Annotated in this window: 106 protein-coding genes, 5 pseudogenes and 1 other annotated feature (1 of these 112 only partly in view); of the genes and pseudogenes, 51 read left to right on the forward strand and 60 right to left on the reverse strand. The window is 62.2% G+C overall.

What is annotated here, in order from left to right; translation table 11 throughout:
* The 4 genes from N5A92_RS23265 to N5A92_RS23280 all read right to left on the reverse strand — a co-directional run.
* A protein-coding gene (locus tag N5A92_RS23265) for an ABC transporter permease (protein WP_260906686.1) crosses the window boundary here: on the reverse strand, window positions 1–903 show its 5' portion. Its footprint begins 111 nt before the window's first position; 903 of the gene's 1014 nt are visible here — the first part of the coding sequence; the start codon lies at window positions 901–903; its stop codon lies beyond the left edge, outside the window.
* Window positions 904–913: 10 nt separating this feature from the next.
* Window positions 914–1654, reverse strand: a complete 741-nt coding sequence (locus N5A92_RS23270; RefSeq protein WP_260906687.1) for an ATP-binding cassette domain-containing protein — start codon at window positions 1652–1654, stop codon at window positions 914–916.
* Between the two features lie 433 nt (window positions 1655–2087).
* Complete coding sequence (locus N5A92_RS23275; protein ID WP_260906830.1) at window positions 2088–3179, reverse strand: alcohol dehydrogenase family protein; 1092 nt, start codon at window positions 3177–3179, stop codon at window positions 2088–2090.
* 360 nt (window positions 3180–3539) lie between these two features.
* A complete protein-coding gene (locus N5A92_RS23280) occupies window positions 3540–5873 on the reverse strand; it encodes a mechanosensitive ion channel domain-containing protein (protein WP_260906688.1) in 2334 nt (777 codons plus the stop codon).
* A gap of 411 nt (window positions 5874–6284) precedes the next feature.
* On the opposite strand from N5A92_RS23280, the gene N5A92_RS23285 reads away from it, so the two are divergent.
* Window positions 6285–6527 carry a hypothetical protein gene (locus N5A92_RS23285; RefSeq protein WP_260906689.1) on the forward strand — a complete coding sequence of 81 codons (243 nt, stop codon included), beginning with the start codon at window positions 6285–6287 and terminating at the stop codon, window positions 6525–6527.
* A 212-nt stretch (window positions 6528–6739) separates the two neighbouring features.
* Entirely contained in the window at window positions 6740–6895 is a 156-nt protein-coding gene (locus N5A92_RS23290; RefSeq protein WP_260906690.1) for a hypothetical protein, read from the forward strand.
* Window positions 6896–7194: 299 nt separating this feature from the next.
* On the opposite strand, the gene N5A92_RS23295 is transcribed toward N5A92_RS23290, so the two are convergent.
* Window positions 7195–7719 carry a nuclear transport factor 2 family protein gene (locus tag N5A92_RS23295; protein WP_260906691.1) on the reverse strand — a complete coding sequence of 175 codons (525 nt, stop codon included), beginning with the start codon at window positions 7717–7719 and terminating at the stop codon, window positions 7195–7197.
* Window positions 7720–8035: 316 nt separating this feature from the next.
* Here N5A92_RS23295 and N5A92_RS23300 point away from each other — a divergent pair, with 316 nt between their 5' ends.
* A complete protein-coding gene (locus N5A92_RS23300; RefSeq protein WP_260906692.1) occupies window positions 8036–9637 on the forward strand; it encodes a serine hydrolase domain-containing protein in 1602 nt (533 codons plus the stop codon).
* Window positions 9638–9969: 332 nt separating this feature from the next.
* Here the strand turns inward: N5A92_RS23300 and N5A92_RS23305 are convergent, their stop codons facing one another.
* The 14 genes and pseudogenes from N5A92_RS23305 to N5A92_RS23370 form a co-directional block, all read right to left on the reverse strand.
* Window positions 9970–10827 (reverse strand): lytic transglycosylase domain-containing protein, encoded by an 858-nt coding sequence (locus tag N5A92_RS23305; RefSeq protein ID WP_260906693.1) that lies wholly within the window; start codon window positions 10825–10827, stop codon window positions 9970–9972.
* Between the two features lie 598 nt (window positions 10828–11425).
* Window positions 11426–12006 (reverse strand): annotated as a pseudogene (locus N5A92_RS27545) (GSU2403 family nucleotidyltransferase fold protein).
* 163 nt (window positions 12007–12169) lie between these two features.
* Window positions 12170–12379 (reverse strand): hypothetical protein, encoded by a 210-nt coding sequence (locus N5A92_RS23320; RefSeq protein WP_260906696.1) that lies wholly within the window; start codon window positions 12377–12379, stop codon window positions 12170–12172.
* A gap of 490 nt (window positions 12380–12869) precedes the next feature.
* Window positions 12870–14357 (reverse strand): tripartite tricarboxylate transporter permease, encoded by a 1488-nt coding sequence (locus N5A92_RS23325; protein WP_260906698.1) that lies wholly within the window; start codon window positions 14355–14357, stop codon window positions 12870–12872.
* Between the two features lie 16 nt (window positions 14358–14373).
* Window positions 14374–14844, reverse strand: a complete 471-nt coding sequence (locus N5A92_RS23330) for a tripartite tricarboxylate transporter TctB family protein (protein ID WP_260906699.1) — start codon at window positions 14842–14844, stop codon at window positions 14374–14376.
* A gap of 145 nt (window positions 14845–14989) precedes the next feature.
* Window positions 14990–15970 (reverse strand): tripartite tricarboxylate transporter substrate binding protein, encoded by a 981-nt coding sequence (locus tag N5A92_RS23335; RefSeq protein WP_260906700.1) that lies wholly within the window; start codon window positions 15968–15970, stop codon window positions 14990–14992.
* Between the two features lie 33 nt (window positions 15971–16003).
* Window positions 16004–16219, reverse strand: a pseudogene (locus N5A92_RS27550) (sigma factor); the annotation flags it as partial.
* Window positions 16220–16848: 629 nt separating this feature from the next.
* A complete protein-coding gene (locus N5A92_RS23340; RefSeq protein WP_260906701.1) occupies window positions 16849–17577 on the reverse strand; it encodes a LecA/PA-IL family lectin in 729 nt (242 codons plus the stop codon).
* Between the two features lie 204 nt (window positions 17578–17781).
* Entirely contained in the window at window positions 17782–18069 is a 288-nt protein-coding gene (locus tag N5A92_RS23345; protein WP_260906702.1) for a hypothetical protein, read from the reverse strand.
* 40 nt (window positions 18070–18109) lie between these two features.
* Window positions 18110–18850, reverse strand: coding sequence for an ATP-binding cassette domain-containing protein (locus N5A92_RS23350; RefSeq protein WP_260906703.1), 741 nt, complete (start codon window positions 18848–18850; stop codon window positions 18110–18112).
* Window positions 18851–18861: 11 nt separating this feature from the next.
* The gene (locus N5A92_RS23355; RefSeq protein WP_425248631.1) at window positions 18862–19881 is read right to left on the reverse strand and encodes an ABC transporter permease; all 1020 of its coding nucleotides are present in this window, start codon (window positions 19879–19881) and stop codon (window positions 18862–18864) included.
* An 80-nt stretch (window positions 19882–19961) separates the two neighbouring features.
* A complete protein-coding gene (locus tag N5A92_RS23360) occupies window positions 19962–20900 on the reverse strand; it encodes a substrate-binding domain-containing protein (RefSeq protein WP_260906704.1) in 939 nt (312 codons plus the stop codon).
* A 248-nt stretch (window positions 20901–21148) separates the two neighbouring features.
* Window positions 21149–21625, reverse strand: a complete 477-nt coding sequence (locus tag N5A92_RS23365) for a ProQ/FinO family protein (protein ID WP_260906705.1) — start codon at window positions 21623–21625, stop codon at window positions 21149–21151.
* 270 nt (window positions 21626–21895) lie between these two features.
* Window positions 21896–22213 (reverse strand): hypothetical protein, encoded by a 318-nt coding sequence (locus tag N5A92_RS23370; protein WP_260906707.1) that lies wholly within the window; start codon window positions 22211–22213, stop codon window positions 21896–21898.
* Here N5A92_RS23370 and N5A92_RS23375 point away from each other — a divergent pair.
* Window positions 22205–22405 carry a hypothetical protein gene (locus N5A92_RS23375; RefSeq protein ID WP_260906709.1) on the forward strand — a complete coding sequence of 67 codons (201 nt, stop codon included), beginning with the start codon at window positions 22205–22207 and terminating at the stop codon, window positions 22403–22405. The genes N5A92_RS23370 and N5A92_RS23375 overlap by 9 nt on opposite strands.
* Before the next feature lie 75 nt (window positions 22406–22480).
* Here the strand turns inward: N5A92_RS23375 and N5A92_RS23380 are convergent, their stop codons facing one another.
* The 3 genes from N5A92_RS23380 to N5A92_RS23390 form a co-directional block, all read right to left on the reverse strand.
* Window positions 22481–22936 carry a protein psiB gene (locus tag N5A92_RS23380; RefSeq protein ID WP_260906710.1) on the reverse strand — a complete coding sequence of 152 codons (456 nt, stop codon included), beginning with the start codon at window positions 22934–22936 and terminating at the stop codon, window positions 22481–22483.
* 566 nt (window positions 22937–23502) lie between these two features.
* The gene (locus tag N5A92_RS23385) at window positions 23503–24204 is read right to left on the reverse strand and encodes a LecA/PA-IL family lectin (RefSeq protein ID WP_260906711.1); all 702 of its coding nucleotides are present in this window, start codon (window positions 24202–24204) and stop codon (window positions 23503–23505) included.
* Window positions 24205–24318: 114 nt separating this feature from the next.
* The gene (locus N5A92_RS23390; protein WP_260906712.1) at window positions 24319–25062 is read right to left on the reverse strand and encodes a helix-turn-helix transcriptional regulator; all 744 of its coding nucleotides are present in this window, start codon (window positions 25060–25062) and stop codon (window positions 24319–24321) included.
* 987 nt (window positions 25063–26049) lie between these two features.
* Here N5A92_RS23390 and N5A92_RS23395 point away from each other — a divergent pair.
* A complete protein-coding gene (locus N5A92_RS23395) occupies window positions 26050–26718 on the forward strand; it encodes an acyl-homoserine-lactone synthase (RefSeq protein ID WP_260906713.1) in 669 nt (222 codons plus the stop codon).
* Window positions 26719–26903: 185 nt separating this feature from the next.
* Here N5A92_RS23395 and N5A92_RS23400 read toward each other — a convergent pair whose 3' ends face one another.
* The 3 genes from N5A92_RS23400 to N5A92_RS23410 form a co-directional block, all read right to left on the reverse strand.
* Window positions 26904–27044, reverse strand: coding sequence for a hypothetical protein (locus N5A92_RS23400; protein WP_260906714.1), 141 nt, complete (start codon window positions 27042–27044; stop codon window positions 26904–26906).
* A 265-nt stretch (window positions 27045–27309) separates the two neighbouring features.
* Window positions 27310–27765, reverse strand: coding sequence for a hypothetical protein (locus N5A92_RS23405; protein WP_260906715.1), 456 nt, complete (start codon window positions 27763–27765; stop codon window positions 27310–27312).
* 643 nt (window positions 27766–28408) lie between these two features.
* Window positions 28409–28948: an alpha/beta fold hydrolase gene (locus tag N5A92_RS23410; RefSeq protein WP_260906716.1), complete on the reverse strand. Its 540-nt coding sequence runs from the start codon at window positions 28946–28948 to the stop codon at window positions 28409–28411.
* 116 nt (window positions 28949–29064) lie between these two features.
* On the opposite strand from N5A92_RS23410, the gene N5A92_RS23415 reads away from it, so the two are divergent.
* Complete coding sequence (locus N5A92_RS23415; protein WP_260906717.1) at window positions 29065–29442, forward strand: hypothetical protein; 378 nt, start codon at window positions 29065–29067, stop codon at window positions 29440–29442.
* A gap of 445 nt (window positions 29443–29887) precedes the next feature.
* Window positions 29888–30691, forward strand: coding sequence for a potassium channel family protein (locus N5A92_RS23420; protein WP_260906718.1), 804 nt, complete (start codon window positions 29888–29890; stop codon window positions 30689–30691).
* Between the two features lie 305 nt (window positions 30692–30996).
* Here the strand turns inward: N5A92_RS23420 and N5A92_RS23425 are convergent, their stop codons facing one another.
* Window positions 30997–31182, reverse strand: coding sequence for a tyrosine-type recombinase/integrase (locus N5A92_RS23425; RefSeq protein WP_260906719.1), 186 nt, complete (start codon window positions 31180–31182; stop codon window positions 30997–30999).
* A gap of 389 nt (window positions 31183–31571) precedes the next feature.
* On the opposite strand from N5A92_RS23425, the gene N5A92_RS23430 reads away from it, so the two are divergent.
* Together N5A92_RS23430 and N5A92_RS23435 are read left to right on the forward strand one after the other, a co-directional pair.
* Window positions 31572–31919 carry a hypothetical protein gene (locus N5A92_RS23430; RefSeq protein WP_260906721.1) on the forward strand — a complete coding sequence of 116 codons (348 nt, stop codon included), beginning with the start codon at window positions 31572–31574 and terminating at the stop codon, window positions 31917–31919.
* Between the two features lie 103 nt (window positions 31920–32022).
* Window positions 32023–32184: pseudogene (locus N5A92_RS23435) on the forward strand (IS66 family transposase zinc-finger binding domain-containing protein); the annotation flags it as partial.
* Window positions 32185–32234: 50 nt separating this feature from the next.
* Here N5A92_RS23435 and N5A92_RS27315 read toward each other — a convergent pair.
* Window positions 32235–32987: pseudogene (locus tag N5A92_RS27315) on the reverse strand (IS110 family transposase).
* A 159-nt stretch (window positions 32988–33146) separates the two neighbouring features.
* On the opposite strand from N5A92_RS27315, the gene ligD reads away from it, so the two are divergent.
* From ligD to N5A92_RS23470, 5 genes are read left to right on the forward strand one after another with little or no spacing between them, the layout of a single operon-like run.
* Window positions 33147–35582, forward strand: coding sequence for a DNA ligase D (gene ligD / locus N5A92_RS23450; protein ID WP_260906726.1), 2436 nt, complete (start codon window positions 33147–33149; stop codon window positions 35580–35582).
* A gap of 18 nt (window positions 35583–35600) precedes the next feature.
* Window positions 35601–36485, forward strand: coding sequence for a non-homologous end joining protein Ku (gene ku / locus N5A92_RS23455; protein ID WP_260906728.1), 885 nt, complete (start codon window positions 35601–35603; stop codon window positions 36483–36485).
* Window positions 36482–37573 (forward strand): tetratricopeptide repeat protein, encoded by a 1092-nt coding sequence (locus N5A92_RS23460; RefSeq protein WP_260906730.1) that lies wholly within the window; start codon window positions 36482–36484, stop codon window positions 37571–37573. Before ku ends, N5A92_RS23460 begins: the two co-directional genes overlap by 4 nt.
* Entirely contained in the window at window positions 37574–38215 is a 642-nt protein-coding gene (locus tag N5A92_RS23465; RefSeq protein ID WP_260906731.1) for an alpha/beta hydrolase family protein, read from the forward strand.
* 9 nt (window positions 38216–38224) lie between these two features.
* On the forward strand, window positions 38225–39007 hold the full coding sequence (locus N5A92_RS23470) for an exodeoxyribonuclease III (RefSeq protein ID WP_260906732.1): 783 nt from the start codon (window positions 38225–38227) through the stop codon (window positions 39005–39007).
* Window positions 39008–39379: 372 nt separating this feature from the next.
* Here N5A92_RS23470 and N5A92_RS23475 read toward each other — a convergent pair whose 3' ends face one another.
* The 3 genes from N5A92_RS23475 to N5A92_RS23485 form a co-directional block, all read right to left on the reverse strand.
* Window positions 39380–41581: a xanthine dehydrogenase family protein molybdopterin-binding subunit gene (locus tag N5A92_RS23475; RefSeq protein ID WP_260906733.1), complete on the reverse strand. Its 2202-nt coding sequence runs from the start codon at window positions 41579–41581 to the stop codon at window positions 39380–39382.
* Between the two features lie 2 nt (window positions 41582–41583).
* Window positions 41584–42042 (reverse strand): (2Fe-2S)-binding protein, encoded by a 459-nt coding sequence (locus N5A92_RS23480; RefSeq protein ID WP_260906734.1) that lies wholly within the window; start codon window positions 42040–42042, stop codon window positions 41584–41586.
* 310 nt (window positions 42043–42352) lie between these two features.
* Window positions 42353–44293: an alpha/beta hydrolase domain-containing protein gene (locus tag N5A92_RS23485; RefSeq protein WP_260906735.1), complete on the reverse strand. Its 1941-nt coding sequence runs from the start codon at window positions 44291–44293 to the stop codon at window positions 42353–42355.
* A gap of 262 nt (window positions 44294–44555) precedes the next feature.
* Between N5A92_RS23485 and N5A92_RS23490 the strand changes: the two genes are divergently transcribed.
* Window positions 44556–44864, forward strand: coding sequence for a proton-conducting transporter transmembrane domain-containing protein (locus tag N5A92_RS23490; RefSeq protein ID WP_425248633.1), 309 nt, complete (start codon window positions 44556–44558; stop codon window positions 44862–44864).
* 40 nt (window positions 44865–44904) lie between these two features.
* Here the strand turns inward: N5A92_RS23490 and N5A92_RS23495 are convergent, their stop codons facing one another.
* A complete protein-coding gene (locus tag N5A92_RS23495) occupies window positions 44905–46119 on the reverse strand; it encodes a cation:proton antiporter (protein ID WP_260906738.1) in 1215 nt (404 codons plus the stop codon).
* Between the two features lie 288 nt (window positions 46120–46407).
* Between N5A92_RS23495 and N5A92_RS23500 the strand changes: the two genes are divergently transcribed.
* Window positions 46408–47421: an SDR family oxidoreductase gene (locus N5A92_RS23500; RefSeq protein WP_260906740.1), complete on the forward strand. Its 1014-nt coding sequence runs from the start codon at window positions 46408–46410 to the stop codon at window positions 47419–47421.
* A 215-nt stretch (window positions 47422–47636) separates the two neighbouring features.
* Here the strand turns inward: N5A92_RS23500 and N5A92_RS23505 are convergent, their stop codons facing one another.
* The 5 genes from N5A92_RS23505 to repA form a co-directional block, all read right to left on the reverse strand.
* Window positions 47637–47864 carry an invasion associated locus B family protein gene (locus tag N5A92_RS23505; RefSeq protein ID WP_260906742.1) on the reverse strand — a complete coding sequence of 76 codons (228 nt, stop codon included), beginning with the start codon at window positions 47862–47864 and terminating at the stop codon, window positions 47637–47639.
* Between the two features lie 92 nt (window positions 47865–47956).
* A complete protein-coding gene (locus N5A92_RS23510) occupies window positions 47957–49129 on the reverse strand; it encodes an RHE_PE00001 family protein (protein WP_260906745.1) in 1173 nt (390 codons plus the stop codon).
* Between the two features lie 185 nt (window positions 49130–49314).
* Complete coding sequence (gene repC, locus N5A92_RS23515) at window positions 49315–50679, reverse strand: plasmid replication protein RepC (RefSeq protein ID WP_260906746.1); 1365 nt, start codon at window positions 50677–50679, stop codon at window positions 49315–49317.
* A gap of 211 nt (window positions 50680–50890) precedes the next feature.
* The gene (repB, locus tag N5A92_RS23520; protein ID WP_260906748.1) at window positions 50891–51964 is read right to left on the reverse strand and encodes a plasmid partitioning protein RepB; all 1074 of its coding nucleotides are present in this window, start codon (window positions 51962–51964) and stop codon (window positions 50891–50893) included.
* Window positions 51961–53220, reverse strand: coding sequence for a plasmid partitioning protein RepA (gene repA / locus N5A92_RS23525; protein ID WP_260906749.1), 1260 nt, complete (start codon window positions 53218–53220; stop codon window positions 51961–51963). Before repA ends, repB begins: the two co-directional genes overlap by 4 nt.
* A gap of 743 nt (window positions 53221–53963) precedes the next feature.
* On the opposite strand from repA, the gene N5A92_RS23530 reads away from it, so the two are divergent.
* Complete coding sequence (locus tag N5A92_RS23530) at window positions 53964–55211, forward strand: bifunctional alpha/beta hydrolase/OsmC family protein (RefSeq protein WP_260906750.1); 1248 nt, start codon at window positions 53964–53966, stop codon at window positions 55209–55211.
* 26 nt (window positions 55212–55237) lie between these two features.
* On the opposite strand, the gene N5A92_RS23535 is transcribed toward N5A92_RS23530, so the two are convergent.
* On the reverse strand, window positions 55238–56131 hold the full coding sequence (locus N5A92_RS23535; protein ID WP_260906751.1) for a LysR family transcriptional regulator: 894 nt from the start codon (window positions 56129–56131) through the stop codon (window positions 55238–55240).
* 175 nt (window positions 56132–56306) lie between these two features.
* Here N5A92_RS23535 and N5A92_RS23540 point away from each other — a divergent pair, with 175 nt between their 5' ends.
* The 14 genes from N5A92_RS23540 (at window position 56307) to N5A92_RS23605 (ending at window position 71960) form a co-directional block, all read left to right on the forward strand.
* On the forward strand, window positions 56307–57611 hold the full coding sequence (locus tag N5A92_RS23540; RefSeq protein WP_260906752.1) for an NAD(P)/FAD-dependent oxidoreductase: 1305 nt from the start codon (window positions 56307–56309) through the stop codon (window positions 57609–57611).
* Window positions 57608–58771 (forward strand): NAD(P)/FAD-dependent oxidoreductase, encoded by a 1164-nt coding sequence (locus N5A92_RS23545; RefSeq protein ID WP_260906753.1) that lies wholly within the window; start codon window positions 57608–57610, stop codon window positions 58769–58771. The genes N5A92_RS23540 and N5A92_RS23545 overlap by 4 nt, the downstream gene beginning before the upstream one ends.
* Window positions 58772–58800: 29 nt before the next feature.
* A complete protein-coding gene (locus tag N5A92_RS23550) occupies window positions 58801–59514 on the forward strand; it encodes an SDR family NAD(P)-dependent oxidoreductase (RefSeq protein WP_260906754.1) in 714 nt (237 codons plus the stop codon).
* Window positions 59515–59561: 47 nt separating this feature from the next.
* A complete protein-coding gene (locus tag N5A92_RS23555; protein WP_260906756.1) occupies window positions 59562–61103 on the forward strand; it encodes an ABC transporter substrate-binding protein in 1542 nt (513 codons plus the stop codon).
* Window positions 61104–61407: 304 nt separating this feature from the next.
* Complete coding sequence (locus N5A92_RS23560; RefSeq protein WP_260906757.1) at window positions 61408–62349, forward strand: ABC transporter permease; 942 nt, start codon at window positions 61408–61410, stop codon at window positions 62347–62349.
* Window positions 62346–63248: an ABC transporter permease gene (locus N5A92_RS23565; protein ID WP_260906758.1), complete on the forward strand. Its 903-nt coding sequence runs from the start codon at window positions 62346–62348 to the stop codon at window positions 63246–63248. Before N5A92_RS23560 ends, N5A92_RS23565 begins: the two co-directional genes overlap by 4 nt.
* A complete protein-coding gene (locus N5A92_RS23570; protein WP_260906759.1) occupies window positions 63245–65041 on the forward strand; it encodes an ABC transporter ATP-binding protein in 1797 nt (598 codons plus the stop codon). The genes N5A92_RS23565 and N5A92_RS23570 overlap by 4 nt, the downstream gene beginning before the upstream one ends.
* A 138-nt stretch (window positions 65042–65179) precedes the next feature.
* Window positions 65180–66082 carry a LysR family transcriptional regulator gene (locus N5A92_RS23575; protein ID WP_260906760.1) on the forward strand — a complete coding sequence of 301 codons (903 nt, stop codon included), beginning with the start codon at window positions 65180–65182 and terminating at the stop codon, window positions 66080–66082.
* Between the two features lie 111 nt (window positions 66083–66193).
* Window positions 66194–67033, forward strand: a complete 840-nt coding sequence (locus N5A92_RS23580; protein WP_260906832.1) for a putative hydro-lyase — start codon at window positions 66194–66196, stop codon at window positions 67031–67033.
* Between the two features lie 23 nt (window positions 67034–67056).
* Window positions 67057–68100 carry a TRAP transporter substrate-binding protein gene (locus N5A92_RS23585; RefSeq protein WP_260906761.1) on the forward strand — a complete coding sequence of 348 codons (1044 nt, stop codon included), beginning with the start codon at window positions 67057–67059 and terminating at the stop codon, window positions 68098–68100.
* A gap of 30 nt (window positions 68101–68130) precedes the next feature.
* Window positions 68131–68673, forward strand: coding sequence for a TRAP transporter small permease subunit (locus N5A92_RS23590; RefSeq protein ID WP_260906762.1), 543 nt, complete (start codon window positions 68131–68133; stop codon window positions 68671–68673).
* Window positions 68674–68676: 3 nt separating this feature from the next.
* The gene (locus N5A92_RS23595) at window positions 68677–69957 is read left to right on the forward strand and encodes a TRAP transporter large permease (RefSeq protein WP_260906763.1); all 1281 of its coding nucleotides are present in this window, start codon (window positions 68677–68679) and stop codon (window positions 69955–69957) included.
* A gap of 24 nt (window positions 69958–69981) precedes the next feature.
* Entirely contained in the window at window positions 69982–70653 is a 672-nt protein-coding gene (locus N5A92_RS23600; RefSeq protein WP_260906765.1) for a DUF2848 domain-containing protein, read from the forward strand.
* Between the two features lie 20 nt (window positions 70654–70673).
* Window positions 70674–71960 (forward strand): amidase family protein, encoded by a 1287-nt coding sequence (locus N5A92_RS23605; protein WP_260906767.1) that lies wholly within the window; start codon window positions 70674–70676, stop codon window positions 71958–71960.
* A gap of 88 nt (window positions 71961–72048) precedes the next feature.
* Here the strand turns inward: N5A92_RS23605 and N5A92_RS23610 are convergent, their stop codons facing one another.
* From N5A92_RS23610 to N5A92_RS23635, 6 genes are all read right to left on the reverse strand, one after another.
* Window positions 72049–72330: a hypothetical protein gene (locus tag N5A92_RS23610; protein WP_260906769.1), complete on the reverse strand. Its 282-nt coding sequence runs from the start codon at window positions 72328–72330 to the stop codon at window positions 72049–72051.
* A gap of 242 nt (window positions 72331–72572) precedes the next feature.
* On the reverse strand, window positions 72573–72758 hold the full coding sequence (locus tag N5A92_RS23615; protein WP_260906771.1) for a hypothetical protein: 186 nt from the start codon (window positions 72756–72758) through the stop codon (window positions 72573–72575).
* A gap of 222 nt (window positions 72759–72980) precedes the next feature.
* Complete coding sequence (locus N5A92_RS23620; protein ID WP_260906774.1) at window positions 72981–73313, reverse strand: hypothetical protein; 333 nt, start codon at window positions 73311–73313, stop codon at window positions 72981–72983.
* A 274-nt stretch (window positions 73314–73587) separates the two neighbouring features.
* Window positions 73588–74115 (reverse strand): gluconokinase, encoded by a 528-nt coding sequence (locus N5A92_RS23625; RefSeq protein ID WP_260906775.1) that lies wholly within the window; start codon window positions 74113–74115, stop codon window positions 73588–73590.
* A 9-nt stretch (window positions 74116–74124) separates the two neighbouring features.
* Window positions 74125–74889, reverse strand: a complete 765-nt coding sequence (locus tag N5A92_RS23630) for an SDR family oxidoreductase (RefSeq protein ID WP_260906777.1) — start codon at window positions 74887–74889, stop codon at window positions 74125–74127.
* Window positions 74890–74927: 38 nt separating this feature from the next.
* The gene (locus tag N5A92_RS23635; protein WP_313958452.1) at window positions 74928–75602 is read right to left on the reverse strand and encodes a GntR family transcriptional regulator; all 675 of its coding nucleotides are present in this window, start codon (window positions 75600–75602) and stop codon (window positions 74928–74930) included.
* A gap of 221 nt (window positions 75603–75823) precedes the next feature.
* Between N5A92_RS23635 and N5A92_RS23640 the strand changes: the two genes are divergently transcribed.
* The 5 genes from N5A92_RS23640 to N5A92_RS23660 all read left to right on the forward strand — a co-directional run bounded on the left by N5A92_RS23640 (window position 75824) and on the right by N5A92_RS23660 (window position 81170).
* Window positions 75824–76843, forward strand: coding sequence for a TRAP transporter substrate-binding protein (locus tag N5A92_RS23640; protein ID WP_260906779.1), 1020 nt, complete (start codon window positions 75824–75826; stop codon window positions 76841–76843).
* Between the two features lie 113 nt (window positions 76844–76956).
* Entirely contained in the window at window positions 76957–77526 is a 570-nt protein-coding gene (locus N5A92_RS23645; protein ID WP_260906781.1) for a TRAP transporter small permease subunit, read from the forward strand.
* Window positions 77527–77580: 54 nt separating this feature from the next.
* Window positions 77581–79179, forward strand: coding sequence for a TRAP transporter large permease (locus tag N5A92_RS23650; RefSeq protein ID WP_260906783.1), 1599 nt, complete (start codon window positions 77581–77583; stop codon window positions 79177–79179).
* Between the two features lie 116 nt (window positions 79180–79295).
* Window positions 79296–80189, forward strand: a complete 894-nt coding sequence (locus N5A92_RS23655) for an NAD(P)-dependent oxidoreductase (RefSeq protein ID WP_260906784.1) — start codon at window positions 79296–79298, stop codon at window positions 80187–80189.
* 33 nt (window positions 80190–80222) lie between these two features.
* Window positions 80223–81170 (forward strand): DMT family transporter, encoded by a 948-nt coding sequence (locus tag N5A92_RS23660; protein WP_260906785.1) that lies wholly within the window; start codon window positions 80223–80225, stop codon window positions 81168–81170.
* Window positions 81171–81248: 78 nt separating this feature from the next.
* On the opposite strand, the gene N5A92_RS23665 is transcribed toward N5A92_RS23660, so the two are convergent.
* Complete coding sequence (locus tag N5A92_RS23665) at window positions 81249–82286, reverse strand: class I SAM-dependent methyltransferase (RefSeq protein WP_260906786.1); 1038 nt, start codon at window positions 82284–82286, stop codon at window positions 81249–81251.
* A gap of 258 nt (window positions 82287–82544) precedes the next feature.
* Between N5A92_RS23665 and N5A92_RS23670 the strand changes: the two genes are divergently transcribed.
* A complete protein-coding gene (locus N5A92_RS23670; RefSeq protein ID WP_260906834.1) occupies window positions 82545–84539 on the forward strand; it encodes a putative bifunctional diguanylate cyclase/phosphodiesterase in 1995 nt (664 codons plus the stop codon).
* A gap of 40 nt (window positions 84540–84579) precedes the next feature.
* Here N5A92_RS23670 and N5A92_RS23675 read toward each other — a convergent pair whose 3' ends face one another.
* The 5 genes from N5A92_RS23675 to N5A92_RS23695 all read right to left on the reverse strand — a co-directional run bounded on the left by N5A92_RS23675 (window position 84580) and on the right by N5A92_RS23695 (window position 89228).
* Window positions 84580–85083 carry a cell wall hydrolase gene (locus tag N5A92_RS23675; RefSeq protein ID WP_425248632.1) on the reverse strand — a complete coding sequence of 168 codons (504 nt, stop codon included), beginning with the start codon at window positions 85081–85083 and terminating at the stop codon, window positions 84580–84582.
* 274 nt (window positions 85084–85357) lie between these two features.
* A complete protein-coding gene (locus N5A92_RS23680; RefSeq protein WP_260906787.1) occupies window positions 85358–85690 on the reverse strand; it encodes a hypothetical protein in 333 nt (110 codons plus the stop codon).
* A 102-nt stretch (window positions 85691–85792) separates the two neighbouring features.
* Entirely contained in the window at window positions 85793–86647 is an 855-nt protein-coding gene (locus tag N5A92_RS23685) for a universal stress protein (protein ID WP_260906788.1), read from the reverse strand.
* Between the two features lie 17 nt (window positions 86648–86664).
* The gene (locus N5A92_RS23690; RefSeq protein WP_260906789.1) at window positions 86665–88149 is read right to left on the reverse strand and encodes a SulP family inorganic anion transporter; all 1485 of its coding nucleotides are present in this window, start codon (window positions 88147–88149) and stop codon (window positions 86665–86667) included.
* Window positions 88150–88222: 73 nt separating this feature from the next.
* Window positions 88223–88278 (reverse strand) — a sequence feature (sul1 is cis-regulatory element that is thought to sense ions involved in sulfur or methionine metabolism; They are found in Alphaproteobacteria).
* Between the two features lie 104 nt (window positions 88279–88382).
* The gene (locus N5A92_RS23695; protein WP_425248634.1) at window positions 88383–89228 is read right to left on the reverse strand and encodes an AraC family transcriptional regulator; all 846 of its coding nucleotides are present in this window, start codon (window positions 89226–89228) and stop codon (window positions 88383–88385) included.
* 98 nt (window positions 89229–89326) lie between these two features.
* On the opposite strand from N5A92_RS23695, the gene N5A92_RS23700 reads away from it, so the two are divergent.
* The 10 genes from N5A92_RS23700 (at window position 89327) to N5A92_RS23745 (ending at window position 97433) form a co-directional block, all read left to right on the forward strand.
* On the forward strand, window positions 89327–90535 hold the full coding sequence (locus N5A92_RS23700; protein ID WP_260906792.1) for an MFS transporter: 1209 nt from the start codon (window positions 89327–89329) through the stop codon (window positions 90533–90535).
* 509 nt (window positions 90536–91044) lie between these two features.
* Complete coding sequence (gene dctP / locus N5A92_RS23705; protein WP_260906793.1) at window positions 91045–92025, forward strand: TRAP transporter substrate-binding protein DctP; 981 nt, start codon at window positions 91045–91047, stop codon at window positions 92023–92025.
* A gap of 7 nt (window positions 92026–92032) precedes the next feature.
* Window positions 92033–92545: a TRAP transporter small permease gene (locus N5A92_RS23710; protein WP_260906794.1), complete on the forward strand. Its 513-nt coding sequence runs from the start codon at window positions 92033–92035 to the stop codon at window positions 92543–92545.
* 6 nt (window positions 92546–92551) lie between these two features.
* Window positions 92552–93826: a TRAP transporter large permease gene (locus N5A92_RS23715; protein WP_260906795.1), complete on the forward strand. Its 1275-nt coding sequence runs from the start codon at window positions 92552–92554 to the stop codon at window positions 93824–93826.
* Window positions 93823–94692, forward strand: a complete 870-nt coding sequence (locus N5A92_RS23720; RefSeq protein ID WP_260906796.1) for an isocitrate lyase/PEP mutase family protein — start codon at window positions 93823–93825, stop codon at window positions 94690–94692. Before N5A92_RS23715 ends, N5A92_RS23720 begins: the two co-directional genes overlap by 4 nt.
* 35 nt (window positions 94693–94727) lie before the next feature.
* On the forward strand, window positions 94728–94853 hold the full coding sequence (locus tag N5A92_RS23725; RefSeq protein ID WP_260906797.1) for a hypothetical protein: 126 nt from the start codon (window positions 94728–94730) through the stop codon (window positions 94851–94853).
* Window positions 94854–95044: 191 nt separating this feature from the next.
* The gene (locus N5A92_RS23730) at window positions 95045–95191 is read left to right on the forward strand and encodes a hypothetical protein (RefSeq protein ID WP_260906798.1); all 147 of its coding nucleotides are present in this window, start codon (window positions 95045–95047) and stop codon (window positions 95189–95191) included.
* The gene (locus tag N5A92_RS23735; protein ID WP_260906799.1) at window positions 95188–96039 is read left to right on the forward strand and encodes an NAD(P)-dependent oxidoreductase; all 852 of its coding nucleotides are present in this window, start codon (window positions 95188–95190) and stop codon (window positions 96037–96039) included. The genes N5A92_RS23730 and N5A92_RS23735 overlap by 4 nt, the downstream gene beginning before the upstream one ends.
* Window positions 96040–96082: 43 nt before the next feature.
* Window positions 96083–96757, forward strand: coding sequence for a transporter substrate-binding domain-containing protein (locus tag N5A92_RS23740; RefSeq protein ID WP_260906800.1), 675 nt, complete (start codon window positions 96083–96085; stop codon window positions 96755–96757).
* A gap of 46 nt (window positions 96758–96803) precedes the next feature.
* On the forward strand, window positions 96804–97433 hold the full coding sequence (locus N5A92_RS23745) for a glutathione S-transferase family protein (protein WP_260906802.1): 630 nt from the start codon (window positions 96804–96806) through the stop codon (window positions 97431–97433).
* On the opposite strand, the gene N5A92_RS23750 is transcribed toward N5A92_RS23745, so the two are convergent.
* Both N5A92_RS23750 and N5A92_RS23755 read right to left on the reverse strand, forming a co-directional pair.
* Window positions 97411–98181 (reverse strand): ABC transporter permease, encoded by a 771-nt coding sequence (locus N5A92_RS23750; RefSeq protein WP_260906836.1) that lies wholly within the window; start codon window positions 98179–98181, stop codon window positions 97411–97413. The two genes, N5A92_RS23745 and N5A92_RS23750, sit on opposite strands and share 23 nt — an antisense overlap.
* 99 nt (window positions 98182–98280) lie before the next feature.
* Window positions 98281–99045: a sulfite exporter TauE/SafE family protein gene (locus N5A92_RS23755; RefSeq protein WP_260906804.1), complete on the reverse strand. Its 765-nt coding sequence runs from the start codon at window positions 99043–99045 to the stop codon at window positions 98281–98283.
* An 86-nt stretch (window positions 99046–99131) separates the two neighbouring features.
* Here N5A92_RS23755 and N5A92_RS23760 point away from each other — a divergent pair, with 86 nt between their 5' ends.
* Window positions 99132–100073, forward strand: coding sequence for a LysR family transcriptional regulator (locus tag N5A92_RS23760; protein ID WP_260906805.1), 942 nt, complete (start codon window positions 99132–99134; stop codon window positions 100071–100073).
* Here N5A92_RS23760 and N5A92_RS23765 read toward each other — a convergent pair.
* The 6 genes from N5A92_RS23765 to N5A92_RS23790 all read right to left on the reverse strand — a co-directional run bounded on the left by N5A92_RS23765 (window position 100012) and on the right by N5A92_RS23790 (window position 107877).
* The gene (locus N5A92_RS23765) at window positions 100012–101022 is read right to left on the reverse strand and encodes a D-2-hydroxyacid dehydrogenase family protein (RefSeq protein ID WP_260906807.1); all 1011 of its coding nucleotides are present in this window, start codon (window positions 101020–101022) and stop codon (window positions 100012–100014) included. The genes N5A92_RS23760 and N5A92_RS23765 overlap by 62 nt on opposite strands.
* Window positions 101019–102707 (reverse strand): thiamine pyrophosphate-binding protein, encoded by a 1689-nt coding sequence (locus tag N5A92_RS23770; RefSeq protein ID WP_260906809.1) that lies wholly within the window; start codon window positions 102705–102707, stop codon window positions 101019–101021. The genes N5A92_RS23765 and N5A92_RS23770 overlap by 4 nt, the downstream gene beginning before the upstream one ends.
* A complete protein-coding gene (locus tag N5A92_RS23775; RefSeq protein ID WP_260906812.1) occupies window positions 102704–103801 on the reverse strand; it encodes a 4-oxalomesaconate tautomerase in 1098 nt (365 codons plus the stop codon). The genes N5A92_RS23770 and N5A92_RS23775 overlap by 4 nt, the downstream gene beginning before the upstream one ends.
* Before the next feature lie 7 nt (window positions 103802–103808).
* Window positions 103809–105821, reverse strand: coding sequence for a tripartite tricarboxylate transporter permease (locus tag N5A92_RS23780; protein ID WP_260906814.1), 2013 nt, complete (start codon window positions 105819–105821; stop codon window positions 103809–103811).
* A gap of 86 nt (window positions 105822–105907) precedes the next feature.
* Window positions 105908–107011, reverse strand: a complete 1104-nt coding sequence (locus tag N5A92_RS23785; RefSeq protein ID WP_260906815.1) for a type 2 periplasmic-binding domain-containing protein — start codon at window positions 107009–107011, stop codon at window positions 105908–105910.
* A 482-nt stretch (window positions 107012–107493) separates the two neighbouring features.
* Complete coding sequence (locus N5A92_RS23790) at window positions 107494–107877, reverse strand: hypothetical protein (protein WP_260906817.1); 384 nt, start codon at window positions 107875–107877, stop codon at window positions 107494–107496.
* A gap of 65 nt (window positions 107878–107942) precedes the next feature.
* On the opposite strand from N5A92_RS23790, the gene N5A92_RS23795 reads away from it, so the two are divergent.
* The 3 genes from N5A92_RS23795 (at window position 107943) to N5A92_RS23805 (ending at window position 110928) form a co-directional block, all read left to right on the forward strand.
* On the forward strand, window positions 107943–109028 hold the full coding sequence (locus tag N5A92_RS23795) for a helix-turn-helix transcriptional regulator (protein WP_260906819.1): 1086 nt from the start codon (window positions 107943–107945) through the stop codon (window positions 109026–109028).
* A gap of 135 nt (window positions 109029–109163) precedes the next feature.
* Window positions 109164–110072: an alpha/beta fold hydrolase gene (locus N5A92_RS23800; RefSeq protein ID WP_260906821.1), complete on the forward strand. Its 909-nt coding sequence runs from the start codon at window positions 109164–109166 to the stop codon at window positions 110070–110072.
* Between the two features lie 22 nt (window positions 110073–110094).
* Complete coding sequence (locus N5A92_RS23805) at window positions 110095–110928, forward strand: class I SAM-dependent methyltransferase (protein WP_260906822.1); 834 nt, start codon at window positions 110095–110097, stop codon at window positions 110926–110928.
* A gap of 444 nt (window positions 110929–111372) precedes the next feature.
* On the opposite strand, the gene N5A92_RS23810 is transcribed toward N5A92_RS23805, so the two are convergent.
* The 3 genes and pseudogenes from N5A92_RS23810 to N5A92_RS23820 all read right to left on the reverse strand — a co-directional run.
* Window positions 111373–111774, reverse strand: coding sequence for a cupredoxin domain-containing protein (locus tag N5A92_RS23810; RefSeq protein WP_260906824.1), 402 nt, complete (start codon window positions 111772–111774; stop codon window positions 111373–111375).
* A 363-nt stretch (window positions 111775–112137) separates the two neighbouring features.
* Window positions 112138–112497, reverse strand: a complete 360-nt coding sequence (locus tag N5A92_RS23815) for a hypothetical protein (protein ID WP_260906826.1) — start codon at window positions 112495–112497, stop codon at window positions 112138–112140.
* Window positions 112498–112953: 456 nt separating this feature from the next.
* A pseudogene (locus N5A92_RS23820) lies at window positions 112954–113070 on the reverse strand (IS630 family transposase); the annotation flags it as partial.

Below are 113070 nucleotides of genomic sequence, written 5' to 3' on the forward strand. Positions count from 1 at the left end.
GCGGATCACCTCCACGAGCGCGGCACCGATCGGCGCGCCGATCGCATAGCCCGAGCCGCCCATCAGATTGGCGCCGCCGATCACCGTCGCGGCGATCACCTGCAGTTCGTAGGTCTGGCCGAGCGCGTTGGTGACCGAGCCGAGCCAGCCAACCATCAGGAAGGAGGCAATGCCGGCCATCAGACTGGAGACCACGTAGACGGACACGATCACGCGTTCCACCGGCACACCGCTGAGTTTTGCCGCCTCGTAATTGCCGCCGATGGCGAACACGTAGCGCCCCCAGGTGGAGTAGCGGTAGAGCCACATGAAGATGAGCGTGAGCACGATCAGCGCCCAGACCGGATTGGCAAGGCCGAATGTCCGCCCACCGCCTATGGCGAGGAAGAGGGGCTGGTCCGGTCCGAACTCATAGAACATGCGGTTGTTGGAGACGACGAGTGCAAGCGATCGTGCGATCGCCAGCATCCCCAGCGTGACCACGAAGGGCGACATGCGGAAATAGGCGATGATGAAGCCGTTCACGGCACCCGCGGCCATCGCCGAAAGAAGGCATGCCCCAAGGCCGAACCAAAGCGGATAGCCAGCCGCCAGCGTGATGCCGGCCATGATGCCGGAAAGGCCCATCACTGACCCCACCGAAAGGTCGATGCCGCCCGTGACGATCACGGTCGTCATGCCGAGTGCCACGATCGCCATGAACGCGAAGTTGCGCGTGGTCGTGAAGAGGTTGCGCTCGCTCAGGAACGTATCGCTGATCGTGCCCATGAAGATGCAGATGATGATCAGCGCCACCAGCACCCAGAAAGGCTGCGTATTGACGATGCGCTGAAGGCCACCTTCGGACTGCTGGCCCGTCACATCTGAGACGTCGGCAGTCCGGCGCTCTGCGCTTTCGGTCATTCCTGTCCCCCTAGGCCTCGTGGAGCGCGCCGGTGATCAGCGCCGTCACCTCTTCCGGCGAGGAATCGGTGATCGGCTTGTCGGCGACTTTCCTGCCGCGTCTCAAGACCGCCACCCTTTCGCACACTGCGAAGACGTCGGGCATGCGGTGCGAGATGAGGACAACGGCGTGTCCCGTCTCCTTGAGCCGCCTGATCAGATCGAGCACCTCGGCCACCTGGCGCACGCTGATCGCCGCCGTGGGCTCGTCCATGAGCACCAGCTTGGGGTCGCTCAGCCTGGTGCGGGCGATGGCGACCGCCTGGCGCTGCCCGCCCGACATGCGCCTGACCACGTCGCGCGGGCGCGTCTCCGACTTCAGCTCGGAAAATATCTCGGCGGTGCGGTCGTACATCGACTTGTGGTCGAGATAGCGGATCGGCCCGAACCAGCGCTTTACCTCGCGGCCGAGAAACACGTTCGCCGCCGCAGTGAGGTTATCGCAGAGCGCAAGGTCCTGGTAGACGATCTCGATGCCCCGGCGCCGCGCCTCGATGGGCTTGGAGAAATGCACCTCGGCGCCGTCGATCAGCATGGCTCCGCTGGTGGGCGGAAAGTTGCCGGCAATGATCTTGACGAGCGTCGACTTGCCGGCGCCATTATCGCCCATGAGGCCGATGACCTCGCCGCCACCGATCGTCAGATCGACCGCCTCCAGCGCCCGGATAGCGCCGAAGCTCTTGGAAATCCGTCGCAGTTCGAGAACCGCCATGCGACACGTCCTCCCGTTTGCGGCTTATGCTGCCGCTTAAGGCAATTGTAGCCCAGGAGGGGAAGGGAAGCTAGCATACCGCGGCTACGTCAAAAGCGGATCAATCCATGTCGTCTGCGTCCGGCATTCCGGCATGGTCGCGGCTGCCGACGGGAATCTCCCGCTTGCCGACGTAGTTGAGGAGCCGACCAGCCCCTCCTTCTCGATGCGCTCGACCAGCAATGCGGCGCGGTTGCAGACGGCGTTAGGTCCGTAAACAATTTCGGCCTGTTGAACGCTATCTCTCTACCCGCTTCCGGCGCAAGACTCGGAGACTTTGAAAGGTCCTGATCGAGGTCAATTTGCGACACACCATCAGCCAATTTGGCACCCCGGTGCCAGAGTGCGACAAGCCAGCAACCACTGGAGCAGGTTTGGCTGGAAACGTTTGATACTACACGCCGCCTGCTTCCTCCCATTTGGCGTCAGGTATCATAACGAGCTTGCCGACGAACTGCTTCTCCATGAACATTTTTTGCGCGTGGTGAAAATCCGAAAGCTTGTAAATCTCCGCAAGGAGCGGCTTGATCTTGCCGGTTTCGATATATCCGATCAGACGCCGAAAATCTTTCCGCGTGCCCTGCGAGCATCCATGCAGCTGCAGGTGCTTCAGATACATGGTCCGGAGATCGAGCTGAACCACCGGACCAGCGATGGCGCCTGCTGTGGTATAGCGGCCCTCGGGGCGCAGAATCCGCAGTAGCGTGTTGAACAGCGGACCTGCAACGAGATCGGCGACAACATCGATGGGGTCTCCGCCGGTGGCTCTGGTAACCGCTTCCACGAGATCATCTTCATCTCGCGTTATCACGGCTTCCGCACCGATCTCGCCCAGCGCAGCCTCCTTGCCCTTCCCAGTAATGGCATAGGGGATCGCGCCTCGCGCACGGCAAAGCTGCACGATTGCCGAACCGACCCCGCCTGAGGCGCCCGTTACCAGGACGCGTTCGCCAGCCCGGACACTTGCTCTTTCCAGCATGTGCTCGCCCGTCAGATAGGCGCAGCAAAAGGTTGCCAGTTCCGCATCGCTCATGCGGGTCTCGACAACATGAGCGTTCTCTGCAGGTATCGCGGCATACTCCGCGTAACCGCCGTCACGGCCGTGCCCAATATAGTCAATATCGGCGAGGCTGTCGTCGTCGCGATTATAGAGGCTGAAGTCGACCATCACCCGCTCGCCGATGCGCTCTTGCGGAACACCTTCGCCCACGGCAACAATGTGCCCGACCGTATCGGCCCCTTGGATGCGGGGAAACGTCAATGTTGGCCGCCCCCGTCGCCAGGAGGAAACCGCTTCAGGGTCCGTCTCGCTGCCATAAGCGCCCTGGCGCACCCAGACATCGGTATTGTTCATGCCGCAAGCCGTTACCTCGACCAGGACTTCATCGGCGGCGGGCCTGGGTATGGGAACGTTTTCGCGGTAGACGAGAGCATCAAGATCGCCGTGCCGGGTGAGCAGGACGGCTTTCATAGTGTCAGGGATCATGAGGTCTCCAATGAAAGAACTCAGGACAGGAACGCTTGCTTTGCGTGACTTTTCCCTGGGTTCGGTTGCGTTTGACCGGCGGATGCACCGATCGGGTAAATCTTTTCCGTTCGCAGGACAGGCTGTTGCTGTTCTGCGGCTCTGAACCATTCTCCAATCCGTGACCCTGATGCCGTTTTGCTATCCGGCTTCGGTCACATAGTGGCGTTCGGCTCCCGGCTTCCCCCGCTTTGGGGCCGTTCTTGCGTCTGCTGAGCGCCTAACTCATGGCTACCTGGCCCAATGCCTTGCTGTTGCGCGATGGGCGCAAGACCCCAAGATTCAAAAAAACTCCTCCACTTAAGGGGATGTAGCGCGGCGCTAAAGCTCGTCCTCGGAAGGAATGTCCGGCTGTCCGTCCTGCGCAGATTGTGAAGGCTTCCGCTTCGATGGCTTTGCTCGCCGTGGCCGTTTCGGCCCTGCGTCATTGGTGCTCCCGTCCACATCCGTGGACAAGGGCTGAATGATTTTGATCGGTGCGGCAGGTGCGGAGCCCTTCTTGTCCTCACCGAAATAGAGCGTGACATGCGGGAAGGGTATCTCGATTCCGGCTGCATCGAAATGCTTCTTGATGATGGCGTTGTAGGCGCGCCCGACTGCCCACTGCTGGCCGGGTAACGTCTTGATGCGTATACGGAGGTTCACGCTGGAATCGGCAAATTCGGTAACGCCGTGCACTTCCAGATCGTCGATAATGCTGTTGGCGTATTCCGGGTTGGCACGAAGTTCCTCAAAGGCCTGCTGCATCACCTCGATCACTTCGTCGATGTTCTCCCTGTAGGCGACGCCGTATTCCCCCACGTGGTATGAGAAGCCGCGCATGAAATTCGAGACCGTATCGACGGACGAGAACGGTATCAGGTGATAGGTCCCTGAAAGATCACGGATGCCGACAGAGCGCACCGTAAGCTTTTCGACCACCCCCGTGATGTCGCCGGCGGTAACGACATCGCCAGTGTACATGGCATTTTCGAGCTGGATGAAGACACCCGTGATGACATCCTGAACAAGCTTTTGCGCTCCGAAACCGATTGCGAGACCAAGTACGCCCGCCCCCGCCAGCAGAGGGCCGATATCAAGGCCAAGTTCAGACAGCGTGATCATCAGGGCCATAACGACGAGCGCGATCGTGAAGGCGTTGCGGAAGATCGCCAGCAGCGTGTGCTGGCGCGCCCGGGAGGCTGCCACCATGCAGTCAGTGTCCCTGTTCAGACGGTACTCGATCCAAGACGAGACGATCAGCCAGATGGCAAAAGCCGCAGCCAAGACGAATGCGATTGTTACCATTGTGCCGATGACTTGGAGGCCGCGATCCGAGCTTAACCAGGCAAAGAAGTCGAAGACCTGCCAAGCATCCAGCACAATGGCTGCCACAACGAGTGCGATGGCGATACGCACGACCTTCAGTGTCGTGGGCACAAACGCATTCAGGCGCTCTTCCAGCATCGGGAACCGTGCGCGCATCTCCGGCTTCAGCCGGATGCCGTAGGCGATCGCCTTGTCGATCAGGGTTGACAGAAGAATACCTGCCGTGATCGCCACAACAGTCTGTACGGTGGCAGCGACCATGAAGGAGAGCGCCGTGTCCGGTTCTATGAGCAACAGCAGCGCCAGCAACGAAACATAGGCAATCATGATGATATGCCAGATACGGGCCAACGTGCCCAAAAGTATGCCTGCAAAACCAACCCAGCTTCTCCCGGCCATTGTCTCAAGGCGAGCCCTTACTGGCTCGCGATTCTGACGGATCAAGACAATCGCGAGTATGAGCGCCACACCATAGACGAATGCTGCGACAGCGGATCCAAGCGCCGTACCGAGATTGATGTTGACGATCTGCACGACAACGAGAATCCCATATCCCACGAAGGTTGTCAGGCGCGTGAGCCAGGTGTTCCAGTAAGCCGCGTCCTCACCCTTGACCGGGAGCAGGCGCAATCCCTCATAACGCGTTGCGAAAAAGAGCCGGACAACCACCTTTGCAGTTTCGATCACAAGGAAGGCATTGATGAAGAGTGACTGACTGGCGTCCATACGCCCCGTCTCGTTTCCGAGGACGAACAGGGCAACAGCGTAACCAACAACCCATCCGATGGCGACGGTAACAAGATCGAGCAGACTGCAGCCAAAGGCTGCCAGGCTACGCTTCAGCCAAGGATTTGGTCCGCCCGGTGCCAGCACCCAATTGGAAACCCGCTGGTAGACGGAACTCGCCAGCATTCGCGCCAGCCACAGGATTCCGATGACGACGACGATGACAATGCCAAGATCGAATGCGGCCCTTGCGAGATTCGCCATCCTTTGGGACGAGATCGAGTTCAAGTCGCGGATGCGGTCATAGGCAGCACTGATCTGAGTTACGACACCCTCGGCAGCATTGCTTGTGACATCCGCGATCTGGCGAGCTAGGGAGACATCCTGTGCTTCCGGTGCCGCCGACGATGCTTCTCCGGCCGCAAGCCGTCGCAGTTCCGCAATCAATGCGTTCCGGGCAGCTTCATCCTCCAGGATATCCGCGATGGCTTCATAGCCCGGCTGCGGATCGCTCCCGGTCGGCTCCTGCCCTGTCGGAGCTTCTGTCTGCGAGACAGCAGACGCCGTGAACAGAAGAAATCCGAGGAATGGAAGAAGAACGTGTCGAAGAAACGTCGGCAAGTGACAGCTCGAATCCAGAAATTGCGACTTGATGGTGTATGGTCGAGAATAGACAGACGGCCTGTTATTTCAACATTCGGCCTTCGAGAACGCTCTGGACCGCCTTAATCGAGCAGAAAACCGCAATGCTGCAGCTGGGAATGCCGAACAACGCAATCGCGCTGAATACGACGCCGAAATGGAACGCGCCTTCGAAAGAAAGCGGCAGCAAGACGACAAGCCGCAGCGATGGCACGGGCGGTCGGTGCGCTTTGCTGGCCCGGGGGTAGGTCACTCGCGATCTTGATCTCTCCCAAGCCCTCACGCGGGTAGCATAGAGCCGGCGGGCTGCGATGACACGACGGGCTGGGATTCAATTCTAGCGATCATCTCCCCCCTTTGTGATAATATCGTGGTGACGGGGAGGAGAACATGATCGTCGAGCGGGCATTTGAGCCACATGCAGGCGTCTACACCCCTGAAGAGCTGGGCCTTTTGAGAGGGGTTGTCAGAGAAGCGTTGCGCAGATGCGGGCACGAACTGGATCAAGATCAGGTCGAAGCCGTCGCACGCATCGTGGTCGATGCCTATAGCGACGGCGTGTCGGACAGCGACCAATTGCTTGACATTGCAACCGCAGCCGCCATCGCCTGCCTCACCAATCCCGCGGCGTAGCTTGCAGGTCGCGCCAACCATCGACTGCGATTTGATCCAATTGGCAGCGCCTGCGGCGCGCGATGAAATTCAGCAGATAGCAATGAAACCGATTGCCGTCTTTCTCTTATTCTTCGTCTTGAACATCGGCGGTGCTGGGGAGGCAACTCTGCCGCCTTTGCCGAAAATTCGCGCTGTGCTATGATTAACCTGCGATAGACAGGGAGAGGCAGATGACGATTAAGATTGTTCTGGCCGCCGCCGTACTGGTCCTCAGCCCGACCATTGCAATGGCCGCCTGCGCTAGTCATTCGCAAAGCGCCAGCCAGTGCACACAAGGGCAGGTCTGGAATGCTGAGATGCAAAAGTGCGTTGCGACTTCAAGCTGACGCACGTGAGCTGCTGCGACACGAATAGGCCCAGCAGGCGGAGAAACTCGCTATCCTCCGGCGCGAAATCAGCATAGGGGTGGAAGCCGCCAACGCAGGACGCGTCTCGAAGAAGAGTGTCAGTGACATTCTGATGAGGTGATGCTCGAATCGTCCAAGAGATGAGACACGAGCTTGCCGAACCCGTAGAACGCGATATCAGGGACATCTTGCGAAATGTGATGCAGATGCCTCCCACGAGTGTGGGAAATCCGCTTCAGCCAAAAGGCAGCCGCACAGCTTTGACGTGATTGGGTCCACTACGTCCGCTCTGCGGTCATATGATACATGCATTCCTGCGCGACAGCCCTTCGGGCCCTCGCTGCGCCCTCACGGGTGCAGGCTTCGGCGATCGACAGGCTGTTCTCGTAAAGGTGGTGCCGGGTGATCCGGCCGTCCTCGACGGTCAGGCGCAGCGCGAACGGACCCGCGAAGGACTTTCCCGTCGCACGTACGGTCCCCAACACGTGCCCCATCAGGACGGCGTCGGTGCCGTCGACGAGGAAGGTGTCGACGGAGGCGCGCGCATCTTCGGGCACGGTGTGCTCCATCAACTCCATGAACTGGGCAGCGCACTCGGCGGCGGTAGACCGCGGGCGGATCCACGGGACGGTGGGGTTCTCGGCGAGCAGCCAGTCGACCTCGTCGGCGAAGAGCGCGACGGGCCGTCCGGTGTCTCCGGCCAGCCGGGCGGCGAGGAACTCCTGCACGACGGGCCGCGTGGCCTCGGCGACGGAATTCGCGGTGGCGGCTGAAATCGCCGTAGTGGTGGATTTGTCGGGCATGGCACTTTCCTCGCTGCTACGACCGGTTCCCCGCGTCTGGCGATCGAACGTGGGCAGCCTGAACTTGCGAACGACGACATGATGAACTGGGCGAAGAGAGGCCAGGGATAAGGGTTGCGAGCTTCTGGACACTTCTTCGATCTCGCTTGATGAGAGCGTTTCATACATCATCGAGCGCCTGAGCAGCTAGGACAGGAAACCACCCGACTGCAACCCACGAGAGCTGCGAACACGCGGCCTCCTTGCCGCGCTCAGGGTTTGATCGTCGCCATTGCATGCTGCAGGTTTCCAGTGGTTAATCGGGATGCCGATCACAATGACCGATATGACCGATCAAATCGATCACCTCTTTGCAGCCTGGGCAAAGCTCGATTCACCGGGCGCAGCTGTTGCCGTCATGCAGGACGGTGAGATCGTGCTCAAGCGTGGATACGGAATGGCTAATCTGGATCATGATGTTCCGATCGAACCGTCATCGATCTTTCACGCTGCATCCGTTTCGAAGCAGTTCACAGCCATGGCCGTCTACATGCTGGCCGGAGAAGGCAAACTGACTCTGGAGGATGACGCCCGGAGTTACATTCCCCAACTGCCGGATTTGGGCTTTCCCATCACACTGCGGCATCTCCTCCACCATACCAGTGGCCTGCGCGATCAATGGGATCTTCTGACGTTGGCCGGATGGCGATACTCAAAGGATTTGATAACGGACGATGACGTGCTCCGGCTCGTTTCCCGGCAGCGGACGCTCAACTTTCCGCCGGGAGCCCGTTTTCTCTACTGCAATACGGGCTACACCCTCTTGGCACAGGTGGTCCAGAACGTCACCGGTCAGTCCTTCCGGCAGTTCACCACGTCCCGCCTTTTCAAGGCACTGGGTATGGCTCGAACTTTCTTTCGCGACCGGCATGGCGAGGTCATAAAGGGCGTTGCCTATGGGTACCATCCGTGCGGCGAGGGTTTTGAAGCCGCGCCGACGAATTTCGAAACGGTCGGTGCCACAAGCCTCCTGACAACCGTCGAAGACCTGGCTCTTTGGGATGCCAACTTCTACTCCGGTCTGGTTGGCGGGAAGTCAGTCTTCGACCAGATGCACCAGCGAGGCGTGCTCAACGACGGTTCGCTGACCGGCTATGGCGGCGGGGTCGGGCTGGGCACCTACCGCGGGTTCAATATCGTTGAGCACACGGGAGGGGATGCCGGATATCGCTCGGACCTGATGCGCTTTCCCGAGCAAGGGCTTTCTATCGCGATCCTCAGCAATCTCTCTTCGATCGATCCGCCGGCTTTGGCCCGGCGCATCGCGGACATCGTTCTCAAGCCCATCCTCCCCGGCCAGCGAGAGAACCCACGCCGCGTGCCGACGATCGATTCAATGCCGCAACTTGAGCTCGAAAGGCTGGCAGGCGTATACATCGATCCAGAGGATGGTGACCAAATTCTCCATCTCCACTACGGCAACGGAAAGCTGCTCGGCGGTGCGGCGGCGGCCAAAGAGCAAGCGTTCGAGCTAGAGCCGATGGGATCAGGCCACTTCCGCTACATTCTGTTTCCCCGGACCCAAATACTGGTGGAAGGCGACGGTGCATTGTCGCTTCTCGTCGATGACCGCCCGATTAACCGCTTCGTTCGGCTCGCCTCCTATTCATGCTCACCAGCAGAGTTAGAGGAATTTGTCGGAACCTATCGCAGTCCGGAAACGGGCTACGAGTATGACGTAGTGCTGTACGACGGCGGCCTTGCATCGCGCGCACTCAAGCAATTACCCCAGCCGATGACTGTAATGGCAAAAGACCTGTTCGTTGAGGGACGTTCACGTCTCCGCTTTCGGCGAGACGATAAAGGAGTGGTTGCCGGGCTGGAGCTGAACAGTGAGCGAACGCGGAACTTCAATCTCGACCGCCTACCAAGTGAATAATCGCTCTTGGACACTCGTTGCTCGTTCCAATGACGGAATGACCTGTAGCTCTCTACCCTGCGCAGTCGTTGACTATGACACTTCACGTCCATGATAGATGCGGCGCAAAAGACATTTGTCTCCGAGGAGAACGAGCATGCCCTACGAATTGCAACCTGTCCGTTCGCCGGAAGACTGGCGTCATTTGCACCATATCAGACGCACTGTTCTCTTCACGCCCGAACGGCATTCCGTTGGCTATAACGAGAACCACCCGGACGATCGCGCTGAAGGGAACATACGCCGAAGGCGTACTCTTCAGATCAAAGCATGCGAGGTAATTTTGCCCTATTTTAGCGATTGCGCAGCACGACGCACGATGCATGCGCCGAGCGAAGCTTCGCACAAATGCCGTCGGCCTCCGCGCGCGTTTCGGCACCGAGCCGCACCGCATATATTCCCCTTGGCGCGTGCGCCGCGCGGATGCGGCTGACCACGGGTTCATATGCCGCCAGGAGAGTTTGGTGAGCGCTTCGGAGGCGCTCCCAGCTCCTTATGGCAACATCTCGCCGGACATTGCCTGCCACATGGACGCCCCACGGCTTCGTGAGAACGCTCGTCATCGCAGTAACGGAAGCAGCCGAGACTGGAAGCCGCATACAAGCTTCCTTGAAAGGAAGTTGCGGATCGAGCGGTTGGACTGGTGCCTCGGACGTTGCGTCGATGAATCTGTCAACCGGCTGTCCGAAAATCCCGAGCACGTACGCTTCTGTCTCCAGAGGGAGGAAGCCCCCACGTGATAGCCAACGCGAAACTCGCGCCTCGCCGGCGTTGTATGCAGCCGCTGCCAGACCGAGATTGCCGAATCTCTTTTGGAGGTCGGAAAGGTAGCTGACCGAAGCATGAATCGCCTGATCTACGTCAAAAGGATCTGCCAGCCCTCGCCGGGAAGCTGTTGCGGGCATGAACTGGGCAATGCCTTCCGCACCCCTGGGGCTGACCGCGTTTGGGTTGAACCGGCTCTCCTTCCAAAGCAGCCTGGCAATGAAATGCGGCGACAGGCGGTTGCGCGCACTTTGGTTCTCGATGAGGTGGCATACGCGACCAATCAGCTCCTCGCCTTTCATTTGCGCGCTTGAGGGAGTCGGCACACCGAACGCAACTGCAAGAACAAGCGCAATCAAGTATGCGAACCGGCGCCGCCCTGCCATGTATATGCGCTCCTGCATCATCGGTTCCGCCCATCAAGCGTCAGGTGCCAACCCAGTTCTCAAAGTGAGCCCCGGATTGTTCGGACTCGGCGCACTCAGCCATGCGCCCTTGATTGCGCACCACGAGCCTGAGGATGAGATGCATCCCGAAACTGTGCCCGCAAACATCCTTGTCTCCTCCGGTCCCGGAACATCCTTCATCACTCGAAGCCGCCGCCGGGAGAGCGGGTACCTGGACCATCCCGTCCTCCCTACCGCGCGCTGCGCGATGGCAACCATGGACAAGGAATAGCACCAAAGATCGTTTGTGCAGATGGCGACTAAGGGCTTCGCTGTCATCCAACAGGGAACCATATGGTTCGACCGCTGCCATAGGCTTCCCGGCGACGGGGAAGCTACGCCCTCACGTCGGCTGCTTTGCGGGCGAGAGCAGCCGTCGCCATATCCGAAAGAGGCGTCCGGAATGGGTCGATCTTTCCGGTTCCCGGAGGTCGCAAGAGGGTGGAGAGACGGAGCAGACCTTCACTGCGCCAGGCAGGAGCCTTGTCAGTGTATCAAACCAAGGCCGAAAGCCGTTCTGCCGTCTCGGGCACACGCTTCAAACTTGCCTTGATCCGGGCACGCCAGCGAGGACCACGCGATAGCGCGTCCTCGTAGGCTTCCGCGAGCTCGTCTGGACGGTCCTCGGAAAGAACCGCCAACTCGGCCTGGCCCGGTCCTTTCGAGCCTTCAGCTGATCGGGCCCGCCATAGCGCCGATCGGCCACAATCAGCTTGTGAATCGCGAAACGCTCGGGCCGCGGCACCTGAACCAGAACGCCGGAGCGGTAGAGAGCAACCGCACGAAGCGGGTCCGCGATCAGAAAGTTCAGGTAGTTCAGCGCCTGGGCACTCACCCCCAATGCAGGGAGCGGCTTGACCTTTTCGTCGCCGAAGGCCGGAGTCAGAAACTCGACCATTGCTTCCGAGTGGCTCTGCCGCCATTTCCAGACCGTCGATCGTTCATGCCGGGAACTGGATCAAACTTGAGCAACTTGAGGATATCGGCAGGGTTCTCTTCCAAAACAACCGAGAGCCGTTCGAAACTGGCGAAATCAATGTCGCCGGTTTGGGCCAGTTCCTCGTAGTCCATGCGCACCCCGAGATCGCATTGGTAGAGGCTGTAGGCCGATGTCCCCACGAGGGTGCCACCAAGCCGGAATACCCTGCCCGCGAAAATGCGAGAAGTATCGAACCGGTCTCGCGATCGGTCGTGATGAAGCCTTCGGCCCGGAGTGTCTTAGCAAGCCTGGCCATCGGCTTCCGTCGCGCTTCCGCGTCGGCTTTCAGCGCTTCCGCACGTTCTAGGCGTGCACGCAGCTCCGGTTTGTCTTCGCGAGATACCGGCTCATCATCTCGGTCCCGATCCCGAAGCGCTCGTAGAGATAGGTTCGTCCGTCGCGCTGTCGCTCCTCGATGGTGCCAACCAGGCTGGAGGCCCTTTCGCCGAGATGAAGACGCAGCAGGTCCTGGTAGGCCACTACGGCCGGACGACTGTAAGCAACAATTTCCATATCTCTCCATTCCTCGCCATGTGTGCATCAAAAAAATTATTGATGCACACATCAACCTTCCGGGAGACAGGCTGTCTCATCCGACGGGTGGAGAAAGGCCTCGGCGCAAATTGCCGTTGCGCTGCTCTCAGCCTTCAAAGTCATCGAGGCGGTCGGTCGCCAGTGCCGGAGCATGAACCTGGGGTCCGCTTCAGAGCGTCCAGATCGCCGCCGGAATGACCGGAGTTGATGCGCTGACGCGCGTAAGTGGAAGATCGCGCCCCATATAACTCTTGCTGTCTACGAGGCCCCGACCAGGAGCTTCACGAGAACGCTCGGCCTTATTTCCCATCCACCCCTTCCGAAATGGGGAGCCGTTCGAAGGACGTTGGAGAGAGCTCCGAACCGACAGGGACGAAGGAAAGTTATCCGAATGGCAGCAACGGGGCGCTCCACTTAAGTGCAAAAAGCGAAGACGAAAAAATACGCTCTGACCGGTACCGATCCCTATCTAAGGACGCCGACGCCATGCTCTTGCCCAGCCAACGAGCAGTGAAGCCCAGACGAGAATGACGAGAATGCCGAGACCGGCAGCGATCGGCCGCTCGAAAAAGGAGAAGAAGGAGCCGCCAGACTTGATCATGGAGGTCACGAAGTTCTTCTCCAGGATCGGCCCGATGACGATCCCAAGGATGCATGGGGCAAGGGGGATTTCGTTTTCCTCCATGAAGAAGCCGAGGACGCCGAACGCCAGCATCACGATAACGCCGTACATGGAGTTGGTGGATGCAAAGGCGCCCACGATGCAGAAGGCGAGGATGATGGGCATCAGTACGGCGCGCGGCACCTGCAGCAGTCGCTTGGCGAGCTTGATCGCCACCCATCCGAGCGGGATCAGCACGAGATTGGCGAGCACGAAGATGAGGAACACCGCATAGATGTTCTGCGGATTGAAAAGAAACAGCGTCGGGCCTGGGTTCAGCCCCTTGACGTAGAGCACGCCGATGACGATGGCGGTGATGGTGTCACCGGGAATGCCGAAGACGAGTGCCGGGATCCAGGCGCTCGAGAGCGAAGAGTTGTTGGCCGAGGTGCTTTCGACGATACCCTCTATATGGCCCGTTCCAAACTTCTCGGGCGTCCGGGAGAACCTGCGGCTGATGGCATAGCTCACCCAGGCGGCGATGTCGGCGCCGGCACCGGGTAATGCGCCGATGATCGTGCCGAGGATGTTGCCTCGCAACTGCTGGCGCCAGTAGGTGACGATGAGGCCGCCCCAGTGACGAAACACGTTGCCTACACGCTCCTGCACAATCTCCCAGCGCGGCGCGCCGGCGGCAATGTTGCGCAGCACCTCCGAGACGGCAAACAGCCCGATCATCGCCGGGATGAAGTCGATGCCGGCCAGCATCTCGGTCGAGCCGAAGGTGAAGCGCGGCACGCCTGCGGGATTATTGAGGCCGATGGTGGCGACGAACAACCCGATGCACAGGCTTATCACGCCGTTGATGGGGGAGGCGACACTGAGGAAGGCTGCGCAGGTGAGGCCGAGCAGCGCCATCCAGAAATATTCGAAGGAGGAGAACTTAAGCGCAATCTCCGCGAGCGTGGGTGCTGCGAATATGAGTACCGCCGTGCCGAAGAGCCCGCCGATCGCGGAAAACAGCAGGTTCGCGCCCAGCGCAAGCTCCGCCTGCCCCTTGCGGGTGAGCGCATAGGCCTCTTCCGCGTAGGCCGCCGAGGCTGGTGTGCCCGGAATGCGCAGGAGTGTTCCCGGAATGTCGCCGGCAAAGATCGCCATCGCCGCGCAGGTCACCATGGTGCCGACGGCCGGCACCGGGTCCATGAAGAAGGTGATCGGCACGAGGAGCGCGATCGCCATGGTCGCGGTCAATCCTGGAATCGCGCCGACCAGGAGCCCGAATAGTGCGGCTGAAAGAACCGCGGCAAGGACCTGCCAGGTGGCAACCAGTTCGAAAGCGGCGGCAATGGCGTCCATGTTCCAGCTTTCCCGGCTACCAGGGCAGCCGCGGCATGATGCCGAGCGGCAACGGCACGAGCAGCACGCTGCGGAATACAAAATCGATCACCAGTGTCGTGCCAACAGCGAAGATCGCCGTCTGCCACCAAGGCACGCGCAGCAGGACAAGCAGCACGGCCAGGATGGCCGCCATGACCGGCACGAAGCCGACGGGTCGCGCGAGCAGGATGTAGGCCACGACGGCGAGGATGGTGACCAAGGCCGCAAGCAGCGCGCCGGGCACGCGCGTCCATTCAGTAAGTGTAATGAGCGGCTCACGTGGCCCGAGAAGCCCGCGCGCAAACAGGATCAACCCGCAGCCGCCCAGCGCGACGGCAATCGCGGTGGGAAAGGCGGCAGCGCCGTATTGCTGGCCGGGAATGTCGGGGAAGGTTTGCGAATAGATGCCGACCGCCAGCGCAAAGGCGATGAGCACCCCACCGAGCATCCTGTCGCTAAAGCGCATGGAAAAACCTCCCAGGGCGCATGCTCAAGACGACGCTTGAAAGCTGTGGCGCGCGTGCATGCGTCAAGGCTCTTGCCCCGCTTGACCACGGCCCAAGGGCGCGGCTTACAGGACGCACCTCCCGGCTATTACCGTCGGGTTCGCCTTACTCCGCCAGACCGATCGCTTTCATCGTCTCGCCCAGAGCCTGGTTGCTCTGGTCCATGAAGTCGGCGAAGTCCTGGCCGGCCGCCCAGCGGACGCCATAGCCTTGCTCGGACATGAACTGCTTGTACTCGTCGCTGTTGTAAACCTTCTCCAGGGCTTCGGTCAGCGTGGCAACCACGTCGTCGGGCATCCCCTTCGGGCCAACGATGCCGCGCCACGCGCCGATCTGCCAATCGGAGTTGATAGCCTCCTTGAGTGTCGGCACGTCCGGGAACAGCTCTGAGCGCTCTTCCGCCATGATGGCCAGAGATTTCACGCGGCCGGCGTCGATCAGCGAGCGTGCCTCGGGCAGCGAACAGGGCACGATTTCCACCCCTCCGGCCACCATATCCTGCAGGCCCGAAGCGGCCCCTTCGCTCGGCACCCATTGCACCTTGCTTGGTTCAATGTTCAAATCGTTGAGCATCCCTGCAATGGCGAGATGCCAGATGCCGCCCTGACCGGTGCCGGATGCCTTGAAGGCTCCGGGCTCGCCTGACTTGATAGCGTCAACCAGTGCCTCGATCGTCTCGAATTCGGAGTCGGCGGCAACCTGAACTGCGGCCGGATCCTCGTTCATCAGCGCAATCGGCGTGTAGTCTTCCCAGGTGAGCTCCGTCAGGCCCTGCCAGTGCATCATGCCAATCTCGACGGTCGCCACGCCAAGCGTATAGCCATCAGGCTCCGCCGAGGCGATCGCAGAATGGCCAACCACGCCCGAGCCGCCTGTGCGGTTGGTCACGTTGATCGGCTGCCCGAGCTCCTTTTCCAGGACCGAGGCGATGATGCGGCCCGTCGCATCCGTTCCGCCGCCGGCGCCCCATGGCACGATGATGGTGATCGGCCTCGCGGGGTATTGCGCCATCGCCGGACTCACAAAGGCAAACAGCACTGCGCACACGGCGATCGTCTCAAGATTGAGCAACATTCTCCTGAGCATTTCAACCTCCCTTAACGATTGAGCACGATACGTTTATCTGGTGTCACTGGGACCGCCTCCAAAGGCAACTCCGGTGTCAGGCAAGGTTCTGACACATACTCGGGACAATGCGTTTACAAGCCAATCCTCCGGTGACGGAACCTCGCAAGTGTGTACCCGATGCCAGCCCAGAGACCCCTCCTGCACGGCGTCTTCGGCGCCCCGGCGGGAGCCTAGCATGCGGCAGGCAAGGTCGAACAGGTGCGGCCCAAGCTTTTGATATCATGGCCATCGACCAGCAAGGATAACGGCCCCACCATCCTGTCTGGCCCCACCGGAAGCAGCGCGATGATTGCGGGCTCGCAGATCGGCTTCAGTCGAGGAACGATCTACAACTCGCACATTCGTAGATCGCTCACTCAATTCCCCGATCTACGTGCCCGTGCTGTGGTAGTGCCTCCCCTATCGTCGTATCAGGTGTGGCTTCCGGCACTTGCCGATGGATATCTTCGGTCCGATCGAGGGAGAAGAACTGCCGCTCATTTAGGCGCGGGGACTGCCATGAGCGGTGCATCAAACGGATGCCGGCGACGCGGGGCTACGGCACGGCTACTCTAGGAAATCGAATCGGGCAAGGCGCCACGGTTGCCTCATTCGCTGTACGGCGCTGTTCACTGATGCTCCTGTTGTGGGTGGAGAGCCGCCATCCGCACCCGCCTGCAGACGACGCGGTCAGGCCACCAGACTACCAATGCAAATTTGCAGATAGCGAAAGGGCCGAGCCCGGTGAACGGGCTCGGCAGGGGGAGGATGGCTTTTCCCTGGTCCGTCGGGGACTAGGGAAAAGCCACGGGGGTTCCGTTCAGGCCGGCTTTGGAAGCCGGTGCGTTAGCCAGCAGCTATTTCTTTGTGAGCGTTATCTCAAAGGAGCCCCTATTGTTGCCATACTCACCCGGATCGTCGTTGTAGAAGAACGCGATTTCGCCTTCCTCTTGCACGTGATAGTCGGACAGTCCTTTGCCCACGGGCCTGTAAGGGTTGGGACCGCTGCCAATCCTCATCAGACATGCACCGACATTCGTTCCGGGCAGAAGTGCACCTGGGTCCTGATTTTGGGGATCCCCATCAGGATCGAACTCTGGATAGGACGGCCCATAACTTGCCTTCCCTGTGACCGTGATCGAAATCTTATCCCCACTGCTGACGGTGACACCTGATTTCACGCCCTTTTCCGCCGTCGCCTCGAGCGTGCATGTGACCGGTTTCGGTGTTTCTCTCGTGACTGTGACGTCGAACGAGCCCGAATTGTTGCCATACTCGCCCGGCACATCGTTGTAGAGGAATGTGATTTCGCCGACCTCTCCTACTCCCCAATTGGATTTCCCCGTGCCGATGACCTTCGGGGCGCCGTCCTTGCCAACCCGCATCAGGACTGCTCCGACATTCGTTCCGGGCAGAATTGCTTTGGGGTCTTTATTTTGGGGGTCTCCGTCAGGACCTTCTTCCGGAGCGGCCGGACCGTTTCTTGCTGACCCCGTGACGGTGATCGTGATCACGTCGTCTTCTTTGAGGTGCACACTTGTTGCTTTCCCATTTTCCGACTTAGGGTCGAGTTTCCCATGCCACATTACTCGCTCCTTTCGAAGATAACTCGGCAACTTGATACGTCACGCTGGATGTCCGGAGATCCGCACGACCTGATTGACGTTACGCAAAAGGAGAGGGATTGGTATTGTAGATTCCTACAGGTCGCGTGGACTGCAGCGGCGCTGCATGCCCGTAAATTGCCTCATCTTGTTTGGCCGCGGCAACTCGGCGCAGAATGCGGCGAACTACTTGAAGCTCGAGGCAAGCGATCTGCTGTATATGGCGGTATTGGCGATGGCGCTGCACAGCGCTTTCCCCACCATTACCACTATTTCTCCAACCGCAGCTTCCCCTACGTGGGCAAAACGACCGAAGGACACAACGATCTTCTTGGCCGCGTAGACGGCGTCGATGGGCTCAAGACGGGCTATATCCGCGCTTCCGGTTACAATCTCGCTACCTCCGCCGGCCGCAGCCGACGGGTTGTCGCGATCGTAATGGGTGGGGAGACCGCCAAGACGCGGGACGCGCATATGGAGGGGCCAGTCACGATCGAATGGAAAGCCGATAGACCTACGCACCCTCGATGGCCCCGGTGATCAGCCCCGTCACCTCCTCCGGAGAGCTGTCAGCAATCGGTTTGTCGGCCACTTTCCTGCCGCGACGCAGCACCGCAACACGGTCGCAGACGGAGAAGACGTCCGGCGTCCTGTGGCTGATGAGGATCACCGTGTGACCTGTGGTCTTCAGATGCCGGATCAGGTCAAGCACCTCGGCCACCTGGCGCACGCTGATCGCCGCCGTCGGCTCGTCCATCAGCACGATCTTCGGGTCCACGAGCCGCGTACGGGCGATCGCTACCGCCTGGCGCTGGCCGCCGGACATGTGCTTGACAAGGTCTCGTGGTCGCGTCTCAGACTTCAACTCAGCAAAGATCTCTGCCGCGCGTGCGTTCATCGCTGTTCGGTCGAGAAAGCGGCAGGGGCCAATCTTGCGGATGAGTTCTCGCCCAAGGAACACGTTGAGCGCCGCCGAGAGATTGTCGCAGAGAGCGAGATCCTGATAGATGATCTCGATGCCCTTCTGCCGCGCCTCCACGGGACGCGCGAACCGCACCTCCTCGCCGTCGAGCACGATGCGTCCCATGCTCGGCGGGAAGGTTCCGGCGATGATCTTGACCAGCGTCGATTTGCCCGCGCCGTTGTCGCCCATAAGGCCTAGCGCTTCGCCGCGCTCAAGCGAAAGATCGATCCCGTTCAGCGCCTCGATGGCGCCGAAATGCTTGGAAACCCCGCTAAGCTCCAGTATGGCCATGCCGTCCTCCCTCAGCCGCGCCGCCGCGCCGCGTACTGGTCGAACGCCACCGCCATGACCAGGATCACGCCGATAATGATCTGCTGCACGAAGGACGAGACGTTGAGCAGCACTAGGCCGTTGCGCAGCACGCCGATGAGCAGGACACCCGCCACCGTACCGCCGATGCCGCCCACGCCGCCGAAGAGCGATGTACCGCCGATCACCACCGCGGCGATGATGTCGAGCTCCAGCCCCAACCCTGCCACGGCCTCCGCCGAGTTGAGCCGCGCCGAAAGCACAAATGCGGCAAACCCGCTTAGGAAACCGACGATCACATAGACGAGAAATGTCACCCGCCTCGCGTTGATGCCGTTCAAATCCGCCGCCGCCTCGTTGCCACCGACGGCATAGACATGCAGGCCGAAGCGCGTGTAGCGCAGCACGATGTGGGCGATGATCGCGACGACTACGAATATGATCACCGGCACCGGCACCATCATGATCCGCCCCTGTCCCCACCAGGTGTAGTCGGGGGTGAAACCGCTGACCGGCCCGCCTCCCGACAGAAGTAGCGCCATACCGCGAAAGGCGGTGAGCCCCCCGAGGGTCACCACGAAGGGCGGAACCTTGAGACGGGTGATGGCGATTCCCTGCACCGCGCCCGCTGCCATGCCGACGGCAAGCGCCGCGAGCACCGCCAGTATAACGGGGTTGCCCGCTTGCTCGACGCCCACGGCAAAGCGGCTTTCGAGCCCGCCCTTGGCCACATAGGCCGCCGCCAGTCCGCAAAGCGCCACCTGCGAGCCCACGGAGAGGTCGATGCCCCGCGTCAGGATGACGAAGGTCATGCCGATGGCGATCAGGCCCGAAATCGAGACCTGCCGCAACACGTTCATCACGTTGAGCGGGTGCAGGAAATTCTGATGCAGAAGCGAGAAGACGAGGATCAGCAAAAGCAAGAACATTGGCGCTGCATACTGCGCCAGGAAGTCGACCGTGTCCCTTCGCTGGTCGGCGGCGTGCCCCTGGCGCGATGCAATCTTCGTCATTTGGAACTGTCCGCTCCGCTACCGACTCGGCACCCGCGCGCGGGCCGCATGGTCCCACGGCCCGTCCGAGCAGGTGCGATTCAGTTCAACTCGTCGAGGCGTTCGGCCTCGTCTATATTGTTCGCGGTGATCGCAATCGGCTCCAGAAGCACCACCGGCTCGGGCTCAACGCCGTCGCGCAGATATCCCACCATCTGCTGCATGGCCGTGCGGCTCTGCCCGCCCGGCATCTGCTCGATAGTAGCCGTCATCATGCCGTCGCGGACGCTGGCCAGCGCCTCCGGCAGCGCGTCGAAGCCGATGAGGGCGATGTCGAGGCCCTGCTCTTCCAGCACCTGTTGGGCACCGAGCGCCATGTCATCGTTCGCCGCCACGATCACGTCCGGCGGCTCGTCCAGCCCGGCCAGAATGGCCTCCGTGACCGACGCGCCTTCCTCGCGCGCGAAATTCGCCGTCTGCTCCGCCACGAACACATAGAGGTCGGGATGCTCGTCCAGCACGTTATGGAGCCCGGCATTGCGGTCGATGGCGGGGCTCGCACCTGGCTGCCCTTGCAGGTTCACGACGCGCGCGCCGTCGGGAAACAATTCAATGATGAGCCGCCCCTGCGCCTCGCCGCCTAGCACGTTGTCGGCGCCGACATGGCCTAGGATACCGTCCACGCCTTCGACCCGCCGATCGACAGTGATGACGGGAATCCCCGCTTCGACGGCCTGCTGCAGGGCCGGCGCCATTGCCACCGAGTCAAGCGGGCTGATGATGATACCGTCGACCCCACTAACGATCGCCGCTTCCACGTCGGAGGTCTGCTTCGGCGTCGAGTTCTGTCCGTCATACTCGACTACCGACACGCCCAGCGCCCCCGCCTCGTCGCGCAACTCGTTCTGCATGTGCACGAAGAACGGGAAGCCGAGGCTCGGCATCGATGTGGCGATCGTCAGATCCTGGGATGCTGCCGGCGAGACCGCCAGAAAGCCCGCTGCTACGAGTGCCGCGATGCACGCGGATATCTTCTTCATAAGGTTCCTCCCCACCGTTATAAGGCTCTCCGCGCATCATCGGTCATCCTGGCGGGGAGCCAGCGCGGCAAGCTTACAAAGCGATGGAGATTTCAGTCAAGCAGCGCGGGCTTCAGAGAAATGCGCGTGGCGAGCTCGCCACGCGGGTCAGCGTCGTGGCGGGCATTGCCATCAGGGCCTCCGCCAAGTCTTGTTCCTGGTCGGCAGCGCTCAGTTCCGCCTGCTTGGCGGCGAAATAGCCGCTTCGCTTAAGCCGTTGGCTTTTGAAATGAGCGCCGGCGCTTTGTCTCGACGACCACGCCTGTCGATCTGCCGGCCGCAATCTTGGTCTTGAGCGTAAGCGCTTGTTTTGGCTCCGGCTTTGACTGCGATTCAGCGTCCCCTTTTGGTGGTGTTTGCGCGGCTCGCCGCCTGAGGTTGCGTATGTGCATTAGGGCGTTGGCTGCCGCCGCGTCCGCCTCAGATACTTCGCCAGCCGGTTTCCCATTGAGATCGACACGCACCGCGCCAGCACGCAGTTTCGAAAGGTAGTTTCCGATCTTTGTATAAGCACGCATGGCCGTGCTCAACTCATCGTCCGACAGATCCCCGTCAAGAGCGCGAATATCGTGATGAATGCCGATCTTCAGAGGCCTCGGCGCTTTCGGATTGAATGCCTTCGGCCACTTGGCCGACAGGTAGCGGAAAAGCTCTGATGGCGATCTCCCTTGCTTTGTGCCTCGCATGATCAAGCCTCACCCGAATTGTTTTGTTCCAAGATCTAGTAGCGCGCGTTTACGCATGCTTACAGGCTTCTGGGTAGAGCCCAGGGACTTATCGACCTCGCGGGCGGGGGCAAGCCAAGTGATGGTGCCGACGGTGACGAGCCTCCCATGAACGATCATCACGAGGGTGTCGGCCTTCCGTTCCTTGCCGAAGGAGCACCCAGGCGCTTAGCGCATGGTCAACTGGCCGACGGATAGCCGACCAGCTGACTTGATCCGCCGATCACGACGTCAAATGGCATAGGCGACCCAGCCAATCCTCTCGGCAACATGGATGCCATTCGACATGGCCTGGTTCTCCTTACCGCCCGAGGAACCGACAAGCTCGTTGATCCTGATTTTGAAGCCCGCAGGCGTCACGTCGGCAAGGCGAATACCAGGCGTGTCCGGACCATGGAACGTCTGCGTCTCGGTGATGACGATAACCTTCGAGCCATTCGGGAAGGGCTTGGGGAACTGCACGGGTGTGAAACTGCTGGTATCGTCTCCCTTGAGCGCAGGCGCATTTGCGGACTTGAGTTCAACGACCCCGGTTTGGACTTGGCTCATGACTTCCTCCTTTATGACTGTGGCATCAAACGAACCCGAATTATCGCCTTAGTGACGGGGCGCATCGGCGACCAAGAAAATCAGCTCACCATCGGCTGGGACCTGCCAATGGAGCGAGCCGTTGCCGAGGTGTTGTCACCGATGCTTCAGCGCAAAGATGCTGAGGCAAAAAAAGGGGGATTGGTATTGTAGTTTTCTACAGGTCGTGTGGAATGAGGTGGTGCTGAATGGCGCGCACGACGGCCTGGCGTGGCCCGCCGGCCGGCCTTACGCCTCTCCCTCGGTGACGGTTGGCGCGCGCCGCTCGATCCGCGCCTGAAAGCCACATAACGCGCCTACGAACAGCATTCCTTTCCGGTTCGAGCCGCAACCGGTCGCATACACGGGATCGAGCACAGGGCGGCAGCACTCGAAGTGCCTCGCCGCCGCCGTCAGGCTCATCAGAGGCGTTCGATAGAGGCGGTCACGGCTTTCGGCCGCCAGCACCAGCTTGCCCGCCAGTGGTTGCGGATAGCCGTCGAAGATCGTGTACGCGGTCAGGCCGTCCTTCAGCCCGTCATTATTGAGGTACAGCGAATGACGCTCGTCAAACAGTACAGCATCGATCTTTCGCGATCCGATCAACTCATAAATACCCTTGATCCCTGCATCGGCCGAAACCGTCACCCCACGAAAGATCGTCGTTTCCGGGTCGAGCACATAAAGGATGGTGGTCTTGGTCATAAACTAGCCTTTTCTTGCTTCACCAAGACGGCAGCGCAGCCCGCAGCGCGCACCAGTCCTCTTGAATCTGACGGGCAGGCCGTCCCGTCCGGACCGGGAAAGAGGGAGGGCAAGACGCGCGGGGAGAAAGTATCCCCTGCGTGCACGAGCGCAGCGCGGAGGGTCGGAAGATCCCTCGCGCGTCTTGCGGGGGAGCAGGTCAGCGGTGCCCGTTTTCCCCATGTCAAATTCCGAAGTGAAGTATAGCGAGCAAAATCCACGTGAAATGAAAGAGCTCGCGCGCCTCAGAAGTGGTACTCGCTATACCAGCGACGCTGGTCAGGCCGCAAACCAGACTATCATTGCAAATTTGCAAATCGCCGATAGGACCGACCCCGGGTGAACGGGCTCAGCAGGGGAGGATGGCTTTGCCTGGCCCGTAGGGGCCAAAGCGACGAGGGTTTCCGTTAGTCCGCCGCGCGGGCCATGGCAGGTGTGGCAGCCTCCGCCTTGGCCGGAGACTGGTCTCGACATCCAAATCTCTCCGCTGCTCAGAGGCCTACTCCACACCCGCCAGCGAATTCCTGCTATGCAGGTGTGTGGTAGAAACCGTCGCCGTCACGCACGGCCGTCCATTTGTCGCCGTTCCAGGTTATATAATTTAGGTTAGCGTCCTCGTGCTGAACTCGGCTTGGCGGATTGGCTGTCGGCAATGGCACATGGTCGAATTTCTTTGTGGTGGGGTCCCAACTTGCCTGCCAGGCACTGTTGTCCCACGTCTTATAAATTATGATCTTGTCCTTATGCTCAGTCCCTCCTTGACGCGGTCCCGCTGGAGTATGAAGAAAAATATCACCAACCCAACGTGCCGTCCAAGTAGTATTGTCCTGCGTGACGTAGTTTATGATCGTGTCATAATGGCCTTGGCCCCGTTCTCTCGTGATTGTGACGTCGAACGAGCCCGAATTGTTGCCATACTCACCCGGCACATCGTTGTAGAGGAATGTGATTTCGCCGACCTCGCCTACTCCCCAATTGGATTTCCCCGTGCCGATGACCTTCGGGGCGCCGTCCTTGCCAACCCGCATCAGGACTGCTCCGACATTCGTTCCGGGCAGAATTGCTTTGGGGTCTTTATTTTGGGGGTCTCCGTCAGGACCTTCTTCCGGAGCGGCCGGACCGTTTCTTGCTGACCCCGTGACGGTGATCGTGATCACGTCGTCTTCTTTGAGGTGCACACTTGTTGCTTTCCCATTTTCCGACTTAGGGTCAAGTTTCCCATGCCACATTGGTCGCTCCTTTCGAACGTAACTCGGCAAACTGGCGCGTCACTCTGGATGTCCTGAGATCCGCACCACTTATTGGAAGTTACGCAAAAGGAGAGGAACTGGTATTGTAGTTTTCTACAGGTCGAGTGGAATGAGGCGGTGCTGAAGGGCCCGCACCACGGCCTGGGTCTTGTTGGCTGCCCCGAGCTTGTCCATCGCGTTGATGGTGTGCGCGGTCACCGTGCGCTCTTTGATATTGAGAATCTCCGCAGTAGCGGTGGCCGATTTGCCGGCAGCCGCCCAGCGCAGAACCTCCCGTTCGCGCGCGGTTAACAGGCAATTCTTGAGTGGTCTGCCGGACGCCGTGATCCGCTTGACATGCTCTGCAGCGTAAATGGCCATTAACTGGATGGCCGGCTTGGTCTGTGGGGTCAATTCGGCGTACTGCCCGCTCATTGAGACACAGGCACAGCGATGTGCGAACCCGGGAACAGGCACGCAAAAGCCTCGCGGCATGCCGAAGTCACGGGCCAATGCCATGATCTCGTCCGCTTGCGGTTCGAGCTCGTGGTCATACGGAGCCTCGTTCCAGTCAAACGCCTGCGGCGTATTTCGACAAAAGCGAGCGACCGGATCCCAATGCAGGTATTTCCGTCCAAGGTACAACGCCGACCACTCGTGCGGCCACTTTTCAAGAAGAATGATGTCCTGTGCACTCTCCTGCGGCAGGGGCAGGTCCGACATCACGATGGTCGTCAACCCAAATTGGGAGAAAGAATGCTCTATTGCGCGGAGAACATCTGACTTATCCGGGAGCGCCTCCAAGCCCTCAATAAATGAGAATGCTGTTTGGGCATATTCTGATAGTCCCATATCCATTGCACCCGCCCGTGCTGCTGGCTACGTCATTGAACCTGTCGTTAACGTCAAGCGCGTTGGCGTTGTGGTCGCCGGTCCGCACGTCGGAGTAAGCTGAACCAATCAAGTTTTTGATATGGGTGAGAACCGCCCTCGGCGTGGCGTCGCATGCCGGCCGTGTCGCCGCCAAAGTTTCGGGGTAGAAGATCGAGCCTGTTTTTGCCTTCGCTATCACCGCGCCGTAGTGCGTCATTGCGAGCTGAGATCTTGTCCTCGCCATTCGTCGGATTTCCGCCCGGCAGTGCCAGCAACTCTGACGAGCCAGCCACAGCGCATTCCTCTTCAATGAAAACACAGCGGCTCTCTTTGCCAAGCTGTATTTTTTGAGTTTCGATTACAACTGACGGGTCGCAATTTTTATATAACCGCTCTCCTGTATTTTATCATGACATCCAAAACTTTATTATAAAATTGCAAGAACATATAACTCAAGAAAGATATACATATAATCTCGTCTACTTTCTAAGAACTTCGTGAATATATCTTACAACTTCGGGATTATAAAGACTCCCTCATGCTCTATTCTAGACTCGCGCATTTCATCATACTTCGGTAAGGATCTATCGCTTAAGAAAGATATACTCACTACCATGAGGTGTCAACGGTCGCAGTGGTGGTCTGACTTTTTTCCGCCTCGATGGTTTGCGTTGGCGGGCCGGCTGACTGCTTGAGCCGATGGCTTTCGCTGTTCATCTCAACGATATGTGCGTGATGGGGTGACAGCTTCGTCCTTATAATCAGCACCGCTTGCGAGGCGCCATGTACCATCATTGTGGAGTCACGTGTTGGACAAATACTTATGCGAATCCCGTGGCTTAAGGTTCTTGTATTATCTGCGGCGGTGACGGCCTAGGCCTCATTCCACGCTACCTGTAATTTACTACAATACCAATTCCTCTTGTTATTGCTTAAGCCGAGGCCATGGGATGCGGCAAAAGGAACGATTCCATGGCTGTTGTTTATGTGATCAATGAACGCAACCGGCATCACTACCGGGACGTCATCGACCGCTATTATTCGCTTCGTCATCAAGTCTTTGTGGGGGAGCGGGGTTGGCGTGCCCTCGCTTCGCGCGAAGGGCGTGAAATCGACGCCTATGATAACGCCGAAGCCGTGTACCTCCTCGCCTTGGACGGCGAACGTATCATCGGCGGGCTGCGCCTTGGTCCGACCACCCAGCCGCACTTGCTCAGCGAAGTCTTCTCGCATCTCGCGAGCTTCGAAGGCGTGCTGCAGGGTGCTGATATTTACGAGTGCACACGATTTTTCGTTGCTAGGGACGATAGGAGCGGTCGTACGAATTGTACTCTTCTCGCCGCCATGCAGGAATTTTGTCTTTCGCAAAACATCAATCATGTGACCGCTGTCGTGGAGACGCGGTGGTTCGCGCGCTTGCGACGCGCGGGATTTGAGTTCCGCCCTTTAGGCGCTCCCGTGCTTATCGAGGGGCTGCCGTGTGTTGCCATCGCGGCCGATATATCCGAGGCAAGCCTCGCCACGGCAAGACGGCTTGCCGGTCTGAAGGGGTCCGTATTGGTCCGGCACGAGCACCGCAATCTGCGGGAGCAATCCGTCTGTGCGGGCGCCGCAAGCTATCAACTCTCGCACGCATCATGATCATCTGCTCTCTGCTGAGATAAGTGATGCTTCTGCGTTTCTGATCTGGGACGGAACCTAGGCGATGGCAAGGTTGAGGACGGTGCCTTGGTCGTGCTCCAGCACTAGATGTTCGATCCCGCCTCGATGACTGTAGATGGCCGAAGTCTGCACCGGGATGCCAGCCGCAAGCCTCCCATGAAAGATCATTGGGCCTGTGATATTCTTCCCTTTCTCCGGCTGAGCAGCAATCGTGCAGCCACCATGCCGATCTCCTCGGACAGATAGACAGCGGCGAGTCCGATATTGGCGAGTGAGGACATGAAGATGTTGTCGAAGCCGACCACGGATAGGTCCGATGACGGCGCCGGACAGGATCAGAATGTTGATACCGGAATATCTGCGCCTGGTGGCGGCGATCCGGTCGTTGTAGCTGTTTGGATTGCGCGGCGGTCAAGCGGTTGCTGTCGCCGGCGGTGGCATGGAACGTTCGCAGCCTCTCCCCGTCAGGTCGATGCGATAGACGCTGTGGACGAGCCGATCGAAAATGGCATCGGCGATGGTGGGGTCACCGAGAGCAAATCTAGAGAGCACTGCAACGCTGACCACATGTCAGGTCTCTTGCCTAGCAGGCTCTGCCTCCTCGTCTGAAGCTTCGGGTTTGCTGATCGGCAACCTCCAGAGCCTGCCTTCCTGTCGAAGACGACCCTGACGCTTCAGCGCGGAAAGCTGTGTGCTTATGGTTCGCATCGTCGCTTTCCTGCCGTGGCTTTCTTCGAGCTTTCGGGCGATCTCGGCTGTGTCCAAACCCTGCGGGTTTTGCTCCAGAAGCCCCCTCGACTGATCCGCAATCGAAGGCTGACGCTTTCGCTTCGCCTTTTCCCTCTGCGTTCTGGTACCGCGTGGCTTTTCTTTCGTCGCCGTGCGCCGGCGCTCTTTCCGGGTCGGCGTCTTTGGTTCGATGGCGGATAGCGCTGCGTCAATCTGCTCAAGCTCGGCTTGAAGAGGGCCGAGCTCGGCTTCGATCTCCCTGCGCCTGGCGACCAAAAGGTCTTTGACTTTGCTCATCTACTCGGTCTCCTTGCTGAGGTTTTCTTCAGATCATCAGCCCCGGTGAATACGCCTCGTGACTTCAATGCTGCGCCTGGTCACGATGATCACAACTGTTAGCTATATCGCCTCCTTTCGGAACAGATCAATTCTTCGTGCGCAGTCGGTATACGCCGTCGATGAACCATTTGTCAGCTTGCGCCGCCGCTTGGACATCGGCATCCTGAGCGCTCTGTCGCAAGCGACACCACAATTGCCCGGCTCCCAATGCATGTCCTCCAGGTGGATAACCGGAATGGCGAGCGCATTCGCAGGCCGACGGGCGAGCCACGTCTTTCCGCACCCGCCGTTGCCCATGATCAGCATTCGGTCGACCGCGATTTGCCGATGAGTTTCTGCTGTCTAGGTCGGAAGTCCTGGTCAACTGCGCCTCAGAGATCATGCTGGCGAATTCAATCTGGTGTTGTCCAGCGCGAACAAGAGTGGGCTGTCTTCGAACTTCTGTTGCCCAGAACTCGGTATTTCCGGCCTCAGCCAGTTGCGGTTGGGGACTTCCAGGAGCGACGCGAGCTACTATGCGCGGTAGGAAATTCAGCTGGTCAAGAACGACAAGAGCGTTTGGGCCCGGCTAAAGCACTTAGCTTGCCGGGCGATAGGTCCATCACTCACTCTCGGAATGGCTGGGATCCAGGAATGGGCGGGTGACTGCGACCAATTCCTCCGGTGCGGTAAACACGAGCGTACGCGCGACATCGGGTATCAGCGCCAGCCGGCCGTTGGGCAATCCTTCGGCAACCTGCTCGGCCCAGCCTTGGTCGCAGATGGGATCCTTCATGCCGCGCACGACCAGCGCCGGTGTACGGACGCGATGCAGCTTGTCTTCCGGCCGGTCGCGTAGAGAATATTCGAAGGTCGCCAAAGCGCGCACGATGCCGCATTTGGCATAATCGATGCCGGCGACCTTCTCCATCTCCGGCGGGTTGAAGGGCGAGTTCTGCTGCCAGCGGATGAACTGCCACAACCAGCTTCGCTCGTCCGGCGGCGTTGTCGGCCCCTGCAGGACCGCCCGCTCGACCATATGCGGATAGCGGGCCGCGAAATCGACGATGATCTGACAAGCGAAGGAATTGCCGAGCAAGGCGGCCCTGCCCCAGTCCATGGCCTCCATCCATGCCGCCAGCGCGTCGGCGCGTTCGAGCAACCGGACGACCTCAGCGCTCCGGTGGCCGACTTCCATCGCCAAGGGTACCGGCAGCGCGGCTTGCCGGCCGACCGGCTGCTGGTGAGCTCGTCATCCTCATCGAGCCCTATTGGGCCTTGCGCACCGGATCGGCGCCCTTCTGGGCCACCTTCAATGCAGCCTCCTCATTTGCTCAGCTGAAGAGCTATCTGGAACGCACCGAGCCGTATGACGACATCAGGGCCATGATCTTTCCGCATGGGACCGAATCGGTCGGCCTGCCTTCGCTGGACGATTGGCGCGCAGTCCTCCAGAAGGCGCGAGGGCAAGCCGGTTTTGTGGGGATCAACGACCGCGCTTATCCGCACCACTTCTCTGCCCTTGCCCGCTACCATATGGATATCTCGGACATCCCGGACCGTCATCCTTTGCCACCACCGGTCCCGCTCAAGGAATTCGAGCAGTTCTGCGGCAGATGCGATCAGGACTACACTGTGCGGCTGGTCGGCCTCTAATGAGACTCTCTGGAGAGTCCGAGGCACCCCACGCTCCCGGCCCTATCGGCCGGAGGGCCAGCTAGACTGCGCGCGCGACCCGCGTGGGTGACTGAGGCATCAAAGGCTGCTGCCGGTTCGTGGACGGGAGGTCAAGCTGACAAGATGATATGGCTTGTTCCTCGAACGCAATGGATTCAAAGAGCGCAGCGTCGCAAGCCGGCGTTTGTAGGGGACATTGCTCGAAGGCCGTGATGGCAGCTGCCAAATTGCCAAATTTCCGTTATTGTGCGCACTCTCCCGAGTGGACATTGAGAAGGCTCGTCTTCGGGACGTTGCACTCGCCAATGTAGCTCTACGTGCGAATTCCGCTATTGATCTTGTAGCCCGAGGCTGAGTGGGCAGAGTTGTCCATAGATGAATCCAAGCGGAACCGCTGTTGCATCTGCGCATTTATCGAGCACCCATGGACGATCGCCCTGCCACCGAAACCCAGTCACCTACCGGTCTTGAGGCACTCCGCGAGCGTCTCCGCCTGCTCTACCATGGCCATTCTTCCGGTGCGCTGCGCTTTCAATACGCCGTGATGATGGTCGATCTCCTGATCGTCGTCTTCTTCGTCGCCAGTCCTGTGCTCCGCGAGCGCCCATCCTTCCTCTGGATAGACTATTCGATCGCGACTCTCCTCGCACTCGACATCACTGCCCGCGCAATGGCGTCCAAAGACGCTCCGCGGTGGCTGAGGCAGCCGACGAGCATTGTGGACGTGTTTATCCTGCTGACGTTGCTCTTTCCGCTGTGGCTGGCCAACCTGGGATTCCTGCGCGTTTTGCGTCTGTGGTCGCTGTCGCGCAGCGGAGTGTTCTGGCGGCCTCTGGTCAGGCGCGGCTATGCCCCTTGGCGCGAGGTCGTGCAGTCCGCCGTCAACCTGATCACCTTTCTCTTTGTGGTAACGGGCTTCATCTACACGTTCTTCTTTCGGAAAGGGTCCGGTTTTACCGGCTATATCGACGCCCTCTATTTCACTGTAACGAGCATGACCACCACGGGTTACGGTGACATCCTGCTGCCGGGACCATGGGGCAAGCTTACGGCCGTCGTGATCATGCTGGCGGGAATCTCTCTCTTCATTCGCTTGGGGCAGGCCATTTTCCGACCGCAGAAAGTCAGGTATCCCTGCCCACAGTGCGGGCTGCAGCGCCACGATCCGGACGCGGTTCACTGCAAGGCCTGCGGCTACATGCTAAAGATCCCGGATCCGGACGAGTGAAACCCTTTGCGATGTCGTGTGCTGATCGGTGTGGAATAAGGAGACTGACTCAACTTGGATCACGTGGGCAAGAATACTGCGCTGATCAGCCTGGCTCCGAGGAGACAAATCGTGCCGCGCCCCATATATCTGGCGCGCCACCGGCTTGAGCTTGCCTTGGGCTTGGAGCGCGTCGACTGTCGGGAACGCTGACCAGTCCAGACGCAGAAATCAGCCGAAGGTGGATAGGTTCTCCCAAAACCTCTTCCTTCCGCCGAGACCACGGCGGACGACGAGATAGCGATCCAGCTCTCGAGACAGTGTGCTCATGCCACACCTCCTGCGGTCGGCCACGGCTGTGCGATTGAGCGCAGGCCTTCGACATCGAGCCTTGCATAGAGCATCGTCGTCGTGCGGGAGCGATGACGCAGCGTGTCACTGATTTCCTCCAGCGAAGCGCCATTCTGAACCAGATTGGTCGCCAGGCTGTGGCGGAGAATGTGGGCGCCCACAGGGCGCAGGCGGCTTCAGCCCCGTCCTGTCGTACGCTTTGCGCAGGATATCGTTCAGAACCTGGGCGTCCGTGAACGGGCGGTGCGGTGGCCAACCTATCACGAACAGCGATCGCGATGTGGTCACGCGTTCGAGCTTGATGTAATCGGCCAGCGCCTATCCGACTTCGGGCAGAAGCGGTGGCCTGTCGTGTCTGTCGCCCTTGCCGCGAACAAGGATTTCTCCCGAGCGCCAATCGATATCGCTGTAAACGTCTCCAGGTTACGGAGGGCCTGTGACAGCATGCGGATCCTTCATCACAGTCTTGTTACTGCATTTAACATTCCGTGTGATATCATGCAGGGATCGAGTGCAGTAAGCACTCGATCTAGGTGAGGTTGGAACCATCATGAACACACCCGAGTGGACGAAACCGGCCTTCTTCGGAGCGGTGGGTGGCGCTTTCGCGCTTGCCGTCATTGGCTTTACATGGGGTGGCTGGGTTACTAGTGGCACAGCTAATGCTATGTCCGAGAAAGCAGCTAAAGCGGCAGTGGTTGCGGTGTTGGTCCCACATTGTGTCGAAAGGGCGCAAAGTGATCCGCGTGCAGCCGAAGTAATGGCCGAACTCGCTGCGGCAACTGCCTACAGCCGCCGTGCAGTGATTGAAAAGGCCGGTTGGGCGACACCAATCGGCACCGAAAAACCAAATCGGGAGCTCGCGCAGGCCTGTCAGCAGGTGCTCATAAGCTCGTGATATCATGAGCCTGTCGCAGTCCAGGCGCGCAACTTCTGCCCAGGGACCGCCGGGACGTAGCACAACGCTTCGCTGCGACAGGCCGCTCAGCGGCGGGCGGAGCCTCCGGCGTGAGCGGGTGGTTGTTGAAGCGCCAGCGGCCTGTTCGCGCTGCATCGCGTATGGCGAGGATATCACCGAGACGCTGGAAGTGATCCCGCGCCAATGGAAGGTCATCCAGACGGTGCGCGAGAAGTTCACGTGTCGGGATGTCGAAGCACAATCCTGTCGCCAAGGCGATCAATTACATGTTTGAGAAGGATCGCTGGGCGGCCTTCACCAACTTCCTTGAGAATGGCCGGATTTGCCTCGGCAACAATGCCGCGGAAGAGCCCTCAGCCGCGCCGCATCGGCCGGCGTCGGCGCCAGACGCCACAGCGCGATCCGCCACGCTGCGGCGGGATCGCCGCCAAAGTCGAGCATTTGCGGATAGTAGCGCCAGAGCTGTTCGCGCAACCGGTTGGCAAGCCGGTTGCGTTCCTGCTGCAGGTCTTCGCTCATTCGCGACCACTCCCGCAACTCGATCTCCAGCGGATCATCCAGCGACAACCTGCGAAAGGCTGGCCGATCGGTGCGCAGGGCGCTGGCCAGGACCTACGCATCGCGACGATCATCCTTGGCGCCGGCAACGCTGAAGCGGTCGCGGAAACGATCAAGTTGCTTAGGATTGACCGCATAGACGTGGAATTCCCGCTCCAACAGCGCTTCCACCACCGGCCCATGCGGCACCTCGATGGCGACGGCGATCGCGGCCGGCTCATCACCAGTCCTCTCCGTCAGCCAGTCACAAGCCTCGGCGAGACCACCGCCGCCATGCGAAACCGAGCGTTCCCCGACAGGCTGGCCGCTCGCATCCAGCAGACACACCTGATGGCACTCCGTCGCCCAATCGATGCCGGCAAACCATCGAACCTCTCCTGTCATGGACAAGACCTCCCTGATCGTCCGGACCACCGCGACACGCGTCGTTCCCTGTACTGGCGCTCGACGGCGCAACCTCCCACCGGACATCTGTCGCGGCCGTCCCATCGGGGTACCAGTCCGCAACAGGTGCTCACGGGCACAGGGGGAGTACTATATGCCGAAATGACAGCACGGGGCGCGGCGGTGCTCATTCGCGTCTGTATTGGAATGCACCAGAAATTCGAACCCACTTGCGAAGTATGATCCTTTGGTCATAGTCGTGCTATGGCCAAGGCCGATTTACGAACATACAGAAGCAAGCGCGACTTCTCGAAGACTGCCGAGCCAGCGGGCGGAACCAACGGCGTTGCGGGCAACCATTTCGTCGTCCACAAGCATTCGGCGACCGCAGACCACTACGATCTGCGGCTTCAGGTGGGCGACGTGCTCAAGTGCTGGGCTGTGCCGAAAGGCCCGTCCCTTAATCCGGACGACAAGCGGCTGGCGGTTGAGACAGAGGACCATCCGCTCGAATATATCGATTTCGAGGGCGTGATCCCCGAGGACGAGTATGGCGGCGGACCGATGATCGTCTGGGACGCCGGCGTCTGGGCGCCGATGGACGACATCGCAAAGAGCCTCGCCTCCGGCAATTTCAAATTCCGCCTGGCGGGCGAGAAGCTGAACGGCGGCTGGATGCTCACGCGGCTGAAGTCCACGGAGGGCGAGAAGAAGCGCAACTGGCTCCTGTTCAAGGAGCGGGACCTGGCCGCCGACGGCAAGCGTGACATCCTCGAAGAGCGGCCCGAAAGCGTCAAGAGCGGTCGGCGCATCGAGGAGCTGGTGGAAGAGCCGAAGCCGGTGGCGCGACCGCCCAGGCCCGGCAAGGTCCCCGGTGCGGCGAAGGCGCCGATGCCGGACCGCGTCGAGCCCCAACTCGCCACCGCCGCCGACCGGCCGCCGGACGGCGAGGACTGGCTGCATGAGATCAAGTTCGATGGGTACCGCACCATTGCGCATGTCTCGGAGGGCACCGTGCGCCTGATCACGCGCAGCGGGTTGGACTGGACCAAGCGCTATCGCGGTCTCGCCGGCGCATTCGCGGCGCTCCGCTGCGACGGGGCCGTCATCGACGGCGAGGTCGTGGTGCTCGATGATGGGGGCATCGCCCGCTTCGCGCTGCTGCAGGACGCGCTTGCCGAGGGAGAGGGCCATAAGCTTCTCTTCTACGCCTTCGACCTTCTCCATCTCGACGGCTGGAACCTCGCGAATGTCCCTCTCGAACGTCGCAAGGAATTGCTCTCCGGGCTGCTTTCGGGGCACGTGGGCGGGCACTCGGCCATCCAGTACAGCGACCACGTGGCCGGCGACGGAAGGGCGTTCTACGAGCGGGTCAGCGAAATGGGCCTCGAAGGCATCGTGTCGAAGCGTGCCTCGGCGGGCTATCAGCAGGGCCGCTCGAAGAGCTGGACGAAGACCAAGGCCCTGCAGACGGGGGATTTCATCATCGCCGGCTACACCGTCTCCGAGGCCGCGGAGGGGATCGCCGCGCTGGCGCTCGGCGAATGGGAGGACGAGGAGCTCGCCTATCGCGGCAAGGTCGGTACCGGCTTCGACGCCGGGATGCTTGGCCGCCTGCGTGAGCGGCTGGAGCGGCTCCGGGACGGCGCAGTCAAGCTTGACGGCGCCCCGAAGGATGTCATCTGGGTGCGCCCATTGCTCACTGCGCACATCCACTACGCCAACCGCACCCAGGACAATATGCTTCGTCATGCCGTCTTCAAAGGCTTGCGGGAAGCAGAGCTGTCGCGTGAAGCTTCTCCGTTCGAGCGGAAGCGGCTGATCTCGGACGCCGATCTCGCCACCATCTGGGTGACCAACCCAACGCGGCGCCTTTTCGGCAGGTCTGGCCCCACCAAGCTGGACGTGGCCGTCTACTACGCGCTCGTCGGCGACTTCATGCTGCCGCACATTATGGGCCGGCCGGTCTCGCTGATGCGCTGCCCGACGGGCAAACCGCAGGACTGCTTCTTCCAGCGCCACGCATTCGCCGGCATGCCGTCCTCCGTCGCAACCTTCCAGTCCGTCAATTCCGAAGGCGAGGACAAGAGCTATCTCGCGGTGGAAGGCGCGAAGGCCTATCTGGCGCTCGCCCAGTTCGGCGTCGTCGAGTTCCACACCTGGGGCGCGATGCGCAAAAGGCTGGAAAACCCAGACCGCATCGTCTTCGATCTCGATCCCGGCGAGGGGATAGCCTGGCGCGAGGTCGTCGAGGCGGCGGTTCATATTCGTGCCGAGCTGGAGGACCTTGGGCTCGTCCCCTTCGTCAAGACGACAGGCGGCAAGGGTATCCACGTGGTGGTGCCTCTCAAGCCGAAGCTCGGCTGGAAGGAGATTCACCGACGCACGGGCGAGATTGCCGCGGCCCTTGCCGCGACAGCGCCCGACACCTTCACCACCAACATGGCGAAGGACAAGCGCCGGCGCCGCATCTTCATCGACTTCCACCGCAACGCCCGGGGCGCCACCGCGGCCGCCCCCTATTCGCTGCGCGCCCGGACCAACCTGCCGGCGTCGACGCCGCTGACGTGGGCCGATATCGAATCCATCGACGCTCCGGAAGATTTGAATTATTCTTCGCTTCCAGGCTTGTTAACCACTTCCGGCGATCCTTGGGCCGAAATCTCGGACTTCGCCCGGGAGTTGCCGAAAGCAGAGTAGTCACGTAGGAGATCGTCAATGGCACCGAGAGCGAGCTGGAAGGGCTACCTGAAGCTGAGCCTGGTGAGTTGTCCCGTCCGGCTCTATCCGGCCACCAGCACCCGTGACCGCATCACCTTCAACCAGCTTCACAAGGAAACGCACAACCGGATCAACATGAAGCCGGTCGACCCGGAGCTCGGGCTCGTCGAGCGCTCGGATCTGGTCAAGGGCTATGAATACGAGGACAAGCAGTACATCATCATCGAGGATTCCGACCTCGAGAGCGTCAGGATCGAGTCCAACCACACGATGAGCATCGAAGCCTTCGTGGACGCGGATTCGGTCGACGTCATTTACCAGGACGCACCCTACTATCTGGCGCCGGACGGCGCGATGGCCGAGGAGACCTTCGTGGTCTTGCGCGAGGCGCTGCGCAAGTCGGGCAAGCTGGCGATCGCCCGGCTGGTGCTTTCAAGCCGCGAGCGGGTGATCACCATTTCGCCGCGCGAGACTGGCATGTTCGTCTGCACGCTCAGAAACCCGAACGAGGTCCGCGGCACGGCCGAGTATTTCGGCAACATTCCCGTCGGCACCCCCGATCCTGAGATGTTGGAGCTTGCGGAAAGGCTGATCGAGCAGAAGACGACCGAGTTCGATCCTATGGACTACGAGGATCGCTACGAGATTGCCTTGATGAACATGATTAAGGAGAAGCTGAAAGGTCACAAGCCGATCGTCGCCGCGGCACCCGAGCGCGGCAACGTCATCAACCTCATGGACGCGCTGAAGGCGTCGCTGTCGCAGTCGAAGCCGCCGGCGAAGAGCAAGACGAAAACGGAACCGGCGGCGAAGCCCGCCGCCAAGGCCGCTGCGGGCGGCGACAAGCCCGCGCCCAAGCGAGCGAGCCGGAAGAAGGCGTGACCTCCGTCGCCGGAACCACGTTCGGCATCGTCGGTCCCCTGGCCGCCTTTCCCCGCCGGCTGGCCGCCCGCGAGGTGGAACGGCAGCACGGGCACTTGAGAAGCGGCGTCACCCGCCGGACGTCCCATGTGGTCTTCGGCCGCAAGCTTCTCGAGCGCGACAGCGAGGCCAGAATCGAGGAACGCTTGGAGGCCGAATGCGGTGCGGGCCGCCGGCCGGTCAGCGAAAACGGCTTTCTCAGGCTTTTGGGGCTCCTGCAGGCGCCGGAGAGCCCGTCCGTCGACCGGCAGGCCCTGCTCGACCAGTCGGGACTGTCCGAGCGGGAGCTTGCGCTCTTGTCGCTGTTCGACGCGTTCGAGCACGACAACGAGCCCTACTCCTTCCGCGACCTGATCCTGGCGAGGAAATATGCCGGCCTGATCGCCGGCGGCGCCGGCTGGAGCACGATCGCCCGCTCCGTCCACCGCTCGTCCGGTCCGGTGACCTCGCTCACGGCGCTGTCGCTGGAGGCCGAGGGACGGGAGGCGATCTACGCCCGCATGGGCGAGCGGCTGAGCGAGCTCGACGGGCAACTGCTCCTGCCCATGGACCGGGCGGACGACGCAGAGCTGGAGGAGCTGTTCCAGCTTGCGGAGGAAGCCGAGGCCGAGGAGCGGCACGAGGAGGCGGCCGCGCTCTACGAACGCTGCCTGTCGATCGATCCGGGCGACGCGGTCGCCGCCTTCAACCGTGCGAACAATCTCGGAGCGGTCGGCCGTTCGGAAGAGGCGCGCCGGGCCTATCTTCTCGCCCTGAAACTCGATCCCTCCTTCGTGGAGGCCTGGTTCAACCTGGCGAATCTTTCGAAGGCGGCGGGGCGGCCCCATGCGGCCCGGGAATGCCTGCGGGAGGCGATCCGGCTCGACGACGCATACGAGGATGCCGTCTACAACCTTGCCGCGCTGGAGTTCGAGGCCGGCAATCTCGCCGAAGCACGGAGCTGGTGGGCCCGCTATCTGGAGCTCGACGACCGATCCGAGTGGGCGCGCAACGCCGCGAAGGGCGTTCAGTTCGTCGATCTTCAGCTCGCCAAGAGAAGTGCCGGCTGAATGGGCGTGCGGTTTCTCCTCGACGGCCTGCCGGAGGCACGCGCGACGATCCTGCTCGCCCACGGCGCCGGCGCGCCGATGGATTCGGCGTCCATGACGGCCGCCGCAACGGCGCTGGCCGAGGCCGGATTCCGCGTCGCACGCTTCGAGTTCGCCTATATGGCAAGCCGCCGGACGGAGGCCGGGCGCAAACCGCCGCCGCGTGCCGAAAGCCTGAAGGGCGAATACCAGGCGGCCGTCGAGAAGATCGCGTCGGACGGCCCGCTGATCATCGGCGGAAAGTCGATGGGCGGGCGCGTCGCGAGCATGGTGGCCGACGAACTCCGCGACCGAGGCAGGATCGCCGGCCTGCTATGTCTCGGCTATCCGTTCCATCCTCCGGAGAAGCCGACACAGCTCAGGACGAAGCACCTTGCGGGCCTGAAGACGCCGACGCTGATCTGCCAAGGCACGCGCGACCCCTTCGGCACCCGTGAGGAGGTGGCGGGCTACGCGCTGTCGGACCGGATCGAGATCCTTTGGCTCGAGGACGGGGACCACGATCTGAAGCCGCGCAAAAAGATCTCTGGCTATTCCGCCGCCGACCATCTGAAAACCGTGGCGGAGGCGGTCGGGGCGTGGGCCGGGAAGATCATTCGCTGATGACTGCGCATGAAGATCGCGACGTTCAACATCAACGGCATCAATAAGCGTCTCGACAACCTTCTCGAATGGCTCGGCGAAACGGAGCCGGACGTGGTCTGCCTGCAGGAGTTGAAGGCGACCGATGCGCAGTTTCCGCGTTCAGCAGTGGAGGGCGCCGGCTATGGAGCCGTCTGGCGCGGCCAGTCCGCCTGGAACGGCGTTGCGATCCTTGCCCGCGGTGCCGAGCCCGTTCTGACGCGCCAAGAACTACCGGGTGATCCGTCCGACACTCAGGCACGCTACATCGAGGCCGCAGTGAACGGCATCCTGATTGCCTCGCTCTACGCGCCCAACGGCAACCCACAACCGGGACCGAAATTCACCTATAAGCTCGCCTGGATGAAGCGGCTCGAAGCCCATGCGGGCGAGCTTCTTTCTGCCGGCGTCCCGATCGTGCTGGCCGGCGACTACAACGTCGTCCCGGAGCCGCGCGACATCTATCCCACCCGCTCTTACGACGACAACGCGCTCGTGCAACCACAAAGCCGCGTGGCCTTTGCCGGGTTACTTGCGCAGGGCTGGGTTGACGCGATTCGCGAGATCCTCCCGGGCGAGACAGTCTACACGTTTTGGGATTACCGGCGGAACCGGTGGCAGAGGAACGCAGGCCTACGCCTCGACCACTTTCTACTCAGCCCAAAAGTCGCGCGTTTCCTTGCCGATGCCGGCGTGGACAGCAACACCCGCGGCCGCCCCAACGCAAGCGATCACGCACCTACCTGGATTGAGTTGAATGGGTGGCCGGAATAGCCCGAGGCGAAGCTGCGTGACCGCCCATACGGAAGGGGGTGTCCTCGGCGCAGGGAAGTGACGTTGCAATAGCCTTACAGGGCGAAGCGGGCGACTACAAAGGTACCTATCTTCTTCTTCCACGGTTCGCCAGGATCACGCTTGCAGCGAGGTGTGATTATGGACGATGCGATGCTGGCAAGCTGCAGCTCACGTGCTTTCGCGCCTGATCAGCCTGGAGTGGGCGCTTGATACGACTTGAAACGAGGTCATCACGCATCCACGCCTAAAACGTTTTGGCAGCACTACCTAAATGGACCGACGGTGAGACGGCCACAGCGTGGCCGCGGCCGTCTCTTCATGTTCCATGAGTTCTAAGCGGCGCCGCTGATCTTACGCCGACAGGGCCTTGATCAGCGGCAGATCGCGGATCGTCCTTCCGGTCGCCGCGCGCAGCGCATTGCCGACCGCGGGTCCGATGGGCGGCACACCGGGCTCGCCAACGCCTGTGGGCGGCTCCTCGGACGGCACAATATGCACCTCGATGCTTGGTGGCATCTGGTCGATCCGCAACGGCGTATATGTGTCGTAGTTCTCTTGGTCGACAACGCCGCCCGTCAGAGTCAACTCCTCCTGCAGGATCGCACCCAATCCGAAACCGATGCCGCCTTCCATCTGCGCACGGATCTGGTCGGGGTTGATTGCCGTTCCGCAATCGACCGCGCAAACGACCCTGTCGACGGTGAAGTCGCTGCCGCCGTTGTAGGTGATCTCCACCACCTCGGCGACATAGGTCGAGAAGCTTTCATGCAGCGCCACGCCGCGGAAACGACCTTCCGCCAAGGGTGTACCCCAATCGGCCTTTTCGGCTGCAAGCTTCAGTACGGCCGCATGCCGCGGATGGTCCCCCAGCATGGACAGACGGAACTCAACGGGATCGCGATTGGCGGCGGCGGCGAGTTCGTCGATCAGCGTCTCGATCACATAGGCCGTATGGGTTGAGCCCACCGAACGCCACCACAGAATCGGTATTTTCACATCTGTTGTTGTCAGATCGATTTTCAGGTTCGGGATTGCGTAAGGCAGGTTTGAGGCGCCTTCCACCGAGGTCGGATCGACGCCATCCTGGATCGCCGCAGCAAAGGGTGTCCCGGCCATGATCGACTGGCCCACGATATGGTCGTGAAGGGCGATCACCTTCCCATCCTTGTCGAGGCCGGCTTTGACTGCATGCACATAGGCCGGTCTGTACCGTCCGCCCCGCATGTCGTTCTCGCGTGTCCACTGCACTTTCACTGGCTTGCCGGGGCCGAGTGCCTTCGCCGTGGCGACCGCCTCAACAATCAGATCGGCATCCGAGACGGCGCGGCGGCCGAAGCTGCCGCCGGTCTTCATCACATGCAGCCTCACCTTGTCCGGCGTCGTCCCACCTACGTCAGCGGCAACCGCCTGGTAAAGGTCCGGCATCTGATGGCCGCCCCAGACGTCGATTTCGCCGTCCTCGCCGATAAGAGCAACGGCATTGAGCGGCTCAAGCGAGGCGTGGGCAAGATATGGGAACTCGTAGTGCCCCTCCACGATCTTATCGGCATCGGCAAGGGCGGCCTCGGCATCGCCGTCATTGCGGGCAGTCGCCGCGGCGGTGCCATCCGAGATTTTGTTATACTCCGCTAGGATCTCAGCCGAACCACGCTGCTCAGCGTCGCTCTCGTCCCATTCGACCGTCACCGCATCGCGGCCCTTCATCGCCGTCCACATGTTGGTGCCGACAACCGCCACGCCCCGCGGTGTCTCGACGACATCAATGACACCGTCCAACGCTTTCGCCGAGGAAGCATCGATGCTCCTGACCGTTGCGCCGAACTTTGGCGGATGGATCATGACCGCTGTCACGAGACCATCCATCTTCAGGTCGATCGTATAATCTTGGGTACCGTTGGTTTTGCCGACGGAATCATAGCGCTTGAGGTCTTCCGACCCGATCTGGGTCCACTCATCCCGCGGCTTCAGCGGCACATCCTCAGGCACCGGCATTTCCGCAGCGTCGGCAGCGAGTTCACCAAAGGTCGCCTGCTTGCCTGAACCATGGGAAACCACGCCGGCAGCGACGGTGATTTCCTCGGCCGGCACGTTCCAGTTCTTCGCCGCGGCTGCCACCAGCATGGCGCGGGCCGCAGCTCCCGCTTTCCGATAGCGCTCCCAGGAGGAAGCCATCGAGGTGGACCCGCCGGTTCCCTGCGCAATCCCACCCCAGGCGAGGTTGCCGTAGAGTCCGGTATTGCCCGAAGCGCCGATCACGTCGACCTGCTCCCAGTCGCCATCAAGCTCTTCCATCACAAGGGTCGCGATGCCGAAATAGGAGCCTTGCCCCATTTCGAATTGCGAGGAATGGATGACGATCCCGTTCTCGGGCGTGATCTCGACATAGGCCTGGAACGGATTGGCCTGGGTTCCCTCCGCTGCCGATTGCGCACTGGCCGGATTGGCGGCGATCAGCCGATAACCGACCGCGAGACCCGCGGCAGCAGCCGTGCCAAGAAGAAACTGACGGCGCGTTGGTTGGACCGGTCCCTGTTTTAAAAGATACTGCAACATCGCTATGCCTCCAGCCGGTCTGCGGCTTCGTGGATCGCTGCACGGATGCGATGATAGGTGGCGCAGCGGCACAGATTGCCGCTCATCGCGGCATCGATATCCTCGTCCGTGGGCTTGGGAGTTTCCGTCAGCAGGGCCGCAGCGGACATGATCTGGCCAGACTGGCAGTAGCCGCATTGCGGCACGTCAAGCTCAGCCCAAACGGCCTGGAGTGTTTCGCCGACCTCTCCCGAAAGACCTTCGATGGTGGTGATCGTGGCACCTTCGACATCGCCAAGCATGGTTTGACATGAACGCATCGCAATGCCGTCGACATGCACCGTACAGGCGCCGCATTGCGCGAGACCGCAGCCGAATTTCGTGCCCGTCAGTCCAATGGTGTCCCGTATCGCCCAGAGCAATGGCATTTCCGGATCGGCGTCAACCGTTTGCGCCTCGCCATTGAGAGTGAAAGCGACCATGGCTTGCTCTCCTTGTGGTTAGAGCTGGCTATCGCTTCCGCCTCGGATGACTGGCCATCGCCGAGGCGTAGCTGTGTACAGGGTAGAACCGCGAGTAAAGGGGAACAAGCATTTCACGGCTTCTACGCCGATTGTGAAGTAGGACACAACCATATGTCAAAGATATAACGAGCAGGAATCGCTTCATCACGCGGAACATCAATCCGGCGATGCGCGATCGAAGCCGTATGCCGCGCGGGGCCTCCATTGGCGGAGCCCTTAATGAGGCTCACGCCAAATAGAGATGGGTGGCGGACCTACCGGACGCATGTCACTGCGCCGGATACATCGCCTCGCCTCGCTTGAGGACGATGTCGGCGTCCGCTGCGCGCATATAGCCGGCTGCAATGAGCTCATTGCCTGCCGTCGAAAGCGCCTTGAGGAACGCCTCGGCGTCCGCGTAGCGGTCGGCGAGCGGCTTGCGGCTGTCACCCGCGGCGTCCTCTGCCGATTTGGGCAGGGCCACGAAGCTTCCGGTCAGGCCGCACAAGCCGCCCCCGGCAAAGCCCTCCCGGCGCTGGTTCCAACCCCAATAGGTGCCAAGCGGCGCGGCGATGGCGGGATCCTTGATGCCACCGAGCGCTATACCGTCACCGTCAAGCTGCGGCACCAACACGGGATAGGCGCTACCATCCTTGGGCGGCAGTGCGGAGTAATCACGTACCTGCAGGACATTGTAGACCGGCGTATAAGCATCCTTGCCGAAGTCGGGCAGATTGAGGTCATGGAGCGGAACCAGCGTTCCGTCGGCAACGGACGGATAGCGGCTGGCAGGGGGTGTCTTGTTGTCGGCGACCCAGCCACGCATCGATGCCAGCAACGCGCGCATGATCGGCGCCGAGCTGATCGGGTTCGTCGGGAAACGGCAGACCGGGCTTTCGCTGCTGACCGACTGCCAGCCGGTGAAATGCGGAAGTCCGGACAGGTAGTAGAGACGCACATTGTCCGGCATTTCCAGCGGCTCGCCAGAGGGCGAAGTTGATACGAGGGCCGCGCGTGCCTGCCAAAACTCGGTGGATGTGTCGGTGTGCATGATCTTTGGGCAGGTGTCGCTTGCCGAACAGGCCGAAAGGATGCTGCCGCTCCCGCCACTTAGGGGGTCGGTGGTTTCGGCATAGCTAAAGGGAAACTGATCGCCGGGGAAATCGTGGTCCTCGTGCTGCCGCGAATAGCGGCCGGGTTGGGCGAAGCGGTAGTTTGTGAAGGTCTTGCGTGAACCGGCGATATGGGGAATGGCGCCGTCGAAGACGCGGGCGCCCTGCTCGTCCGCATTGAAACCCTGGTAGATGAAGTCGCGCAGAAAACGTCCCGACTGCGAAATGCCAAGGCCGATCGTGCGCTCTATCCCTGAAAGCACCGGTTCGGCGTCATGGCCCGGGTTGCCGCGCAGATAGGAGATGAGGTCACTGGTGGCGGCAAACGCCAGCCCCGCCGGCACGGCATCCTTTGCCGGATAGATAAACTCGTAGATTGCGCCGGCATCCAGGCCCTCCGGCCGCGAAATCTCGATTCCCGTCGGCGAGAGATATTTGAACGACAGGCCGGGCGCCGTCGATCGTGGATCCTCCGGTGTAACGCGTACGCTCAGCGTAGCCTTGTCTGGGTCGAGGTCGGCGGCCGGATAGGTGAGCTTGGCCACACTGACGGTTTCGGCCGTGTCGAAGACGAACTCTTCGCGTGAAAATCCCGTAATTTCGGGCAGCACGGGAAGCGTGATGTTCAGAAGCTCGTCCGGCGCGTCGAACTGCCAGCCGCTCCACACGATGGTGTAGCCCTCTCGCATCAGATAGCCGTCTCCGGCATCCTCCGCCGTTTCCGGCAGGTCCGCCGAACTTCCGAGATTCATGAGCATGAATGCGAGATTCCTCCCGCGGTTCGGCACATCGTAGAACAGGGTTCCGGAACCCTTTGCCGCGTCAGTGGGGCGTAGGATTGTCACCTCGGTCGCAAAGCGTACCAGGCCCTCCCCGTCCACGGGCGCGGTATCGAGGTCGACGATGCTGCGGCCGCGTTCCGATTGGGGGTCGATGGCGAATTCGGCAATGGCATCGACCCTCTCATAGGTGCCCGCTTCATCGAACACGGCGCCTTCGAACGCCGGTTTTGTTATCTCGGTAATCCTGAATTCGACGACCTTGGCGGCGGCCGTTCCTCCCCAAGCAAGGGCCGCGAGCGAAGCCGTGGCAAGCATTCGCACTGATTTAGCAAGCATGAGATGTCCTCCCTCAGCCCCGGAACAACAACCGGGCGCGTTGAAGCGTCGTCGACCATGCGTGCAATGTCAATATTTTTGTATACAAGAATCTCCACCAAGTATGTGATCTACCAGTCCTTACATGCAATACAATCGAGGCCACCGAGTTCTCGCCCACGAAAGCGGCCGACGTGACGGCAGTCGATGCCCTAGCCGTCGATCTTCTCTTCTACCGCGAGATAAACCGGCATAGACTGTTGAGACGGCAGTCACTTCAAGCATCGCCCAGGCCGGCTTTGTGTTGATGGCACTGGCGACCGCTGCAGCCGTGCCTACTGCTATCGCAGCGATCGGCTACTACATCCTCGCTTATCTGCTGATGAACCTCGCTGCCTTCGCAGTCGTCGCCAGATCGAGCGCATGGCGGGGGCGCGATGAGATCGACGTCGTCACCGGACTCGGCCAGATTGCGCCGTGGACATCAGCCGCATTTACTTTGGCGCTCCTGTCGCTCGCCAAATCAGCGATCAGGCCTCCACGACAGCCTTGGTTTTACTGCAGTGTCCCTCTCTGCTCGTCCAAGTTCTAGAACTTGATACTATTCGAGGCCATGCCCTCGGTCAGTCACTTCACAATTTGCGGCGATAGACCATCCGGCTCACAGGCGCAGCGCTTGCGCCGTGCGCGAAGACGGACGCCAGCACCGCAGCACTTGCGACCTGCCAGACGAGCGGATCGCCCCCGTGCGACAGCGCGAACAGGGAATAGAACAGCCCCGAGATACCAATCGGTCCGAACCAGGCAAGGAAGGCCAGATCGCGCCCAATCAGGTGTCCGCGCATCAGGGGGAAAAGCATCAGGAAGACGGGCGGGCGCCGGACAATGAGAATACCGGCGGCAAAGGCCAAGATCGGCCATCCGAGATGCTGCCATTCCTGCCATGGCAGGGCAGCTCCGAACAGCACGAAGATGGGCGGAGTAATCAGATGATTGATCGCCTCCTGGACATTTTCCTCTTCCTGCTTCGTACCGGTGTCCGACACTAGGTTGAAAGCAATCCCCGCCACGAATACCGAGATCAGAGCATCGCCCCCGAGAAGGCGTGCGGCGCCAAGCGTGAAGATGGTCAGCGCCAGTGTGAAAGTCAGCACGGAATAGTTTTCGATGATGCCCTTCCGCTGCGCCAGGCCAAACAGCCATGCTGTACTGGCTCCCAGCGCGACCCCGAGCACCGCCGCAAGACCGACACCCAAAAGAATGCCCGTGACGAACCATTCCCTGATGGTGCCCTCACCGCCGGCGAGCACCAGCAGTGGCAAAAGCACGATCACGAAGGCGAGCCCGTCATTGGCACCGGATTCGAGGCTGAGTGCGGCGCGCACACGGGCCGGCAGCCGCTCCTTGGCGAATTTTCCCGTCACGATGTTGCTGGAGACGATCGGATCGGTCGGCGTCATCACCGCACCGATCAGCAAGGCCGTCCAGAGCGGCAGGTCGAAAATCCATCCGGCCAACGCCGCGCTGCACAGCCACATGCCGAGCATGCCGAGCGTGAGCACGACCGCCACTGGCCGCGCAAGCGTGCGGAAGTCGTTCGGGCTGAGCCGCAGGCCCACGCCCATAAGACCTATTGCCAGCGTGATCCTGGCGGCCTCCTCTATGATCGTATGGTGGTCTCCCCAGCCCTGGACCTCGATGATATTGAGCACCATCGGCCCCACAATGATCCCGAGTGTGACGGACACCATCAGCTCTGAAACGATGGTGTGCTTCATCTTCTCCGAGACGAGCCCAACTACGAGCACCAATGCTCCGGCGATAGCGAGTGAAAGGTTTAGTTGCATGGGTGCATCTTCGGCCGGGCTGTTGCCGCCAAACACAGAATGCCGGATGGCGAAGAACCGTTCCGGCTGAAAAACCACAAGCCTGGAACAAGCCCCTGGGATTGAAGAGAAGAACGGAGCCTTCTTTTCGCGCGAAGTTAATCCGCCTCGCGGGCACGTGACCTGAGGCCTGTCACATTCGCCGTCTCTTCCTCAAGATGGGCCGAGGCGGAAGATGGGCCGACGCGCGAACAGGAACTTATTCGCCGCGCTCCTGTTGTGAGTCTGCGCAAGAACAGGATTAGGACCATGTCGCGAAAAGTCTCCAGACACGTCGTCATCACCGGAGCCAGCGCCGGCGCGGGCCGCGCGGCAGCTATTGCCTGTGCCCGCCGCGGCTGGAAAGTCACGCTGCTCGCCCGCGGAAGGGCGGGACTGGAAGGCGCGCGCGCCGAAGTGGAGAGGAACGCCGGGACGGCTCTGGCCATACCGACGGATGTGGCCGACGCCGGTGCCGTCGAGGCGGCGGCAGCGGAGGCGGAGAAGACTCAAGGGCCCATCGACGTCTGGGTCAACGCCGCCATGGTCACCATCTTTGGTCCGACCTCCGAAGTGACGCCGGAAGAATTTCGCCGCGTCACGGAGGTCACTTATCTCGGGCAGGTTCACGGCACCATGAGTGCGCTCCGGCGCATGCGCGCGGCCAACCGGGGGACGATCGTCAATGTGGGTTCGGCACTCGGTTACCACGGACTTTGCCTGCAGGCCGCCTATTGCGGCGCCAAATTCGCCGTGCGCGGCTTCACCGAATCCTTGCGCAGCGAGCTCATCCACGAGGGCAGCAAGGTGCGGCTGTCCTTCGTCGTCCTACCGGCGCTCAACACGCCCCAGTTCGACTGGTCTCGCAACAAGATGGCCGGGCGTCCGCGCCCCGTCGCCCCTGTCTACGAGCCTGAAGTGGCCGCCGAGGCAATCCTTTACGCCGCCCGCTTTGCCCCGCGCGAGTTGGTGGTAGCCACCTCCTCGCTGCAAGTCATGGCCGGCAGCGTCGTCGCGCCCGGCTACCTCGAACGCAGGCTCGCCCAGGTCGGATGGTCCGGCCAGGTGGCCAGCGAAGCGGCAGAGACCCGCCCGGACAATCTGTTCGAGCCGGTTGACGAAGAGGAGGATTTCGGTGCCCGCGGGCGGTTCGACGGAGAAACAAGACGCTGGGCGACGATCGTGCCGGCGGGCGCCGCCCGCCTGATGGCGGGCGCGGCCGCTTCCCTTCCAGTGATCTTTGCCATTGCGGGCACGGTGCTGGGAACGCGCCGCTCGCGATAAGAGACAGTCATTCCCTCACCGCCCGCAACCGCCGGCGACGCTCGAAACCATATGCATGCGTTGGGGGATATCTTTCGCTGCACTACCGTTCCGACCTCGAAACCAGTTGCTTCAGAATTCACAGGTGTTTCAATTCTGCTCCGCGAGCGCCTCCAGTCCGGCGGTTATCCCCTTCAGCGATACCTCGAGGGGGTCTTGCGTCGCCTTGGAATCCCTCATCGTCTCGGAAAAAAATTGCCGCGGCGCACCCCCGTCAGCAGCGGCACTTCAAACGCGAACCCGGCTTGGCATCCCCAAACGTTGCACGTCTCGAAGGCGGCCCGCCTGGCGCCGCCGCCGTCGATCCGCAGCTCCAGGCCTGCCGGCAGATAGGCGTTCAGCGGCGTCGAGATGATGGTGATCGGCTTATTCTCCTGCAGCGCCACGTTGAACGGGAACACCACGTCCTTGCCATCGTTACCCGCTTGCGCCTGATGTAGCCGGTACAACCCATGAGAACATAACTCAATTTATGAGAGCATCCTCAAAAGGCCTTTTATACGATGCCCCATGCCCTGTAGCGCCCGCGGCCTGTCAGTTCGCGCACGCCCAGCTCGTCGATCAGGTTCAGCGCAGCGCGTTGGGTGATCTTCAACTCGGCGGCGATGAGCCCGGCCGAGACCACCGGGCGCGACAGGATCAGCTCGGCGAGGCGCGGCAGGCGCGAGTTGCGGCGCTTGCCTTTCAGCCGTCGCTCCATCTGGGCTGCCGCCAGTTCCAGCCGATCGATCTCCTTGGCGCCGGCGATGGCCGCCGCACTCAATGCTTCGAAGAAGGCGAGACACCGTGTCGCCCGGTTGCGGCTTTGCCGGCGTTCGCGGGAAATGCCGCGCAGACCGCCCGAAAGCCCCGCCAGATGGGCTCCTGTCTTGCCGCTCTTGCGCAACAGCGCGGCCACCAGGAGGTTACCCAACCAGTGCTGGCGCTCCAGCGGATCGATCCGTTCCCATGCCTCCCAGGCAAGGTAGGCGGTCATGACGGGGGGCAGCGCCTCCGCCTCGGCCCGGCGCACCAGGGCCAGCCATTCACCTAGAAGCGCAGTCTCATCCCTGTCAGGATCGCGCATCAACGCACCGAGCGCGGCTTCGCCGGCCTCTGCAAAGCCAGTCGATGCGGTGGGTGCCGGCAGCGGCCACGGTGTGGCGAGCTTCTCGACATCTTGAGCCGTACCCTTGTTCGCAAGCGCCCGGCCCGCTCGCGCCAGCACGGCGTCGATCTCCGCGAATTCCTCGGCCAGCGGCTCCGGCTGGTCGCCCTCCCCTCGTGTAGGCTCCGCGTATCCCGGCGTCTCGGCCGGCATCACCGGCAGGGGAGCGCCCTCCCCTTCCCGCGCAACGAGTACCCCCAGGCCGTCCGGCGAAAGGGCCCAGTCCGGACGATTGCCGGCAATGCGCCGGCGGGCTCGCAGGACACCATGGGCGCGGGTTATTTCGTGGGTCGGCGCCCGCACGTCCATACGCCCGTCATGCAGCACCAAGTCCTCCACATGGACCAGCTCGCCATCCAGCCACAAGGCGGCGGCGGCCTCAGTGAAGTGCTGCCGCTCGCTAAAGCCGCGTCCCTGGGCGCTGCGCGCCACTCGCTCGTCCAGCCGCGCCAGCAGATCCTCGGCGCGAGCCAGCGGCATAAGCAGCCCTTGGCTAGAAAGTTCAAGCGAATCATGCCCCATAAAGGACATCTAGCACATTATTATACGGAAGTTATCTCGGCATTTCCTTCCGCTGGTCGGGATTTGCTTTTTAGGAGCAACGGGGGTCGATCTAGGCGGAGGCGCAATGACAAACGCGGTTGAGATGGCCAGCATAGCGTTTGCGGCGGTCGGTCCGACCATCATGGCGCATTGCGTGTTCGAACTCAAGCATCGAGCCGTGCTCGCCGCCCCCTTCGCAGCCGCGCCGAAACCAGTGCGGCCAGCATGGGCTTTGGCGAAAACCCGCCTTCTTCGGCGCGCTTTGCCAGGTCGCGCAGATATGCGCCGGGAGACTTGAGCTCGTCGGCACGCTCCAGCATCGCCGCTACCACGATGGCCGCGTTGACGTTGCCCATAGCTCTGCGAGCCTGCAACCATGTTTCGCCTGATATGCCCAGCATCGTGCGCACGAGATCGGCTGCCTTTACGAGATCGTGCCAGCCACGAATTCCGCCGGGGAGGTAATCGTCGATCTGCGGACAGGCCGACAGGACGGATGTGATGGCGAGGCCCGGTGCGCAGGGTGATGAGAGTTGACAGCTGTCAACTTTTGCAGGTGAAGCGCTGTGCGTGCGGCTGGGGAATTCAGAAAAACTTCCTTTATTTTTAGATGAATCCTCAGAGTCTGAACTCTCTATATGGCGCTCATTTTGCGCGTCATTGGCGCTCAATTTCCGGGGTTTCGACAGCGTTTCCGTGGGCTGGGCTGCCTCGTTGACAGCTGTCAACTCAGGCGCTTCTTCAGGCTCCGGCGTTTCTGAAAGCCACTCGGTTTCCACCCGCGCGCGCAGTGCCACCAAGCGGTCGCGGCGCCGTTGAAGGGTCTCTACATCCGTGTTGCGGCCAAGGCGGCCGGAAAGCGCATCCAGTTCCTCTCTAAGGGCGAGGAAGGCATCTCCCCTGCCCTCTTCTTCGGCGGCCCGCAGGATGGCCGCTACGTCACGCAAGTGGATGGTGATCTCGCTCCTGATCGTGCGCACGGCCGCCGCCTGGCGACGTGCTTCCGCAGCCAGTTGTTCGATCTCAGGGGCACGGACGGCAAGGGCCGACAGGTCGAAGCCGAAGGCGGTTTTGATGCGCCCGTCCTCGTCGCGGCAGGCATAGCGCTTGCCGTTGGCGCTATCGCGGCGCAGGACGAGACCTTCTTCCACCAGAGTGGCCAGATGGCGGCGTAGGGTAGCTGGCGCCATGCCGCGCGTGCGCAGCGACAATTCGGCGTTGGAGGGGAAGACGACCAGTGACCGCCCGACAGCAAGGATGCGCTCCGGGCAAAAGCTCACCAGCGCCTCCAAAACGATGATCGTGCGGTTGGAAAGCTTCAGTGCGGCGCGCGCTTCGGTGATGGCGCGTAGGAGCTTCCACTTGTCAGGACCGCCCTCTTCCCCAGGCTGCCGCTCGCTGTTGGCATCCGCCAACGCTTTGCTGGCTCGTTTCGTCCGGCGTGCCCGCAAAACCTGCTCGTTGACGGCAAATTGCGCGCGCACCAACCCCTTCCCGCCGAATGGCGAGACGGCAAATCTCTCCGACATGGCTCCTGCCTCTCAAAAGGCAAGAAAAAGACGTCACCGGAGCGCGCCGATGCTTGACATTACCGGTCGGAAGTGATTCTTTCAGATTGCTACATCGAAAGGGGCTTCCGGAATGGCGACGTTCTGGGGGCCTTTTTCTTGCGCGGTTTTCCTCTTTCCGTTGGTCCTCGTTTCACTCCATACGCACCGAGGCTCTAGCCCCGGCGATCCCTCAATCCGTCTCGTGGGCCTTCTCCTCGGCAAAGCGTGCGGCGAGCTCCGGCAGGCGCTCTGCTATGTAGCGGGCGAGGCCGGGCTCTACCTTCTCGTCGAATTCGAGCTTCGGCTTCTTCCCCTCGCTGAGCCGGGCGAGCACCCTGCCCTTTTCGTCAGCGATCTGCCGCGGCGCCGTTTTGCCGGACTGTGGCGATCTGGAAAGGCGCGCGACGCGCTCGAAGAGTGAGCGGAAGCGCTCGTCGGTCGGCAGTTTCAGAAAGCTCTCGGAAGTGACCAGATCGTCTGCGATGACGGCCGCCGATTCCCGCTGCAGATACTCCGCCAGCGCCATCCAGCGCTCGCGGCCGGCCTTGGGCGCCGGTCCGATCCCCCGCGCCACCCGCTCGGGCACGGCGTCGGCCACGGCCAGAAGACGTGTGATGTCGGCCTTGTGAACGGACAGCGCACGCTGGGCGATGGCTCGGTCGAAACCGTGGTCTATGAGGGAGCGGGCGAAGAAGGCGCGCTCGATGAAGGAGAGGTTGCGCCGCTCGCTGTTTTCCTTGCCCTGGGCAAGCACCAGTTCCTCGTCGGCAAGCTGGCGCACGACGGCCTGCACCGGGGTCGCCAGCCGAGCGGCAGCGCGCACACGGCGATGGCCATAGGCCACTTGGTAGCGACCGGCCTTCTCCGGGTGCGGGCGCAGGAGCACCGGTACCTGCTGGCCGTTCTCGCGCACGCTCTCCACCAGCGCCTCAAAACCCTCTTCGCCCGTCTCCTCACCGGAAAGCCGGTCGCGCACGGGCGAGGGGTCGATAAGCATCGGGTCGATCGCCACCACATGCTCACCTCTGGCAAGGCTCTCGCGGATGGCACGTGCCTCATCGATGTCGCGCGTCACGCCGTCGAGCGTCAGCCCCATCGCCTTGACCGCACCAGAGGCGCTACGCGGCGGGTTGGCTTTCGTCGGCGACGGGAATGACTTCGTCTCCGGGGCACGGTTCGTTTGCGGCGAGGGGGAGGGGGCATCCTCTCCGGGCAAAGGGCCTCCGCCAAACAGCGCCTTCAGATGGTCCCTGCGCTTGTTCATGCGCCGCCTCCCTCGCCGCGGCCCCAGGCTTCCATAACGAGGCCCTCGATCTCGGAGTTGACAGCTGTCAACGCTTCCATCGCCCGGTCGTAGGTGGAGCGGGTGAAGCTGTCGCGGCCCACCTCGTAAAGCGTCTGCTTGGTCAGACCGGCATCGGAAATCGCCGTTGATTTCACCATCGGCGCCGTCAGCACTCGCTCGCCGAACTGCGAGCGCAGGAAGCCGACAATCTGCGTCTGCGGCCCGTCATTGGGTTCGTAGCGGGTCACCAGATAGCGCAGGAAGTCGAAATTGAGCGTGCCGCCCGCCGCCCGCACCACCGACAAAAGATCGGCGGTCATGAACAGGAACTGGCTCATGGAGGCCACATCCAGCATCTGCGGATGCACGGTGACGATGACCGAGGTGGCTGCACAGAGTGCCGACAGCGTCAGGAAACCCAGCTGCGGCGGGCAGTCGATGACGACCACGTCATAGTCGTCGGCCACGGTGGCAAGAGCTGCCTGGATGCGGGCGAAGAAGAACTCGTCGGCGCCGCTGCCGGCCTGCCGCTCGGCCAGCATGCGCGGCGTCGTGTGCTCGAATTCGTGCAGCTCCAGATTGCCGGGCACGAGGTCGAGGCCGTCGAAATAGGTCTTGCGGACGATCTGCGAAAGCGGCCGCCGCTCCTCGTCATAGCGGATGGCACCATAGAGCGTGTCATTGCCGGAAAGGTCGAGCTCCGGCTGATAGCCGAAGAGGGCGGAAAGGGAGGCCTGAGGATCCAGGTCGACGGCCAGCACCCGGTATCCCGCGAGCGCCAGGTGCTGGGCCAGATGGGCGCTGGTGGTGGTCTTGCCGGAGCCGCCCTTGAAATTGGTGACGGCGATCACCTGCAGATGCTCCGTCTCGAGATCCCGCCATTTCACGTAGGAGCGCGCCTTGGAGAGGTGTCCCTTGGCGCGGGCCTGCTCGGCCAGATACCGGCGCAGCGCGTTGATGTCGGCCAATGAGTAGAACCGCCTGCCGCCGGGGCCCGTGTCCGGCTGAGGCCCATCGCCGGCAATGGAAAGCTGGCGCAGATAGCCATCGGAGACGCCCACGAGCTTGGCTGCTTCGCCGCTCGAAAAAGTGCGTAGCGACTTTTGCGAGGAGGGCGGGAAAACCCGGTCGCGCAAGACGCGAAGCTGCTCGGAAAGCAGCGCGGCGTCGGCGGCGATCCGCTCGTCGGCCGCCATATTAACGCTCGTCGTCCGGTCCACCGCGTTGTCCAACATCAAATTCCCCTCGGGCGCATGGCCCATCCCTTGGCTCATCGGGGGCACCATGCCCACCGGTCCCAATTCTACGCGTACACGAAAGGGTGGGGATAAAACTCCCTCCGTGCCGCCCAACGGACGGCAATCCCTCTACAACCTGCCGCACCCTACCGCGATTCGCCCCCGACGGGCGAGCCACCTACGCCGGCGGCCGCACATGCTCCTTTTCGAAGCCATTACGTCCGGTCGCCGGCATTAACGCAGACAGCCCACAATCTCCGCCCCCGCCATACGGTTACGCCCTCGGCGCCAAAACGCGGTTATTTCCGTAACTATTGGAATGGTGCGTCCCGGATTCGTCAAGAAGTTTTTGGTTAACAAAGGGTTAACAGCTTCCGAGGGTGCGGAAGCCTATGATTCGGCTGGCGGATTCGGGTGGGAGGGGAGGGCGTTGTTCGGGACGCGGTTTCCATCTTCAGCATCCCTGCGCTCACTGGATGGAGCGCCTGCTACCTATCGGTGCCGAGTCGTGAGGAGCGAGTCGCGCTTTATGGATAGAGAGTGGTGTGAACCTGCGGGCCCGGCCGTCGTACCGCCAACTTGGCCATACGCAGGCGAAAAGCAAATCCCGACCAGCGGAAGTAAAGCCGCCAATCGCTTCTGTATATTGCAGCCGTTCCAACCGATGCCGGCTTCGGGCCCGACGTGAAAACCGCCTACGCATGCGGTATGCTTTCCTTCCGATATCGAAAGGCCTTGCCATGACCTCATCGACCCAGCGGCTCGAATTTGCCGGCCACTCCGGCGCCACGCTCGCCGCCCGCCTTGATCTACCGGGTGGGCCGGTTCGCGCCTATGCGCTGTTTGCCCATTGTTTCACCTGCTCGAAGGACCTGGCGGCGGTGCGCAGCATTGCTGCAGAGCTGGCGCGCGAGGGCATCGCCGTGCTGCGTTTCGATTTCACGGGGCTCGGATCGAGCGAGGGGGAATTCGCCTCGACCGATTTTTCCTCCAATGTCGCCGACCTCGTCTCGGCCGCCGATTATCTGCGCGACCACTACCTGGCACCGTCGGTGCTGATCGGCCACTCGCTGGGTGGCGCGGCGGTGCTGGCTGTGGCCAAGGACATTCCGGAAGTGCGCGCCGTCGTCACCATCGGCGCCCCGGCCGATGCCGCCCATGTGCTGAAGAATTTCGGCGCCAGCCTGGAAGTGATCGACAGGCAGGGCGATGCGGAGGTCGATCTCGCCGGGCGCAAGTTCCGCATCGGCAAGCAGTTCGTGGAGGATGTGCGCGCCCAGCGCATCTTAGAAGCCGTGGCGGCGATGAGGAAACCGCTCCTCATCCTGCACGCGCCGCGGGATGAGACGGTGGGCATCGAGAACGCCACGGCGATATTCACGGCGGCCAAGCATCCCAAGAGCTTCGTATCGCTGGACACAGCCGACCATCTTCTCACCCAACACGACGATGCGGCCTTCGCCGCCCGCGTGATGGCGGGTTGGCTTTCACGCTATATCGTCGGTGATGTGCCGCAAGACCGCGTGGCCATCGAGCACGTGCGCGTCTCGGAGACGGGGGCGGGCGCCTACCAGAACACGGTTTTGGCCGGCCGGCACAGGCTGTTCGCCGACGAGCCGGAAAGCGTGGGTGGGCTCGATTCGGGCCCGTCGCCCTACGACTTCCTGTCGATCGCGCTGGGCGCGTGCACGTCGATGACGCTGCGCATGTACGCCGACCGCAAGGGGCTGTCGCTTGGGCGTGTCAGCGTCGACGTTTCGCATGCCAAGATGCACGCCCGCGACTGCGCGGAATGCACAGATGAGGAGCGCGACGGCGGCGCCAGGATCGACCGTTTCGAGCGCGTGATCTCGGTGGAAGGGAAAATCTCCCAGGAGCTGCGGGACAAGCTTGCGGAGATCGCCGGGAAGTGTCCGGTACACCGCACGCTGGAGGCCAAGGCGAAGGTGAGCACGGTGGTGGAAGCCGAAGGCGACGGGGCAGGGTAGGGCGTTCCGGCTGTGAGCGGAGCCACTCAGGCCCGATGCGCATCCGCCAGGGCCTCGAAATGCTCCACCAGCGCTACGCACTCGGCGCCGAGCCTTTCACCGAGCGGCTTGATGATCGAATACTCGAACCGCTCTTCCGCCTCGAACGGCCGCGAGATGCCGCCGAGGCGCACGTGGTCTTCCGCCGTGAAGGGGTCGATCAGCGCGACGCCCAGGCCGCGCAGCACCAAGGCCGAGATGACGATAGAAAGATAGGCACGTATCTTCACCAGCGGCGGTCGGCGCATCTTGGCGAAGCGGCGGTCGAAGAGCCGGCCGGTCATGGTGGAATCGACAAAGCTGACGAAGTCGACGCCGGAAAGGTCGTTGAAGGAGATGATTTCCTTTTCGCCGAGTGGATGGCCTGCCGGGGCGATAAAGCGGTAGGGCAGGGCGCCCGTGCGCACCACATCGATCTCGAACTTGTGCTGCGTGGGGATGCCGAAGCCGATCTGGCATTGCCTGAGCGCCACCTGGCGCACCACGGGCAAGGTGGTCATGGCGAAGAACTCGGCACGGAACTCGGGCCGCTCGGCGTGCAGCTGGGCGACGGCCTGCGGCAATGCTGTGTGGGCGAAAGCCGGGGCGGCGGCGATGCTCAGCGTCGTGCGCTGCCCGCGCTTGATCTGGTCCGCCGCGCGCTCGATCTGCTTGAGCCCCGTAAAGCTGCGCTCGACCTCCAGCCAGAATTCGTGCGCCTCCGGTGTCGCCACCACGCGCCCGCCGTGGCGCGTGAAGAGGTGCAAGCCCGAGCGCTCCTCAAGCTCGCGGATAAGCCGGCTTACGGCTGGCTGCGAGATCAAAAGCTCCTCCGCCGCGCCCGAAACGGTGCCGGTGCGCATTACCTCGCGGAAGGCTTCCAGGGATCGTTGGCTGAGCATGGTTCGTCCTGCCGGTGTTCTGGGATGAGGGGCGTGGTGCAGGCTACAATGGAAGAGCCCGCATTCTTGACTATAAGATTTGGTGATACTCACGTAATGATTCCTTATTTGCCTTATAGCAAGGCCGCCCCTTCACTGACGATGCATTTTCCGGCTCGTGTGAGGGGCATCCGCAGTGGGCGGGATTGATACCAGACAGAACATCGCATCCTTTCCGGCAAGCACCGATGTCATCGTTATCGGTGGCGGGGTGGTTGGCGTTTCCGCGGCCCTGTTTCTCGCCGAGCGCGGCCTCCGTGTGGTCCTTTGCGAGAAGGGACGCATTGCCGGCGAGCAGTCGTCGCGCAACTGGGGCTGGATTCGCAAAATGGGGCGCGACCCGGCCGAGTTGCCGCTGATGATCGAAAGTGCGCGGCTGTGGGCGCGGCTCGTGCCCGAGCTCGGGAATGACATCGGCTACCGGGCGTGCGGCATCACCTATCTGGCCGAGACAGAGGAGCAGCTTGCCGCGCATGCGGCGTGGCTGGAGAAGGTGCACCCGTTCCAGCTCGACACGGCGCTGCTCTCGGCCGCGGAGACCGATGCGCTCCTCGGCCGCGAGGATCGGCGCTTCAAGGGCGCGCTGCATACGCCGTCGGACGCTGCCGCCGAGCCGTCTCTGGCAGTTCCGGCAATGGCGAGGCACGCGGCGAAGCTTGGTGTCACCGTTTTGGAGAACTGCGCCGTACGCACGGTCGAGCGCGCCGGCGGGCGTGTCAGTGGCGTCGTGACCGAGCGGGGGGAGATCGCCTGTCAGGCGGTGATCCTGGCGGGCGGGGTCTGGTCGCGCACCTTCCTTGAAAATCTCGGGCTCGGCCTGCCGCAGCTCGCCGTCAAGTCCTCGGTCTTGAGGACCGCGCCGGCACCGCAGATCAGCCCCGGCGCATTGGGGGCGGCGGGCGCCTCGGTGCGGCGGCGGCTCGACGGCGGCTACACGATTGCGCGCAGCGGGGCGGCGGAGTTCCAGCTCATCCCCGCCGCCTTCCGGCACTTTGGTGCCTTCCTGCCGGTGCTCAGGCAGCGCTGGCGCATCATGAAGATCAGGGCCGGCCGTGACTTCTTCGGGCCCTTGGGCGCGGTGCGCTGGCGCGCCGACGAGACGAGCCCCTTCGAGAAGGTGCGCGTGCTCGACCCTGAGCCGGACGGCAAGCTGCTTGGGGAGGTCATGGCGTCCGCGCGGGCGCTGCATCCGCAGCTTGCCGAAGCCCGCCCTGTGCAGAGCTGGGGCGGCATGATCGACGTGATGCCCGACGAGCTTCCAGTGGTCGACACGCCGCTCGGCTGGGCGGGACTGCTGATTGCGACCGGGCTTTCCGGTCATGGTTTCGGCATCGGGCCAGGCGTCGGCTTGATGGCGGCACAGACCGTCCTCGGCGAGGAACCGCTGGTCGATCCCGCGCCGTTCGCCTTGTCGCGTTTCGAGCGGAGGGCGGCGGCATGAGTGCGCCGGACGTCCTCGTCATCGGCGCCGGCATCACGGGTGCGGCGGCCGCCCTTGCGCTGGCCGAAGCGGGCGCGCGGGTGGAGATCGTCGACCGCTACGGACCGGCGGCTATGGCCTCAGGCTGGACCCTTGCCGGCGTTCGCCAGTCCGGCCGCCACGCCGCCGAGCTGCCGCTTGCGCGGGAGGCAGTGGCATTGTGGCCGGAGCTCGACCGCACGCTGGAGGCCGACACGGGCTATCGCCAGCACGGAAACTTGAGGCTTGCGCGCGATGCAGGGGAGGTCGAAACGCTGAAGGCGCTGGTGGCGGAGCAAAAGGCGGCGGGGCTCGATCTCGCCCTCTTGCCCGATCTTGCCGCCGTGCGCGAGGTGGCGCCGGCGCTGTCGTCTGCGGTGCTCGCGGCGTCATGGTGTCCGACCGACGGGCATGCCGATCCGGTGGCGACGGTTTTGGCCTTTCTCGACCGGGCTGAGCGGCTCGGCGCGCGCGTTTCCATGGGCGAGCGGATCCTGCGGCTCGAGGCGGAAGGCGGACGCGTGACTGAAGCTATCACCGACCGTCGCCGCATCGCCGCCGGCACGGTGCTCGCCGCGCCCGGCATCTTCGTCAACGCTATGCTGGAGCCACTCGGGCTTTCCATTCCCCTGCGCCGGCCGATGGTCACGGTGGTGCGGACCGCGCCCTGCGCACCGCTATTGCGGCCCGTCCTCGGCGTGGCCAATGCGGACATGGCGGCGCGGCAGGAGGTATCCGGACGGCTGCGGGTGACGAGCGGCGCCGAGGCGTGGGCGGGCGCTCTCTCCGAAACCGACAGGGGTCCGGTCGTCCGGCCGACGGCCCGCCAGGTGATGGATGGTATAGGCAGGGTGGCGGCGGTGCTGCCGGCACTCGCCGAGGCCGAGGTGGAGAGCGTGTGGGGCGGTGTGCTCGATCTAACGCCGGACGCGCTACCGGTGGTCGACCGGGCGCCGGGTTATGGCAATCTGGTGGTGGCGGCGGGCTTCTCCGGCCATGGCTTCGGCATTGGCCCTGTTACCGGTCCGCTGGCCGCCGACCTGGCTTTGGGGCGCCGGCCGCGGCTGGCGCTGGAGGCTTTCCGCTTTGACCGCTTTTCGGGCAGCGCCCGGCCGGAAGCGGAGCTCACGCTGCATGGCTGAGCTCATGGAGGGGCAGGGAAGGGGATAGAATGCTCGATCCGAAAGGCCGTGTCGTCATGATCTCCGGCGCCAGCCGCGGCATTGGCCGCGTCATCGCCGAGACCCTGCACGCCAAGGGCTATGCGGTGAGCGCCGGGGCGCGGGACGTGGCGGCGCTTGAGACGGCCCTTGCGCCCTTGGCCGGTGAGCAGCTTCTATGCGCACGCTACGAGGCGGCGGATCGGGAAAGCCATGCCGCCTGGCTTGCCGCGACACTTGCGAAGTTCGGCCGGCTCGACGCACTGGTCAACAATGCCGGCACCTCCAACACCTTCTCCATCGAGGAGGGGGAGGAGGCCGATCTCGACGCCTTGTGGACGATCAACGTCAAGGGTCCGCTCTTCCTCACCCGCATCTGCCTGCCGCATCTGAAGGCCGCGGGCAGCGGGCGCATCGTCAATGTCGCCTCGCTTTCGGGGAAGCGGGTGCGCAACGACAACATCGCCTACAACATGACGAAGCACGCGGTGATGGCGCTGACACACGGCACACGCCGCATCGGCTGGAAGCACGGGGTGCGGGCGACTGCGCTTTGCCCGAGCTTTGTCGCCACCGATCTCACCGCCGGTGTCACCAAAGTAAGCCGCGAGGAGATGATAGAGCCTGGCGATCTCGCCGAGCTCGCCGCCACGGCGATTGCGCTTCCCAACAGCGCGGCGATTGCCGAAATGCTGGTCAACTGCCGGCTCGAGGATACGCTGTAAGGAGCATTCAACGACAAGTCGAACAACAAGGAAGAGAGGTGGAACCAATGAGAAAAACGATCGGATTAACGCTCATAAGCTTGGCCATGGCAGGCAGCGCCCACGCAGCGGGTGAGACGCTGAATGTCGGCATGGCCAGTGCCGATGCCGGCAAGCTCGACCCGCATGTGGCGACGTCGACGCCGGACAAGGGCCTTCTGCACTGGATGTTCAACGGCCTGGTGCGCATCAAGCCGGGCGAGGCGAACCCGGCCGATATCGAGCCCGACATCGCCGAAAGCTGGACCTCCTCCGAGGACGGGCTGACCTGGACATTCACGCTGCGCCAGGATGTCGATTGCCATGGCGATTACGGTCCTCTCGATGCCGAAGACGTCGTCTTCTCGCTCAACCGCGCGGCCGATCCCGACATCTCGGCCTTCGCCGACAGCTACGCGGCTTTTGAAAGCGTGGAGGCGACGGGCGACCATGAGGTGACCATCACGCTGAAGAACTCGGTGCCGAGCCTGCTCGGCCTGCTGGTGCCCTATCACGGGGGCAACATCGTGTGCAAAGATGCCGTCGAGGCGCTTGGGTCCGAGTTCGAGCGAACGCCCATCGGCACCGGACCCTTCATGTTCGAAGAGTATCAGCCGCAGCAATATGTGAAGCTGGTGGCGAACCCGGAATATTTCCGCGGCGAGCCGCACATCAAGGAGATCTTCTACCGCTATATCCCCTCGGATTCCTCGCGCGACCTCGCCTTCCAGTCCGGCGAGATCGACATGATCTACGGCAAGCAGGATCAGACCTGGGTGGAGCGCATTTCCGAGGTTCCCGGCACCAAGGTGGCGGTGATGACGCCGGGCGAAATGTCGGTCATCCACCTCAACATGACGATGCCGCCCCTCGATGACGTGCGCGTGCGCCGCGCTGTCGCACATGCCATCGATCGCGACGCCCTGGTTGCGTTCAAGGGGCCGGACGTGACGCTGGCCGCCGTCTCGCCGGTGCCGGAAGGCAATCTCGGCTACACCGGGGGTGTGCCGACCTATGCGTTTTCGGTGGAGAAGGCGAAGGCCTTGCTGGCCGAGGCGGGCCACCCCGACGGTGTAACCATCAAGGCCATACACACGACGCTGCCCGGCATGCTGACCACCATGGAGGCGGTGCAGGCGCTTCTGCGGGAGGCCGACATCAACCTGGAGATCGAGACGGTGGAGCACGCCACCTTCCATGAACAGATCCGCAAGGATTTGAGCCAGGTGACCCACTATGCCGCTGCACGCTTCCCGGTCGCCGACGTCTATCTGTCGCAGTTCTTCCACTCCGACGCCATCGTCGGCAAGCCGACGGCTGTCGCGAACTTCTCGCACTGCGATGTGGCCGACGAGGAGATCGCCGCCGCGCGCGTTGAGACGGACGACGAGAAGCAGCTCGAACTGTGGGCGGAGGCCCAGCGCAAGATCATGGACGAGGTGTGTGCGGTGCCGCTCGTCCAGAGCCTGCAGCTTTGGGCGTGGAAGGACACGCTCGATCTTGGCGTTGAGGTCAACGGCTCGCTCAACCTGAGCCCGCCGGTGACTGAAGCGGCACAGTTCAGCGAGTAGAGGGCGCCCCTCCGGCACCCTTCGCGCTAGCGGATAGGGCGTTAGCCCCCACTCCGTCTCGCGCGTACCGCGCGATCCACCTTTCCGCCGCGAACGGGGGAGAGGAAACGCCGGCCGCGATGAAGGGTGCCCTTCCTTTCCCCCATCAAATGGGGAGAGGTGGCTTGGCCGAAGACCGAGACGGAGTGGGGGGCAGCACCGGCATATCGGATAGTCTCTCCCTCCGAGGAGAAATCTTTCCGACGGAACAGGGGGACGCCTTGCAAGAAGACATGACAACGACAGGCCTCCATCGGTACACGCCATGACAGCATTCGTCCTCAAGCGGCTCGGCTTCGCCGTCATCACGCTTTTCGCGGTGTTGACCATCGTCTTCTTCATCGTGCGGGTTTTACCCGGCGACCCGGCCATGGCCATTCTCGGCGATCAGGCGAGCCAGGGGGCGCTCAACGCGCTGCGTGCGCGGCTCGGCCTCGATCAGCCGCTTTATGTGCAGTACTTCCAGTTCCTCGGCGGCGTCCTTGTCGGCGACTGGGGTGTCTCCATGGTTTCCGGCCGGCCGGTGATCCAGGAGATCCTGAAGGTGCTGCCGGCGACGCTGGAGCTTACCTTCGTGTCGCTTGTGCTGGGGGCCGCTGTCGGCATTCCGCTTGGTGTGTGGTCGGCGGTCAGGCGCAACAAGCTGCCCGACTACATCACCCGCATAGCCTCGCTTCTGGGGCTGTCCTTTCCGGCCTTCGTCTCGGCGGTGCTGCTTCTGCTGGTCTTCGCCATCCAGCTGCGCTGGTTTCCCGTCATCAGCTCCGGGCAGGGCACGACGCTGTCCGATCGGCTGCGCGACCTGGCGCTGCCGGCGATCAACCTCGGGCTCATCATGGCCGCCTACATCACCCGCGTTTCCCGCTCGGCTATGCTGGAAGTGCTGAACCAGGACTATGTGCGGACCGCGCATGCCAAGGGGCTGGCCTTCGCCACCATCATCTGGCGTCACTGCCTTCGCAACGCGCTGATCCCGGTGGTGACGGTGGTGGGCCTTTATCTCGGCATCCTGATCGGCAATTCCGTGCTCACCGAGATCGTCTTCAACCGGCCGGGCCTGGGCAAGCTCATCATCGGCGCGCTCAACCAGCGCGACTACACCATGCTGCAGGGCATGATGGTGATCTACACGCTGATCGTCGTTTTGGTGAACCTGATCACGGACCTGACCTATGGCCTGATCGACCCGAGGATCAAATACTCATGACCAATGCTGCGACAGCGCCCCTCTCGCGCGCGGCCTATCTGCGCAGTGTCGCCGCCGCCATGGGTGGTGGAATCATCAAGGCCTTCAATGCCAACAAGACCTCCTGGGTCGGGCTCGGTGGGTTCCTCATCGTTGTGCTGCTTGCCGTCCTGGCCCCGGTGATCGCGCCTTACGACCCGCTCGACCAGAATATCCTGTTCCGCCTCAAGCCGCCGTCGGCGGAGCACTGGCTGGGCACGGACTTTTATGGCCGCGACACGCTTTCGCGCATCCTGTGGGGCGCGCGCATCTCGCTTACCATCGGGCTGCTTGCCATCGGCTCGGCCATGGTGATCGGCACACTGATCGGTATGGTGGCCGGCTATTTCGGCGGCCGCACTGACATCATCGTCATGCAGGTGATGGACGTGCTGCTTGCCTTCCCTTCGCTCATCCTCGGCCTGATCGTTGTTGCCATGATGGGGCCCTCCGTCGCCAATCTGGTGATCGCCATCGCGCTGACCGCCGTGCCGCCCTTCGCCCGCATCGCGCGGGCGCCGACCATCGCGGTGAAGAACCGCGAGTTCATCGAGGCGGGCCGGGCGCTCGGCTATTCGGACCTTCGGCTGATGTTCGGCCACATCCTGCCCAACATCGCGCCGGAGATCCTCGTCATGGGCTCGCTGTGGCTGGCGACCGCGATCCGCGTGGAAGCCTCGCTCGCCTTCATCGGCCTCGGCGTCAGTCCGCCGACGGCCACCTGGGGCGGCATGATCCGCGAGGGGTTCGAGAACATCCTGGACAGTTTCTGGCTGGCGCTATTTCCGTCCCTCGCCATCCTCATCGTCGTCTTCGCGCTCAACCTTCTGGGTGACGGGCTGCGCGATGCCATCGACCCGCGGCTGAGGGGTGAGGAATGAAGATGCCTATCCTATCCGTCGAGGGGCTCACCACCTCGTTCCGCGTCGACGGCGAGTGGGTGCCGGTGGTGCGCAATGCCGGCTTTGCCATCGGCGAGGGCGAGACCGTGGCCGTGGTGGGGGAATCCGGCTCCGGCAAGTCGGTCACGGCACTCTCCATCATGCGGCTGGTGCAACAGGGGGTGGGGCGCATCGAGGGTTCCGTCAAGCTGGGCGGCAGAGAGTTGCTCACGCTCGACGATGCAGCCATGCGCGACGTGCGCGGCGGCGAGATCGGCATGATCTTTCAGGAGCCGATGACGAGCCTCAACCCGGTGCTGACGGTCGGTTTCCAAGTGGCCGAGGCGCTGCGCCGGCATCGCGGTATGGATGGGGCGGAAGCCGAGGCCGAGGTGTTGCGCCTGTTCGATCTGGTGCGCATTCCCGACGCCAAGCGGCGCGCCGGCGAGCATCCGCACAGCTTTTCCGGCGGCATGCGCCAGCGCGTGATGATTGCCATGGCGCTTGCCTGCCGGCCGAAGCTCCTGATTGCCGACGAGCCGACAACCGCACTCGACGTGACCATCCAGGCACAGATCCTGGAACTGATCCGCGAGTTGCAGAGCGAGATTGGTATGTCGGTGATGTTCATCACCCACGATATGGGCGTGGTGGCCGAGATCGCCGACCGGGTGGTGGTGATGCTGAAGGGCGAGAAGGTGGAGGAGGCACCCGCCGCCGAACTCTTTGCCGCGCCGAAACACGGTTACACACGGATGTTGCTCGGTGCGGTGCCAAAGCTCGGGGGGCTTGCCGACACGGCCACTCCGCGCCGTTTTCCCGCCATGGCGCAGACGGGCCCCGGCCCGGAGCCGGATGCTGAGCCGGATAGGCGCGGCGATGCCATCCTCGACGTCGAGGGCTTGACGACGCGCTTTGCCATGCGTGGTGGGCTGTTCGGCCGCACCACCGGCTATGTGCATGCGGTGGAGGACGTCTCGTTTGCCGTGCGCGCCGGCGAAACGCTGGCGCTGGTGGGCGAATCGGGCTGCGGCAAGTCGACCACCGGCCGCTCCATCCTGCGCCTGGTAGAGCCGGCGGCGGGCAAGGTGCGCTTTGAGGGGGAGAACCTGATGGAGGCCGATGCCGCACGGTTGCGAGCAGCGCGTCAGCGCATGCAGATGATCTTCCAGGACCCTTACGGCTCGCTCAATCCGCGGCAGACCGTGGGCTCGGCCATCGGCGAGCCGATCCGCGTGCACGGGCTGGCGGTCGGGGCTGAGGTGCAGGAGAAGGTGGCGCGTCTGCTGGAGGTGGTCGGGCTGACGTCGGAGCACGCGCTGCGCTTCCCGCATGAGTTTTCCGGTGGGCAGCGCCAGCGCATCTGCATCGCCCGTGGCCTGGCACTGGAACCGAGCCTGATCGTCGCCGACGAATCCGTCTCCGCACTCGATGCTTCCATCAAGGCGCAGGTGGTCAATCTCATGCTCGATTTGCAGCGCGAACTCGGGCTTGCGTATCTCTTCATCAGCCACGACATCGCCGTGGTGGAGCGGGTGAGCCACCGCATTGCGGTTATGCTTCTGGGCGAGATCGTCGAGATCGGCCCGCGCGATGCAGTGCTTTCAAACCCGCGCCATCCCTATACGCGCAAGCTTATCGAAGCCGTACCGGTGCCCGATCCGGCGACCCGGGGCCGGCGGCGCGGCCTGATCGCAGATGAGCTGCAAAGTCCCGTTCGGCCTGTTGGCTGGACGAGGCCCGAGCGGCGCATGGTGGCCGTGGGGCCGGATCACTTCGTGATGGAGCATTGAGGGTGCCAGCGATCCTACCTGCAATCGGCACGACCATTGCTGGCGCATCCTATCGTTTCCGGTAAGCGGCACCTCGATCTGTTGTCCTGTGCGGCGAACTGGTTCACAAGGTTGGGAGTTTGAGGACGCGGGTATCGGATGTTTGGCTTTCGCGACGTCGAGATCGTACATGCGGTGGTTCGGGCGGGCGGTTTCCGTGCGGCGGCGCAAAGACTCGGCCTCGCGCAGTCGGCGATTTCCGCGCGCATTGCCGCACTGGAAAAGCGGCTGGGTGTCAGGCTGTTCGACCGGGTGGGCCGCCAGGTTCGGCTGTCGCCTGCCGGGCGCCGTTTCCTCGAAGAGGCGGATCGTCTCGTGCATAGCCGCGATCGGATCGTCCAGGAGATCACGCAGACGAGCGGGCTTAATGGCACCGTGCGCATCGGTGTTGCCGAGACCATCGTCCATACGATCCTGACGGAAATGCTCAAACTGCTTCGGCGCGAACATGCCCATGTCCGTTTCGAGCTCTCCGTCGATACGTCCGAACAGCTTGCTCACAAGCTTGTGGAGGATGAGATCGACGTTGCCATCCTGCTCAGGGACCTGCAACCGCGGGATGTGGTGGCCGCGCCGCTACGGCCCATCGAACTGGCCTGGTACGCTTCGGATCGCCTGCCAACGCCAGCCGCGCCTCTAACCCTGGCGGAACTGGCTGCCCACCCCATCGTCACGTTCCCCAAGGGGACGCCGCCTTACAAGCAGGTTGAGCGGCTCTTCGCCGGGTCCGTTGGCGATGCGCCAATTCTTCATGGCTCGGCGTCGCTCTCCACCGTGCTTCATCTCGTTGCGGACCAGTTCGGCATTGGCGTTCTGCCGTGTCGAATGGCGACGTCTCATCAGCTCGGCGCCGCTGATCACATACAACAACTGAAAGTGGAGCCCCGCGCAGCGCCGGAGGACCTGAATTTCGTGGTGGCGTACTTCCCCGAGCGCAATCGTGAGGCGGGTCGTATCATCAGCGAAGCGGCGTTAGAGGCCGATCAAATTGATCTTTTATAGAGATCGATAACTCCACAAAATGATCAGTTGACAAGATCATTTAAGTTTGGAATCCCTTTTCAAGATAGTGGAAGGGGACAGAACGTTTTGGCGTCAACGCATTTCCAGCCGATGGTCTCGAAGGCCGGCCAGCAGACATTCGGCTCGGCTTGCGCCTTGCGCCGGGCAGTTCGTGCGGGACTCATGCGGAGCGACACCGCTGGAAAGGCGCCCGGCTATCTGCAGGGCAACCTGGCCATCCTGCCGAAGGCTTTCGCGCCCGATTTCCTCCTCTTTTGCCATAAGAACCCGAAGCCGTGTCCCGTCATCGGCATCGGCGAGGCCGGTTCGCCGGCGCTGCCCCAACTGGGCGATGACATCGACATAAGGATCGACGTGCCCGGCTACCGCGTATTTCGCGGCGGCAACGATTTCGAGAGCGCCGAAGACCTCAAGGAGATGTGGCGTGATGATCTCGTCACCTTCGTTCTCGGCTGCTCTTTCTCTTTCGAGGAGGCACTGGCATCGGCCGGGATACCGGTGCGGCACATCGATGCCGGGCGCAACGCGCCGATGTACATGACGTCGATAGACACCGTTCCGGCGGGACCCTTCAAAGGCCCGCTGGTCGTCAGCATGCGTGCCTTCAAGCCTACCGATGCGATTCAGGCCGTTCTGCTTTCTGCGCGCCAGCGGCTGGCCCATGGCGCACCGGTTCACATCGGCGATCCCGCGCAGATCGGCATCGCCGATATCATGCGCCCCGATTTCGGGGACACACCCGTGATGGAGGAGGGCGATATCCCGGTTTTCTGGGCCTGTGGGGTCACACCGCAGATCGCCATACGCACCTGCGGTGCCGACCTCGCCATCACCCATGAGCCCGGCCACATGCTGGTGACCGACATTCCCGCCGAGGCGGCGGAGAACCGTCTTTCCGGCATCGGCGCGGCGCTCGCCATAAACAGATAAACGAACCAACAGGGGAAAGAGCCATGAACACCATTCGCAACGCACTTCTGGCCGGCACAGCGTTTTTGACCGGCGTAGCCGCTGCCAACGCGGAGGAACTTTCCGTCGTGGGAAGCTGGAGCAGCCTGCCGCTCTACAAGCAGTATGAGGCGCCGTTCTGGACCGAGACGCTGCCGGAGGCCTCGGGAGGTGAGTTCGAGGTCAGCATGACGACCTTCGACCAGATGGGCATCGCCGGCGCCGATGTTTACCGCATGCTCGGCGATGGGGTATTCGACGTCGGGATGACGGTTGCCGACTATACGGTGGGGGACGCGCCGGAGCTGGAGGGTCTCGATGTGCCGCTGGTGGCGACGACCGCGGAAGAGGCGCGCAAGATGGTCGATGCGGCCCGGCCCATGGTCGAAGATATCATGGCCGAACGCTTTAACGCCAAGCTTCTGGCAATCGCCCCGTACCCGCCGCAGGTCGTGTTCTGCAAGCAGCCTGTCTCTTCACTCGCGGACTTGAAGGGCAAGAAGATCCGAGGCTCCGGCCGCATGACCACGAAGCTTCTTGAAGCGCTTGGCGCAGAAGGCATCAATGTCGGTTTCTCGGAGGTTCCGGGGGCGCTCGAGCGTGGCGTGGTTGACTGCGCGGTGACCGGTGCGGGCTCCGGCTACAGCGCGGGCTGGTGGGAGGTTTCGTCCCACCTGATGACCCTCCCGCTCGGCGGCTGGGACCCGGTGGTCACGGCCATCAACCTCGACAAGTGGGAAGCGCTTTCCGACGAGCAGAAGGAATTGCTTGTAAGTGAGATCAAGAGCCAGTTCGAGGCTCCGGCCTGGGAGGCCGCCTCCGGCGCGCTCGCCACGGACGTTGCCTGCCTAACCGGCAACGGCGACTGCCCGGCTGGAGAGCCGGCCGACATGACGCTCGTCGAGCCGACGGAGGCCGATGCCGAAGCCGCGCGGGCGATCCTGGAGGAAACGGTTCTCCCCGAATGGGCCGACCGCGCCGGGGCCGACTGGGCGAAGCGTTGGAATGAGAGCGTCGGAGAGACCGTAGGTGTGCAAATCCCGCTCTGATGTGTCGAACCTGGGGTCGGAGGGCGAGATATGTTTGAGAGAATCGTCGACGCCCTCCGGCGTTTGAACCGGCTGATAGCGCTGATCGTGGGCGTCGTACTGGCGCTCACGGTGCTCTTCATACTCGCGGACATCACCTTGCGGCAGTTCGGCCGCTCTTTCGGCGGCTCGGACGAGATATCCGGCTATGTGATGGCGGTCGTCGCAAGCTGGGGGCTTCCCTTCGCGCTTCTCGAGCTTGCCCATGTGCGCATCGACCTCTTACGCCTGCGCCTGGCGACGACCGGCCGCAGCGTTCTCGACATACTGGCGATCTCCACCACGGCCGCCGTCACGTCGGTGGTTGCCTGGCAGGCCTGGCCGGTGCTCGAGAAGACGCTCGACCGTGGCTCGCGCGCCAACACGCCTCTCGAAACGCCGCTGTGGATTCCCCAGGCGATCTGGTTCTCCGGATGGGTGTGGTTCGCGCTCGTGTCGACGATCCTGCTTTTCTGCGCCATTGGCCTGCTCGCCCGGCGCCGGATGGCATCATTCGAACGCTCCTTCGGCACCGCGGCGGAAGTGGAGGCTTGAGCCGTGATCTGGTCTGTCTCCATTGCGCTTCTCGGCCTGCTCTCCCTCTCCATCCCGGTGGGGATCGTTCTGTTCATCCTGGGGTTCGGCATCGACCAATTCGCTTCGCCGTTTCCGCTCATACGCGGGCTCGGCCAGGTCGTCTGGTCGTCCTCCAACAGCTCCACGCTGATCGCCATTCCCTTCTTCGTGTTGCTCGGCGAGATCCTCGTGCGCGGCGGCGTGGCGGAACGGACGTATTCCTCCCTCGACAAGTGGTTCTCCTGGCTGCCGGGCGGCCTGGTTCACGCCAATATCGGCACTGCCACGATGTTTTCGGCCACCTCCGGCTCGTCGGTCGCGACTGCAGCGACGGTGGCGACGGTCGCCATGCCGCAGGCCGACAAGCTCGGCTATGATCCCCGCCTCTTCTCCGGCGCCATAGCAGCGGGCGGCACCCTCGGCATCCTCATACCGCCGTCGATCAACCTGATCGTCTACGGCTTCCTGACCGAAACCTCCATTCCGCGGCTTTTTCTGGCGGGTCTCATACCCGGCCTCCTCATGGCGGCCGCCTTCATGGCGATAACCGCGCTCATCTGTTGGTTCTGGCCGGCCCTCGGCGGTTCAAGCCGCAGCTTCGGTTGGGGAGAGCGCATCGCAAGCCTGGCTCAGCTCGTGCCCATCATCGCCCTCTTCACGGTGGTCATCGGGTCCATCTACGCCGGTTGGGCGACACCGACGGAATCGGCCGCCGTCGGCGTTGCCATGGCGCTGCTGATCGCCGCAATCAACGGCGGCGTGGGGCTGAGCATGCTGCGCGAAGCGCTGCTGGGCACGATCAGGATCACGGCGATGATCATGCTCGTCATCATCGGCGCCTATTTCCTCAATTTCACACTGGCTTCGGCTGGCCTCGGCCGCGAACTCACCGGCCTCCTGCAAGGGACCGGGCTGTCGCCAATGGGAACGCTGTTTCTGGTGATCCTTCTCTATATCGTCCTGGGCTTCTTCATCGAAACGCTGTCCCTGATGGTGGCGACCATTCCAATCATCGTTCCGATCATTGCCGAGCTCGGCTTCGACAAGGTCTGGTTCGGTGTCCTGATGATCGTGCTGATCGAGATGGCGCTGATCACCCCGCCGGTCGGTCTCAACCTCTACGTCGTCCAGGGCGCGCGCAAATCGGGAACGCTGAGCGAGGTGATGATGGGGGCTCTACCCTACGTGCTCGTCATGCTGGCCATGGTGGGGCTGCTCGTCCTCTTTCCCGGCCTGGCGCTATTCCTGCCAGCCGCGCTGTAACCCTCTTTAAGAAGGAATATCTCCATGCGTTTCACATGCGCCGAAAGCACGCTCGACCTCGATTTCGCCCATTGCGTCGTGGCCGGCTGGACGGGCCGCAACCCGGATGCGATCCAGCATCATATCGACGAGCTTGCCGCCATCGGCGTCGCCCCGCCGTCCACCGTTCCGCTCTATTACCGCGTTTCCGCCGGTCTTCTGACCCAGGCGCGGTCGCTCCAGTTCGTGGGGGAGAATACGTCAGGCGAGGTGGAGCCGCTTGTCGTGCGTGCCGGTGGCAAAACCTATCTGGGGCTCGCTTCTGATCATACCGACCGGGAACTGGAGGCGCACTCAGTCGCCCTGTCGAAACAGGTCTGTGCCAAGCCTTGCGCCAGCGAACTTTGGGATTTCGAAGAGGTCGCCGACCGGTTGGATGCTCTCGAGTTGCGTTCCTGGATCAAGGAGAACGGCGACTGGGTGCTCTATCAGGAAGGAACATTGAGCGCGATGCGGCCGATGGCCGAACTGATGGAGGGTGCGGCGCTGGAGGCATTGTCCGGAAAAGGGCCTGCGGCCATGCTCGGCGGGACGCTCGGGGTTACGTCGGGCGGCGTGCGCCCGGCAAGCGAATTCCGCATGGAGATGCGCGATCCGGAAACCGGACGCACGATCACCCATGGTTATTCTATAAAGACATTGCCGGCTGTTGCCTGACAGGGGAGGGGATAGAAGACATGAACGATATCATTGCCAAGGCCAAGGAGGCTATCGCCAAGGTGGAGGGGCTGGGTGACGAGACCGGTCGAATCTTTACCGCCTTCGATCCCGACAGGATACTGGCAGACGCCTCCGCGCTTGAGGCGCGCAGGAACGCGGGCGAGGAGATGCCCCTTTACGGCATGCTGATTTCCATCAAGGACCTGTTCGATGAAGAGGGTCGGGTAACCAGCGCCGGATCAAAGCTTCTTAAAAACGCTCCCCCGGCGGATAAAGACGCTACCGTGGTGGCACGCTTGAAGGCGGCCGGGGCGTTGTGTTTCGGTCGCACGTCGATGAGCGAGTTCGCCTATTCCGGCGTCGGCCTCAACCCTCACTACGGAACGCCCGAAAGCTTTTTCGGTGCATCGCGTATTCCGGGCGGTTCCTCATCGGGGGCGGCACTCACCGTTGCCCACGGACTGTGCGACGCAGGGCTCGGGACAGATACAGGCGGTTCCGTCCGCATCCCCGCCGCAGTCAACGGGCTCTACGGCTACAAGCCTTCGCAGGCCGTCGTGTCGCGCGAAGGCGTTCATCCGCTTTCCGATGTGTTAGACAGCGTCGGACCGCTGTGCGCCGATCTTGAAGGGGTACTCCTCTTCATGCGCGTGCTGGGGGACGGGCTGGAGCCTCGACCGGCCCCGAATAGGCCACTGCGCCTGGCGGTTCCGGTCAATGCCTTCGTCAACGACATCGACGCTTTCACGCGCGATCATTTCAAACACACCTGTGACCAGCTTCGCCAAGCCGGGCATGACCTGGCGGAGCTCGATCTGGGATTTCTGCCGGAGGCGCTGGGGCTCAACCGCATTATCATCGCCTCCGAGGCCCATGCGCTTTATCGCGACCACCTCGACGAGCTTGAGTCCGTGGGTGACCCGCGTGTCTTGAAACGCATCCGTTTCGCCGAGACGCTTTCCGCCGCAGACCTGGAAAATGCGCTCCAGCAACGCGCCCAGGTAGTGCGTCGTTTCACCGATGTAATGAAAGGCTGCGATGCCTTGATTGCGCCTACGCTGGCGATCGAGCCGCCGACCATTGCCGAGGCGAACGAGAATTTCGATGCGGTCAATGCGATGATGCTTCGCAACTGCTCTCTGATCAATCTCGTGGATGGCTGCGCCATGGCCATGCCGACCAAGGGCAACGGCGCGTTGCCGGGAAGCCTTATGTTGGCGGGGCGCAACGGAGATGATGCGCACATTCTCGGGCTGGCAAGGGCGCTGGACGAGGTTGTGGCCGCTGATCACGTGGGACGATAGGTAGGCGTCGGTAAGAAAAGCAGCCTCGGATCGAGGCTGCCTTTCTCAGTCCGGAGGGTGGACTGTCGTCCAGAGGGGAACGTCGCTTCTAACGTGCGGTCTGGAAGCGCGGAACCGACTGGTCGTTAGCGTCGCTGGGGCCAAAGCCTTGTGCGGCGGAGAAGCCGGCCGATCCCCGAATGGTGGGGGCGGACGCGTTGCCGATGCTGGCGGTTACGGTCGACCGATCGATCTGGGCGTCCATCTGGAAGCGCGGAGCCGGCTGGTCGTTTGCGTCACTGGGACCGAAACCCGAAGCCGCGTCGAGAGCGTACGCGTTGCCGGCGCCAAGCATGGCGAGTGCGGAAGTGAGAACGGCGATCTTGTGCATGATAGTCTCCGGTCTTGGTTCTGCGGGAAGGAAGTTTCTCGCGACCATGCAAATATAGGATCTATTCTTATTACTGCTACTCAACTGTACTTCACATAATTGAACTAAGCGTCAATAATACTTCACGCGTTTGTATACTTGTCCGTGATTACTATCACGTGTTTGTGAGTGGTGGCATACCAATGGCGGCGCCGGAACTTGAGTACCTGCTGCGTCCGGGCATGCGAATATCGGACAGGATCCTACAGGCGGGCTTTTCTCGGGAAGGGGACGATCTCGGCCGGCGGCCGGCGATATTCGGCCGTGGCGATGGCCTCGATGAGTAAGTCCAGGCTTTCCCGTACCTTCTGGCTGGTCTCATCGGAGCCGTATAATTCGTCCTGTGCGCGCTCGAGAAGTTGCCGCGCGGCCGCGAAATCGCTTTGCATGTCTCACCACAATCTGCGCCCGCCCATATGCGGCCAATTCTGACCCAGGTCGATTGTGGCTTCGCAAACAAAAACGCTCGGATTTGAGATGAATTGCCGCCATCCCGTCTCGGGCGGGCGACGCGGGATAAAGAAAAGCAGCCCGACATTCGACGGGCTGCTTCTCGGCTCCGGAGGCAAGGGGGGTAGCCTCCGGCACCGGGGGGCTGGTTCACCCAGTCATTAGCTGGGCTCGAAGGCGTCAGAGGCGTTGTAGCCGTTGTAGATCCTCTGGGTGCTGGACGGCGCGACCGTCGGCTCGGCGTTGTCGAGCTGGAAGCGAGGAGCAGGCAGATCGCTGGCGTCGCTGGGGCCGAAGCCCTGAGCGGCGGAGAAACCAGTCTGGCTCTGGCCGATGCCGGAAGTCACCACCCTGTCGACGGGCGCGGACTTGATCTGATGCTCCTTGTAGGCATCCGGACCGGCGTTCGGGTCGCTTACCTTGAAGTTCTGCGCCATGGCGCTGCCGGCACCCAACAGTGCGAGGGCGGAAGTCAGAATAATTACCTTACGCATAATAGTCTCCAGTCTTGTCTTTGGTGAGGAGGGAGGTTCCTCGCTGCTCCATATAAATGGACACTCAAATCCAAATTTCTAGCCATGACTGCTATCACAAGTTTGTGAACAGTGATGAACCTGGTGTGAAGCATGGGGTTGCCGGCAGCCGGAGCCGGCTGCAACAGCCCGCCGCCCTGGGGTCGGGGGAGCACTGCCACGCCGACTGGAGGATCCCAGTCTTGGCAGCGTGATCGGCTCCGGCGATCCCAGCGTATGATTATTGGAACGGGTCTTACGCCGTGTTGTTGAACGCTTTTGCCCAAGGGAGCGCGTCGTGCATCAGCGCGTCGACCGGGCGGGCAATGTCGAGCGTAAGCGTGTGCGGCTCGCCCTGCGGCTCCTCCAGCGTGGCAAACTGGCTGTCGAGCAGGGAGATGGGCATGTAGTGGCCCGTTCGCTTCTCCATGCGCGACAGGATAAGGCTCCGCGCACCCTTCAGGAAGATGAAGCCGAGCGGAATCCCGGCGCGGACGCGCAGGCGCTGGCGGTAAGCGCGGCGCAAGGCCGAGCACGCGGCCACGGCGAGACCAGTCTCGCCGGCAGCCTCGCTAAGCCCATGGCCCAGGCGGTCGAGCCACGGCCAGCGGTCCCCGTCCTCAAGGGCGATACCGGCGGACATCTTGGCGATATTTTCGGGCGGATGAAACTGATCGCCCTCCAGAAAGGGGCAGGCGAGGGCACGGGCGACGAGCGCGCCGAGGGAGGATTTGCCGCTGCCGGCCACCCCCATGACCACAATCCCTTTTGCTTTGTTCGCCACCGTCACTCCTCAGATCGATGCGGTGATGCCACCGTCGACATAAAGCGTGTGTCCGTTGATGAAGGACGAACCCTTGCCGGCGAGGAAGACGGCGGCGGCGATGAGTTCTTCCACCTCGCCCCAGCGGCCGGCCGGCGTGCGCTTCTCGAGCCATGCGGTGAAGGCGGGGTCGTCGACAAGGGCCTGATTGAGCGGCGTCTTGAAATAGCCCGGCGCGATCGCGTTGGCCTGGATGTTGTGGCGCGCCCAGTCCGTTGCCATACCCTTCGTCAGGTTGCGAATGGCGCCCTTGGTGGCGGTGTAAGGCGCAATGCCGGGCCGCGCCAGCTCGCTTTGCACCGAGGCGATGTTGATGATCTTTCCCGCACCACGCGCGATCATGCGGTGGGCAACGGCCTTTCCCACAAGATAGGCGCTGGTGACGTTGGTCTTCAAAAGCAGTTCCCACTTGTCGTCGGGAAAGTCCTGAAGGGGCGTGCGGAACTGCATACCGGCATTGTTTACCAGGATGTCGATGGGTCGCTGCGCCTCGATGTCGGCGATGGCGGCGTTGACGGCTTCGGCATCGGTCACGTCGAAACAGGAGACGACGACCTCGCCGCCAGCCTCGCGGATAGCGCGGGCGGCGGCCTCGGCCCGCGCTTCGTCGCGCCCGTTGACGACGACGGCCGCACCATGGGCCGCGAGGCCCTTGGCGAGTGCGAAGCCGATGCCGAGGCTGGAACCGGTGATGAGGGCCGTCCTACCGGTAAGGTCGAACAAGTCAAAATGCATGGGCGCGGCCCTCCTGCCGCTTAATCTTTATTCGGCTCTCAGGCGCTCTTCAGCCGCTCGCCCACGTCGCCGCGGTAGGTCTGAAGGTGGGTGTGGATGGCGGACTGGCAGGCCGGGATATCACGTTCGATGGCCGCCTTCAGGATCGCCGCATGCTCAGAGGTCGTTTCCGGACGGAAACCTGCGGATTTCAGCCCGGCGACGACTTGCTGGCGATACTGCTCGTAGATGTTGCGATGGGTGGCGCGCAGCACATCGGACGGGCAGGCTAAAAGCAAGGTCTCGTGGAACTCCCAGTCGATGCGCGTCCAGATCGGCACGATGGGCGCGATATCCGCGGCAGCCTTCATCTTCCGTTCGATGTGAACCAGCTTGTGATGCGCCGCCGCCAGCCGGGCTTCCCATTCCAGGTCGCCGTTGAGGATCGACTCTTTCGCGCCCTCGCACTCCAGAAGAATGCGCAGGTTCATCATGTCGGTGAGCTGTTTCTCATTGGCGAAGGGGACATGGAAGCCCTTCTGCTCTTCCTGCGTCAACAGGTTTTCATGGGCAAGGCGCAGGAAGATCTCGCGCATGGCGCTGGCGCTGATACCGTAGGCGTCCTTGAGCATGTCGGGGCGCAGTTTCTCGCCTGCCTTGAATTCGCCCGCCATGAGCCGCGCCTTGACGGCGCGGTAGATAGCAGACGGCCTCATGGCTGTTTCGGCATTCATCGGTACTTCCCCCTCGGTAAGGGGGCTCCCGGCGTGACTCTTGCGTTCACTTTATTGCAAGTTTTGTAATCTGCAAGGAATTACAAAATTTTTTCTGTATTTTAAAAGCCGGCTTGTGCCGCATACTGCGCGTTGATAAGTTTCCCGACAGCCGTGGAGAGGAAGCGGCTTCACTCGGAGCGGTGGCCGAAGGGGCGTCCGCGGAAATGGGAGGAAAGTTTATGAAACCTAAGAAGACGTTTTATGCGACCACCGCGGCGGCCGTGCTTTTTGCCACCGCCGCGTTTGCCCAGACGACCACCTTGCGCATTCAGACGCACTATGCGCCGGAGACGCCTTCGGGCAGGAACGCAGCACAATATGTCGAGGACGTGCAGGCCATGTCCAACGGCGAAATCCAGATCGAGATGTTTTATTCCTCGTCGGTCGTTAAATCCGTGGAGACCTTCGACGCGGCGGCCACCGGCATTCTCGACTGCGACATGACGGGCGGCGCCTACCAGACCGGCAAAAACCCCGCCTTTCAGTTCGTCGGCGACATCATGGGTGGCTATGACACGCCCTATCAGCAGCTCTCCTGGCTTTACTATGGCGGCGGTCTGGAGGCTGCCCAGGAGCTTTACAACAAGTACGACATGCAGCTCATCGGCTGGTGGGTCGTCGGTCAGGAGGCACTCGCCTCGACCAAGCCGATTGCCGGCATCGACGACCTGAAGGACTGGAAGTTCCGCTCTCCGCCCGGACTGGAGACCGAGATTTTCGCCGCGCTCGGCGCCAAGCCCACGGTGATGGACTTCACGGAAGTCTTCACGGCGCTGGAAACGGGGATTATCGACGGCGCCGATGCCTCCATCCTGGCGAACAACAAGGGCATGGGCCTTTACGACATTGCCCAGCATGCCACCCATCCCGGCTTCCATTCGATGCCCTCCGATCACCTGGCCTGCAACAAGGCCAAGTGGGACGCCATGCCCGAGCACCATCGCCGCATCATGGAGGTGGCGATGGAGAAGCTGGCCCTGCGCCAGGCGATGTCCAGCGAGGTGGCCAACAACGAGGCTGTTGCCGAGCTGCGTGAGGCCGGCGTGACCATCCACAACTGGTCGGAAGAAGACCGTGCCGAGTTCCGCGAGGTCGCCCAGGAAGCCTGGGAAGGCTGGGCGGAGAAAACTCCCGAGGCCCGTGCGCTGGTAGATAGCCACAAGGCCTATCTCAAGCAACTCGGCCTGTTGACGGACTAAGTTGAACGGCATGCGGGGAAGGCGGCACTGAGGCCGCCTTCCTTTTACCGGGTTTCCAGCTGGGCTCTTGGTCGTTTGCCCCGCGGATCCTGGGCCGGAGACGGGAGGATTTCATGGTCGAGCACGAGAAGACGGGCATCGTCGACAAGGTCACCTGGTCGATCAGCCGGGTTAGCATGATCCTGCCCGCCGTCATCGTGGCCGTCATGTTCTGCGAAGTGGTGTTGCGGTATCTGTTCGCCAAACCCACGCTCTGGGCCAACGAATTGTCGCTGTGGATTGCCGGCGCCGTCTATCTGCTGGCTGGCCTTTATGCCATGCAGCAGCGAAGCCACATCCGCATCACATTGCTCTATGACGTCCTCCCGCGCTGGCTTCGCAAGACCTGCGACCTGGGAGCCCTTCTCTTCCTGCTGATTTTCGTCTTTGCTGTGATCTGGGGCGGGTTCGGCGAGGCATGGGTCAAGCTCAACCGATGGGAAACCTTCGGTACCGCGTGGGACCCGCCGATCCCGGCGACGCTGAAGCCGCTCATCCTCGTCGTTCTCGTGCTAACGGCCATCCAGGGGATTTCCAACCTGATCTACGACTGGAACCAGGATCCCGAGGAACACACGCCGCTCGACGAGATCGGTATCGACGTCGAGGCGATCAAGGAAGAAGCGGACAAGCCGCACGGCTGACGCACCATCTCAACATAGACAACCAGATTATAAGAACAACGGGGACGGGGAACCATGGATATCGGCGTCATCTCCTTGACCGTGCTCTTGGGCATGCTCGCGCTCTTGGCCATCGGCATGCCGCTTGGTTTCGCCTCGGGGTTCCTCGCCGTCGTCGTGATGGTGATGAAGTTCGGGCCCGACCTGCTCTTTTCGAATTTCGGCACGGGCCCGCTGAATATCCTGGCCCAGCGCATGTATGGGCTGTGCACCGACTACGTGCTGATCTCCGTACCGCTGTTCATCCTGATGGCGACGCTGCTGGAGCGCTCCGGCATAGCGCGAGACATGTATGACAGCCTCACCCGCTGGCTGAACCGTACGCGCGGCGGCATCGCCATCGTAACCTCGATCATGGCCGTAGTGATGGCGGCCATGTCCGGCATCATCGGCGGCGAGGTCGTGCTGCTTGGCCTGATAGCTCTGCCGCAGATGCTGCGCCTCGGCTACAACCAGAACCTTGCCATCGGCACGATCTGCGCTTCGGGGTCCCTGGGAACCATGATCCCGCCGTCGATCGTGCTCATCATGTATGGCTTGATCACCGAAACCTCGATTCAGGCCCTCTTTACCGGGGCCTTCGCGCCAGGCCTCATTCTGGCCGCTTGCTACATCATTTACATCGTCGTTCGTACGCGGCTGAACCCGTCCCTGGCGCCCTTGCCGGAGCCGAAGGACGACGACCTGCCGCCAGCGGAGAAATATCGCGCCTTTGCCATCCTCATGGGCTGGTTCGTCGGTGTGTGGGGCGCCGGTGCGCTGGTGCATGCGGCGCTGATCGAGACACAGAACGCTTTCGGCTTGCTAAGACCCACCGATTACTTCCCCTACAGCGGGTCGCAATTGTTGTTCTACGGTGCGCTTGCAGTCGCCGGGCTCTTCCTTCCCACTCTGATGTTCGGCGTGGTGAGGGCCAAGATAACATGGGCCATGTCGAAGGGTCTGGTTGCGCCGCTGGTCGTCGTCTTTGTGGTGCTCGGCTCCATCTATGGCGGCGTGACCGGCATCACCGAGGCCGCCGGGATGGGTACGATCGCGGTCCTGACGCTTATCATCATCCGGAAAGAGTTTTCCGTCACACTGGTCCGTGACGCCCTGACGCGCACCTTCAGGTCGACCGGTACGATCATCTGGGTGACGTTCGGCGCGACGGCACTGGCCGGCGCCTATACGATCGCCGGCGGGCCAACCTATGTGGCCAACCTGATCGTCGGCGCGGAACTGCCGACGCTTGGCATCCTACTGGTCATGATGGTCATCTTCCTGTTTCTCGGGGCGTTCATGGACTGGGTGGGCATCGTGCTGCTTGTGATGCCGGTCTTCCTGCCCATCGTGCTGAAGCTGCCGCCAGAGGAAATCGGCCTGTTCGGCCCGCTTGCCGACGCGCGCTCCTATGTGCCGGTCTGGTTCGGCATCCTGTTCTGCGTGAACATGCAGGTGTCTTTCCTGTCGCCGCCTTTCGGGCCTGCCGCCTTCTACCTGAAATCCGTGGCGCCGCCGCACATCACGCTGCCCGACATCTTTCGAGGGTTCCTGCCCTTCATCGCCATCCAGATTCTGATATTGATGCTGGTGCTTTTCTTCCCGGAATTGACGATGCTCTTCCGGCGGTAGCACCGGATGGTAAGCCGCCGTGGCCGACGGTCCCGGCGGCGCGCATGTTTGGGATTGTCGGCGCCTATCTTTCGCAAGGGCGCCATCGTACCGCCGACGAGTAGAGGAGACACGAGATGAGCAAGCCGGATATCGGTTTTATCGGACTGGGGCTGATGGGCTCGGCAATGGTGCAGCGCCTCCTGGACTGCGGTTACGGCATGAGCGTGCTTGGCAATCGCAACAGAGCGGGGGTGGAGGCTGCGGTTTCGCGCGGGGCATCGGAAGCCGCCAACGGGCGGGAGCTAGCAGCGGCAAGCGACATCGTGATGCTGTGCATGGATACGTCCGCTTCCGTCGAGGCGCGGATGTTCGGCGAAGACGGTGTTATCACCGGGTTGAAGCCGGGAGCGGTCGCCATCGATTTCGGGACCTCGCTGCCGGCTTCGACGCGACGCATCGGCGAGGCGGTGGCTGCCGCCGGCGCAACCTATATGGATGCGCCGCTCGGCCGCACACCGGCCCATGGCCGCGAGGGCAAGCTCAACATCATGTGCGCCGGCGACGAGGCCACCTTCCAGCGCATCCGGCCGGTGCTGGACGATCTGGGTGAGAATGTTTTTCATCTCGGGGCGCTGGGCTCGGGCCACACGATCAAGCTCATCAACAACTTCTACGCAATGACGACGGCTGCCGCGATGGCGGAGGCCTTTGCCATGTCGGACCGGACGGGCGTGTCCCGTCAGGCACTCTACGACGTGCTCTCGGCCGGCCCGAACAAGTCCGGCATGATGGACTTCATGAAGGCCTATGCGGTGGATGGCGATCCCAAGCAGCTCGCCTTTGCCGTGCGCAACGCAAAGAAGGACGTCGGCTACTACGCCGCCATGGCGGAGGATAGCGGCGGGGTCTCCATCATGTCCGGTTCGACCAAGCTTGCGCTCAACCTTGCCGCCGGCGGTGCCTTCGGCGAGCGGATGGTGCCGGAGCTCGTCGACTTCTTTTCCTCCCTTACGCGCCAGGACGGCTGACGCGCGACCCTTCCGCCGGGAGATCCTGCCCTTATGGCCGGTACAGCCGCACGCCCGATCGAAGACAGGCCAATGCTCGGCATCGTCCTGATGCTGTTCACTTATTTTCTCTTCTCGTGCGTGGACGTGTCAGCCAAATGGTTGGCGCTTGCGGGCCTGCCGGCGGCCCAGCTCGCCTTCATGCGCTATTTCTGCCATGTGGTTATCTCCGTCGGTCTGATTGCGCGGGAGGGCATTTCACCTTCCCGGTTCGGGACGGATCGCGCGGGGCTCGTTCTGTTGCGCTCGGTCCTTCTCATGGGCTGCACCGTCCTCAACTTCATCGCCGTGCGCTACCTGCCGCTGACGCTGACATCGACCATCATGTTCTCCTCGCCGATCATCATCTGTGCGCTGTCCGGCCCGTTCCTGGGCGAGAAGGTGGGTGTGTGGCGGTGGTCAGCCATCATCGCCGGCTTCGGCGGCATCCTGATTGCCATCCGGCCATTTGACGCCGGCTTCCACTGGGCGGTGTTCCTGTCGCTTGGCAATGCACTGGCCTTCGCTGTCTATGCGCTGATCACGCGCAAGCTTTCGGGCAAGGTGTCGTCGGACACGATGCAGCTTTACAGCGGATTGGTGGGTGCGGTGCTGCTTGCGCCCTTCGCTCTTGCCGCATGGCAAAATCCCGCCACACCGCTCGATTGGACACTGATGGTCGGGCTCGGCGTGCTCGGGTGGCTCGGCCATGAGATGCTGACACGTGCGCACGGCTACGCGGCGGCCAGTGCGCTGACGCCGTTCTCCTATGTCTTCATCATCTATCTGGGGACCTGGAGCTACATTGTCTTCGGCGATCTGCCGGACCGCTGGACGGTCCTCGGCGCGCTTATCATCACGGCGGCCGGCATGACCATTTGGCTGCGTGAGCGCTGGTTGGCGAAAAGTGAACCGGGCCGGCTGGTGCGGCACCCGGCTGCCGAGACTGGCCGTCCGGCCTGAAGCGCTGCCGCCGCTGGTAGCTTATGCATTCTTATGCGTGAGGCTTATGCGTGAGGCGAGGGTGGTCGGCCTCGCGCCTCATGCGCGCTTCTTCAGAGTTGCGTAGATAACGTTGCGGTTTGAGCCGAAGTGTACGGAAGCTTCGACGGTGTTGCGGTCGACACTCGCGTTGATGATTTTCCACATGTCTGCTTCCGAACGCAGCAGCAACGCCCAATTCATGAACGTCTCCATATAGCCGTCGACGCTAATTTCATCGGCGAAGTTCGCAAATAGGAACACACCGTTCGGCTTCAGCATTCGAAGGCAGGTTTGCGTGAGCCGCACTGCAACCTTGTGGGAAAGGTAGTCGTAAAGTCCCGCCGCATAGACGAAGTCGAACCGGCCAAGACCGTAGGCGTCGGCCAGCAGTCCCCGCACCGAGCCTTCGACCGCTTCCACGGATGTCGCCTCGAAGTCGCGTGCAAGCGAGCCGACACTCATCGGGTCCTGGTCGAGGGCGACCCAGCGACTGATGCGCCCCTCCCGAAGGGATCTTGAGTGCTCCGCCTCACGCAGATGGCCGCAGGCGACCGTCAGGATCTCCGTCTCCTTGCCCCTGGCGGTTGCGATCTCGTCCACCTGTTTTGCCAAGAGGTCGCGACGTTCCCGCACGGCGACCGACGACGAGGCGTCGTAGGTGTACCGATAGAGCGCACGGCCAAGGGGAGAGGCCTTTGCGACCGCTGCGGACACACTGGGATGGCCGTATATGAAATCAAGCAGTTGCGCGTCCCCCGAATAGCCCCTGGGCTTTTTAAAGGACCAACGCGTAAACGGATCCTGCAGAAAGAACTCGGAGACCGGATGGTTTTGCGCGATCGGGATCAGGGCTTGCCAAACACCATTTCGATAACTGCGGCGCATGTGGTGGAGTTCTATGGCAGTTCGATCAATCACCTGGGATGGGTCTCGACCGTTTTCCAGCTGCTGCTTGGCGATGTTCAGCACCAGCGCCAGTCGTGCTCGAGCATGTGCAAACTGTTCGGCGGAAGGCTTGCCCACCCCCGAACCGACTTCGGTCGCAATCGCTTCGGGGGTGATGAGACTCTCCCCATCGAACGCCGTCCCGCTCATATTCTTGTACCCCATTGGTTAATGTGCATTAACCATATACCGATGGACGAGAGCAATTGCCAACCGAGGATAGACAAGCATGACGCGCGGCCGGTCGTCTCAGCTTGGTCAGCCAGACCTCAACAACTTTAGAAAAAGTCGAAGCGTTTCACCCAGTATTTTGTAAGCTGGCCGGGTTATCGTGTCTGTTCGGGCCCGCGCAGAAGGCTCCAACCGGCAGGGCGGGGTGTGGAATTTTCCGTATCTGAGCGTCATTTGATGGATGAGTGGGCGACGCAAGAGTTGACCGATCCGCTCGACAAGCGTGCACGGCAGCAATGGGAGAGCCTGCCTACGGGAGAGCTCCGCGCACTCTATCGAGAGCAAGACGAGAGCCGGCGAAGGACGACGGCCAGGCATGGCCTTTGGCTGGGGGTGGTAGTCTACCTGCTTTATTCGATCACCGACATATTGCTCATTCCCGATGTTGCAATCCACACAATCGCCGCGCGTATTACGGTTGCAGCGGCAGTGCTCATCTTGATTGAAGCCCTCGTCCACACGAAAGCCAGCCCAGATTCGCTCGACCTGGCCTGCGCCGCTGCCCTGCTCGCCGGCTTTCTCGGTTGGCTTGGCCCTGCAATGATGACAGAGCGGGTTGAAAGCCTTTCATATTACATGGTGTTCGGTACCATATTCATGATGGGCGCCAACCTGTTCTTCAGCCTCCGCTTCGTCCTTTCGGTGGTCACGTCCGGCGCGATTCTCGTGGGCTCGTTGCTCGCTCTGACGCTGTTTCCAGTGGATGCCTCGTACCAGATCGCGCTCGGAACGTTTTACATCTCCTGCTTCATCTTCACTTCCTTCGTGAACTGGAAGCTCAACCAGGAGCGGTACAACGTCTTCCTGAATGCCGTGGAAGCGAAGCTTCAGCACGAAGAGGCGACCGAACGGGGCGAGGCTCTTCTGAGGCTATCGAGGACTGATCCGCTGACTGGTTTGGACAATCGCCGAGCCATCGAGGAGAAGCTGCGGCATCGCTGGTTCGAGTGGCGCGCCTTCGGGAGAGGATTTGCGGCGATCCTCATCGACGTCGACTTCTTCAAGAAGTTCAACGACCACTACGGACATCAGGAAGGTGACCGCTGCCTGTCGGTGGTGGCGCAGGCTCTCGGCCAGACTGCGGCACGATACAACGCCTCCATCGGACGCTACGGTGGTGAAGAGTTTATCGTCTTGGCGGGCATCGATGAACAAAATCAGGTCGCACATCTTGCCGAGGAGATCCGCCGCACTGTCGAAACTCTGGCATTGCCACATGAGAAACGACCGGACCGGCCCTTTGTTACCGCAAGCGTTGGCGCGTCCTTCACCAGAAGCGGGGACGGTACGAAGCTGGAAAAGATCATCCACGAGGCTGACAGAGCCTTGTATCTGGCCAAAGGAAACGGTCGCAATTGCGTTCGGCTGTTCGATCCGGACGATCCTGAGAGCGACGAGGAAGGCGAAGACATAGCGACTTTGCTTAAGATCGCGATCGAACAGAATCTCATCTCCCTAGTATACCAACCAATTCAGGACCTCGCGACTGGCCGGATCGAGGCTGTCGAGGCCCTCATGCGGCTGAGAACCATCGATGGGAAATCCATTGCTCCGAGACAGTTTATTCCCGTCGCGGAGCGAACCGGCGCCATTGCGGAACTCGGAGAATGGGCCTTACGCACCGCCTGCCGGGAGCTCCTGGAGGAACTCCAGGTGCCCACTATCAGCGTCAACGTCTCGCCGATCCAACTGAACTTGCCGGGCTTCGCTGCGTCCGTGGCGGCCATTCTGGATGAGACCGGTGTGTCCGGCAGCAGACTCACCTTCGAAATAACGGAAGGGGTGGAGATGACGATCCGCGATGACGTCATTGACTGCGTGAGTGAGCTGAAGCGGCTGGGCATCCGGTTCTGGCTCGACGACTTCGGGACGGGTTTCGCGGGACTCTCATGGCTGCGGCTGATCGACTTCGATACGGTGAAAATCGATCAGTCATTCCTTCACGATGCACGCGGAGAAGCAATGCTTCAGGACATCGCCGGCCTTGTTCGCAACCGCGGCTCAAAGGTGTTGGTGGAAGGCGTGGAAAACCGGGATCAGTTGGCGCTCTTGCGCTCCCTGGGCATCGACCTGGCTCAGGGCTTCCATTTGGGGCGCCCGGATTCCGCACTGCGCTCGCGACCAAACCTGACCATATGGGAAGATGCGCAGCCTATCTTGCGTATCGTGTGATCGAGGCACCTTACGAAGGGTCTAGTCGCTGTCGAAGCGGTCATTCAGGTTGAGGAAGGCCTTGGTCGAGGATCACCGCGCTGATGGGATCGACTGCTTCTGGCTGCGCGTTGTAGGAAAGCGCGCTTTGTTGTGTAGCGGATTGGGATTTGGGAGCGGCGGCGGCAATCTTCTCGACCGGAGGCGGGGCCATCGGCTGCGTTACCAGGCGCCTGCTTCGTTTCTCATAGAACGCGTTGCCGCCGGCAACGAGCACATAATGCATGTTCTTGTAAGGGAACGTTAGCCCCGCAGTGTGGAAGAACATAGATTTCCGTACTCCGGGATGCCGCTCGCCCTTGAGCACCGCGTCGGCAGCACTTTGCACATCCGGCAACGCCTTCGAATTCATCGGACGGGAAAGCACGCCAGGCGCGAACTGCCCCTTTTGTCCCACGACGCCGCAGATCGTATCGGGATATTCCTCGGAATCGACACGGTTCATGACCACCGTGCCGACAGCCACCAGTCCGTCACGGCTCGACCTGTTGGACTCGAAGAACATGGCTCGCTCCAGGCACTTCCGGTCCTTCTGTGTATAGGCGTGAGACTTTGTGCCGATGGACGATGTAGCGATGCCATCAACGCTCTGCGCGCACCCCCCAAGCACCAAGAGCGACGTGATAAGGCTTGGAACAAGCGGCGTCTTCGATCCCCCGGCAATCATGAAATACTTCTCATTACCACTCCAGCGACCGTTGCGGCCGCGGCAAGAATGAGAAAATTAACGGCGAAAAGATGACGACCGCTATGGCCGGCCTACCATAGGGTGCGGAACCTCACCTGCCTGCCGGCAGTGTGATCAACGCGACCGCTATCAGCGCCAGCACGATACCGGCACCCTGCAAGGCGGAAACGCGCTCGCCGAAAACCGCCAGCGCCAACAGGTTTATGGCCAGCAGTTGGGCGATCGCCGAAAGGCTGAAAGCGATGCCCATGCCGAGGTCCCGCACCAGCCTCAACATGAGGAGATTGCCGAAGGTATAGAGCGCCAGGGTCAAGAAGAGCCAGACCCAGGCGCCGCCCGAAGTCGCCCAGGACTTGGCTGCGCTTGCCGCGGCGATGAAGGACACAGTCGCAGTCAGCAGAAGTGTGATGTTCGTCGACGTCACGAAAACTCCCGGTAATCCCGCCGACAAACCGCAGCCATCGCCGAAAGTTCCCGGCGCGGCTAACGGAGCGGAAGCTTCACCTGTCCTGCTCTGGTTTCATTCCTATCGGTAAAGCACCACCGGTATCTTGCACGAGCGTATCATCTCGGTCGTGGTCGAACCAATGATGAGATTGCGGATGCGGTTATGCCCGTAAGCGCCCATGATAAGCAAGTCGATACCGTTCTTCTCGACGATTTCGCTGATGACCTTGTGAGGCTCGCCCGGCAGAAGCCGCGACGTCACGTCGTAGCCGCCACCTTCGAGAAGGCGCTTGGCGTCATCAAGCTTCTTTGTGTTCTCAGGGGATTCCGGACCCACGGTCACCAGATGGCAGTCGAGCCCCGCGTAGAGCGGGCTGCGGGCTACATGGTCGAGCGCCATCATGCTGCTCGGTCCACCATCGTAGGCGATCAGCAGCCTCTGGATTGGCCTGAAGGCGCGTGAGGCGACGAAGACCTGCTTCTTCGCAGCGCGCACCACACGTTCAATGTTGGAGCCGAGATGCAGCTTGGCGAAGTCTGCCGCCTCGCCACGCTTGCCGATGACCAGCATCTCCGATTGCGCCTCGAGCTCGGTCGCGGTCTCGACCACGTCGCCAATGCGAAGCAGCATTGAGACGTCGCTGACACCGGCTGCGACCAAGCGCGCCTTCGCATCTTCAAGGATCGCTCGCCCACGCTTTTGCGCAAGCTTTGCACGCGCTTCGTCAATGGCGCTCAATTCCTCCAGAAGTGCCGAGCGCGCGCCGAGCGCGATATTTCCGGAAAGGTTTGCCGGTTCGCTGGAGGTGTCGCGCCTGCCAATCACGTGAAGCAGCTCTATGCCGGCTTGCGTACGGCCGGCGATCCAGGCCGCATGGTCACAGACACTCGATGCATAGACGGAGCCATCGATAAGGGCTGTGATTTTTGTCATGGTTTCCCCTCCTTGGCCTAATGGCCCATCAGGCGTTCCATCGCGCCAGGCTTGTCATGGATCGCGAGCCGGTCGACGATGGTTTCGCTCGCTTCGTTGAGACCGATAATCTCGACCTCCGCCCCCTCCCTGCGGAACTTGAGCACGATCATATCGAGGGCGGCAACACTGGAGATGTCCCAGATATGTGCGCGGCTGACGTCGATCGTGACCTTTTCCAGGGCCTCCTTGAAGTTGAAGGCGGCGGTGAAGTCCTCCACCGAGGCAAAGAAGATCTGACCCTCGACGGTGTAGTGGCGCTCACGGCCGTCTTGAAGAAGCGTGGAGGAGACGCGGAAAATCTGCGCGATCTTCCAAGCAAAGAAGAGACCGGAGAGAAGCACACCGGCGCCCACTCCGATCGCGAGGTTGTGCGTGACGACCACGCAGACGACAGTCGCCAGCATGACGATCGAGGATGATTTCGGGTGGGTCCGCAGGTTCTTGATCGACGACCAGGAGAAGGTGCCGATCGACACCATGATCATGATCGCCACCAGAGCCGCCATGGGAATGGCGCTCACCAGGTCGCCGAGCACGACCACCATGAACAGCAGGAACGCGCCAGCGGCGAAGGCGGAGAGCCGCCCTCTGCCACCTGATTTCACGTTGATGATCGACTGGCCGATCATGGCACAACCGGCCATACCGCCTATGAAACCGGTGGCCGTGTTGGCGATGCCCTGGCCGATGCACTCCTGGTTGCGGTTCGACGGCGTATCGGTGAGGTCGTCGACGATCTGCGCCGTCATCAGCGACTCCAGAAGCCCGACAGCTGCGACCGCCGCCGAATAGGGCAGGATGATCATCAGTGTTTCGAGATTGAGCGGAATATTGGGGATCAGGAAGACCGGCAGCGTCGAGGGTAGTTCGCCCATGTCGCCAACAGTACGCAGTTCGAAGCCGAAGATCATGGCGACGGACGTGAGCGCGATTATGCAGACAAGCGGCGAAGGGATCGCTTTGGTGATGTATGGAAAGAGGTAAATGATCGCGAGGCCCGCGGCGACCATGACGTATGTAAGCCACGGCACGCCGACCAGTTCCGGGATCTGCGCCATGAAAATCAGGATCGCCAGAGCGTTGACGAAGCCGGTCATCACTGAACGCGAGACAAAGCGCATGACGTAGCCGAGCTTCAAGAGCCCGGCGACAATCTGGAGAAGACCGGCGAGCACCGTTGCGGCGAGAAGGTATTCCAAGCCGTGGTCACGCACGAGGGTGACCATCAGTACGGCAGTTGCCGCGGTCGCCGCCGAAATCATGCCCGGCCGTCCGCCAACGAACGCAATCAGGACGGCGATCGAGAAGGAGGCGTAAAGGCCGACTTTTGGATCGACGCCGGCGATAATGGAAAAGGCAATGGCCTCGGGAATGAGCGCGAGGGCAACAACGATGCCGGAGAGCAGGTCTCCGCGCACATTGCCGAACCACTGCGCGCGATAGGCGGACAGAGAGGGCATGTCAGTGATCGTTCCGATCTTTGGAGTGCGCGACCGCAGACGAGGCCACGCAGGCAAAGGTTTTGTTCAAAACGGTAGTCCGGCGGATCGGCGGCCGGAAGAGCCACCCGGAATTTCACCGGGTCCTGGACGAATGGCATTGCCATACCGCTACGACGCCGTTGCCGCAATGGCGCATCTGCATGGCAGCTATGCGTGTGGCTTATCCCGAGGTGAGGACAAGAGGCAACGCTTCATCCTGGCATTGTCGCCGCCGTGTGGCGCCGCCCGCGTTTGAGCCAGGTCCGCGGCGGTTCGCCAATCATACGCCGAAACATGGTGATGAAGGCGGCGACGCTTTCATAGCCGAGATCGAGCGCGACCGTGGTGACCGGCTCACCATCTGCGAGGCGTGGCAGCGCGGCGAACAGGCAAGCCTGCTGACGCCACATGGAAAGGCTCAGGCCGGTTTCACGATGGAACGTGCGGGTGAAGCTGCGGCGGCTCATCCCCGCCGCTTTGGCCCATTCGTCTATGGTCGTGTGCGGCGAGGGAGCCTTGAGGAAGCGCCGGCAGAGCAAGGCAAGCCGTCGGTCGGCGGGAAACGGAAGGGCGAGCGGCCGCTCCGGCAGGTTCGGGATCTCGTGCAGGAGGAGATCCAGAATAAGTGCACCGCGGCCGGCAGGCGGTTCCTCGGGCGGCAGCGCCATCGCCTCGACGATGAGGTTTCGCATCAAACCGGTGACGGAGAATACGCGCAGGTCCTCCGGCAGTCCGGCGATCGCGCCCAGCCGCACATAGACCGATCGCATCTGAACGTCGCCCAGCATGTCAACCGAATGGTCGACGCCGGCCGGCAGCCAGATCGCATGTTCCGGCGGTACGATCCAGCGTCCGTAGTCGGTGCTCACCATGACGACTCCGGAGAGCGCATAAAGAAGCTGCGATCGAGTGTGGCGGTGCGTTTTCACGTGGTGCCCGTCCGGATAATCGGCCGGCAGCGCAATCACATTGGCCTCTGCTGTCTCGATCCAGTGACGCCGCCGGTCGGCCTCGGCCGGCTGCCCGTCATGTGTCCCTTTCGCGTGCAATTCCACCATTGCTTGGCCCACTTTCGAAACTCTTGGACCAAAACACGAAAGAAGCACGCAAGCAATCGGCCTATGAGAAACAGTCGCAACCTTCGTTGGAACCGATCTTGACCGATACGCCCGCAGCCACCGCACGGAGTTCCGCCGAGACCACGACATTCGTCGTGATCGCGGCTGTCAGTGTCTGTCATCTCATCAACGACGTGATGCAGTCGCTGCTCGCGGCGATCTATCCAATGCTGAAGCAGGACTACGGGCTCGACTTCTGGCAGATCGGGCTGTTGACGATGACGTTCCAGGGAACAGCATCGCTGCTACAGCCGATGATCGGGCTTTACGCCGACAAGCGCCCGCTGCCCTATTCATTGCCGGTCGGCATGGGCGCGACCTTCATCGGGCTGATGTTCCTCGCTTTCGCCGGCCAGTATGCTCTCCTCGTTCTCGGGGCTGCACTGATCGGGCTCGGCTCGGCGATTTTCCATCCCGAATCCTCACGCGTGGCGCGGCTCGCCTCTGGCGGGCGCTATGGACTGGCGCAGTCTCTGTTCCAGGTCGGGGGTAATTTCGGCTCGGCGGTCGGGCCGCTGCTCGCCGCTTTCATTGTCGTGCCGCGAGGCCAGGCCAGCGTGGCTTGGTTCTCCGCAGCCGCACTCGTCGGGATGATGATCCTCTGGCAGGTCGGTAACTGGTACGCGCGCTACCAGGCCACCGCGGCAAGGCGGCCCAAGGCTATCGCGACAGTGACGGTCCCGAGGCGGAAGGTCGTGGTCGCACTTGTCGTGCTGACGATCCTCACCTTCTCCAAGAACATCTATGTCGCGAGCTTCTCGAGCTTCTACACCTTCTATGTCATCGACAAGTTCGCCGTGTCAGTACAGACCTCGCAGGTGCTCCTCTTCGTCTTTCTCGGGGCGGCCGCAGCCGGAACGATTCTCGGCGGGCCGGTGGGTGACAGGCTGGGTGCCAAGGTGGTGATCTGGGTCTCTATTCTGGGCGTGGTGCCGTTCACCCTGGCGCTGCCTTATGCCAACCTCGAATGGACCATCGTGCTCTCCGCCATTATCGGCCTGGTGCTCGCCTCGGCCTTCCCTGCCATCGTCGTGATGGCGCAGGAACTCGTTCCCGGACGTGTCGGGATGGTGGCCGGTATCTTCTTCGGCTTCGCTTTCGGCGTGGCCGGCGTCGCGGCAGCGCTGCTGGGCGTGGTGGCCGATGCGAAAGGTATCGGCTACGTCTATTGGCTCTGCTCGTTCCTACCGCTTCTCGGGCTTCTGACCGTCTTGCTTCCGAACATCAGGCCGGCGGCGCGGAGCTAGTGGTGAAAACCTGACGAAATGCCGTTTTTCGACCGATTCCGCCATTGAAGGACTTCAGGACAATCCCGGGAACGACTCCTTTCCGCACTTCCGGCGGCACAAACTTCGGCCATCTCCTGGTGATGGCGTGGGTAACCACTGGCTTCTGTAGCCCGCTAGATGGTCCGCACATTGACAAATTAGGCGGAACGAAGCGAGAGTCAGCACCAGCATCCTAGCCGATGCATCTCCGGAGGGCCGGGCCATCCCATAAAAGACCGGGCCCGGTCGCCCGGCAATCGAAGATTGCGGTCCGGGTTCGATTAGTGAAGCGCACAAGTCGGACGAATTCGTCACCGCCGATCAACTGGCACGCTGCGAGACTTTCATCACCCTCCTTATCGACCACTGCACGCGATGAGCCAGATCGGCCGGAGCTAATAGTGCGAGGCGCATATTCAGGCCCCAAGCTTGACGCGATGGAGTGTTTGTCTATCAACTGCGTGCTTTGATTATCGAGGGAGGACACGATGAAGAAAACACTTGCCGCGCTAGCGGCGGCGTTCGCTTGCGCGTTCGCCGGGCCGACGCTGGCCGACACGACGCTGCGCATCACGCTCCAATTGCCGACGGCGAGCCATCTCGGCCAGAATCTTCTGATGTTCAAGGAAGAGGTCGAGGCGAATTCGGATGTGAAGATCGAGATCTACGACAGCGCGCAGCTCTATCGCGACAATGAGGTGCCCGAGGCCGTTGGCTCGGGCGAGATCGAGATGGGCGTTGCCTCGCTCACCCGCTATGTGAGCGAAATTCCCGCGGTCGACCTGTTCTACATGCCTTTCGTGCTAAACACCGAGGAAAAGGTGCGCGCCGCCGTGGCGCCCGGCTCACCGGTGCGCGCGCCGCTGGACGAGGCCATTCTGGAGACCGGCAGCCGCGTCCTGTGGTGGCAGGCCTATGGCGGCAACGTGTTCCTGTCGAAAGGTGAACCCGTCCGCTCGCCGGAAGAGCTGAAGGGCAAGAAGGTGCGCGTGTTCGGCAAATGGCTCGGCGAATGGGTCAAGGAAGTGGGCGGCGCGCCGACTCTGATCTCCGGCTCTGAGCAGTTTCTTGCCTATCAGCGCGGCACGGTCGATGTCGGCATGACCGGCATGTCCGGCGTTTCTTCACGCAAGCTGTGGGAGGTGATGGATTCCATCACCGCCGTCAACAATGCCGATATCGAGTTCATCGTGGTCGTCAATGAAGATGTGTGGCAGGGTCTGACCGACGGACAGCGCCAGGTCATCGAGACGGCGGCACGCAACGCTGAAACCCATGTGCGCGACTACATGACCGAATTCGAGACCGAAGCCTTTGCCGAGGCGGAAGCCAACGGCATGAAGATCCACCACCCGACCGATGAGGAAATAGAGGTGTGGAAGGCTGCCTCGCAGCCGGTAATCGACGCCTGGCTGGAAGAGGCCGGTCCACTGGGCCAGCAGGTTCTCGACGCAGCGAACGGTCTCTAGAGCGGTCATGGAAGGGGCTTTCAGGCTAGTCGACCGCCTGTCGGGAGCGCTCGCGCGGCTGGCCGGCTGGGCCTATTTCGCCATCGGGCTGATGCTCTTCTACGAGGTCGTGGCGCGGTATTTTTTCACCGCGCCGACGATCTGGGCGGAAGAATTGTCGCGGCTGGTCTTCATTTATGCCACGCTGCTGGCCGCTCCCTTCCTGCTGCATCACAACCAACATATCCGCGTCACCGCGCTGGTCGGCCTTCTGGGGCCGGGCGCCCGGCGCGCCTGCCGCCTGATCGCGCTGGCTTTCGTGGCGGCCTTTGCGGTCCTGCTCGTCTGGTATGGGCTGGACGCCCCGCTCAACAGCTTCGCGCGCGGCCGCACATCCGGTTCCATGCTCGACATACCGGCCTGGTGGCCCCAGGCGGCCGTGCCTTTCGCCTGCGCCCTGTTGGCTTTGCAATCCATTGTCGAGTTCGTGCGCACCGCGATGGGCGCGCCTCTGCCGCCCGAAAACGTGACCGAGGAATAGCGCCGCGTGACCGTCCTTCTCATTCTCGGCGCGCTTTTCGCGCTGCTGCTTGTCGGTGTGCCCGTTGCCTTCGCGCTTGGCGGGCTCGGCTTCATGCTGCTGGTGGTCGGTAATTTCGCCCCGCGCATCGCCACCACCTCGTTGCTTTCCTCGCTCGACAGCTTCATCCTCATCGCCGTGCCGCTGTTCCTCCTGATGTCGAACGTCTTGCTGCGCGGGGGCGTGGGGCGCGACCTGTTTGCGGCGGTGCAGGCCTGGGTCGGCCATTGGCCAGGCGGGCTGGCCGTGGCGACGGTGATAAGCTGTGGTCTCTTCTCGGCCATTTCCGGTTCGTCGGTGGCGACCGCCGGCACGATCGGCGCTGTGGCCATCCCGGAAATGACCAAGCGCGGCTATCCGCGCTCTTTCGTCTTCGGCCTGCTCGCGGCCGGCGGCACGCTCGGCATTCTCATCCCGCCCTCGATCATCCTCATTGTCTACGGCGTCATCACCGAGTCCTCCATTCTCGGCCTGTTCATGGCCGGTGTCGGGCCGGGCCTTCTGCTGATGGCGCTGTTCATCGCCTATTCGATGCTGTTCGCCCGCTTTTCCAGCCACTACCAGCCCATACCCAAGGCGGACTGGACCGAGCGCTGGAACACGGCGGTGCGGGCGCTGCCGACGATGGGCCTGGCCGCACTGGTGATCACCGGCATCTATGCCGGCTGGTTCACGCCGACCGAAGCCTCGGCCATCGGTTTCATCGGGGCTCTAATCCTGACGCTCGTCGTGCTGCGCAGCCTCAGCTGGGAGGATCTGAAGGGAGCGGTCACTGACGGATTGAAAGCCTCGGCGACAATATTGCTGATCGTGGCGGGCGCCAAGATTTTCGGCCGCGCCATCGCGCTGTGGCGCATCCCACAGGACATGTCGTCCTTCATCACGGCCAATGTGGATACGGTCGGCGCCTTCGTCATCGCGATCGCTGTCGTGCTCCTGCTCATGGGCCTGTTCATGGAGGCGCTGTCGATGATGCTGATCATGATGCCGGTGCTGGCTGGAGCGATGATCGCCATGGACATCAATCCGATCTGGTTCGGCATTTTCTTCGTGCTTATGGTGGAATGCGCGCTCATCACCCCGCCCGTGGGCTTGAATTTGTTTGTCATTCAAGCCATCGGCAAGGCACGCCTCGGCGAAGTCGCGCGGGGTGCTGCGCCCTTCGTCGCCATCCTGCTGTTCACTGTGCTTCTGATCTATCTGTTCAAGGATATCGTTCTTTGGCTACCGAGAAATCTTTGAGCCCCGCCACCCGGCTGCGCGCCCGCCTTGAAAGCGGTAAGCTTCTGGTCACGCCGTCGTGCGGCGACGCGCTGACGGCGCGGCTGATCGAGCGCACGGGCTTCGAGGCGATGTTCATGTCGGGCTTTGCCGTTTCGGCCAGCCGCATCGGCGCGCCCGATGCCGGGCTGATCTCCTATGGCGAGATGCGCGACGCGGTGCGCGACATCTGCGCGGCGACCCGCCTGCCGGTGATGGCCGATGGCGACACCGGCTATGGCAACGCGATGAATGTGCGCCGCACGGTGACGGGTTACATGCGTGCGGGTGCGGCGGCGGTGATGGTCGAGGATCAGGTGGCGCCCAAGCGCTGCGGTCACACCAGGGGCAAGCTGGTGGTCGACCGCGTCGAGGCCGTGGACCGCATCCGCGCCGCTGCCGACGCGCGCGCCGAGGAAGGCCGTGACGTCCTTATCATCGCCCGCACCGATGCCCGCCATGCGCACGGCCTAGACGAGGCGCTGGCCCGCGCGGAGGCCTTTCACGCGGCGGGCGCCGACATCCTGTTCGTGGAAGCCCCGCATTCGGAAGAGGAGATGCGGCGCATCTGCGGCGAACTGCCGGGTTGGAAAATGGCCAATATGGTCGAGGGCGGCGCGACGCCGATTTTGCCGCAGGAAATATTGGCCGAGATCGGCTATGCCCATGCGGCCTATCCGCTGACGCTGATGGCAGCCGCCATGCAGGCCATGGAACAGGCGCTTGAAGCCTTGCGCCATGACCGCCCGCCCATGGGGCTGATGCCCTTCGCCGCCCTGCGCGAGCGGGTGGGATTCGAGGATTACTATGCCGCCGAACAGCGCTACAGCGATCGGCGCGAACCCTGACCTGAGGAGGAAACACGCGACACCTGAAGTCTTCTGTGTTCGATGTGGCCCTGCTGCTCGAGTTCGGCCTGCGTGGCTATGTTCTGCGCCTTTTCCTGTTCGAGGCTGCGCCGCTGCTGATGGGCTTTGTGCTGGGTCCGTTGCTTGCCTGCGGCTTCTGAAGATGCTTGAGCTTGCCCACTCAGCCAGAAGTATAGCCCAAGCTCGCTTCTAGAGAGGCGGGGCCTCTTGTTCGATGCCTCCAGGGCGTGCAGCCGGCATGCGGGTCGCACATAGCAAGCTGAGGCGGCAGAAAACTTATCGCCGAGGCAGGAATGGAATTCGAAAATGGCGCCGGGTCGTGATACGGTAGATGAAGGGGGATTATTCCATTTTCTTCAGCAGCACCGTCTCGCTGGTGACCGTCGCGATCATCGTCTTGTCCCTAGCCAGGCGGCTGGTCTGGCGGGTCCTCCAGCGCAGGACACAGGCGGCCGAAGATGCGGAGGCCACGCAATGAGTCTGACTGTCGCCATTCCCGTCGCGGGCGCCATGGGCGGAGGGCTTGGCGGTATCCTGACCGCCAATGGCGCGACCGTTCTGACCGAAACCGCCGGCCGCTCCGCGGCCACGCAGGAGCGCGCCGCTGCGGCCAGGATGACGCCGACGGACGCGGCAGGGCTGGGTTGCGCAGACATCATCCTGTCCGTGGTGCCGCCGGCGATTGCGATCGAGACCGCCGCGCGGCTGGCGCCGCATATCGCCGCGGCCGGTGGCAAGGCGCTCTTCATCGACGCCAATTCGATCAGCCCGGCGACCGCGCGTGCGGTCGCGGTCGTGTTGCGGCCGACCGGCGCGGCGTTCGCCGATGGCGGCATCGTCGGTCCGCCGCCGAGGCCGGGGGGCAAGCTGCCCTCGCTGCATGTGTCGGGCCCCGGCACCGAGCGGGCTCTGGTCCTGCGCGACCTCGGCCTCGACGTGCGCCCGGTCGACGGGGATGTCGGGGCCGCGTCGGCGCTCAAGATGTGCTTCGCCGCGATCAACAAGGGGCTGGTTGGGATATTGGCGGCGGTCGCCCAGGCGGCCGAGCGCGAGGGCGCGGGCGCGGCGTTGTCGGGGCTTTTGGAGGAGAACCACCCTGCAATCGCCGCGCGGGCCCGCAAGGCCTTGCCCGACATGTACCCGAAGGCATATCGCTGGGTGGCGGAGATGGAGGAGATCGCCGATTTTCTGGGTCGCGACCGGGCGGAAAGCGCCATCTGGCGCGCCCTTGCCCAGGTCTATTCCGACCTGGCGGCGGACAGCGCCGCGGATGGGCAAGCGATCGGCCTGATCGAGACCTTCCGCAAACGCGTCGCCGCGGGCTGAGCGGTCGCGTCCGAGCAGAAACATTCGACTGGAGGAAACGCTTGTGAGTGAGGAATTGCAGGCCATCGCGCCCGGGGAGGTGCTTCGCGCGGCGATCAATCTGGGCAACCGGGCCCTGGCGCGGGAGGAGGATGACGAGCTTCACGGCGTCACGCCCGCCCTTGCAAAACGGCTCGCGGAGGAGATCGGCAAGCCAGTGGAATTCGTCGTCTATGACGGTGCCGGCAAGACCTTCAACGACGCCGGCAAGGACCACTGGGATGTGGGGTTCCTGGCGATCGACTCCGAGCGCGCGAAGACGGTCTCCTTCACCCGGCCCTATAAGGAGATCATCGCGACCTATGCGGCGCGCGACGACAGCTCCGTCCAGTCGGTCGAGGAGGCGGACAAGCCCGGCACCAGAATCCTTGTCGGTAACGGCTCGGCCTACGATCTCTACCTGACGAAGACGCTGGAACATGCGGAGCTGATCCGCGCCAAGGATCCCGGAGAGTCCTTCGCGATGTTCCTCCAGGGCGAGGGCGACTTGGTCGGCGGCGTGCTGCAAAGCTTGCAGCGTGCCTTCCCCGAAGGTTGCGGGGTGCGGATCCTACCCGGCCGGATCACCTCGGTGCAGCAGGCAATGGTGCTACCCTATCACGACGCGGACCGGATCGCGGCGCTCGACGCCTTCGTCGAGCGCGCGATTGCGGACGGCTTCGTCGAGGCGAACAATTGAACCACCGGGCGCGGCGCCAGAACCGATACCAAGCAGGAAGGCAGCCATGATCGACCTTTACACCTGGACCACGCCGAACGGTCGCAAGATCTCGATCTTTCTCGAAGAACTCGGCATCGACTACGAGGTGCACCCGGTCAATCTGCGCGAAGACGAGCAGAAGACGCCAGAATTCTTGAAGATCGGTCCCAACAACAAGATCCCGGTTATCGTCGATCGCGAGACCGGGTTGAGCCTGATGGAGTCGGGCGCGATCTTGTGGTACCTCGCCGGCAAATACGGGCGGTTCCTGCCCACCGATACCAAGGCGCGGATGACCGTGCTCCAATGGCTGATGTGGCAGATGGGCGGTCTCGGCCCAATGGCGGGGCAGGCGCATCACTACGTCCACCACAACCCCGGCAAGTATGAGTACCCCGAGACCAAGCTCTCGAACGAGGTCAACCGCTTATATGGCGTGCTCGACCGCAGACTCGAGGGGCGGGATTATATCTGCGACGAATACACCATCGCCGATGTCGCCTGCTGGCCGTGGGTCTCGCGTTACGAGTGGCACGGGGTGGATCTGTCGCGCTATCCCAATGTGCGGAACTGGTATCGGCGGATCCTGCAGCGCGAGGCGGTGCGGACGGGCTATCACATTCCGCATTTCGTCAACGAGATCCCGCAGGGCTGAAGGGCGCACGGCGCACGGCTGGTTTCCTCGAGAAACATATCGCCTGACCGGCGCGGCACGCTCCCGCACGATTCGGGCGGGGCGCCTTGCTCAAATGGTTTGCAAGGTACCGGGAAGCAGCGCAAAGTTCGGACGTGCGAGCCAACCAGGAGGAAGAAATGAAGCGGCGCCGCGACCGGTTTCCGGTGCATTGGGGTTGGCAATCTCGGACCGCTCCATGGGAGATGCAACGCTGACGTGGGTCGACCACGAAGTACAAGATGTCGACCGCGAGGTTGGCGAGAATCATCGACAGGGCCGCCAACATGGCGATCGTTTGTACGACAGCCAGTTCGCGCGAGGTGACGGCATCGATCAGCAATCGTCCGATACCGGGCCAGGCAAACACGGTCTCGGTTACGATCGAACCGCTAAACTGGGCGCCCGCCATGAAGCCCAGGACGGTAATGGTCGCAATTGCGGCGTTGGGCAGTGCGACACCCCAGACGATTGCTCGCTCGCTCATGCCGCGGGCGCGCGCCGCGCGGACGTATGGCGCGTTCAGCACGTCCAGCATGGATGAGCACACGAAGCGCGCGACCACCGCGCCACCGGCGGTGCCGAGCGTGAAGACCGGCATGAGCAGATTGTACCATTTGTCGTTGCCAAAGGCAGGAAGCCAGCGCAGTTGTACCGAGAAGACGAGGATCAAAATGATCCCCGGGAAGAAGCTCGGAAGGCTGAAGCCGGCGCCGCACCAGCACGACATTGCCGTGATTGAGCACGACACGCCGGTTCCCGTCCGGCGCGATTTCCTGGGCAATTGCGGTGGTGTCGGTCATGCGGTGATCCTTTTTCAAGGGTGTTGTCAATCGCCGATGAATTGTTGCAGACCCCCGAATATCAGGCGCACTGCGAGGATTGAGAGGACGATGTTCAGGGCGTAGCGGAAACGGTGGTCGTCCATGCGATTGAGCAGAAGCCGTCCCGTCAAGGTGCCTGCAAGCCCGAACAGGATCATTGCGACAATGAAGAAGAGCCACTCCGTGAATGCAAATCCCAGCAGCCCGAACGCCACGGTTTTCACCCCGTGCTGGATCGTCATCAGCATGGCGTGGGTCGCGACATGTGCATGGCGCGGCAATGAATGCGATTTGGTATAGATCGCCACGAAAGGTCCGGTGGCGCCGAAGAACATGGTCAGGAAGCTCGAGAACGCACCGACGAGGAGCGGCCAGTCGCGGACGCCTTTCGGCGGACGTCCAAACACCGACCAGAGAATGAATGCGCCGACGCCGATCTGCACCATATAGGGCGGGATTCCGACAACCAGAAGCCCCCCGGCGCCAGCGCCGACGATCGATCCGAGAAGGAATGCGGGGATGGCTGGCCAATATACGTGGCGCACGGTAACCAAGGCGCGGCCAAGGTTCGAGCCTATCTGCACAACGCCGTGGGTAGGGATCAGCGCCGCCGGAGGAACCAGAGTCGCCATGACGGCAAGAAGAGCAGCGCCGCCACCAATGCCGAACGCCACGGTGATGAGCGAGGACAGAAAGCTGACGCCAAGAAGCAGGATGAAGACGAAATCGCCCATTCCCTGGGGAAGGAGCCCGGTATCGAGCCAACTCATGGTTGTCTTGCCCCTGTCGAATAGGCGCCCAGCGTCTGGCGGGCCGCTTTCGGACGCGGCCGGGCATCAAGGAAGAGGATTGCGAATTGCGCACTGATTATCTTGGTCTTGTGGCCTTCGTGGCTGTTGCCGACCACGGAAGCTTTCAGCGTGGCGCCGAAGCCTTGAACATTTCGCAATCTGCGCTGAGTCACAGGCTGCGTAAGCTCGAAGAGGATCTCGGAACGCCTCTGCTCATCCGCTCCAGTCGGGAGGTTTCGCTTACCACTGTCGGCCAAGGTCTTCTGCCGGAAGCGCGCCGTATCCTCAAGGAGTTGCATGACACCTACGAGTCGGTTCGCGGTCGGGCGCAGCGCATGCGGAACCGCCTTACCTTCGCCTGCCTGCCAACCGTCGCGAATGCTTCCTTGCCCGCCGTCGTGGCGGCCTTCGGAAACAGATACCCCGAGACGGGGATCGAGGTACTCGACGTCCCCGTCGTCAGGATTGCGGAAAACGTCCGGTCCGGAATCGCGGCATTCGGCGTCACGATCGTCTCCGCGGAATTGCCCGACCTCAGGCTCTGGCCGCTGGTGGAGGAGGAGTACAGGTTGCTTGTGCCGCGGGACCATGAATTCGCGCGGAAAGGATCTGTCGAGCGCGCGGATCTGGAAGGCGTGACGATGGCAAGGATCAGCACGCAGTCCAAGAACAGGCAGCTTCTCGATGTCGCTTTGGGGGCTTATCGCGATCAGATGCGATGGCAGTACGAAGTTCAGAATGCGACGACCGCCATGCGTCTGGTCGCCGAGGGAACGGCGCTGACCATCCTGCCGGCTTCGGCCATCCACATGGCGCCGGCCAATCTGGTTTCGGTCCCCTTCACTGACGTTCGGCTCAGCCGCACACTGGGCATCGTGGTCCGCCGGGGCGTGCCGCTGGCCGACGCGGCAAGCGAGCTCCTGTCCATGATCGAGGCTCAGATACTCAGGCTTCATGAACCTCTGGAGCCCGCGACGTCGATAGAGACCGCCAGGCTTCCGGATTGATCATATGGATCGGAACGCCTTCGGCATAAGCCTTCACGATTGCATATATGTCCGAGAACTGCTGGTCGAGTTCGTCCTGGGTAATGAACCCGATATGCGGGGTCGGGATGATTTTTGGATGCGTGATGACGGGATCGGCCGGATCGGTGACGGGTTCGTTTTCATAGACATCGAGCGCGGCCCTCCCGGGGCGACCGCTATCCAGCGCCTGCAGCAGAGCACCGGGGGCGACGAGTTTGGCGCGCGATGTGTTGACGAAAACGGCATCGGGTCTCATCCGCCCAAGATCGTCAAGGGTGATCTCTCCCCTGGTCTCCGGGGTCAGCCGCTTGTGGACGCTGATGAAGTCAGGTTCGGCGAAGAAGGCTTCGCGTGATTGTGCCACGGTCTCTTGCTCGACCCGCGCACGTTCGCGGCCGGCTTTGGAAGCCCACCAGACGACCCGCATCCCGAAGGCGCGGGCATAGTTCGCAAGAGCATTTCCGATGCGCCCATAGCCATAGATACCGAGGGTGCGGCCATTCAGGCTACGGCCGATGCCGCATTGCCAGGCTCCCGCCCGTGCCGAGGCGATCTGCTGGGGCAAGTCGCGGGCAGCCGCGAGGATGAGCGCGAAGGTCAGCTCCGCAGCCGCCAGATTGGCGCCCTCGGCATGCAGGTTCGAGCAGAAGAGGATGCCGCGCCGGGACAATGCAGCCACGTCGACATGAGGGTGTGCGCCGCGCATGGCGACGAGGCGCAGCTTCGGCAGCTTCTCCACCAGGCTTTCGGTTATCTCGGTTCGGTCGCGAAAAAGGATCAAGGCCTCCGCCTCGGCAAGGCGCTCGGCAAGAACGGTCTCGTTCTCGGGTTTGTCGGTCCAGACCGTGACGTCGTGATCCTCGAGCATGGCAAAGCTTGGGAGCGTCTTCAGCGTATCGAAATAGTCGTCCAGAATGTGTACTTTCACAGCAGCCCCTCCAGTTCGATGGGTTTCTCCGTGCCCTCATGGCCTTTGGGATGGGCGCGACGTATGACCGGTGAAACGATCCTGTCCGAGACATGGAAGTCCCACACGGCACAGCCGCCCGTCCCCGAAAATTCGGCCACCATTTCGGGCAGGGCGTCGAGATCCTTCACGACCCGCCCGGAGACGCCGAAACCTCTAGCAATGGCGCCGAGATCGCTGTAACCGAAAACCGCTCCCGCATCGCTCAGCCCCTCCGCGCGGAGCTTGTGGATTTCCGATCCGTAGGCGCCGTCATTGAGTGCGCAGACCAGGATGTTCAGCCCGTGACGCCGGATGGTTTCAAGTTCCTGGATATGCATCAGCAAGCTGCCGTCTCCGTCGAAGAGAACGACGGTGTCGTCCGGGTTCGCGGCTGCAACGCCCATGGCATACGAGATTCCGTTTCCGATCGCGCCAAATTCGCGGATCGTTGTGAACCGCTCCGCCGGGCGGCCCCGCATATGCGCGAAATAATACGAGCAATGGCCCGACGAATTCACCATCTGCCAGTCTTTGGGCAAGGCTGCATCCAGCGCCGCAACCACGTTGCGCGGGTCGTGGCGTCCGGCATCGGCCGGAAATTCCGCCGTATCGAAGGGCGTTTGTGAAATCGCGCGCGCAAGGGCGCCTGTGCGCCAACCTGCATCCCGGGGCCCGATCTGCTCCAGCAATGCCTCAATGCCGAGGCGGGCGTCGGCCCGCAAATGGTGCCGGGCCGCGATCTGGCCCTGGCTGACGGCGCGCGGATGAGTATCGATTTGCAGGATGGCGGCTTCGGGGAACAGCGTCCCCTTGTCGAGATTATGCTGCGCCAGCCGGGTGCCCACGGCGATCACGAGATCGGCTTTCGCAAAACAAGCGCGCGCGACGGCCGAAGAGAATCCACCCGCCACCCCGACATAGAAGGGGTCGTCATGAAAGAGGCCGCGCGCAGGCAATGTGGTCGCCAGAAGCGCGCCCAACCGTTCGGCCAGCGCCCTTGAGGCGGGGCCCGCCCCGGCGCGAACGGCGCCGAGACCGCCCATCACCACGATACGCTTTGCCCGTGAAATCCGCGCCGCAGCATCCTCGACATCCTGCGGATGTGGAGGGATCGGCCGCGGGCGAGGCAGGATATCGGCGGACGGCGCGGGAAGTCGGTCGCCGCCGGACCAAGCCGTCGCCTGAAGGTCGAACGGGACGCCGATGATGACCGGCCTTTGCTCTTCCTTCGCCTGAACGAAGGCATTGCGAACAGCCTCGGGCATCCGCAACGGATGATGAAGGGTGTGATACGCCGCTCCGGTCGCGGTAGCGAACGGCGCCTGATCGATCGCCTGGTTGTACCACGCTGTGCCCACGGGCGCTTCGCCGGCGAAGACGACAAGCGGAATATTCGCTCTGACGGCGGCCGGAAGCGCTGTCAACACCTGCGTCAGACCCGGGCCGCATGTCACGGTGGCCACGCCCACTTTCCCCGTCGAGCGTGAAAAGGACATGGCGGCCGAAACGGCGCAATGTTCGTGCCGGACATTGATCATCCGGGTACCGAGCCGGGCCAGTTCGGTCGCCCAGTGCATGTTCGCATCGCCCAGAAGTGCAAAGCAGGTGCCGACGCCTTCGCGGGAAAATGTCTCCGCAAGGACTTCGTATGTCTTTTTCGTCATTTCCGATTCCAGATTCGGGAGGGTATCAGGAGTTCGCCGCGCGCCAGAAGCCGCGCCGTGCGGACCAGCCCGGCCGCCCGTAGAGCGATACCGCCGTCGCTCTGCGGGTCGAAACTGACGGTCACTTCGATCTGTCCCGATGGATGTTCGATGCGCACGATCTCGGGAGAGCGTCGCGTCAGACCGGAGACCAGGAACTCCGCGATCGTGCCCGAAATCATGGCGCAGGAGGCGATGCATTGCGCACCCGTGACCGCCATGCTCGGATGGCATTTCCACGGCATGAAGTAGCGCGCCGCGATCGTTCCGCCGTTCGCGGCGGGCGCCAGAAGCGCGATCTTGGGCGTCACCGACTGGCTGACATCGCCCATGCCCATGCGTCGCCCTGCTTCGAGACGCAACAGCTCGACACGATGATAAAAGGCCTGATTGGCGTCCAGTTCTTCCCTGCTCTCAAGACCGGTCAGGCCGAAGGCGTCGGCGCGGGCGATTACGACCGGCATCGCGACGTCCATGCAGGTGACCTCGATACCGTCAATTTCGTCGCGCGGATTTCCAGTGGGCAGCAAGGCGCCGGTCACAGACCCGATGGTATCCAAAAAATCCAGTTGAACCGGCGCGGCTGTGCCGGGCACTCCGGCAATGGCCGTGTCTCCCTCATAGTCGACATTCCCGCCGGATGTCTGGACCACTGCCTTTACGCGGGCGCCCGTATTTACCGCGTGGATCCGAACCGGTGTCTCGCCGTTCCGGGCCGCGACCAGACCCATTTCGATCGCCGCGGGACCGACGCCCGAAAGGATGTTGCCACAGGTCGGGCGGAAATCGACCTCGGGCTTGTCCACCGCGACCTGCGCGAAGAAATAGTCCACGTCGCAATCGTCACGTTCCGAGGGGCTGAGCATCGCGACCTTGGTAGTCACGGCATTCCCCCCGCCGATGCCGTCGATATTGAGCGGATGACCAGCGCCGACCGCGGCAATGAGCACTTGCGCAAGCGTCTCGCGATCCTCGGGCAGGTCGGATCGCAGTATATAGGGTCCTCGCGATGATCCGCCGCGCAGGAACAGGTAGGGAATGGCTGTCTGGGTCATCAGGTCCTCAAGTTAACGGCCAAGGGAGATCGACGAAGCGCTGCAGGAGGCCCGGCGGGAAGTCCCGGCCGAGAACGCTCGCCAGCATGAGGATGAAGGCGACCCCGCCGGCAGTGGCCAACAGGGAGCGCCACCAGCCGAAACTGCCACGCAGGCGGAAGAACGGCAGAAGGAAGGCGACCAGCGCAATCACCAGACCGAACAGGCTCGTAAGGACCAGGAGCCCGAGGAACCAGCCGAGCGTCAACCAGAGCCCGGAGGCCGCCGCTCCGTCCTCCCCTTGTTCGAGATCGATGAAAAGTTCGTCGGTCGCAGGCCTTCGCGTGGCCTGCACGAGCAGGACCAATCCGCTCGCCAGGGTCACGAGACCGATGGTCAGGGGGAATATCTTGTCCTGCAGGCGGTTTACGGACCATGCATCCCAGGTCGCCACGGCAACATAGGCCGTGAGACAGCCGAGGAAGAGCATCGGCGCGAATTTCCCGCTTGTGGGCGCGTCGATATTCTCGCGAATGTTCTTGGAGGCGCGAATGCCGACAAAGATCGACACGACGATGATGATCAGCAATCCGATCGAAATCGGCGTCAGCAGATAGTCCCATCCGGTTTCCATGCTCCGTCTGAAACGGGCGCCGGCGACCTGGAACACCTGGTTGACGAAGACCTCCGTCTGGTTCGACAACACGAACCCGATTAGGAAGGCGGGCCGCGAAAAATCGAAGCGCCGCAGCAGGATGCCGAGCACCCCCAGCGCGAGCAGTGCGGCAAGGTCCGCCGTGGACTGGCGCGATTGAAACGCGGCGAAGGCGATCAGCATGAACAGGTAGGGGGCAAGCACGGTGAAGCGGATCGTCGTCAGCTTGGCGATCCAGCGCGACAGGACGATGCAGAGGCCGGCTCCGATGACATTGGCCAGCGCCAGGGACCACACGATGGTGTAGGTCGTGTCCAGCTGGGTGCGGATCATCTGCGGTCCGGGCGTCATGTTGAGGAGGGCCAATCCGCCGAGGAAGATCGCCATCGAGCCGGAACCGGGAATCCCGAAAATCAGCGTCGGAACGAGGCCACCGCCCTCCTTGGCATTGTTGGAACTTTCCGGCGCGATGACGCCGCGAATATCGCCCTGGCCGAATTTAGAGCGGTCCTTGGCGGTCTGGACGGCGGAGCCATAGGCCAGCCAGTCCACGACGGACCCGCCCAGGCCGGGGATGACGCCCACCAGGACGCCGATGACGGCGCAACGAAGGGAAAGCCACTTATGTTGCCACCAGTCGCGGATGCCCTGTGCCCAGCCGTCGCCGAGTTTTCCGGAGTTTGAGATCGGCCTGTCGCGCCGCAACAGCGATACGATCTCGGGAACGGCGTAGATCGCCAGGCCGACGATGACGAGTTGGAACCCGTCCACCAGATACGGGATATCGTAGGTCGACATTCGCAGGCTGCCGCCCGCCGGCGCCGCCCCGACCGTCCCTGCAAGGATGCCGAGCCCGGCCGCCATGACGCCTTTCAGCGGCACCCGGCCTGCCAGGATCGCCACCATGGACAGGCCGAGCACCGTGATCATCAGCATCTCCGGCAGGCCGAAGGAAAGGATCAGAGGCCGCGCAATCAGGATGAAGAAGGTCAGGATCAGCGCGCCGAACAGTCCGCCGAACAGCGAAGAGGCAAAGGCCGCCGACAGGGCTCGTGCCGCATGCCCCTGTTTCGAAAGGGGAAAGCCGTCCAGAACAGTGGCCTGACTGGCCGAGGAGCCGGGAATGCCGAGCAGTACGGACGAGAAAGTATCGGAGGTCGGAATAACCGCAACGAGCCCGACCATTAGCGCCAGCCCGGCGACCGGTTCCATTCCGTACATGAACGGCAGCACAAGCGCGAGCCCGGCGATGCCTCCAAGTCCGGGCAGCACGCCGATCGAGAGGCCGAGAAGCACGCCGGCGACAAGAAACATTAGCTGGCTGGGGCGGAGTATGAGACTGAATGCGTCCCCCAGTGCCGGCACTGCGGTAGCTAAAAGATCCAAGGCGGCTCTCCCGACGAGTTTTTGGGGTACGCAGGATTTCCGCCCGGCGGCTGCGCCGGGTGGAAATACCAGACGCCGCGTCCGCCCTATTCGAGAGTGACGTTGTAGTCTTCTTTCAGCCAGTCGATCACGTACTGCTTGGCTTCGGGTGTGATCGTGGTCGCTTGCTCGTGCGCGGCTTTGGCTGCATTGCCGGTGGCTTGTGGGTAGATGCCGAGCACCGGTTCCGCGGTTTCGGCAAAGCCTTCGGCAGCGATGGCCTCCTGAAGGGCCGCCGTATACATGTCGACGATCTCCTGAGAGGCGGATTTGGGCAGGTAGATCATCTTCTGTGCTGCGAAGCCGGAAACGAAGAAGGCTTTCCACGCATCCCAAGCGGTGCCTTCGGTTTCACAGTCTTCTGTCGCTTCGCAGATTTCCTTGAAGGAAGGCAAATCGGGGAAGGTCGGATCGCGAACGATCTCGCCATCGTCGTTCAACGCGCCCCAGGTGAAGATCGGTACAGCGAGGCCGTCATCCACCAAGGCCTGGACATTGGCGAGGTATGCGGAACTCGTCTGATAGTCGATATTGGCTTCGCCGCGTTCGAACATCAGGCGGCCGCCGCCGCGGCCATCAACGCCGAAGACCGGATCGACCTGAAGTCCCAGCATCTTGAATGCCAGGAGCGGAACCAGATCAAGCGTCGTGGCCCCCTGGCTGCCATACAGGAAAAACTCGTCTTTCAGATCATCGGCATCGCCGTCGAACCTTTCGGCGATATCGGGCGGCAGATAGACCACGCCGCCTGTGCCGGAGGCGAGGACCACCTGCCAGTCGTTATATTCATAACGAACCCTTGGATCGCCCAGGAGATAGGGGAACTGGGTCGAGCCCGACGTGCCGAAGATCAGGGTCCCGTCACCCTGGTCCTGCTGTCCCTGGAACCAGTTTGCGCCCTCGGTCGATCCCGCGCCGGGACGGTAGCGGACGACGACGGTCGGATTTCCCGGAAGTGTTTCGCTCAATTGCGGGGCGAAGAAGTTAGCCCAACGCCCGGAGCCGCCCGACTCGGAGAAAGGGATTACGTATTCGACGGTCTTTCCCTCGAGCGACGGTCCTTGCTGGGCGGTTGCCGGCAATGCCGAAACCAGCGCCGTCGTGGCGAGGGCCGTTGAAAGACCAAAATTCACTACCTGGCGAACTGCCATGTCATTCCTCCCCCAATTGCCATGTCCGGCTTCGAAGCCGGACGGCGCAAGACACTCCACTGCCTTGCTATCAGCAGATGCAGCCTTGCATCGCTTGCAGGTGCAATCAAATGCAATTCAGGAATTCATGGATGCAAAAAAATAATATAATCCGTCTGGAGCCTGCTTTCATCGTTTGCGCAGGCCGAGAATGGCGCCGATAACGGGACGCCTGTCGCTTGGCAGATGGGGTGGTTGCCGTCCTCCCCTAGCGGCATGGTAGCCTCCAGTCTCCGGATACCACCGGAGTGCTGTTGGCGTTGCTGATCTGCTAAACTTCGGTGAGAGCCGGAGCAAAGCGCGTGAGCAGCCCCAATAGGCCCGAACAGGAGGACGGTGTCGCGGAACATCTCGATCACCTCGAACGCGGCCGAAGACATTATGAGCGGCGGGCATGGGCCGACGCCTACGACGCGCTTACACTTGCAGATCGCACTATCCCGTTAGGAACCGACGATCTCGAGCTGCTGGCGATGTCGGCGTATCTGATCGGTCGCGAAGACGACTATCTGCAGGCGCTTGATCGAGCCCATCGTGTTTTCCTTGATTCCGAGCAATGCGCGCGCGCTGCCCGCTGCGCGTTCTGGATCGGGTTGTGCCTTCACTTTCGGGGTGAGACAGGTCCGGCGACCGGATGGTTCGGCCGCGCCCAGCGCCTTGTCGAGCGAGAAGGACGCGCGTGTGTCGAGGAAGGATACCTGTTGGTGCCCCGTGCGGAACGGGATATCGCCGTGTCGGATTCGCAAGTGGCATACGCCTCCGCGGCAAGGGCTGCAGAGATTGGCGAACGTTTCAGGGAATTGGACCTGATCGGCTGCGCCCGCCACCTTCAGGGTCGCGCGCTCCTGCAGCAGGGTCAGGTCGAGCGGGGCTCGCGCTGCTGGATGGGGCCATGGTTGCGGTGGTCGAGGGAGAATTGTCGCCGCTGATGACCGGCCTCATCTACTGCAGCGTCATAGACAGTTGCATCCAGGTATACGCATTTGCCCGCGCGCGGGAGTGGACTTTCGCGCTGTCCAGGTGGTGCGAAGAACAGCCGCAACTCGTCAGCTTCACCAGCACGTGTCTGGTGCATCGCGCGGAGATCATGCAGTTGCATGGCGCCTGGCCGGGTGCGATCGAGGAGGCGAAACGGGCCTGCTCAGGGTTTTCTCGGGGAGGCAAGCAAACGCCTCCCGCCGCAGCGTTCTATCGGAGGGGGGAGCTGCATCGTCTGCGGGGTGAGTTCACGGCGGCCGAAGAGACCTATCGAGATGCTAGCCGTCGCGGGTTCGAACCGCAGCCGGGACTGGCCCTGTTGCGGATGGCGCAAGGTCACGTCGACACAGCGGCCGTGGCGATTCGCCGTGCTGTGAGCGCCAGAATGGATCGGCTCGGGCGCACGCAACTGCTTTCCGCCTGCGTCGAGATCATGCTGGCGGCGGGCGATATCGAAGGAGCGCGCGACGCCTGCCGGGAACTTGAGGAGACCGCCCGGCGGTTTGACATGGGCGTGCTCGGTGCGATGGCGGCGCACGCCAGGGGATCTATCGAGTTGGCTGAAGGCGAGGCCGCGAAGGCCCTTTGCTCGCTACGCCGTGCCTTTGAAATCTGGCAGACGACCGAGGCTCCTTACCAAGCAGCGCGCGTGCGCGAGCTTATCGGGCTGGCTTGCCGCGCGCTTGGCGACGAAGAGGGGACAGGGCTGGAACTGGACGCCGCGAGCGCCACATTCCAGCGGCTCGGCGCCGCCCCGGATCTCGCTCGCATCGCTTCGTATGCAAAGGCCGCAGCCTCGATTCAAAGCCACGGGCTGACGAAACGCGAGTTGCAGGTGCTTCGACTGGTGGCTGCCGGAAAAACCAACAAGGCGATTGCCTCCGAGCTGTTCGTGAGCCGGCGGACGATCGACCGGCACGTTAGCAATCTCTTGGGCAAGCTCGACGTCTCATCGCGGGCCGCAGCGATCGCCTATGCCCACAAGCACAAGCTCGTCTAAACAGTCTGTCTGCACGTCGCAAAATACCCATATCATCGCGCTCAGCAATTTGGGTAGTTTCGCCGAAGCGCCGGCCGTCGCTCCATCGTAGCGTTGTTCCCAGGACGATCCTGAAACGCAAGCGAGGAGGAAGCGATGGCCGAAGCCCTAAAGCGGAAAGCCCCGAAGGCGGCGGAGGGCGAGCGTCCGATCGACGGCGGCGCACGAGAACGATTGCTCTCCGGGATGCCGCTCACCGGGCGCGCACGCGACCTGGCCGGCATCTCGACCGCCGTGCTGGAAGGCGGTGATGGCCCACCCATCGTGCTCCTGCATGGGCCGGGCGAATACGCGGCGAAGTGGATCGGTGTCTTTCCGGATCTGGTGAGATCCTACCGGGTCATCGCCCCCGACATGCCGGGACATGGAAATTCGGTTGTACCCGGCGGCCCAATCGAGGCAGATCGCGTCCTTGAGTGGTTGGGTGCGTTGATCGAGCACACGTGCCCGAACCCGCCAGCGCTCATAGGGCAAGTTCTCGGCGGCGCCATAGCGGCCCGTTTCGCCAGCCGCCATGGCGAGCGGCTCAGCCGACTCGTGCTTGTCGACGCACTCGGCCTGGCCCCCTTCCAGCCGGCACCGGAGTTCGGACGCGCCCTGGCCGACTTTATCGCTGATCCGACCGAGGACACACATGACCGCCTGTGGCGGCAATGCGCCTTCGATCTCGACCGCCTGCGCGACCGTATGGGCGACAGCTGGGAGCGGATCAAGGCCTATAACCTCGATCGGGCGCGCACTGCTGCTCTTCACGCCACGCAGCAAAGCCTCATGGAGCAGTTCGGGATGCCGGGGATCCCGGAGGCGGAGCTGGACCGAATAGCCGTGCCGACGACGTTGATCTGGGGCCGGCACGACCTCGCCACACGTCTGTCCGTCGCCGAGGATGCCAGCAAACGCTACGGCTGGCCGCTGCACGTGATCGAAGATGCCGCCGACGATCCTCCCATCGAACAACCCAAAGCGTTCCTGAAGGCGCTTGACACCGCGTTCAGCCACTCGTGACCGCCAAGCAATGGAGCTGGATGTGAATCTTGAGGAACAAAAACAAGCACAGGCGGCCTGGGACAAGATCGCGCCGGGCTATGACAGGACCAACACCCTGACCCAGATGTGGCTGGGGAATGAAGGTCTCCGCCGGGCCGGCCTTCTTCAAGGTATGCGTTTCGTAGATGTGGCCGCGGGAAGCGGTGCCCTCAGCATCCCGGCGGCACGCATCGGTGCACGGGTGTTGGCAACCGACCTGTCTCCCGTCATGCTGGAGTTGCTGCGGGAGCGTGCGCGCAAGGAGGGGCTCGACATCGAGACCCGCGTCATGGATGGCCACGACCTTGCACTCGATGACGACAGCTTCGACATGGCCGGATCGCAGTTCGGCGTCATGCTGTTTCCCGATATGCCGAAGGGCATCCGCGAGATGGCGCGGGTCGTCCGGCCTGGCGGGCGTGTCCTGATGAACGTATACGGCGATCCGCGCAAGATCGAGTTCTTCGGTTTCTTCGTCCGCGCCATTCGATCGGTCCGCCCCGACTTCACGGGCCCTCCGATGGATCCCCCGCCGCTACCCTTCCAACTGCAGAGTCCGGAGAGGCTGCGCAAGGAACTCACGAGCGCTGGCCTTAAGGACATCAGGGTCGAGACCATCACCGAAACCACGGAGTTCGAGACGGGAGAGGCATTGTGGGAGTGGCTGATATGGAGCAACCCGATCGTCGAAATGGTGCTGGGCAGCCTTGACCTGACGAGCGATGAGCGAGAGGTGATTCAGCATGCGCTGGACGAGATGGTCCAGGAACGCGCCAGCGGGACCAGCACTGCAAGGCTGACCAATCCGATCAACATCGGCATTGGCACCAAGTGACCGGCGCAACAGCAACTAAAGTCAGCTTCATCAATTAGAAACGGACCTCGGCCGCCCGTCGGTTGAACGGCAGCCTTTGGCGCGTTCCAGACGTCCCGGTAGGCTCTTCCATTCGGCAAAAAATCCACCCTTCTACGACGGTGATGGACGCGAAGTATCGACCCGAAGGCGACATCTACCGAACGGCGCGTGTGTGCAACCGGCCTACCGCGACCTACACTGCACTTGTGCTCTGAGCGCTGCACTACTCTGTCGAATTTGACACCGCTGTTTCGGGATGCCGGCCTCGAGCGAGTTGGTGAGCTGCTGGTTCGATCCATGTGCGCAGATCAGATCAGCCTGGTGCGACGATCGAAAGCCACGCCATCGGTCGGCTTCCGGCCTGTCACACGCGGACGTTCCATCGCGAGCCTTGGACGCTGGCGCCGTCCGGCCAAGAATGCTTCACCGCGCTTCCACAATGATGGTTCCCTGCATTCCCAATGCTTCATGCGGCAGACATGTATAGCGGTAGGTCCCGGGGACCGTGAAAGTCCGCTCAAAGGTTTGGCCAGCCTCTATCGACCCCGAACGAAATGTCTTCGCGTTTTTCGGAAGGCTGACGTTTGCTGGGTTCGAAGCGAGCGCTGGATCGCCGGTGACGGTGTGCGTATTGATGGAAGTGTTTCGCCACTGCACCGTCTGTCCCGGTCTTATCCGGATCGTTTCGGGAACGAAGCTGATCAGGCCCATTTCCACCGTCGCATCGACCGTAGCTGGCGGCGGCTCGGTTGCGGGTCCGGTTACGCAGCCCGTCAACAGAACCAACGTCGCGGTTCCAACGGTGAAAAAACCGGTGGTCTTCATCTGCCCTACCTCAACTGGTTCATGGTTCGTGTGATGCCGCGCCGGCTCATGCAGTTCAGGCGACGTTTGAGCCGTCCTGGAGGGCTGCTTCCCTTCGGCGCGCCCGCAAATCTGAAGTAGCGCGACGGCGCGAAGAGGAAAGACGGGTGGCTGGCCGAGTCTGGTTCAAGGCCGGTTGGGCAGCGACATTATCGGTCAAGGAACTGCCGGACCGCCAAAGGGTTGGAGATTCGCAACAGAAACGAGGCCCCACGTCCTGGCCTACAACATCAAACGGGTCATCGCGGTCCTCGGAGCGCCCGCACTGATGGCAGCGATGAAGGGATGAGGAATCTGGACATCGCGCGCCGCCAACCTTAGCGGTCAGCCAGAGAAATGATCCACCTCGCGCACCAGACGATCGCTTGTCTCTGCGAAGTTGCTCTCGTCATTGCGGAGGATGAGATCACTGAACGGTCGCTGTCCAAAGCCCTTGGCGATCATCTCGGCGCTACGCTCCACCTCATCCGGGGTCAACATTCGCTGTCGTGCGGTGATATGGGCGATATCCGCGATCAGGCTGACGCAACGGCACGGTGTACCGCGCCGCCCGAATGCCTCGCGATAGAATACCCAATTCGTGCGTCGCAGCGGGTAGGCCACAATCACGGCAGGATGGCTGTGGAGCTGTTCCAGGCAGGCAGCAACTATGCGATGGCTGGTCTTGAGGATCGAGGTAGCCACGGCCTGGGAAGAAAGTGATCATCGCCATCGATAAACGCGAGACCAAGCCTTGATGCCACGTCCCGGCCCAAGCTTGTTTTTCCTACCCGACGGGGCCTTCAAATAAGACCACAGTTCCTGGCATCCCACGCACTTCTTTCTTCACATCAGGTGGAGATCCGATACGCCCCTACGGCGCTGATATTCGCCGCGGAGGCCGGCCGGCACCCGTAGAGTCGCAACGGAGCGCGTTGCGCGGAGAGGAGAAATCATCGATCTGCGGGCCGGGTGGAGCGGCGTAGCTTGCGCCAAAAGGAATGCGAAACGTCCCTTTCATGCCCACCTCCCTTTGCCTCCAAGTCGGATGCGCTCCCAGCTGTGTCGGGGGCGTGGGGGCGTACCGACGAGGCTAGGAGCGCTCACGCCAATGTGGCGTTTCAGATTATCCCACGTCGCCGTGAATTCGACTAGAGTCGTTCACGATTTGACGGAAGGGTATCCGGCGTTTGCGAAGTAGTTTTCGCATTCGCCGGGTTGGATGGTTGAGACGAGATGGCCGATGTGTCGCCATGTCTCCTCGATCGTCCGCTTCTG

Origin of the sequence: Chelativorans salis (assembly GCF_025336525.1) — a bacterium.
Classification (GTDB): domain Bacteria; phylum Pseudomonadota; class Alphaproteobacteria; order Rhizobiales; family Rhizobiaceae; genus Chelativorans; species Chelativorans salis.

Bases quoted from the DNA above. Each gene is read 5' to 3' on its own strand.
- N5A92_RS23650 (WP_260906783.1), top strand. From the start codon at position 77,581: ATGGATATCGGCGTCATCTCCTTGACCGTGCTCTTGGGCATGCTCGCG.
- N5A92_RS23775 (WP_260906812.1), bottom strand. From the start codon at position 103,801: ATGACCCAGACAGCCATTCCCTACCTGTTCCTGCGCGGCGGATCATCG.
- N5A92_RS23645 (WP_260906781.1), top strand. From the start codon at position 76,957: ATGGTCGAGCACGAGAAGACGGGCATCGTCGACAAGGTCACCTGGTCG.
- N5A92_RS23795 (WP_260906819.1), top strand. From the start codon at position 107,943: ATGGTTGCGGTGGTCGAGGGAGAATTGTCGCCGCTGATGACCGGCCTC.
- repC (WP_260906746.1), bottom strand. From the start codon at position 50,679: ATGTCGGAGAGATTTGCCGTCTCGCCATTCGGCGGGAAGGGGTTGGTG.
- N5A92_RS23585 (WP_260906761.1), top strand. From the start codon at position 67,057: ATGAACACCATTCGCAACGCACTTCTGGCCGGCACAGCGTTTTTGACC.
- N5A92_RS23355 (WP_425248631.1), bottom strand. From the start codon at position 19,881: ATGACGAAGATTGCATCGCGCCAGGGGCACGCCGCCGACCAGCGAAGG.
- N5A92_RS23560 (WP_260906757.1), top strand. From the start codon at position 61,408: ATGACAGCATTCGTCCTCAAGCGGCTCGGCTTCGCCGTCATCACGCTT.
- N5A92_RS23655 (WP_260906784.1), top strand. From the start codon at position 79,296: ATGAGCAAGCCGGATATCGGTTTTATCGGACTGGGGCTGATGGGCTCG.
- N5A92_RS23590 (WP_260906762.1), top strand. From the start codon at position 68,131: ATGTTTGAGAGAATCGTCGACGCCCTCCGGCGTTTGAACCGGCTGATA.
- N5A92_RS23570 (WP_260906759.1), top strand. From the start codon at position 63,245: ATGAAGATGCCTATCCTATCCGTCGAGGGGCTCACCACCTCGTTCCGC.
- N5A92_RS23800 (WP_260906821.1), top strand. From the start codon at position 109,164: ATGGCCGAAGCCCTAAAGCGGAAAGCCCCGAAGGCGGCGGAGGGCGAG.
- N5A92_RS23510 (WP_260906745.1), bottom strand. From the start codon at position 49,129: ATGGGGCATGATTCGCTTGAACTTTCTAGCCAAGGGCTGCTTATGCCG.
- N5A92_RS23535 (WP_260906751.1), bottom strand. From the start codon at position 56,131: ATGCTCAGCCAACGATCCCTGGAAGCCTTCCGCGAGGTAATGCGCACC.
- N5A92_RS23750 (WP_260906836.1), bottom strand. From the start codon at position 98,181: ATGTCGTGCTGGTGCGGCGCCGGCTTCAGCCTTCCGAGCTTCTTCCCG.
- ligD (WP_260906726.1), top strand. From the start codon at position 33,147: ATGGCCAAGGCCGATTTACGAACATACAGAAGCAAGCGCGACTTCTCG.
- N5A92_RS23745 (WP_260906802.1), top strand. From the start codon at position 96,804: ATGATCGACCTTTACACCTGGACCACGCCGAACGGTCGCAAGATCTCG.
- N5A92_RS23365 (WP_260906705.1), bottom strand. From the start codon at position 21,625: ATGCGAGGCACAAAGCAAGGGAGATCGCCATCAGAGCTTTTCCGCTAC.
- N5A92_RS23395 (WP_260906713.1), top strand. From the start codon at position 26,050: ATGGCTGTTGTTTATGTGATCAATGAACGCAACCGGCATCACTACCGG.
- N5A92_RS23270 (WP_260906687.1), bottom strand. From the start codon at position 1,654: ATGGCGGTTCTCGAACTGCGACGGATTTCCAAGAGCTTCGGCGCTATC.
- N5A92_RS23285 (WP_260906689.1), top strand. From the start codon at position 6,285: ATGATCGTCGAGCGGGCATTTGAGCCACATGCAGGCGTCTACACCCCT.
- N5A92_RS23550 (WP_260906754.1), top strand. From the start codon at position 58,801: ATGCTCGATCCGAAAGGCCGTGTCGTCATGATCTCCGGCGCCAGCCGC.
- N5A92_RS23485 (WP_260906735.1), bottom strand. From the start codon at position 44,293: ATGCTTGCTAAATCAGTGCGAATGCTTGCCACGGCTTCGCTCGCGGCC.
- N5A92_RS23575 (WP_260906760.1), top strand. From the start codon at position 65,180: ATGTTTGGCTTTCGCGACGTCGAGATCGTACATGCGGTGGTTCGGGCG.
- N5A92_RS23620 (WP_260906774.1), bottom strand. From the start codon at position 73,313: ATGCGTAAGGTAATTATTCTGACTTCCGCCCTCGCACTGTTGGGTGCC.
- N5A92_RS23555 (WP_260906756.1), top strand. From the start codon at position 59,562: ATGAGAAAAACGATCGGATTAACGCTCATAAGCTTGGCCATGGCAGGC.
- N5A92_RS23420 (WP_260906718.1), top strand. From the start codon at position 29,888: ATGGACGATCGCCCTGCCACCGAAACCCAGTCACCTACCGGTCTTGAG.
- N5A92_RS23480 (WP_260906734.1), bottom strand. From the start codon at position 42,042: ATGGTCGCTTTCACTCTCAATGGCGAGGCGCAAACGGTTGACGCCGAT.
- N5A92_RS23615 (WP_260906771.1), bottom strand. From the start codon at position 72,758: ATGCAAAGCGATTTCGCGGCCGCGCGGCAACTTCTCGAGCGCGCACAG.
- N5A92_RS23295 (WP_260906691.1), bottom strand. From the start codon at position 7,719: ATGCCCGACAAATCCACCACTACGGCGATTTCAGCCGCCACCGCGAAT.
- N5A92_RS23675 (WP_425248632.1), bottom strand. From the start codon at position 85,083: ATGTTCTTCGAGTCCAACAGGTCGAGCCGTGACGGACTGGTGGCTGTC.
- N5A92_RS23600 (WP_260906765.1), top strand. From the start codon at position 69,982: ATGCGTTTCACATGCGCCGAAAGCACGCTCGACCTCGATTTCGCCCAT.
- N5A92_RS23565 (WP_260906758.1), top strand. From the start codon at position 62,346: ATGACCAATGCTGCGACAGCGCCCCTCTCGCGCGCGGCCTATCTGCGC.
- N5A92_RS23710 (WP_260906794.1), top strand. From the start codon at position 92,033: ATGGAAGGGGCTTTCAGGCTAGTCGACCGCCTGTCGGGAGCGCTCGCG.
- N5A92_RS23735 (WP_260906799.1), top strand. From the start codon at position 95,188: ATGAGTCTGACTGTCGCCATTCCCGTCGCGGGCGCCATGGGCGGAGGG.
- N5A92_RS23305 (WP_260906693.1), bottom strand. From the start codon at position 10,827: ATGGCAGGGCGGCGCCGGTTCGCATACTTGATTGCGCTTGTTCTTGCA.
- N5A92_RS23670 (WP_260906834.1), top strand. From the start codon at position 82,545: ATGGATGAGTGGGCGACGCAAGAGTTGACCGATCCGCTCGACAAGCGT.
- N5A92_RS23320 (WP_260906696.1), bottom strand. From the start codon at position 12,379: ATGGAAATTGTTGCTTACAGTCGTCCGGCCGTAGTGGCCTACCAGGAC.
- N5A92_RS23465 (WP_260906731.1), top strand. From the start codon at position 37,574: ATGGGCGTGCGGTTTCTCCTCGACGGCCTGCCGGAGGCACGCGCGACG.
- N5A92_RS23545 (WP_260906753.1), top strand. From the start codon at position 57,608: ATGAGTGCGCCGGACGTCCTCGTCATCGGCGCCGGCATCACGGGTGCG.
- N5A92_RS23500 (WP_260906740.1), top strand. From the start codon at position 46,408: ATGTCGCGAAAAGTCTCCAGACACGTCGTCATCACCGGAGCCAGCGCC.
- N5A92_RS23605 (WP_260906767.1), top strand. From the start codon at position 70,674: ATGAACGATATCATTGCCAAGGCCAAGGAGGCTATCGCCAAGGTGGAG.
- dctP (WP_260906793.1), top strand. From the start codon at position 91,045: ATGAAGAAAACACTTGCCGCGCTAGCGGCGGCGTTCGCTTGCGCGTTC.
- N5A92_RS23385 (WP_260906711.1), bottom strand. From the start codon at position 24,204: ATGTGGCATGGGAAACTTGACCCTAAGTCGGAAAATGGGAAAGCAACA.
- N5A92_RS23470 (WP_260906732.1), top strand. From the start codon at position 38,225: ATGAAGATCGCGACGTTCAACATCAACGGCATCAATAAGCGTCTCGAC.
- N5A92_RS23405 (WP_260906715.1), bottom strand. From the start codon at position 27,765: ATGAGCAAAGTCAAAGACCTTTTGGTCGCCAGGCGCAGGGAGATCGAA.
- N5A92_RS23530 (WP_260906750.1), top strand. From the start codon at position 53,964: ATGACCTCATCGACCCAGCGGCTCGAATTTGCCGGCCACTCCGGCGCC.
- N5A92_RS23430 (WP_260906721.1), top strand. From the start codon at position 31,572: ATGAACACACCCGAGTGGACGAAACCGGCCTTCTTCGGAGCGGTGGGT.
- ku (WP_260906728.1), top strand. From the start codon at position 35,601: ATGGCACCGAGAGCGAGCTGGAAGGGCTACCTGAAGCTGAGCCTGGTG.
- N5A92_RS23335 (WP_260906700.1), bottom strand. From the start codon at position 15,970: ATGCTCAGGAGAATGTTGCTCAATCTTGAGACGATCGCCGTGTGCGCA.
- N5A92_RS23275 (WP_260906830.1), bottom strand. From the start codon at position 3,179: ATGATCCCTGACACTATGAAAGCCGTCCTGCTCACCCGGCACGGCGAT.
- N5A92_RS23810 (WP_260906824.1), bottom strand. From the start codon at position 111,774: ATGAAGACCACCGGTTTTTTCACCGTTGGAACCGCGACGTTGGTTCTG.
- N5A92_RS23685 (WP_260906788.1), bottom strand. From the start codon at position 86,647: ATGACAAAAATCACAGCCCTTATCGATGGCTCCGTCTATGCATCGAGT.
- N5A92_RS23325 (WP_260906698.1), bottom strand. From the start codon at position 14,357: ATGGACGCCATTGCCGCCGCTTTCGAACTGGTTGCCACCTGGCAGGTC.
- N5A92_RS23380 (WP_260906710.1), bottom strand. From the start codon at position 22,936: ATGACCAAGACCACCATCCTTTATGTGCTCGACCCGGAAACGACGATC.
- N5A92_RS23665 (WP_260906786.1), bottom strand. From the start codon at position 82,286: ATGAGCGGGACGGCGTTCGATGGGGAGAGTCTCATCACCCCCGAAGCG.
- repA (WP_260906749.1), bottom strand. From the start codon at position 53,220: ATGTTGGACAACGCGGTGGACCGGACGACGAGCGTTAATATGGCGGCC.
- N5A92_RS23660 (WP_260906785.1), top strand. From the start codon at position 80,223: ATGGCCGGTACAGCCGCACGCCCGATCGAAGACAGGCCAATGCTCGGC.
- N5A92_RS23580 (WP_260906832.1), top strand. From the start codon at position 66,194: ATGGTCTCGAAGGCCGGCCAGCAGACATTCGGCTCGGCTTGCGCCTTG.
- N5A92_RS23350 (WP_260906703.1), bottom strand. From the start codon at position 18,850: ATGGCCATACTGGAGCTTAGCGGGGTTTCCAAGCATTTCGGCGCCATC.
- N5A92_RS23770 (WP_260906809.1), bottom strand. From the start codon at position 102,707: ATGACGAAAAAGACATACGAAGTCCTTGCGGAGACATTTTCCCGCGAA.
- N5A92_RS23390 (WP_260906712.1), bottom strand. From the start codon at position 25,062: ATGGATATGGGACTATCAGAATATGCCCAAACAGCATTCTCATTTATT.
- N5A92_RS23495 (WP_260906738.1), bottom strand. From the start codon at position 46,119: ATGCAACTAAACCTTTCACTCGCTATCGCCGGAGCATTGGTGCTCGTA.
- N5A92_RS23785 (WP_260906815.1), bottom strand. From the start codon at position 107,011: ATGGCAGTTCGCCAGGTAGTGAATTTTGGTCTTTCAACGGCCCTCGCC.
- N5A92_RS23640 (WP_260906779.1), top strand. From the start codon at position 75,824: ATGAAACCTAAGAAGACGTTTTATGCGACCACCGCGGCGGCCGTGCTT.
- N5A92_RS23610 (WP_260906769.1), bottom strand. From the start codon at position 72,330: ATGCACAAGATCGCCGTTCTCACTTCCGCACTCGCCATGCTTGGCGCC.
- N5A92_RS23345 (WP_260906702.1), bottom strand. From the start codon at position 18,069: ATGCGCGTCCCGCGTCTTGGCGGTCTCCCCACCCATTACGATCGCGAC.
- N5A92_RS23475 (WP_260906733.1), bottom strand. From the start codon at position 41,581: ATGTTGCAGTATCTTTTAAAACAGGGACCGGTCCAACCAACGCGCCGT.
- N5A92_RS23630 (WP_260906777.1), bottom strand. From the start codon at position 74,889: ATGCATTTTGACTTGTTCGACCTTACCGGTAGGACGGCCCTCATCACC.
- N5A92_RS23300 (WP_260906692.1), top strand. From the start codon at position 8,036: ATGACCGATATGACCGATCAAATCGATCACCTCTTTGCAGCCTGGGCA.
- N5A92_RS23755 (WP_260906804.1), bottom strand. From the start codon at position 99,045: ATGAGTTGGCTCGATACCGGGCTCCTTCCCCAGGGAATGGGCGATTTC.
- N5A92_RS23330 (WP_260906699.1), bottom strand. From the start codon at position 14,844: ATGCGCTTTAGCGACAGGATGCTCGGTGGGGTGCTCATCGCCTTTGCG.
- repB (WP_260906748.1), bottom strand. From the start codon at position 51,964: ATGAACAAGCGCAGGGACCATCTGAAGGCGCTGTTTGGCGGAGGCCCT.
- N5A92_RS23730 (WP_260906798.1), top strand. From the start codon at position 95,045: ATGAAGGGGGATTATTCCATTTTCTTCAGCAGCACCGTCTCGCTGGTG.
- N5A92_RS23690 (WP_260906789.1), bottom strand. From the start codon at position 88,149: ATGCCCTCTCTGTCCGCCTATCGCGCGCAGTGGTTCGGCAATGTGCGC.
- N5A92_RS23360 (WP_260906704.1), bottom strand. From the start codon at position 20,900: ATGAAGAAGATATCCGCGTGCATCGCGGCACTCGTAGCAGCGGGCTTT.
- N5A92_RS23290 (WP_260906690.1), top strand. From the start codon at position 6,740: ATGACGATTAAGATTGTTCTGGCCGCCGCCGTACTGGTCCTCAGCCCG.
- N5A92_RS23635 (WP_313958452.1), bottom strand. From the start codon at position 75,602: ATGAATGCCGAAACAGCCATGAGGCCGTCTGCTATCTACCGCGCCGTC.
- N5A92_RS23340 (WP_260906701.1), bottom strand. From the start codon at position 17,577: ATGTGGCATGGGAAACTCGACCCTAAGTCGGAAAATGGGAAAGCAACA.
- N5A92_RS23695 (WP_425248634.1), bottom strand. From the start codon at position 89,228: ATGGTGGAATTGCACGCGAAAGGGACACATGACGGGCAGCCGGCCGAG.
- N5A92_RS23370 (WP_260906707.1), bottom strand. From the start codon at position 22,213: ATGAGCCAAGTCCAAACCGGGGTCGTTGAACTCAAGTCCGCAAATGCG.